This is a genomic window from Streptomyces sp. NBC_00986, from assembly GCF_045162565.1.
Lineage (GTDB): Bacteria > Actinomycetota > Actinomycetes > Streptomycetales > Streptomycetaceae > Streptomyces.
This window is the reverse complement of record NZ_CP108733.1, coordinates 5,105,624-5,215,719: the sequence shown is the minus strand read 5'-3', so window position 1 is coordinate 5,215,719 and position 110,096 is coordinate 5,105,624. Positions and strand designations below refer to the sequence as shown.

123 protein-coding genes (2 of these 123 running past the window's edge) are annotated in these 110,096 nt (G+C 68.6%); 83 read left to right on the top strand and 40 right to left on the bottom strand.

The window, feature by feature from the left end; all coding sequences use genetic code 11:
• From OG504_RS22885 to OG504_RS22855, 7 genes are all read right to left on the bottom strand, one after another.
• Positions 1-323: the beginning of a hypothetical protein gene (locus tag OG504_RS22885; protein WP_405991490.1), read on the bottom strand. The gene continues 823 nt to the left of window position 1, outside the view; 323 of the gene's 1,146 nt are visible here — the first part of the coding sequence; the start codon lies at positions 321-323; the stop codon falls past the left edge of the window.
• 30 nt (positions 324-353) lie between these two features.
• The gene (locus tag OG504_RS22880; RefSeq protein WP_405991489.1) at positions 354-1,376 is read right to left on the bottom strand and encodes a hypothetical protein; all 1,023 of its coding nucleotides are present in this window, start codon (positions 1,374-1,376) and stop codon (positions 354-356) included.
• Positions 1,377-1,495: 119 nt separating this feature from the next.
• The gene (locus OG504_RS22875; protein WP_405991488.1) at positions 1,496-2,716 is read right to left on the bottom strand and encodes a hypothetical protein; all 1,221 of its coding nucleotides are present in this window, start codon (positions 2,714-2,716) and stop codon (positions 1,496-1,498) included.
• 232 nt (positions 2,717-2,948) lie between these two features.
• Positions 2,949-3,881, bottom strand: a complete 933-nt coding sequence (locus OG504_RS22870) for a phage distal tail protein (protein WP_405991487.1) — start codon at positions 3,879-3,881, stop codon at positions 2,949-2,951.
• Positions 3,882-4,070: 189 nt separating this feature from the next.
• Positions 4,071-5,348, bottom strand: coding sequence for a tape-measure protein (locus OG504_RS22865; RefSeq protein ID WP_405991486.1), 1,278 nt, complete (start codon positions 5,346-5,348; stop codon positions 4,071-4,073).
• Entirely contained in the window at positions 5,345-6,541 is a 1,197-nt protein-coding gene (locus OG504_RS22860) for a phage tail protein (protein ID WP_405991485.1), read from the bottom strand. The genes OG504_RS22865 and OG504_RS22860 overlap by 4 nt, the downstream gene beginning before the upstream one ends.
• 50 nt (positions 6,542-6,591) lie before the next feature.
• The gene (locus OG504_RS22855; RefSeq protein WP_405991484.1) at positions 6,592-7,293 is read right to left on the bottom strand and encodes a hypothetical protein; all 702 of its coding nucleotides are present in this window, start codon (positions 7,291-7,293) and stop codon (positions 6,592-6,594) included.
• A 306-nt stretch (positions 7,294-7,599) separates the two neighbouring features.
• On the opposite strand from OG504_RS22855, the gene OG504_RS22850 reads away from it, so the two are divergent.
• The gene (locus tag OG504_RS22850) at positions 7,600-7,884 is read left to right on the top strand and encodes a hypothetical protein (protein ID WP_405991483.1); all 285 of its coding nucleotides are present in this window, start codon (positions 7,600-7,602) and stop codon (positions 7,882-7,884) included.
• Positions 7,885-8,181: 297 nt separating this feature from the next.
• Here the strand turns inward: OG504_RS22850 and OG504_RS22845 are convergent, their stop codons facing one another.
• Together OG504_RS22845 and OG504_RS22840 are read right to left on the bottom strand one after the other, a co-directional pair.
• A complete protein-coding gene (locus OG504_RS22845; RefSeq protein ID WP_405991482.1) occupies positions 8,182-8,376 on the bottom strand; it encodes a DUF397 domain-containing protein in 195 nt (64 codons plus the stop codon).
• 14 nt (positions 8,377-8,390) lie between these two features.
• Complete coding sequence (locus OG504_RS22840; protein WP_405991481.1) at positions 8,391-9,242, bottom strand: helix-turn-helix domain-containing protein; 852 nt, start codon at positions 9,240-9,242, stop codon at positions 8,391-8,393.
• Between the two features lie 159 nt (positions 9,243-9,401).
• On the opposite strand from OG504_RS22840, the gene OG504_RS22835 reads away from it, so the two are divergent.
• Entirely contained in the window at positions 9,402-9,833 is a 432-nt protein-coding gene (locus tag OG504_RS22835; protein WP_405991480.1) for an ATP-binding protein, read from the top strand.
• A gap of 21 nt (positions 9,834-9,854) precedes the next feature.
• On the opposite strand, the gene OG504_RS22830 is transcribed toward OG504_RS22835, so the two are convergent.
• The 7 genes from OG504_RS22830 to OG504_RS22800 all read right to left on the bottom strand — a co-directional run bounded on the left by OG504_RS22830 (position 9,855) and on the right by OG504_RS22800 (position 13,798).
• A complete protein-coding gene (locus tag OG504_RS22830) occupies positions 9,855-10,061 on the bottom strand; it encodes a hypothetical protein (protein ID WP_033279999.1) in 207 nt (68 codons plus the stop codon).
• A gap of 357 nt (positions 10,062-10,418) precedes the next feature.
• Positions 10,419-10,778 carry a hypothetical protein gene (locus OG504_RS22825; protein ID WP_405991479.1) on the bottom strand — a complete coding sequence of 120 codons (360 nt, stop codon included), beginning with the start codon at positions 10,776-10,778 and terminating at the stop codon, positions 10,419-10,421.
• A gap of 317 nt (positions 10,779-11,095) precedes the next feature.
• Positions 11,096-11,431: a hypothetical protein gene (locus OG504_RS22820; protein WP_405996407.1), complete on the bottom strand. Its 336-nt coding sequence runs from the start codon at positions 11,429-11,431 to the stop codon at positions 11,096-11,098.
• A 65-nt stretch (positions 11,432-11,496) separates the two neighbouring features.
• Positions 11,497-11,787 (bottom strand): hypothetical protein, encoded by a 291-nt coding sequence (locus OG504_RS22815; protein ID WP_033280001.1) that lies wholly within the window; start codon positions 11,785-11,787, stop codon positions 11,497-11,499.
• An 88-nt stretch (positions 11,788-11,875) separates the two neighbouring features.
• Entirely contained in the window at positions 11,876-12,475 is a 600-nt protein-coding gene (locus OG504_RS22810) for a phage tail protein (protein WP_405991478.1), read from the bottom strand.
• A 141-nt stretch (positions 12,476-12,616) separates the two neighbouring features.
• Positions 12,617-13,030 carry a hypothetical protein gene (locus OG504_RS22805; RefSeq protein WP_043682841.1) on the bottom strand — a complete coding sequence of 138 codons (414 nt, stop codon included), beginning with the start codon at positions 13,028-13,030 and terminating at the stop codon, positions 12,617-12,619.
• A 291-nt stretch (positions 13,031-13,321) separates the two neighbouring features.
• Positions 13,322-13,798, bottom strand: a complete 477-nt coding sequence (locus OG504_RS22800; RefSeq protein WP_405991477.1) for a helix-turn-helix domain-containing protein — start codon at positions 13,796-13,798, stop codon at positions 13,322-13,324.
• A gap of 275 nt (positions 13,799-14,073) precedes the next feature.
• Between OG504_RS22800 and OG504_RS22795 the strand changes: the two genes are divergently transcribed.
• From OG504_RS22795 to mycP, 16 genes are all read left to right on the top strand, one after another.
• Positions 14,074-14,652, top strand: coding sequence for a WhiB family transcriptional regulator (locus OG504_RS22795; protein ID WP_405991476.1), 579 nt, complete (start codon positions 14,074-14,076; stop codon positions 14,650-14,652).
• A complete protein-coding gene (locus OG504_RS22790) occupies positions 14,645-15,316 on the top strand; it encodes a hypothetical protein (protein WP_405991475.1) in 672 nt (223 codons plus the stop codon). The genes OG504_RS22795 and OG504_RS22790 overlap by 8 nt, the downstream gene beginning before the upstream one ends.
• Positions 15,313-15,522: a hypothetical protein gene (locus OG504_RS22785; RefSeq protein WP_405991474.1), complete on the top strand. Its 210-nt coding sequence runs from the start codon at positions 15,313-15,315 to the stop codon at positions 15,520-15,522. The genes OG504_RS22790 and OG504_RS22785 overlap by 4 nt, the downstream gene beginning before the upstream one ends.
• A 156-nt stretch (positions 15,523-15,678) precedes the next feature.
• On the top strand, positions 15,679-16,236 hold the full coding sequence (locus OG504_RS22780; protein WP_405991473.1) for a DUF1707 and DUF4190 domain-containing protein: 558 nt from the start codon (positions 15,679-15,681) through the stop codon (positions 16,234-16,236).
• A gap of 380 nt (positions 16,237-16,616) precedes the next feature.
• A complete protein-coding gene (gene rpsL, locus OG504_RS22775; protein ID WP_003948652.1) occupies positions 16,617-16,988 on the top strand; it encodes a 30S ribosomal protein S12 in 372 nt (123 codons plus the stop codon).
• Positions 16,989-16,991: 3 nt separating this feature from the next.
• Positions 16,992-17,462, top strand: coding sequence for a 30S ribosomal protein S7 (rpsG, locus tag OG504_RS22770; RefSeq protein ID WP_005481264.1), 471 nt, complete (start codon positions 16,992-16,994; stop codon positions 17,460-17,462).
• A gap of 39 nt (positions 17,463-17,501) precedes the next feature.
• Complete coding sequence (gene fusA / locus OG504_RS22765) at positions 17,502-19,631, top strand: elongation factor G (protein ID WP_405991472.1); 2,130 nt, start codon at positions 17,502-17,504, stop codon at positions 19,629-19,631.
• Between the two features lie 176 nt (positions 19,632-19,807).
• Complete coding sequence (tuf, locus tag OG504_RS22760; RefSeq protein WP_019072299.1) at positions 19,808-21,001, top strand: elongation factor Tu; 1,194 nt, start codon at positions 19,808-19,810, stop codon at positions 20,999-21,001.
• Between the two features lie 202 nt (positions 21,002-21,203).
• The gene (locus tag OG504_RS22755; protein ID WP_405991471.1) at positions 21,204-24,410 is read left to right on the top strand and encodes a glycosyl hydrolase 115 family protein; all 3,207 of its coding nucleotides are present in this window, start codon (positions 21,204-21,206) and stop codon (positions 24,408-24,410) included.
• Between the two features lie 54 nt (positions 24,411-24,464).
• Entirely contained in the window at positions 24,465-24,845 is a 381-nt protein-coding gene (locus OG504_RS22750; protein ID WP_405991470.1) for a hypothetical protein, read from the top strand.
• A gap of 282 nt (positions 24,846-25,127) precedes the next feature.
• Entirely contained in the window at positions 25,128-27,092 is a 1,965-nt protein-coding gene (locus OG504_RS22745; protein ID WP_405991469.1) for a hypothetical protein, read from the top strand.
• Positions 27,093-27,121: 29 nt separating this feature from the next.
• Positions 27,122-27,628 carry a hypothetical protein gene (locus OG504_RS22740; RefSeq protein ID WP_405991468.1) on the top strand — a complete coding sequence of 169 codons (507 nt, stop codon included), beginning with the start codon at positions 27,122-27,124 and terminating at the stop codon, positions 27,626-27,628.
• A 10-nt stretch (positions 27,629-27,638) separates the two neighbouring features.
• Positions 27,639-28,040: a hypothetical protein gene (locus tag OG504_RS22735; RefSeq protein ID WP_405991467.1), complete on the top strand. Its 402-nt coding sequence runs from the start codon at positions 27,639-27,641 to the stop codon at positions 28,038-28,040.
• 109 nt (positions 28,041-28,149) lie between these two features.
• Complete coding sequence (locus OG504_RS22730; RefSeq protein ID WP_405991466.1) at positions 28,150-28,641, top strand: hypothetical protein; 492 nt, start codon at positions 28,150-28,152, stop codon at positions 28,639-28,641.
• Positions 28,641-30,275 (top strand): translation initiation factor IF-2, encoded by a 1,635-nt coding sequence (locus OG504_RS22725; protein ID WP_405991465.1) that lies wholly within the window; start codon positions 28,641-28,643, stop codon positions 30,273-30,275. The genes OG504_RS22730 and OG504_RS22725 overlap by 1 nt, the downstream gene beginning before the upstream one ends.
• 26 nt (positions 30,276-30,301) lie before the next feature.
• A complete protein-coding gene (mycP, locus tag OG504_RS22720) occupies positions 30,302-31,540 on the top strand; it encodes a type VII secretion-associated serine protease mycosin (RefSeq protein WP_405991464.1) in 1,239 nt (412 codons plus the stop codon).
• A gap of 145 nt (positions 31,541-31,685) precedes the next feature.
• Here the strand turns inward: mycP and OG504_RS22715 are convergent, their stop codons facing one another.
• Complete coding sequence (locus tag OG504_RS22715) at positions 31,686-33,068, bottom strand: S41 family peptidase (protein ID WP_405991463.1); 1,383 nt, start codon at positions 33,066-33,068, stop codon at positions 31,686-31,688.
• A gap of 357 nt (positions 33,069-33,425) precedes the next feature.
• Here OG504_RS22715 and OG504_RS22710 point away from each other — a divergent pair, with 357 nt between their 5' ends.
• From OG504_RS22710 to truA, 34 genes are all read left to right on the top strand, one after another.
• Positions 33,426-33,869: a hypothetical protein gene (locus tag OG504_RS22710; RefSeq protein WP_405991462.1), complete on the top strand. Its 444-nt coding sequence runs from the start codon at positions 33,426-33,428 to the stop codon at positions 33,867-33,869.
• Between the two features lie 9 nt (positions 33,870-33,878).
• Complete coding sequence (locus OG504_RS22705; RefSeq protein WP_405991461.1) at positions 33,879-35,705, top strand: alpha/beta hydrolase; 1,827 nt, start codon at positions 33,879-33,881, stop codon at positions 35,703-35,705.
• 130 nt (positions 35,706-35,835) lie between these two features.
• Positions 35,836-36,270 (top strand): hypothetical protein, encoded by a 435-nt coding sequence (locus tag OG504_RS22700; protein ID WP_405991460.1) that lies wholly within the window; start codon positions 35,836-35,838, stop codon positions 36,268-36,270.
• A 466-nt stretch (positions 36,271-36,736) separates the two neighbouring features.
• The gene (rpsJ, locus tag OG504_RS22695; RefSeq protein ID WP_003948644.1) at positions 36,737-37,045 is read left to right on the top strand and encodes a 30S ribosomal protein S10; all 309 of its coding nucleotides are present in this window, start codon (positions 36,737-36,739) and stop codon (positions 37,043-37,045) included.
• 17 nt (positions 37,046-37,062) lie between these two features.
• Entirely contained in the window at positions 37,063-37,707 is a 645-nt protein-coding gene (gene rplC / locus OG504_RS22690) for a 50S ribosomal protein L3 (RefSeq protein ID WP_033280016.1), read from the top strand.
• A 7-nt stretch (positions 37,708-37,714) separates the two neighbouring features.
• Positions 37,715-38,371, top strand: coding sequence for a 50S ribosomal protein L4 (gene rplD, locus OG504_RS22685; protein ID WP_266861023.1), 657 nt, complete (start codon positions 37,715-37,717; stop codon positions 38,369-38,371).
• A complete protein-coding gene (gene rplW, locus OG504_RS22680) occupies positions 38,371-38,790 on the top strand; it encodes a 50S ribosomal protein L23 (RefSeq protein WP_200681734.1) in 420 nt (139 codons plus the stop codon). The genes rplD and rplW overlap by 1 nt, the downstream gene beginning before the upstream one ends.
• Before the next feature lie 38 nt (positions 38,791-38,828).
• Positions 38,829-39,665 carry a 50S ribosomal protein L2 gene (gene rplB, locus OG504_RS22675; protein WP_019055517.1) on the top strand — a complete coding sequence of 279 codons (837 nt, stop codon included), beginning with the start codon at positions 38,829-38,831 and terminating at the stop codon, positions 39,663-39,665.
• Positions 39,666-39,677: 12 nt separating this feature from the next.
• A complete protein-coding gene (rpsS, locus tag OG504_RS22670) occupies positions 39,678-39,959 on the top strand; it encodes a 30S ribosomal protein S19 (RefSeq protein WP_019055518.1) in 282 nt (93 codons plus the stop codon).
• A gap of 40 nt (positions 39,960-39,999) precedes the next feature.
• Entirely contained in the window at positions 40,000-40,347 is a 348-nt protein-coding gene (rplV, locus tag OG504_RS22665) for a 50S ribosomal protein L22 (RefSeq protein ID WP_006604878.1), read from the top strand.
• Positions 40,347-41,207: a 30S ribosomal protein S3 gene (gene rpsC / locus OG504_RS22660; protein WP_033280019.1), complete on the top strand. Its 861-nt coding sequence runs from the start codon at positions 40,347-40,349 to the stop codon at positions 41,205-41,207. Before rplV ends, rpsC begins: the two co-directional genes overlap by 1 nt.
• Positions 41,208-41,212: 5 nt before the next feature.
• Positions 41,213-41,632, top strand: a complete 420-nt coding sequence (gene rplP / locus OG504_RS22655) for a 50S ribosomal protein L16 (RefSeq protein ID WP_010986348.1) — start codon at positions 41,213-41,215, stop codon at positions 41,630-41,632.
• Positions 41,632-41,856: a 50S ribosomal protein L29 gene (gene rpmC / locus OG504_RS22650; protein WP_005481220.1), complete on the top strand. Its 225-nt coding sequence runs from the start codon at positions 41,632-41,634 to the stop codon at positions 41,854-41,856. Before rplP ends, rpmC begins: the two co-directional genes overlap by 1 nt.
• Complete coding sequence (rpsQ, locus tag OG504_RS22645; RefSeq protein WP_019055521.1) at positions 41,856-42,143, top strand: 30S ribosomal protein S17; 288 nt, start codon at positions 41,856-41,858, stop codon at positions 42,141-42,143. The genes rpmC and rpsQ overlap by 1 nt, the downstream gene beginning before the upstream one ends.
• Positions 42,144-42,244: 101 nt before the next feature.
• The gene (gene rplN, locus OG504_RS22640) at positions 42,245-42,613 is read left to right on the top strand and encodes a 50S ribosomal protein L14 (protein ID WP_003998823.1); all 369 of its coding nucleotides are present in this window, start codon (positions 42,245-42,247) and stop codon (positions 42,611-42,613) included.
• A gap of 2 nt (positions 42,614-42,615) precedes the next feature.
• Positions 42,616-42,939 (top strand): 50S ribosomal protein L24, encoded by a 324-nt coding sequence (rplX, locus tag OG504_RS22635; protein ID WP_019055522.1) that lies wholly within the window; start codon positions 42,616-42,618, stop codon positions 42,937-42,939.
• A complete protein-coding gene (gene rplE, locus OG504_RS22630) occupies positions 42,939-43,496 on the top strand; it encodes a 50S ribosomal protein L5 (RefSeq protein ID WP_019055523.1) in 558 nt (185 codons plus the stop codon). The genes rplX and rplE overlap by 1 nt, the downstream gene beginning before the upstream one ends.
• 5 nt (positions 43,497-43,501) lie before the next feature.
• Positions 43,502-43,687: a type Z 30S ribosomal protein S14 gene (locus tag OG504_RS22625; protein WP_003948630.1), complete on the top strand. Its 186-nt coding sequence runs from the start codon at positions 43,502-43,504 to the stop codon at positions 43,685-43,687.
• Between the two features lie 213 nt (positions 43,688-43,900).
• Positions 43,901-44,299: a 30S ribosomal protein S8 gene (gene rpsH, locus OG504_RS22620; RefSeq protein ID WP_013001411.1), complete on the top strand. Its 399-nt coding sequence runs from the start codon at positions 43,901-43,903 to the stop codon at positions 44,297-44,299.
• Positions 44,300-44,321: 22 nt separating this feature from the next.
• Positions 44,322-44,861 (top strand): 50S ribosomal protein L6, encoded by a 540-nt coding sequence (rplF, locus tag OG504_RS22615; protein WP_033280021.1) that lies wholly within the window; start codon positions 44,322-44,324, stop codon positions 44,859-44,861.
• Positions 44,862-44,864: 3 nt separating this feature from the next.
• A complete protein-coding gene (gene rplR / locus OG504_RS22610) occupies positions 44,865-45,248 on the top strand; it encodes a 50S ribosomal protein L18 (RefSeq protein WP_019055526.1) in 384 nt (127 codons plus the stop codon).
• Positions 45,249-45,285: 37 nt separating this feature from the next.
• Positions 45,286-45,891: a 30S ribosomal protein S5 gene (gene rpsE, locus OG504_RS22605; protein WP_006376045.1), complete on the top strand. Its 606-nt coding sequence runs from the start codon at positions 45,286-45,288 to the stop codon at positions 45,889-45,891.
• Positions 45,891-46,073, top strand: coding sequence for a 50S ribosomal protein L30 (rpmD, locus tag OG504_RS22600; RefSeq protein WP_006376032.1), 183 nt, complete (start codon positions 45,891-45,893; stop codon positions 46,071-46,073). Before rpsE ends, rpmD begins: the two co-directional genes overlap by 1 nt.
• 2 nt (positions 46,074-46,075) lie before the next feature.
• Positions 46,076-46,531, top strand: a complete 456-nt coding sequence (rplO, locus tag OG504_RS22595) for a 50S ribosomal protein L15 (RefSeq protein WP_019055527.1) — start codon at positions 46,076-46,078, stop codon at positions 46,529-46,531.
• Between the two features lie 256 nt (positions 46,532-46,787).
• Positions 46,788-48,101 (top strand): preprotein translocase subunit SecY, encoded by a 1,314-nt coding sequence (secY, locus tag OG504_RS22590; RefSeq protein ID WP_403976565.1) that lies wholly within the window; start codon positions 46,788-46,790, stop codon positions 48,099-48,101.
• Positions 48,101-48,766, top strand: coding sequence for an adenylate kinase (locus OG504_RS22585; protein ID WP_405991459.1), 666 nt, complete (start codon positions 48,101-48,103; stop codon positions 48,764-48,766). The genes secY and OG504_RS22585 overlap by 1 nt, the downstream gene beginning before the upstream one ends.
• A gap of 129 nt (positions 48,767-48,895) precedes the next feature.
• The gene (map, locus tag OG504_RS22580; RefSeq protein WP_405991458.1) at positions 48,896-49,732 is read left to right on the top strand and encodes a type I methionyl aminopeptidase; all 837 of its coding nucleotides are present in this window, start codon (positions 48,896-48,898) and stop codon (positions 49,730-49,732) included.
• 248 nt (positions 49,733-49,980) lie between these two features.
• Positions 49,981-50,202, top strand: a complete 222-nt coding sequence (gene infA / locus OG504_RS22575) for a translation initiation factor IF-1 (RefSeq protein ID WP_003948620.1) — start codon at positions 49,981-49,983, stop codon at positions 50,200-50,202.
• Positions 50,203-50,261: 59 nt separating this feature from the next.
• A complete protein-coding gene (gene rpmJ / locus OG504_RS22570) occupies positions 50,262-50,375 on the top strand; it encodes a 50S ribosomal protein L36 (protein ID WP_003998809.1) in 114 nt (37 codons plus the stop codon).
• A 205-nt stretch (positions 50,376-50,580) separates the two neighbouring features.
• Positions 50,581-50,961 carry a 30S ribosomal protein S13 gene (gene rpsM / locus OG504_RS22565; protein ID WP_019055531.1) on the top strand — a complete coding sequence of 127 codons (381 nt, stop codon included), beginning with the start codon at positions 50,581-50,583 and terminating at the stop codon, positions 50,959-50,961.
• Between the two features lie 69 nt (positions 50,962-51,030).
• Positions 51,031-51,435, top strand: coding sequence for a 30S ribosomal protein S11 (rpsK, locus tag OG504_RS22560; protein WP_003956432.1), 405 nt, complete (start codon positions 51,031-51,033; stop codon positions 51,433-51,435).
• A 124-nt stretch (positions 51,436-51,559) separates the two neighbouring features.
• Positions 51,560-52,582: a DNA-directed RNA polymerase subunit alpha gene (locus tag OG504_RS22555; protein WP_019055532.1), complete on the top strand. Its 1,023-nt coding sequence runs from the start codon at positions 51,560-51,562 to the stop codon at positions 52,580-52,582.
• A 164-nt stretch (positions 52,583-52,746) separates the two neighbouring features.
• Positions 52,747-53,241, top strand: a complete 495-nt coding sequence (gene rplQ, locus OG504_RS22550; RefSeq protein ID WP_405991457.1) for a 50S ribosomal protein L17 — start codon at positions 52,747-52,749, stop codon at positions 53,239-53,241.
• A gap of 127 nt (positions 53,242-53,368) precedes the next feature.
• Positions 53,369-54,214 (top strand): tRNA pseudouridine(38-40) synthase TruA, encoded by an 846-nt coding sequence (gene truA, locus OG504_RS22545; protein ID WP_405991456.1) that lies wholly within the window; start codon positions 53,369-53,371, stop codon positions 54,212-54,214.
• 52 nt (positions 54,215-54,266) lie between these two features.
• Here truA and OG504_RS22540 read toward each other — a convergent pair whose 3' ends face one another.
• Positions 54,267-55,142, bottom strand: a complete 876-nt coding sequence (locus tag OG504_RS22540; RefSeq protein ID WP_405991455.1) for a hypothetical protein — start codon at positions 55,140-55,142, stop codon at positions 54,267-54,269.
• 348 nt (positions 55,143-55,490) lie between these two features.
• Between OG504_RS22540 and rplM the strand changes: the two genes are divergently transcribed.
• The 3 genes from rplM (at position 55,491) to glmM (ending at position 58,111) form a co-directional block, all read left to right on the top strand.
• Positions 55,491-55,934, top strand: a complete 444-nt coding sequence (gene rplM, locus OG504_RS22535; protein ID WP_013001400.1) for a 50S ribosomal protein L13 — start codon at positions 55,491-55,493, stop codon at positions 55,932-55,934.
• Between the two features lie 46 nt (positions 55,935-55,980).
• On the top strand, positions 55,981-56,508 hold the full coding sequence (rpsI, locus tag OG504_RS22530; protein ID WP_019055538.1) for a 30S ribosomal protein S9: 528 nt from the start codon (positions 55,981-55,983) through the stop codon (positions 56,506-56,508).
• Between the two features lie 244 nt (positions 56,509-56,752).
• On the top strand, positions 56,753-58,111 hold the full coding sequence (glmM, locus tag OG504_RS22525) for a phosphoglucosamine mutase (RefSeq protein ID WP_033280028.1): 1,359 nt from the start codon (positions 56,753-56,755) through the stop codon (positions 58,109-58,111).
• Positions 58,112-58,520: 409 nt separating this feature from the next.
• On the opposite strand, the gene OG504_RS22520 is transcribed toward glmM, so the two are convergent.
• The 6 genes from OG504_RS22520 to OG504_RS22495 all read right to left on the bottom strand — a co-directional run bounded on the left by OG504_RS22520 (position 58,521) and on the right by OG504_RS22495 (position 63,816).
• On the bottom strand, positions 58,521-59,462 hold the full coding sequence (locus OG504_RS22520; protein ID WP_405991454.1) for a DUF389 domain-containing protein: 942 nt from the start codon (positions 59,460-59,462) through the stop codon (positions 58,521-58,523).
• 31 nt (positions 59,463-59,493) lie between these two features.
• Positions 59,494-60,462, bottom strand: coding sequence for a type I pantothenate kinase (gene coaA / locus OG504_RS22515; RefSeq protein ID WP_405991453.1), 969 nt, complete (start codon positions 60,460-60,462; stop codon positions 59,494-59,496).
• A 97-nt stretch (positions 60,463-60,559) separates the two neighbouring features.
• Complete coding sequence (locus tag OG504_RS22510; protein ID WP_405991452.1) at positions 60,560-61,516, bottom strand: CbrC family protein; 957 nt, start codon at positions 61,514-61,516, stop codon at positions 60,560-60,562.
• Between the two features lie 80 nt (positions 61,517-61,596).
• Positions 61,597-62,037, bottom strand: a complete 441-nt coding sequence (locus OG504_RS22505; RefSeq protein WP_405991451.1) for a hypothetical protein — start codon at positions 62,035-62,037, stop codon at positions 61,597-61,599.
• Positions 62,034-62,501, bottom strand: coding sequence for a hypothetical protein (locus tag OG504_RS22500; RefSeq protein WP_405991450.1), 468 nt, complete (start codon positions 62,499-62,501; stop codon positions 62,034-62,036). The genes OG504_RS22505 and OG504_RS22500 overlap by 4 nt, the downstream gene beginning before the upstream one ends.
• Before the next feature lie 19 nt (positions 62,502-62,520).
• Positions 62,521-63,816, bottom strand: a complete 1,296-nt coding sequence (locus OG504_RS22495) for a hypothetical protein (RefSeq protein ID WP_405991449.1) — start codon at positions 63,814-63,816, stop codon at positions 62,521-62,523.
• Between the two features lie 184 nt (positions 63,817-64,000).
• On the opposite strand from OG504_RS22495, the gene glmS reads away from it, so the two are divergent.
• Positions 64,001-65,848 carry a glutamine--fructose-6-phosphate transaminase (isomerizing) gene (gene glmS, locus OG504_RS22490; RefSeq protein WP_405991448.1) on the top strand — a complete coding sequence of 616 codons (1,848 nt, stop codon included), beginning with the start codon at positions 64,001-64,003 and terminating at the stop codon, positions 65,846-65,848.
• 10 nt (positions 65,849-65,858) lie between these two features.
• Here glmS and OG504_RS22485 read toward each other — a convergent pair whose 3' ends face one another.
• Positions 65,859-66,383 carry a hypothetical protein gene (locus OG504_RS22485; protein WP_405991447.1) on the bottom strand — a complete coding sequence of 175 codons (525 nt, stop codon included), beginning with the start codon at positions 66,381-66,383 and terminating at the stop codon, positions 65,859-65,861.
• 131 nt (positions 66,384-66,514) lie between these two features.
• On the opposite strand from OG504_RS22485, the gene OG504_RS22480 reads away from it, so the two are divergent.
• Positions 66,515-66,928 carry a hypothetical protein gene (locus OG504_RS22480; RefSeq protein ID WP_405991446.1) on the top strand — a complete coding sequence of 138 codons (414 nt, stop codon included), beginning with the start codon at positions 66,515-66,517 and terminating at the stop codon, positions 66,926-66,928.
• Positions 66,929-66,946: 18 nt separating this feature from the next.
• Here OG504_RS22480 and OG504_RS22475 read toward each other — a convergent pair whose 3' ends face one another.
• Positions 66,947-68,686 carry a M16 family metallopeptidase gene (locus OG504_RS22475; protein WP_405991445.1) on the bottom strand — a complete coding sequence of 580 codons (1,740 nt, stop codon included), beginning with the start codon at positions 68,684-68,686 and terminating at the stop codon, positions 66,947-66,949.
• A 12-nt stretch (positions 68,687-68,698) separates the two neighbouring features.
• A complete protein-coding gene (locus OG504_RS22470) occupies positions 68,699-69,724 on the bottom strand; it encodes a hypothetical protein (RefSeq protein WP_405991444.1) in 1,026 nt (341 codons plus the stop codon).
• Positions 69,725-69,883: 159 nt separating this feature from the next.
• Here OG504_RS22470 and OG504_RS22465 point away from each other — a divergent pair, with 159 nt between their 5' ends.
• From OG504_RS22465 to tsaE, 6 genes are all read left to right on the top strand, one after another.
• Entirely contained in the window at positions 69,884-70,255 is a 372-nt protein-coding gene (locus OG504_RS22465; protein WP_318018247.1) for a holo-ACP synthase, read from the top strand.
• 155 nt (positions 70,256-70,410) lie between these two features.
• Positions 70,411-71,847 (top strand): NAD(P)H-hydrate dehydratase, encoded by a 1,437-nt coding sequence (locus OG504_RS22460; RefSeq protein WP_405991443.1) that lies wholly within the window; start codon positions 70,411-70,413, stop codon positions 71,845-71,847.
• Positions 71,848-72,052: 205 nt separating this feature from the next.
• A complete protein-coding gene (locus OG504_RS22455; protein WP_405991442.1) occupies positions 72,053-72,949 on the top strand; it encodes a L,D-transpeptidase family protein in 897 nt (298 codons plus the stop codon).
• A gap of 55 nt (positions 72,950-73,004) precedes the next feature.
• Entirely contained in the window at positions 73,005-74,270 is a 1,266-nt protein-coding gene (gene alr, locus OG504_RS22450) for an alanine racemase (RefSeq protein WP_405991441.1), read from the top strand.
• On the top strand, positions 74,267-75,505 hold the full coding sequence (locus OG504_RS22445; RefSeq protein ID WP_405991440.1) for an alpha/beta fold hydrolase: 1,239 nt from the start codon (positions 74,267-74,269) through the stop codon (positions 75,503-75,505). The genes alr and OG504_RS22445 overlap by 4 nt, the downstream gene beginning before the upstream one ends.
• Complete coding sequence (tsaE, locus tag OG504_RS22440; RefSeq protein WP_405991439.1) at positions 75,471-75,992, top strand: tRNA (adenosine(37)-N6)-threonylcarbamoyltransferase complex ATPase subunit type 1 TsaE; 522 nt, start codon at positions 75,471-75,473, stop codon at positions 75,990-75,992. The genes OG504_RS22445 and tsaE overlap by 35 nt, the downstream gene beginning before the upstream one ends.
• 352 nt (positions 75,993-76,344) lie before the next feature.
• Here tsaE and OG504_RS22435 read toward each other — a convergent pair whose 3' ends face one another.
• Positions 76,345-76,905, bottom strand: a complete 561-nt coding sequence (locus tag OG504_RS22435; RefSeq protein WP_405991438.1) for a hypothetical protein — start codon at positions 76,903-76,905, stop codon at positions 76,345-76,347.
• A gap of 159 nt (positions 76,906-77,064) precedes the next feature.
• Here OG504_RS22435 and tsaB point away from each other — a divergent pair, with 159 nt between their 5' ends.
• Genes tsaB through OG504_RS22415 form a run of 4 tightly spaced genes read left to right on the top strand, consistent with a single transcriptional unit; the run spans position 77,065 to position 79,589 of the window.
• Positions 77,065-77,718 carry a tRNA (adenosine(37)-N6)-threonylcarbamoyltransferase complex dimerization subunit type 1 TsaB gene (gene tsaB, locus OG504_RS22430; protein WP_405991437.1) on the top strand — a complete coding sequence of 218 codons (654 nt, stop codon included), beginning with the start codon at positions 77,065-77,067 and terminating at the stop codon, positions 77,716-77,718.
• Between the two features lie 29 nt (positions 77,719-77,747).
• Positions 77,748-78,242: a ribosomal protein S18-alanine N-acetyltransferase gene (rimI, locus tag OG504_RS22425; protein WP_405996406.1), complete on the top strand. Its 495-nt coding sequence runs from the start codon at positions 77,748-77,750 to the stop codon at positions 78,240-78,242.
• Complete coding sequence (gene tsaD / locus OG504_RS22420; protein WP_405991436.1) at positions 78,235-79,332, top strand: tRNA (adenosine(37)-N6)-threonylcarbamoyltransferase complex transferase subunit TsaD; 1,098 nt, start codon at positions 78,235-78,237, stop codon at positions 79,330-79,332. The genes rimI and tsaD overlap by 8 nt, the downstream gene beginning before the upstream one ends.
• A 14-nt stretch (positions 79,333-79,346) precedes the next feature.
• Positions 79,347-79,589 (top strand): hypothetical protein, encoded by a 243-nt coding sequence (locus tag OG504_RS22415; protein WP_405996405.1) that lies wholly within the window; start codon positions 79,347-79,349, stop codon positions 79,587-79,589.
• On the opposite strand, the gene OG504_RS22410 is transcribed toward OG504_RS22415, so the two are convergent.
• From OG504_RS22410 to OG504_RS22390, 5 genes are read right to left on the bottom strand one after another with little or no spacing between them, the layout of a single operon-like run.
• Positions 79,540-80,061: a hypothetical protein gene (locus OG504_RS22410; protein WP_405991435.1), complete on the bottom strand. Its 522-nt coding sequence runs from the start codon at positions 80,059-80,061 to the stop codon at positions 79,540-79,542. The genes OG504_RS22415 and OG504_RS22410 overlap by 50 nt on opposite strands.
• A 31-nt stretch (positions 80,062-80,092) precedes the next feature.
• Positions 80,093-82,399, bottom strand: a complete 2,307-nt coding sequence (locus tag OG504_RS22405) for a glycoside hydrolase family 3 N-terminal domain-containing protein (RefSeq protein WP_405991434.1) — start codon at positions 82,397-82,399, stop codon at positions 80,093-80,095.
• 34 nt (positions 82,400-82,433) lie between these two features.
• Complete coding sequence (locus tag OG504_RS22400; protein ID WP_405991433.1) at positions 82,434-83,333, bottom strand: carbohydrate ABC transporter permease; 900 nt, start codon at positions 83,331-83,333, stop codon at positions 82,434-82,436.
• A 4-nt stretch (positions 83,334-83,337) separates the two neighbouring features.
• Positions 83,338-84,213, bottom strand: a complete 876-nt coding sequence (locus OG504_RS22395; protein ID WP_405991432.1) for a carbohydrate ABC transporter permease — start codon at positions 84,211-84,213, stop codon at positions 83,338-83,340.
• A complete protein-coding gene (locus OG504_RS22390; RefSeq protein ID WP_405991431.1) occupies positions 84,210-85,538 on the bottom strand; it encodes an ABC transporter substrate-binding protein in 1,329 nt (442 codons plus the stop codon). The genes OG504_RS22395 and OG504_RS22390 overlap by 4 nt, the downstream gene beginning before the upstream one ends.
• Positions 85,539-85,646: 108 nt before the next feature.
• Between OG504_RS22390 and OG504_RS22385 the strand changes: the two genes are divergently transcribed.
• From OG504_RS22385 to OG504_RS22365, 5 genes are all read left to right on the top strand, one after another.
• A complete protein-coding gene (locus tag OG504_RS22385; RefSeq protein ID WP_405991430.1) occupies positions 85,647-86,705 on the top strand; it encodes a LacI family DNA-binding transcriptional regulator in 1,059 nt (352 codons plus the stop codon).
• A gap of 102 nt (positions 86,706-86,807) precedes the next feature.
• The gene (locus tag OG504_RS22380; RefSeq protein WP_405991429.1) at positions 86,808-88,154 is read left to right on the top strand and encodes an endo-1,4-beta-xylanase; all 1,347 of its coding nucleotides are present in this window, start codon (positions 86,808-86,810) and stop codon (positions 88,152-88,154) included.
• Positions 88,155-88,286: 132 nt separating this feature from the next.
• A complete protein-coding gene (locus tag OG504_RS22375) occupies positions 88,287-89,339 on the top strand; it encodes an LCP family protein (protein WP_405991428.1) in 1,053 nt (350 codons plus the stop codon).
• A 140-nt stretch (positions 89,340-89,479) separates the two neighbouring features.
• Positions 89,480-89,836: a YciI family protein gene (locus tag OG504_RS22370; RefSeq protein WP_405991427.1), complete on the top strand. Its 357-nt coding sequence runs from the start codon at positions 89,480-89,482 to the stop codon at positions 89,834-89,836.
• Positions 89,837-89,908: 72 nt separating this feature from the next.
• Positions 89,909-91,216 carry an RNA polymerase sigma factor gene (locus OG504_RS22365; RefSeq protein ID WP_405991426.1) on the top strand — a complete coding sequence of 436 codons (1,308 nt, stop codon included), beginning with the start codon at positions 89,909-89,911 and terminating at the stop codon, positions 91,214-91,216.
• Between the two features lie 184 nt (positions 91,217-91,400).
• Here the strand turns inward: OG504_RS22365 and OG504_RS22360 are convergent, their stop codons facing one another.
• Entirely contained in the window at positions 91,401-92,582 is a 1,182-nt protein-coding gene (locus tag OG504_RS22360; protein WP_405991425.1) for a THUMP-like domain-containing protein, read from the bottom strand.
• A 101-nt stretch (positions 92,583-92,683) separates the two neighbouring features.
• Here OG504_RS22360 and OG504_RS22355 point away from each other — a divergent pair, with 101 nt between their 5' ends.
• From OG504_RS22355 to groL, 5 genes are all read left to right on the top strand, one after another.
• On the top strand, positions 92,684-93,643 hold the full coding sequence (locus tag OG504_RS22355; protein WP_405991424.1) for a polysaccharide deacetylase family protein: 960 nt from the start codon (positions 92,684-92,686) through the stop codon (positions 93,641-93,643).
• On the top strand, positions 93,640-94,335 hold the full coding sequence (locus tag OG504_RS22350) for a polysaccharide deacetylase family protein (RefSeq protein ID WP_405991423.1): 696 nt from the start codon (positions 93,640-93,642) through the stop codon (positions 94,333-94,335). Before OG504_RS22355 ends, OG504_RS22350 begins: the two co-directional genes overlap by 4 nt.
• Before the next feature lie 57 nt (positions 94,336-94,392).
• Positions 94,393-94,881, top strand: a complete 489-nt coding sequence (locus OG504_RS22345) for a hypothetical protein (RefSeq protein ID WP_405991422.1) — start codon at positions 94,393-94,395, stop codon at positions 94,879-94,881.
• Between the two features lie 294 nt (positions 94,882-95,175).
• Entirely contained in the window at positions 95,176-95,484 is a 309-nt protein-coding gene (groES, locus tag OG504_RS22340; RefSeq protein ID WP_019066754.1) for a co-chaperone GroES, read from the top strand.
• A 112-nt stretch (positions 95,485-95,596) separates the two neighbouring features.
• Complete coding sequence (gene groL, locus OG504_RS22335) at positions 95,597-97,222, top strand: chaperonin GroEL (RefSeq protein ID WP_033280060.1); 1,626 nt, start codon at positions 95,597-95,599, stop codon at positions 97,220-97,222.
• A gap of 122 nt (positions 97,223-97,344) precedes the next feature.
• Here groL and OG504_RS22330 read toward each other — a convergent pair whose 3' ends face one another.
• Positions 97,345-98,118 carry an SDR family NAD(P)-dependent oxidoreductase gene (locus OG504_RS22330; protein WP_405991421.1) on the bottom strand — a complete coding sequence of 258 codons (774 nt, stop codon included), beginning with the start codon at positions 98,116-98,118 and terminating at the stop codon, positions 97,345-97,347.
• 108 nt (positions 98,119-98,226) lie between these two features.
• Positions 98,227-98,895, bottom strand: coding sequence for an MOSC domain-containing protein (locus tag OG504_RS22325; RefSeq protein WP_405991420.1), 669 nt, complete (start codon positions 98,893-98,895; stop codon positions 98,227-98,229).
• Positions 98,896-98,975: 80 nt separating this feature from the next.
• Here OG504_RS22325 and OG504_RS22320 point away from each other — a divergent pair, with 80 nt between their 5' ends.
• On the top strand, positions 98,976-99,875 hold the full coding sequence (locus OG504_RS22320; protein ID WP_405991419.1) for a LysR family transcriptional regulator: 900 nt from the start codon (positions 98,976-98,978) through the stop codon (positions 99,873-99,875).
• Positions 99,876-99,928: 53 nt separating this feature from the next.
• Here OG504_RS22320 and OG504_RS22315 read toward each other — a convergent pair whose 3' ends face one another.
• Complete coding sequence (locus tag OG504_RS22315; RefSeq protein ID WP_019055584.1) at positions 99,929-100,255, bottom strand: WhiB family transcriptional regulator; 327 nt, start codon at positions 100,253-100,255, stop codon at positions 99,929-99,931.
• A gap of 379 nt (positions 100,256-100,634) precedes the next feature.
• On the opposite strand from OG504_RS22315, the gene OG504_RS22310 reads away from it, so the two are divergent.
• The 4 genes from OG504_RS22310 to OG504_RS22295 all read left to right on the top strand — a co-directional run bounded on the left by OG504_RS22310 (position 100,635) and on the right by OG504_RS22295 (position 105,027).
• On the top strand, positions 100,635-101,246 hold the full coding sequence (locus OG504_RS22310; RefSeq protein ID WP_003948568.1) for a response regulator transcription factor: 612 nt from the start codon (positions 100,635-100,637) through the stop codon (positions 101,244-101,246).
• Positions 101,247-101,512: 266 nt separating this feature from the next.
• Positions 101,513-102,100, top strand: a complete 588-nt coding sequence (locus tag OG504_RS22305) for a sigma-70 family RNA polymerase sigma factor (protein ID WP_033280064.1) — start codon at positions 101,513-101,515, stop codon at positions 102,098-102,100.
• 192 nt (positions 102,101-102,292) lie between these two features.
• A complete protein-coding gene (gene guaB, locus OG504_RS22300; protein ID WP_033280065.1) occupies positions 102,293-103,798 on the top strand; it encodes an IMP dehydrogenase in 1,506 nt (501 codons plus the stop codon).
• Positions 103,799-103,902: 104 nt separating this feature from the next.
• Positions 103,903-105,027: a GuaB3 family IMP dehydrogenase-related protein gene (locus tag OG504_RS22295; protein ID WP_033280066.1), complete on the top strand. Its 1,125-nt coding sequence runs from the start codon at positions 103,903-103,905 to the stop codon at positions 105,025-105,027.
• A 696-nt stretch (positions 105,028-105,723) separates the two neighbouring features.
• Here the strand turns inward: OG504_RS22295 and OG504_RS22290 are convergent.
• Together OG504_RS22290 and OG504_RS22285 are read right to left on the bottom strand one after the other, a co-directional pair.
• Complete coding sequence (locus tag OG504_RS22290; protein ID WP_405991418.1) at positions 105,724-106,299, bottom strand: hypothetical protein; 576 nt, start codon at positions 106,297-106,299, stop codon at positions 105,724-105,726.
• 159 nt (positions 106,300-106,458) lie between these two features.
• Positions 106,459-107,667 carry a nucleotide sugar dehydrogenase gene (locus tag OG504_RS22285; RefSeq protein ID WP_033280068.1) on the bottom strand — a complete coding sequence of 403 codons (1,209 nt, stop codon included), beginning with the start codon at positions 107,665-107,667 and terminating at the stop codon, positions 106,459-106,461.
• Between the two features lie 289 nt (positions 107,668-107,956).
• Here OG504_RS22285 and OG504_RS22280 point away from each other — a divergent pair, with 289 nt between their 5' ends.
• Entirely contained in the window at positions 107,957-109,663 is a 1,707-nt protein-coding gene (locus OG504_RS22280) for a glycerol-3-phosphate dehydrogenase/oxidase (RefSeq protein WP_405991417.1), read from the top strand.
• Between the two features lie 164 nt (positions 109,664-109,827).
• Here the strand turns inward: OG504_RS22280 and OG504_RS22275 are convergent, their stop codons facing one another.
• Positions 109,828-110,096, bottom strand: partial view of a serine hydrolase domain-containing protein gene (locus OG504_RS22275; RefSeq protein WP_405991416.1) — the final stretch only. The gene runs 859 nt beyond the window's last position; 269 of the gene's 1,128 nt are visible here — the last part of the coding sequence; the start codon falls outside the window, past its right edge; it ends in the stop codon at positions 109,828-109,830.

The window sequence follows — 110,096 nt, the reverse complement described above, 5'->3', positions numbered from 1 at the left end:
GACTCGAAGGTCGCCGCCTGGACGCCCAGGGTGAGCACGCCCTGGTCGTCGCTCTGCAGGGTGCTCGTCCAGACGATGCCGCCCCACCACAGGTCGTTGCCGCGCTGGAGGTAGACCGAGGTGCGGCCCTCCTCGATACGGCGGACCCGGGCGGCCATCTCGGCGTTCGGGACGGGCATGGTGCCCGACAGCGAGCCGGCCTTGCCGATGTAGTCGTCGACGGTGACGTCCCGTAGGGGGAGGATGTCGATCGTGCTGTCCGTGAGCAGGTCGCAGAAGATCGCCCGGTAGGGCGTGTTGATGGTCGTGCTGGTAGTGGTCATACGGCTGTCAGCTCCTTCGACCGGTGGGGGTCACAGCACGAAGCAGGCGGAGACCTTCACGTTGTTGCCGACCTGGATCACCCCGCTGGTCGACCAGGTGAGCAGGGAGACCGAGCCGTCGGCGGTGATCTTGACCCCGCCGTCGGCGAATCCGTCGCTCGCGACCGCGTAGGTGTCGGTGGCCGGTCGCCAGCCGGAGGGCAGAGTGCCCATCAGTTCGTCGCCGACGTTGCCGGGGTTGGTGGTGCCGGCCGCGGTGGCCGTGAGGCTGCTCGTCGTGCGGGTGAGGACGAGGGTGAATGAGCAGACGCCCCGGGTGCGGCGGGCGTTGTAGGACGACAGGGACCAGTTGCCGGAGGCGGTGGCCCCGGAGGTCGCGGTCTCCACGACGAGCGGCGGCTGGTAGTCGGCCCAGGCGGCGCCGGACCAGCGCTGGAGGACTCCGCTCACGTCCCGGTACTGGCCGGGGTAGGCGCCGTTGGAGGTGTCGGAGGTGACGGGGAGGATGCCGCCTAGGCCGACCGTCGCGTTGCGGACGCCGGTGAGGGCGGTGGACCAGGTGATGCCGCCGGTGCCCGCGCTCGTGTTCTTCGGCACGGCGATCTGGTACAGCGGGATGGCGAGGTCGGGGGTGGCCGGGATCGCGGGGGTGGCCGCGGGGGTGCCCTGGACGATCTCCACGGCGGCCTCGTTGCGGCCCGAGCCGTCGTAGACGTCGTCGTAGATCCGCAGGACCAGCAGGTCGATACGGCCGTACAGGGCGTCGCCGTCGGCGAAGGTCACGTTCAGGTACTCGGTCAGTGCGACCGGGTAGGCGCCGCGGGTGTCGGTGGACTGGACGATCGCGCGGCCGGGGCTGACCGAGGCGGTCATGCTGCTCGCGGTGCCGGTCAGGGTGAAGCCGGAGATGCGGAACTGGCCGTCGGCCGACCCCGGCAGGATGCCGGAGCGGGTCGCGACGGGGGAGGTCGGGGTGAGGGCGCCGAGCGAGACGAGGCGGGTGTCCTCGCGGGACTGGCTGTCCGGGGACAGCCAGCCGGAGCGTGTGGGCATGGGGTAACTCCGATCTGGGGGTGGGGAGTTGGGAGAGGGACAGGGGGAGGCGGGAGTGAGGGGGTTACGGGTGTCCGCTCGGGTCTGGGTCTTCGGGAACAGTTACGAGGAACTGACGGTCATGAAGCGGACTCGTACGTGCCGTGGATGCTCAGCACGTCACCGGCGGTCCAGACGGCGGGCAGTGACTTGTCCCAGATGCCGGTGCTGCTCGCGAGGGTGTCGCGCAGCGAGCGGACGTAGCCGACGCCGCTGGTCACCGAGAGCAGGCCGCTGCCCTGGTAGAGCAGTGAGCCCGACGAGTCGAAGTACTCCGCGTTCAGCACCCGTCCGTCCAGCTTCCACACGGTGGGGACCGGTGCCACCGGCAGCGAGAACGTCCAGTTGGCGTTGTCGCTCTGGGCGCTCAGGTTGGTCGTCGACCCGGTCTTCAGATAGATCCGGACGTGTACGACGGTGCCGATCTTCGCGTACGACCCCGCCAGCGTTCCGTTGCCGATCGCGGGCGCGGTGCCGGTCTCGGCGCCCCACACCGGGGTGTAGTCGGTCCAGGTCGGGGAGGGGATGTAGTTGACCCAGGTCGTGCCGTTCCAGCGCTGCAGTACCCCGGCGGACGTGTCCCGGTACTGGCCGGTGTAGCTCGCGGTGGTGACCGCGCCGGCCGGGGCGATGCCGCCGAGCGCGCTCGGGTACGACACCCAGGCCGAGCCGTCCCAGCGCTGGAGCGCGCCGCCGGAGTCGCGGAACTGGCCCGGGTAGGCGCCGGTGCCGGTCTCGCCGTACGCGGGGAGGATGCCGCCGATCGCCACGACGGGGGTGCGGAGGTCGGTGACGGCGGTGCTCCAGGTGATGCCGCCCTTGCCCGCGCTGATGCCTGCGGCGACCATGACCTGGTAGAGGGCGAGTCCGATGCCGGGGATCGCGGGGGCGGTGGGGGTTGCGGCCGGGGTGCCCTTGACTATTTCCAGGGCCGCCTTCGTCTGGCCGGAGTTGTCGTAGAGGGAGTCGTAGATCCTGAGGACCACGAGGTCGATGCGGGGACTGGTCGCGTCACCGTCGGTGAACGTGAGGGTGGCCGGCTCGGGGAGGGTGATCGGGTAGGCGCCCTGGGTGGCCCCTGCGGCGACCACGGCGCGGCCCTCGTGGACGGTCGCCGACATGGCGCCCGCTGCGCCCTCCAGCCAGAAGCCGGACATGCGGTTGAGGCCGTCGTAGCTCCCGGGGAGGATGCCGGAGCGGACTTCCAGGGGGTTGGCGGGGGTGGTCGCGCCGAGCTGGGTCAGGCGGGTGTCCTCGCGGGTCTGGCCGGTCTCGGCCACCCATGCGCTGCGGAGGTTCATGTACGGGGCTCCTGGGGTGGTTCGGGGTGGGGTGGAGGGGTTTGGGGTTGCTGTGTTTTCGCCCGCGGTTGGTGGGTGGGGTCGGGGTCGTGGCGGTACGGCGAGGCCGCCGCTTGCGGGGTCCTTCGGTTTGTCACCACGGCTGGACGGGTTGGTGCCGGGTAGGCGGCGGGCTGCGCCGTACCGCCACGACCCGCTCCCGGTTCGTCGGCGGCTGCGGGCTCGTGGGGCGTTACCAATCCGCCGAGCGCCAGCGGACCGACAGTTGGGCGCCGGTGTCGTAGGTGTCGGGGCGGAAGGCCAGGTCGGCTCGGCCCGGCTCGAAGGCGAAGAGTTCCTCGGGGCCGCTGTCCGCTGCCGCGGTGTGGCGGCGGGAGGCTGTGGAGTTGAGGGTGACTGTGCCGGCTGCTGTGTCTACGACCAGTTCGTCGCCGGTTGCGAGTGCGATCTCGTAGCGCAGGCGGCGGCCCGAAGTGCGGTCTGTGACCGTGGGGTTGGTGCACGGGCCGGTGAAGGTGAGGATCGGGTGGGTGGGTGCCGAGCCGGAGTTGTCGGCGGCCACGTCGCCGGTGGATGACGCCTGGCCCCAGTACAGCGGCCAGGTCAGTGGCCAGGTGAGGCCGCTCTCCGGCTGGGGGGCACCGGTGACTGCTGTCTGCTCGTCGACTGTGTAGCGGCGGGGGTCGGTGGCGTACCACTGGATGGCAGCCTTGGAGACGCCCTGTGTGGTGTACGTCCGGTCGGCTGCGAGGACGCGCTGGCTGACCCGGGCTCGGATGGCCAGGGTCTCGCCGTGCAGCCTCACTGCAAGCCAGCGTTCGGAGTCGCCGAGGAGCAGGGCCTGGCGCAGGGCTCGCATCGCGGAGAGGGAGGACGCGGTGTCGTCCTGCGGTGGCACGGTCCATATCGAGCCGCCGACCTTGCGCGGCTTGGCGTAGCGCGCGCCCGGCCAGGCGCCGTGTGCGGTGGGGTGGTCGGCGTCTGTCGTGTCGTAGTCCGGCAGGTCCTCCCAGCCGGTCAGCCCGTCACTGCCGATCTCGTACGGCGTACCGGCGCCGAGCAGCAGTCCGGCCCACTGCATCTGCCCGTCGCGGGTGATGAGTGAGCCGGGGGGTACGTCGTCTGTGGTGAGTGTGGTGGATGCGGTCGTCGTCTGATCGGCCATGGGGCCGTCACCTCGCTGGAGTGGGTGGGTGCGGGTGGAGGGCGGTGGGTGCCGCTGCGCGAGCGAGGGCGGCTGCCGCTTCACGCGCGGCGGGGACGGCTGCCGTTTTGTACATGGCGCGGATGGCTGCCGCCCCATGTGTGGGCGGGAGCCGGTGTCGCTTGATGCGCGGGCGAGGGGGCTGCCCCTTCATGCACGGGAGCGGGCGTGGGCGGAGGCCAGGAAGAGGAGGTCGGTCGCGGTGCCGTGGGCTCCGGTGCCGTTGCTCTCGTGGAACTCCCTGATGTGGGGGGCCGGTTGGGCGTGTCTGGTGGTCCGGCTGCGGGCCGCGAGGGCTCGTTGTCGTTCCAGGGCTGTGAGAGACAGGACCCTGCCGATGCGGGCGCCGGGGATCGCGACGCCGCCTTCCGCGAGCATCGGGATCTTGTTGAGGTGTACGCCGAACTTCTTGCCGAGGATGCTGAAGCTGAGCTTGTTCAGGCCGTCTATCACCCAGTTCGCGAAGGCGACGAGGCCGGAGACCGGTCCCTTTACGACGCCGGCCACGGTCTGGGCGCCGGTCGTGACGAACTGGCCCATCGCGCGCAGGGTGTTGGCGGTGGCGTCCTTGACCCGGGTGAAGGCGGCCGGGATTTCCTTGGTGAGCCAGTTCAGGGCCGGTTTGACGGCGCTCTTGAAGCCGCTCCAGATCGCCGAGACCTTGCCGGTGAGGGCGTGGGAGCCGCCGGTGGTGAGCGCTTTGAGGGCGGCGAAGCCTGTGCTGATGATCGTGCGGAGGACGGAGAGGGTGGTGGTGATCAGGGTGAGGTAGCCGGTTACGTAGGTGTTCACCGCGCCGGCGATCAGCTTGAGGATCGGGCCGAGGATCGTGAGGTAGCTCTGGACGTACTTCAGGATCAGCGTGGCCAGTTGGTCCATCAGGCGTTGGCCGGTCTCGGAGTTCAGGGCGATGTCCAGCAGCCAGCCGGCCAGGGGGAGGAGGATGCCGGCTACGAAACCGATCGGGTTGGCTCGGGTGAGGGCGTTGATGATGATCATCACGCCGGAGCCGATGGTCATGGCTGTGCCGAAGGTGTCGAGGAGGCCGCCCAGGACACCGGACGCGGCGATGAGGGTGCCGACGATGGCGAAGACACCGCCGAGGTTGGTGGTGAGTTTGCCGAGGGATTTTCCGGCGGACCTGACCCGGGTGGCGGTGGACCTGATGCCGGAGGCTGCGGTGGTGGCGGTCTGGGCGGTTCTGGTGACGGAGCGGGCTGCCGTGTCGGCGTTCGTCTTGATCTGCTGTACGGCTGTGGCGGTTTGGGTGGCGGGGGTGGTGACGTGGTCGAGGTCGGCGGCGGCGCCTGTGACGCGCTGGGTGAAGGACCGTACGCCGGACTGGGTCTGGTCGACCCTGGTCCGGAAGGAGCGCAGGGCGGGGGTGGCGGCGGTGAGGGGATTGCGGAGTGCGGCCGCGCTGCTCATCCGCGTGCCTTGGCCAGGAACATGAGGGCGTCGGCGGTGCGTTGTGGGGTGCTGGTGTCGGCGGCGTAGTAGTTCTCGATGTGGAGTGCGCTGCCGTCGGCGGCGGACATCCCGGCGTACGCCCGGCCTCGTGAGGCCGCTGCCTTGAGGAGGCGGTCGAGCTTGGTGAGGGGGAGTACGGCCTCTGCTTCGCCGGCCTCGGCCAGGAGGGCGGGGACGCCGCCGGAGCGGGGCATGACGACACCGCCGGAGGCCAGCGCGGGGATTCTCGGGAGGCTGACGCCGAAGGTCTTGCCGCCGACCATCGGGACCCAGCCGGGGATGGAGACGTGGATGCCGTTGAGGGCGCCGATCGCGCGGTTGATGAGACCGATGACGGCGTTGATCGGGTCGCGGACCGCGCCCCTGATGCCGTCGAAGGCCCGGCTCGCTATGCCCTTCAGGCCGCCCCAGATGCTGGACAGGCGGTCCTTCACGGCCCGGAAGGCGTCCGGGATCGCGGACTTGACCCAGCTGACGACCGGCGAGATGACGGCCTTGATGCCCTTCCAGACGTTGGAGACGACCGTGCTGATCGCCTTCAGGACGCCGGTGATGATGGACTTCCATACGTTGACGTAGGTCCTGATGACCGTGGCTATGGCCTTGACGATGTTCGTGATCGCCGTCTTGATGCCGCTCCACACCGACTTGATCAGCTTGCCGGCGTTCTTCATGATCGGCTCGATGGCCTTCATGACGCTGCTGATCACGGCCTTGATGACCTCGAAGGCCTGCTTCAGGACCTTCTGCATGGTCTTGGAGTTGGTCACCATGTCGATGACCTTCTGGATGAGCGGCGCGAGCAGTTGCATGAGCAGGCCGAAGAAGTTGCCCTTCATCGACTTGTTCATCTTGTCCTGACCGGTGGCCGCCTTGCTCGCCCCGGACTCGTACTTGCCGAGGTTGGTCCCGGCACTTGACCCGGTCTTTCCTGCCTTTGTGAGGGATTTCTCCGCCTGATCCGTGGCGGTCTTGAGTTCCTTCAGCTCTCGACCGGACCCCTCGGCCGCACTCCTGAGCTGTTTGAGGCCACCCTCACTGGTCCGTGTCTTGTCCCCGATGCTCTTCGCGGCGCCTGCTGCGCCGTCGGCCTGAGTCTTGAACCGCTGGAGCGCGGTCGTCGATCTGCCGAACGCTGCGACAAGAGACATGTATTGTTCCTCTTCTCGTTTTATTCACTTAGTGGCCCGGATGTCATGGATCAGGCGGTGCCGATCGCTGTTGCAAGGGAATCGGCCCTTTCTTTGATTCTTTCCAACTCGGTGCCCAGTCTGGTCAGATCCTCTGACGTCCTCCGGTACCCCTCCCGGTTGGCCTGGGTGAGGCGGTTGTCAGTTGTGCGCCGTGCCGCCTCGTGGGCCTGCCCGGCCGAGCTGACACGGGCGACCTCGGCAAGGTGTGCTTGCCCGCGTGCGATCTGGGATATCGCATTGCTGTGTTTGCCGAGCTCGACTTCGTGTCCGCTGAGGCGCAGAGCGGTTTCTGCCTTGTACGCCTTCAGATTGAAGTCCTGGACTGTGGAGTCCGGAGCGACGAGCCGGACGATCCTGCTGGCTGCGGCGTTCCCGTCGCTTTTCTCCAGGAGTTTTTCCCACAGGGAGCCGACAGGCATGTCGAACAAGCCGGCCAGGGGACTCTTCATGATCTGTGCCCCGAAGACGCTGATGCCGTCTGTGGTGACGGAAACGGCCTCCAGGTCCAGTTTGAATCCCTGGATGCTGGAATAAACCGTCTGATAGGAGGCGGCGACATCCTTCCAGGTGTTCCACGGCAGCGGAAAGTCCTTGAAGGTCTGTGGCGCCATGCTGCTTTCGATGCTGCCGATCCGCTTTTCGTGATCTGCGAGCTCACTGCTTATTCCCGGGGAGGGACTGTCGGGTGTCGGACCGGGATCTTTGAGCACTTCATTCCCCTTTCCGCGGCGATGGTGGACTGCTATGATCCGGGCATGCTTGCACATATGTATGTGAATAACAGTCCGGTTGCCTACGTGATACTTCTCGCCATCTGTTCTCCGCTTGCGCTTGCGGCGTTAGCATTCTTGGCCGTCGAACTGGTTCCTTCATTGCGTGGACGCAGTCTCGTACGAGACAAGGAGCCGATCGATCGCAAGTTCTATACGGGTGGTTGCCTTTTGCTGGCTCTGGCCATGTCGGGAATGGTCGCATGGGGTATCTGGGGACTTTTCAAGAATCTTTAAAGGATCTGTGTGCCCGTGCTGGTTCCTCTTCTGGTCACTCTCGTGGTTTATTTACTGCCTGCGGTCGGTCTCTACTTTGCCGTTCGGGCCATTCGATTCGTCGTTCTGCTGTTGATCGAAGAATGGCGACTCGGGCAGAAGGGGGTGGAATTGACCGGGCAATGCGCCGAGTTGATACCGGCGCGGCGTGGCATTCGGCTGCTGGTCCGGTTTGTCGACTCTTCGGGGGAAGAGTATTCATTCAAGAGCAGAGTGCTCATGGAAGTGCGTATTCCGCAGGTGGGGGGGCCGTAGGTGTTGTCTATCTGCCGGACCGGCCCACGGTCGCACGCGTCACACCTCGGAAGGCGGCAGCCGACAATGTCGCCTGAGGCTGCCTGGCGCTCCCGTTCTTGACGGCGGTGTCCTGCGGTGCGGTAGCGCTTGTGGTCAGCCTGCTCTGGGAGGCCGTAACCACATGAGAAAAGGGGTGCGAGTTCGCGAGACGACCGAAAGGAACGGTCGTCTCGGCTGCTCGTGAAAGTGTGACACTTCGGGGCGAAGTGTCACACTTTGGTGCTGGGCTCTGCCTGGGGGCCGAGGTTCATCCGTTCATCCCTGGGACAGGCAGCCAGTTCCCAGGGCGCCGGTGAACTCCGACCATGCCGCCCGGCTCACCGTCGCCCACGGCAGTTCCGGCTGCTTCGAGTCGCGGAGCGCGATGAGGGGGCCGGTCGTCGCGATCTCGACGCAGTTGTTGGCGGATGCCTCGGAGTACGAGGACTTGATCCACTTCAACTCGGGCACGGCGGCTCTTCCTCTTACAGCTCTTTGATGATGTCGAGGATGGCGTCCCTCGACTGGCTGCGATTCAACGCTACTTGTTCGACCGCGTCCATACGGCGCCGGAAGTTGGCCAGTTGGGCGGGGGCGTCGAAGAAGACAGCTCCGGTGGGGGAGTCCACCTGGACGGTGTCAAGGTGGGGGCTGTCGGCCGACACGTAGAGCACGGAGTCGCCCGCCATGGGGAAGCCGCCCGCGCTGAACGGGATCACGAGGAGCGTGACGTTGTTCCGCTCGCTCTCCGAGAGCAGGTGGTTGAGCTGGGCGCGGGCCACCTGCCGGCCACCCACCTGCATACGGAGCGCGGTTTCGTGAATCACGCCCTGGTAGGGCGCCGGGGGCTCCTTGGCAATCACCGTGTGGCGGGCGAGGCGTTGGGCGATGCGCAGTTCCACTTCCAGGCGGGGCAGCGCCGGGATGAACAGGTCGAAGAGGGCGCGTGCGTGGTCCTCGACCTGGAACATGCCCGGCAGATGGGCGGTCTGGAGCGTGCGCAACGACGCCGCGTGGTGCTCCAGTTCGGCCAGGTCCAGGAAGTCCGGCGGCACCTTGCCCCGGTACTCGTCCCACCAGCCCCCGCTGCGCCCACCCGTCATCGAGGCCAGCGCGTCGATCAGCGTCGGGTCGTCGCACTCGTAGATGGCGGCCAGGCGCCGCAGACGCTGCTCGCTGATGCCGAAGCGGCCCGCCTCCGTGTTGGAGATCGTGGTGCGGTCCGTGCCGAGGAGTTCGGCGGCTCGCGGCGCGGACATGCCGGTGGCCTCCCGCAACCGTCGTAGCTCGGCGCCGAAACGGCGTTGCCGGACTGTCGGGGTCTGCCTCGGTGCCATGTCGTCCTCTCCTCGCTCGCGCACAGTGTGCCCACCGGTGTCGGGCTCGTCCATCGAACACCAAAACTCAACCTGTTGGGGTTAATTTGGTCTCACGGGTTGGAAATCGCCGCTACGGTGTGGCGCAAGCCACTCATCGACATCCCCGCGAGGTGAACGATGGATCTCCCTCCCTTCAACACCACCCCCACCCGCGTCGGTTGGGACACCTCCGCCCTCGACCCCCTCCGCCCCGTCGCCGAAGCCCGGCACCGAACCCGCGTATGGCTCCAAGAGCACTGGAAACTGGGCGAGTTGGCCGACTCCGTCGAGCTCGCCGTGGGGGAGCTGTGCACGAATGCCGTACGGCACGGTGGTGGGCTCGCCGGGCTGGAGCTGACGCTCGGGGTCGGGCGGGAGTTCGCTCCGCCGTTTCTGCGGGTGATGGTGACCGACCACGCTCCGGGGCGAGTGCCCGAACTGCCCGCGTGCGCCGACCTGTTGGACGAGGGTGGGCGTGGGCTGCGGCTCGTGGAGGCGTTGGCGCGGCGGTGGGGGTGGCACCGTACGGGGTTCGACGAGAAGCAGGTCTGGTGCACGTTCACCGTGTGAGAGGTGGGCGGTGAGCAGTGCTTACGGCCGGCCCCCGCGCCCCCGCCCCGCCTCCGTCAGCGCATCCGTCCACCCCGCCGCATACGCCCGCGACTCCCGCGTGAGCAACTCCTCGTACAGCCGGTCGAGCAGGGCCGTGCGGTCGGGGGCCGGGGAATGCAGGAGGTGGGCGAGGCGGGTGTAGGTGTCGATCGGCTGCTGCGGGGAGTGACTCGTGCCAGTCGCCATGTCGTCGTCCTGCTTTCCTGTCTGTCCGCTCGGCTGGTGGTACAGGTGGCGCTCCTGGTGCGCTCGAAGCGTCGGTTCGAACTAGTGTACGAGTAATCCTGTGGTGGTGTTTCGTGTTTGCCGAAGACAGTTGCCCGCAGTGCGGTCCGGACCTGCGGAGATACGGGGTGCGGTGGCAGTTGTGCCAGGTTGGTGAAGTAGTGTCCGGCCGTTCTCCCGTCGGTGAATGAAAGGTGAATTACCAGGCCTGGTGAGGCAGGGACGAGAGCAAGGCCTACGGGGTGGATGGGAACGCGAGCGACGCGCGGCAGACGCATGTGACCGACTGGCTCGAACAGGCCCCCGATCATCCCCATCTCATCGCCCGGCTGTCCGAACTCGTCCTACGGCTCGGCCACGCCCCCCGACGACCTCGTCATCCTGCCCCGCACCGAACTCGACCGGCGTGAACTGGCCGCCTGCAGCGCGGGTTGGGCCGATGTGGTCGACGAGCAACTCCCGGCCGTGCGGCGGGCTTACGAGCAGCGGACCACCGCCGCCTACTTCCAAGGACAGGAGGATGCCCGCACGGGGCGCCGGCCGCGCCGGGTGCGGGATCGCGATCATGTCGGTGGTGACGTCATCCAGCTTCCGTATGTCCAACTGCTGAGCGCTCCGCCCGAGTTGACGCGAGTAGAAGAGTGCGGGGAACAGGAACGGGTCGTGGCGGACGGGCACCGGGACCAGGCGGACCCCGATCCCGGCCCCGACATCCTCCTCACCGCCCGTGACGTGCGGGAGAAGCGTGCCGCGCCCGCCGAACGGCGTTCGGTCGTACGGCGCAACGGGCGGCCCAGCGTGCCCCCGCTGAACGCCGGAACAGGGCGCGACAAGGGACGTAGGACGGAACCGTCGGAGCCCTCGCCGGCCCAGCCCGGCACCCGGAGTGAGGAACGCCCCGGCTCTCCGCCAAGGCCCGTGCCCTCGCGGACGAGTTGGAGGGCCGGGCCTCCAACGGGCGCCGGGACGAGGAGAACGGCACGGTGGACTGACAATCAGCCGAAGAACCGGGCCAGTTGGACTGTAGAGGGAGCCGGCTCCTCGGCCTCGGGCTCGTTCTCCTGTGCCGGTGTCTCCTCGCCGTACGAAGGGCGCGGTACCGGTGCCGGTGGGTCCGGCTGGTCGCCCTCCTCCGAGTTGACGGAGGCGAACATCCAGTTCGCGGCGGCGAGATGGTCGACGGCGGCGGCCAGCAGGTGGTCGGTCACCGACCAGTCGGCGGCCTCGCCGTGCAGCTCCCGGTTGAGGGCGCTGTCGTGCGGCAACTGCCGTATGAGCACGGTGAGGCGGCGCGCGGAGAGCCGGTCACGGTGCCAGTCGAGCAGATCGATGCCGTAATAGCGGAGCAGGTCCGCTTCGAGGGCCTCGGCGTGTTCGTCGACGAACCCGACGAGGCTCAGCCTTCCCCCAGGCCGAGCCCGGTCTCCTTGCCGTAGGCCTCCAGGATGGCGGCGATGTCCTGCATCGTGACCTCGTGCTGCTCGAAGCGGGTGAACTGCTTCTCGCCCAGGAGGAGTTGGAGCAGCCCGTCCACGTCGTTGTCGTCGAGCTTGCGCAGCGCCTTGGCGGTGGCGCGGGTCAGCTCGGTGGGGAGGGTGTAGCTCTCGGTGTCGAGTTCGAACGACCAGGTACGGCCGAGGGCTTCGAGCCGCTGGGCGCGGGCCGCGTTGACGTCGAAACGGGTCATGGTGATGAAGACTCCTTAACTGACTGCAGAAGTTGGGGAGTTGGGACCGGGGCGGGACAGGCGACCGTGCCCGTCCCACCCCGGTGGGTCAGGACGCGGCGTACGCGGCGTCCTTCATCAGGAAGCTGGCCAGCGGCGAACCGTCGGCCGCGGACATCGCGCTGAACGTGATGCCGAGCTGCGCCGCGGACTTGCGGGCCAGCTTGATGTCGTCCGACGCGGTGACCTGGCCGCGCGGGATGCCGAAGCGGTACGTCACGGTCGAACCGTCGCTCGCCCGCACATCCGTGAACTCCAGCCCCAGGGCGCGGACATCGGCGAACGGCCGGTCGGCGATGTCGTACTTGTAGACGCCCGTCGAACCCGTCACCGCGCCGACCGAACCGCCGCCCATGAAGAACGGCAGCGTGTCCTCGTTGAACTGCATCAGCGAGAACTTCAGGGTCAGGTCGCGGTCCGAGTACACGAAGTGCACCGGGCTCACGGCCTGCCACACGTCGACCGGCTCCAGCTTGTCCTTCTTGCTGAAGGTGACGCCGTCGCCGGAGGTGAACCCGAGGTTCTTCCAGGTCGCCCAGTCGGTGGAGGGGTCGGTGGAGAAGGTCGACGGTACGGCCGTGTCGGCCGGGGCGACGTAGAGGCGGCCTACGCCGGCGATGCGGATCTCGGAGGAGTTGGTTCCTGCCATGGTGAATCTCCTTGTTTTCCAGGTGAGTTGGGATGGGGTGCCGTCGTACCCGGGAGGTCCGGGCACGAAGAAGGCCCCGCCGGGGGGTGGCGGGGCCTTCGGTCTGTGGGGCGCGGAGCGTCAGGGCGATCGACGGAGGGATCAGTAGACGTCCACGTACACCTTCATCACCGTGACGTAGCGGTTGGCCGCGGAGTAGAGGTAGTCGGGCAGCCAGCGCGGGCCGTCCTGCTCCTCGACCTCGGTGACGAGGTTCGTGCCGTACTTGTTGTTCGCCATCGCCAGTACGGCCTGCCGGGCGTCGTTGGCCAGGACGTGCGCGGCCTGCTTGGTCGGGCCGTACACCTCCAGCTCGATCAGCGGCTGGTCGACATGGCGTTCGCCGACCCAGGCGCCGCCGCGCCGGTTGACGAACACGGCGGCTGCCGTGCCGTCGAAGCCGGTCGGCGCCTGTACGGCGACGATCGCGCCGGAGAGCCGGGAGTCGTCCTCCAGGATGTCGACGATCATCGCCTCGACGTCCGGGAAGGCACTCGGTGGAGTGGGTGTGGTCATGCCGGGTCACCTCGGGGCAGCTTCGGGAGGGCGTGCGGGACACGGCGGTACACCTGCACGCCGCGACGAGGCACTGAGCGGCCGGCCTGCGGGCGCAGCTCCGCCGCTGCACCAACTGTGACAGACGAGCGTGCGCGCACGCAACTAAAAACCGAGAACCGGGTGAGCGGGGAGGCTGAGGGGGTGGGGGGAGAGGGGTGAGGAGGTGGGGGGAGAAGTCTGGGAGCGGCGAGGGAGGGACCAGTTCCCTCGTACCGCGAACCGGCGAACCGGTGACCGGAGGGGGGCCGGTCAGTCGGTCATCAGCAGCCGTGCGTCCTCGTGTCGCACGCGTTCTACGGCTTCCGCGGCCGGCGCCTCGTTCGGCAGGAACTGCTCGACCACCCGCACGAACATCTCCCGCCGGTCGGCCGGCACCCCCAGCAGATCGGCGACCTCCTCCAGCGTGGGGCGCCGGGTGAACTCGGCGCCGGGTGCGGGGGAGGCCAAGTAGTCGTGAGGGTCGGCGAGTTCCTCCGCGGTGAGCCGGCCGGAGCGGATGAGCATGTCGCGGACCGGCACGCCCAGCACGCGGGCGAGCCTGCGGGTGGTCTCCAAGTCCGGCATGCTCTGGCGCTGCAGCAGGCGGGTGACGGCGGCCCGGTGGACGCCCGCCTCGTCCGCTATCCGGGACTTGCCGCCGCCGCGCGGGCTGTCGATGTCGTAGCCGCGCTCGCGCATCAGGTCCTCGACCCACGCGGCGAACGCGTCCAGATCCTGGCTGGTCATCTGTGTGCTCACTTCCTTTGGATGGCAGCGAGCTTAGCTTGCTTGCGCGCACGGAATTACGTGCTCGCGTGCAAGCACTGAGAAAAATCGGCTCAATTAGGGGGAGGTTCGGTGGAGATGGGGGCACGGGGGGCGGTTTCATGACGGGTTGTCGTCACGGATGTGAGGTGAGTGACCAAAGTTTACGTTGCGGGCGCGCGCGCAATCTGTAAACCTGGACGGCCGGATGGCACGTGCCAAACGCTCGTGCCACACCCGTCCCACAGGGAGGCCCCATGTCCACCGACACCTGCCCACCACCGCGCCCCTACGACGGACCCGTCGGACCCATCGGCTGGCAGACCGCCGCAGCCTGTGCCGGGCTCCCGCCCAAGGCCGTCTTCTCCAAGAAGGTCAAGGAGGCCGCCCCCGTTCTGCGGGCCTGCGCCCGTTGCCCGGTGCGGCGGGACTGCGAGCGGATCGTCGCGCCGGCCGACAACTGGTTCGACGGCGTGTGCGGCGGCCGCCTCTACCGCTCGGGGCGCGCGGTAGAGATCCCCGCGCACCTCATGCTGGCTGCGCCGGCCGCCTCGGCTGCACCCGCCGCTCCGGCCGCGCCGATTGCCCCGACCGCGCCGATTGCCCCGACCGCGCCGATTGCCTCGACCGCGCCGACTACCCCGACCGGGCCGATCGCGTCGGCTGCCTTGACCGCGTCGGCCGCGTCGGCCGCGCCGACTACCTCGGCTGCTCTGAGCGCCTCGGCCGCGCCTGCCGCACGGACCTGCCTGACCGCCCCGGCGGTCCTATCCGCCCTGACGGCCCGGTCGGCCCGGTCGGCCACGCACGCTCCGCGGGGAGGCTCCCTTGCCTGACCCGAGTCCGGCGTCCGCCGCGGCGGATCCGACCACGCATGCCGCCCTCTGGGTCGGCACGCTGCTCCAGCAGTTCCCCGAACTCACCGTCGAACTCGCCCCCGGCCGCACCTCACCGGCTCACCGCGCACCCGCCCCGCCGTCCCCGCGCGACCTCGCCGACCGGCTCCGCGAGGAGCGCGCCGAGGCCCTGCTCCTGGAACAACGGCACGGACTCGTCGCCCCCGGCCACAGCGCGGCCCCGCTGCGCCTGCACATCTCCGACACGATCCGGGACATCACCGACGGCGTCGTAGAACTGGAAGAGGCCCTGCGGGAGCGGCTCGGGCTGCCTCGCGCGCGGCGGGCGTCCGTGCCCGAGCGGTTGCGGCGGATCGCCGGGCTGCTCGACCAGGTGGCCGCCGACGCCGTACTCGCCGCGCATGTACGGGACGAGACCCGGCGGATGGCGCGGCGCTGTGCGCGTGCGCTGGGGGACACCGAGACGGTCGTACGGGTGTCGGGGCGTTGCCCCTGGTGCGACTCCGTCTCGTTGCGGGCGTTCCCGGAGCGTGGGGCCGTGCTCTGTGTGAACCCCGCGTGTCGTTGCTCGGTGCCGGACTGCGGGTGCCACGACGACCCGGCCTACCGGCACACCTGGAACGAGGGGGAGTGGGACCGATGACGACGTTCACCAGGGGCGGGCTGCCGACGCTGATTCCCGGGCCGCTCGCCGCGCAGGAGGCCGGGGTCGCGCCCGCCACCATCCGCAAGTGGGTCCAGCTCGGGCATCTGGCGCCGGTCGGCAGGGCCGGGCGCGCGCAACTGTTCCGGCTGGAGGACGTTTTCGCCGCGGAACGAGCCGCCGGCGGCACCCGGCGCGTGCGCTGAGGGGCGGCCACCCCGCTCCCCTCTGTAGGGGGCCTGGGATCCGTACGGGGGCGGGGGTGGCCGACCTCTTTCGGTATCGATGGGGAACCGGTGCCGTTTTCGGTGCGTTGGAGCATCATGGAGGCATTCGGTCTCCGGCGCCGGGGGAGGTGTTCCGTGTCGTACCCGACACCGTGGCAGGGGCAGTGGCCAGGACCGCACCAGCCGTCGCAGGGGCCGAGCGGGGCGTCGATGCTGGCCGCGACGGCGGACCGGGAGCGGACCGTGGACGTGCTCCGGGCCGGTTTCGCCGAGGGGCGGCTGCGCGAGGACGAGCTGGAGAAGCGGGTCGCCCGGGCCTACGACGCCCGTACGGTGGGCGAGTTGATGCTTCTGGTCGCCGATCTGCCTCAGGGCCCGCAGGTGATGCCCGTCGTCCAGGCACCGCCTCCGGGATTCCGGCCGGTGCCGCCGACGTTCCTGCCGCCCCCGGTGCCGCCGACCAACGGCAAGGCGGTCGGCTCGCTGGTCTGCGGGCTCCTCATCGTGCCGACGCTGGGCCTCACCGGCATCCCCGCGGTGATCCTCGGCCACACCGCCCGCGCGGAGATACAGCGCACCGACCAGGGCGGCGACGGCCTGGCCCTGACCGGCCTGGTCTTCGGCTGGCTCGCGGTCACGGGCTGGGCGCTGATACTGCTGCTGATGATCGCGGCGGCGGCGAGCTCGACCTGACGCCTCCCGCTGAGGGTGACCTGGGAGGCTCCGGCCGAGGGTTCCGTACCGTGGAGCGGAGAGCTCGGAGCGGCGGAGTCGCCGTAGATTCGAAGATCGCGGACGGGGCGTGGCTTCGGCATCTTGCGTGTCGAGCCGTGGGTGCCACCCATTTGTTTTGACCGCAGCGAATGAGGTAGGTACGCTCAGACCTTGTGCCTGGGGTGTGCCCTGGCTCTCGTGCGTGCCTTGAACCGCACTAAGGGAGCCGACACTGGCCACCGCAATCTGCGCCCCTTTTGCTCACCGGCGAAAGTCTGCGGGATTCGACACACCCGACCGCGTGGGTCGGCGACGTTCCAGGTTAGCTTCACCATCGGCACACAGAAACCGGAGAAGTAGTGCCTACGATCCAGCAGCTGGTCCGGAAGGGCCGGCAGGACAAGGTCGAGAAGAACAAGACGCCCGCACTCGAGGGTTCCCCTCAGCGTCGTGGCGTCTGCACGCGTGTGTTCACGACCACCCCGAAGAAGCCGAACTCGGCCCTGCGTAAGGTCGCGCGTGTGCGTCTGACCAGCGGGATCGAAGTCACCGCTTACATTCCGGGTGAGGGACACAACCTGCAGGAGCACTCCATCGTGCTCGTGCGTGGCGGTCGTGTGAAGGACCTGCCCGGTGTTCGCTACAAGATCATCCGCGGTTCGCTTGACACCCAGGGTGTCAAGAACCGCAAGCAGGCCCGCAGCCGCTACGGCGCCAAGAAGGAGAAGTAGAAAATGCCTCGTAAGGGCCCCGCCCCGAAGCGCCCGGTCATCATCGACCCGGTCTACGGTTCTCCTCTTGTCACCTCCCTGATCAACAAGGTGCTGCTGAACGGCAAGCGCTCCACCGCCGAGCGCATCGTGTACGGCGCCATGGAGGGCCTGCGCGAGAAGACCAGCAACGACCCGGTCATCACGCTGAAGCGCGCGCTGGAGAACATCAAGCCCACGCTCGAGGTCAAGTCCCGCCGAGTCGGCGGTGCGACGTACCAGGTTCCGATCGAGGTCAAGCCCGGTCGCGCCAACACGCTCGCGCTGCGCTGGCTGGTCGGTTACTCCCGCGCCCGTCGCGAGAAGACCATGACCGAGCGTCTGCTCAACGAGCTTCTCGACGCTTCGAACGGCCTCGGTGCGGCCGTCAAGAAGCGCGAGGACACCCACAAGATGGCCGAGTCCAACAAGGCCTTCGCGCACTACCGCTGGTAGTCGCAGACCCCATCGAGACCGAGAGAAGACCGAAGCCTTATGGCTACCACTTCACTTGACCTGGCCAAGGTCCGCAACATCGGGATCATGGCCCACATCGACGCGGGCAAGACGACCACCACTGAGCGGATCCTCTTCTACACCGGCGTCAGCTACAAGATCGGTGAAGTCCACGACGGCGCTGCCACCATGGACTGGATGGAGCAGGAGCAGGAGCGTGGCATCACGATCACCTCTGCTGCCACCACCTGTCACTGGCCGCTCGAGGACAACGACTACACCATCAACATCATCGACACCCCGGGGCACGTCGACTTCACCGTCGAGGTGGAGCGTTCGCTGCGCGTCCTCGACGGTGCCGTCACGGTGTTCGACGGTGTCGCCGGCGTTGAGCCGCAGTCCGAGACGGTGTGGCGTCAGGCCGACCGTTACGGCGTGCCGCGCATCTGCTTCGTGAACAAGCTCGACCGGACCGGCGCGGAGTTCCACCGCTGCGTCGACATGATCAAGGACCGCCTCGGTGCGGTGCCGCTGATCATGCAGCTGCCGATCGGTGCCGAGATGGACTTCAAGGGCGTTGTGGACCTGGTCCGCATGAAGGCGCTCGTGTGGTCCGCCGAGGCGGCGAAGGGCGAGATGTACGACGTCGTCGACATCCCGGCCACGCACGCCGAGGCCGCCGAGGAGTACCGCGGCAAGCTGGTCGAGGCCGTCGCCGAGAACGACGACGAGATCATGGAGCTGTTCCTGGAGGGCGTCGAGCCCACCGAGGAGCAGCTGTACGCCGCGATCCGTCGCGTCACCATCGCGTCCGGCAAGTCCGACGGCATCACCGTCACCCCGGTGTTCTGTGGCACCGCGTTCAAGAACAAGGGCGTCCAGCCCCTGCTCGACGCGGTCGTGCGCTACCTCCCGACTCCGCTTGACGTCGAGGCCATCGAAGGCCACGACGTGAAGGACCCGGAGCTCGTGATCAAGCGCAAGCCGTCCGTGGACGAGCCGCTGTCCGCGCTCGCTTTCAAGATCATGAGCGACCCGCACCTGGGCAAGCTCACCTTCGTCCGGGTTTACTCGGGCCGCCTGGAGACCGGCACCGCGGTGCTGAACTCCGTCAAGGGCAAGAAGGAGCGCATCGGCAAGATCTACCGCATGCACGCGAACAAGCGTGAGGAGATCGAGGCGGTGGGCGCCGGCGACATCGTCGCCGTGATGGGTCTGAAGCAGACCACGACCGGTGAGACGCTCTGTGACGACAAGAGCCCGGTGATCCTGGAGTCCATGGACTTCCCGGCGCCGGTCATCCAGGTCGCCATCGAGCCCAAGTCCAAGGGTGACCAGGAGAAGCTGGGTGTAGCCATCCAGCGTCTCGCGGAGGAGGACCCCTCCTTCCACGTTCACTCGGACGAGGAGACCGGCCAGACCATCCTCGGCGGTATGGGCGAGCTGCACCTCGAGGTGCTGGTCGACCGTATGAAGCGCGAGTTCCGGGTCGAGGCCAACGTCGGTAAGCCGCAGGTCGCGTACCGTGAGACGATCCGTAAGGCCGTCGAGCGCGTGGACTACACCCACAAGAAGCAGACCGGTGGTACCGGTCAGTTCGCCAAGGTGCAGATCGCGATCGAGCCCATCACCGAGTCCGACGGCCCGGCGTACGAGTTCGTGAACAAGGTCACCGGTGGCCGTATCCCGCGGGAGTACATCCCGTCGGTGGACGCCGGTGCGCAGGAGGCCATGCAGTTCGGCATCCTCGCCGGGTACGAGATGACGGGCGTCCGCGTCACGCTTCTCGACGGTGCCTACCACGAGGTCGACTCCTCCGAGCTGGCCTTCAAGATCGCCGGATCGCAGGCCTTCAAGGAGGCCGCGCGCAAGGCGTCCCCCGTGCTCCTCGAGCCGATGATGGCCGTAGAGGTCACCACGCCCGAGGACTACATGGGTGAGGTCATCGGCGACATCAACTCCCGCCGTGGCCAGATCCAGGCCATGGAGGAGCGTGCCGGTGCGCGCGTCGTGAAGGGCCTCGTGCCCCTCTCGGAGATGTTCGGCTACGTCGGCGACCTCCGCAGCAAGACCTCGGGTCGCGCAAGCTACTCGATGCAGTTCGACTCCTACGCCGAGGTTCCCCGGAACGTCGCCGAGGAGATCATCGCGAAGGCCAAGGGCGAGTAACACACACCGTTTGCACGCTTTAGGCTTGACACCGACCGCCGGGGTCCGAAGACCGGCAGCGGGACGAGAGATCGTCCCCGGAAACCGGGAGCAGAACCCCGGCGGGCGGCATCCCAGCAAAGATCACCTGGCGCCGATGAGTAAGGCGTACCAGAACCACTCCACAGGAGGACCCAGTGGCGAAGGCGAAGTTCGAGCGGACTAAGCCGCACGTCAACATCGGCACCATCGGTCACATCGACCACGGTAAGACGACCCTCACGGCCGCCATTACCAAGGTGCTGCACGACGCGTACCCGGACCTGAACGAGGCCTCGGCCTTCGACCAGATCGACAAGGCTCCTGAGGAGCGCCAGCGCGGTATCACGATCTCGATCGCGCACGTCGAGTACCAGACCGAGACGCGTCACTACGCCCACGTCGACTGCCCCGGTCACGCGGACTACATCAAGAACATGATCACGGGTGCCGCGCAGATGGACGGCGCGATCCTCGTGGTCGCGGCCACCGACGGCCCGATGCCGCAGACCAAGGAGCACGTGCTCCTGGCCCGCCAGGTCGGCGTTCCGTACATCGTCGTCGCCCTGAACAAGGCCGACATGGTGGACGACGAGGAGATCCTGGAGCTCGTCGAGCTCGAGGTCCGTGAGCTCCTCTCCGAGTACGAGTTCCCGGGCGACGACCTGCCGGTCGTCAAGGTCTCGGCGCTCAAGGCGCTCGAGGGCGACAAGGAGTGGGGCCAGACGGTCCTCGACCTGATGGCCGCCGTCGACGAGTCGATCCCGACCCCCGAGCGTGACGTCGACAAGCCGTTCCTCATGCCCGTCGAGGACGTCTTCACGATCACCGGTCGCGGTACGGTCGTCACCGGCCGTATCGAGCGTGGTGTCCTGAAGGTCAACGAGACCGTTGACATCATCGGCATCAAGCAGGAGAAGACCACCACCACGGTCACCGGCATCGAGATGTTCCGCAAGCTGCTCGACGAGGGCCAGGCGGGCGAGAACGTCGGCCTGCTCCTCCGTGGCATCAAGCGCGAGGACGTCGAGCGCGGCCAGGTCATCATCAAGCCCGGCTCGGTCACCCCGCACACGGAGTTCGAGGCCCAGGCGTACATCCTGTCCAAGGACGAGGGTGGCCGTCACACGCCGTTCTTCAACAACTACCGTCCCCAGTTCTACTTCCGTACCACGGACGTGACCGGCGTCGTGACCCTCCCCGAGGGCACCGAGATGGTCATGCCGGGCGACAACACTGAGATGACGGTTTCGCTCATCCAGCCCGTCGCCATGGAAGAGGGCCTGAAGTTCGCCATCCGCGAGGGTGGTCGCACGGTGGGCGCCGGCCAGGTCACCAAGATCAACAAGTAGTCTTGGCTGATCCGACCGGTCTCTGACTGGTAGGTCTCGAAGGGGCCCGTACGACTTCGGTCGTACGGGCCCCTTTGTTGTTCCCGCCGCTTCCGGCTTGCTGTTACGAAACTATTCGGCGGGTACGACCCGTTGTCCCCTCCTTCCACTCGTCCCACCATTTGTCATGCCGCTGAGCAAATTAGGTGTGGAGGGGTGTGCCATGTCTGCGTCCGTCAGTCGAAGAGCCGTTCTGGGGGCGGGAGTTGCCGCGGTGCCGGTGTTGTCGGGGGTGACCTTGCCGACATCGGGGTCCGTGGACGCGGGTGCGTACATCTCCTTCTCGCGTACTACGGGTGCGTTTCCGCTCGTCGGCGCCCCGGTCGTGGTGGACCCTGACGATCACCCCGGAGTCGTACGGGTGGCAGGGGACTTGAGGGACGACATCGAACGCGTCACCGGCGTACGCCCCGGCAGCGCGCTCGCGGGTGCGAGTGTGCGTGAGGTGGTGCTGGTCGGCACGATCGGGCGCAGCGCGCTGATCGACGGGTTGGTGGCCACCGGGAAACTGGACGTGTCCGGGGTGCGGGGCCGCTGGGAGACCTCGCTGCAGACGGTGGTCGAGCGGCCGATGCCGGGGGTGGAGCGGGCGTTCGTCGTCGCGGGGAGCGACCCGCGCGGCACGATCTTCGGTGCGTACGACGTCTCGTACGGCATCGGGGTCTCGCCCTGGCACTGGTGGGACGACGTACCGCCGACGCCGCGGGGTGAGGTGTGGGTGCTGCCCGGGCGGTACTCGCAGGGGACGCCGGTGGTGAAGTACCGGGGCTTCTTCATCAACGACGAGAATCCGGCGCTGGGGACGTGGGCGCCGGCGTACTTCGGGCCGGGGAAGGCGGCGGGGTATCCGGGCGGCTTCACCGCGGACTTCTACGGCAAGGTCTTCGAGGTGCTGCTGCGGCTGAAGGGGAACTACCTCTGGCCGGCGGTGTGGGGGCGGGCCTTCGCGGAGGACGACCCGGAGAACCATCGGCGGGCCGCGGAGTACGGGGTTGTCATGGGCACGTCGCATGAGGCGCCGATGATGCGGGGGATCGAGGAGTGGAACCGGCACGCGGTCGCCGCGGTCCGGGACTCGTCCGGCGCGATCGTGACGCCGGGGCATGATCCGTACGGCGGGACGGGGGAGTGGTCGTACCGCCTCAACTCCCCGGCGATACGCGCGTATTGGCGGGCGGGCGTGCAGCGGATGGTCGACCAGGGTTTCGAGGGTGTCGTCACGCTGGGCATGCGCGGGAACGGTGACACCAGCCTCCCGGACGGCGACGGCATCGAGTTGATGCAGGAGATCATCGCGGCGCAGCGGCAGATCATCGAGGAGGTGACGGGGCGGCCGGCGGCGGAGACCCCGCAGGTGTGGACGTTGTACAAGGAGGTGCAGCGGTACTGGGACCGGGGGTTGAGGGCGCCGGACGACGTGACGGTGGTCCTCACGGACGACAACTGGGGGAACATCCGTAAGCATCCGGATGTAGGGGACGGCGAGCGGGGTGGGGGCTACGGCCTGTACTACCACTTCGATTACGTGGGCGCCGGGCGGAACTACAAGTGGGTGGACACGGCGAACCTGCGGAACGTGTGGGAGCAGTTGCACGCGGCGTACGCGTACGGGAACCGTGGGCTGTGGGTCGCGAACGTGGGCGACCTGAAGGGGAACGAGCTGCCGACCGAGTTCTTCCTCAACTACGCGTGGAATCCGGAGGGTTGGGATCTCTCGCGGCTGGGTGAGTGGGAACTGCGGTACGCGCGGCAGAACTTCGGCGCGGGGCAGGCGCAGGAGATCGCTTCCGTGCTGGCTGCGTACGGGCAGTTGCAGGCGCGCCGCAAGCCGGAGTTGCTGAACCGGCGGATCGGTCTCATCGACGGTCGGGTGGTCTACGACGATCAGCAGACTCCATTCTCCTTCGGGCACCGGGAGTTGGAGCGGGTCACGGAGGAGTGGCGGGAACTGGGGCGACGGGCCGAGCGGATCGGGCGGCGGTTGCCGGCCGGGGTGCGGGACGCGTGGTTCGAACTCGTCGGGTACGAGGTGCAGGCCACCGCCAACCTGTACGGGCTGCGGTCGGCCGAGTTCACGAACCTGCTCTACGCGGCGCAGGGTCGGGCCGCGACGAACGACCTCGCGGATGCGGCGGAGGCGGGGCTGGTGGCGGACTTCGCGTTGGCCGAGCGCTTCAACTCGGTTGTGGCGGGCGGGAAATGGCGGGGATTCCAGACCCAGCCGCACATCGACTACGGGGACGTCGAGCGGTACGGGCCCAATGCCGGGTGGCAGCAGCCGGAGAGGGACAACGTGGCGTTGCCGGATGTGTTGTTTCCGGCGGTGCGGCGGATCGAGGTGCCGGGGGCGGCGGGGCTCGGGGTGTCGGTGGACGGTGCTTCGGGGGCGGAGTCGGGGGCGTGGTGGCCGGGGGGTGCATCGGGAGTGGCGGCGGGGGTGGCGGCCGTACTTCCCGCGTTCAGTCCGTATCAGACGCGGCCGCAGCAGTTTGTCGAGGTGTTCAACCGGGGGCGTACCGCCTTCGATTACCGGGTCGAGGTGTCGGTGCCGTGGTTGGTGGTGGATCGGCCGCGGGGGCGGGTTGAGCGGCAGGTGCGGGTGGAGGTGGGGGTGGACTGGGCGCGGGTGCCGGTCGGGCGGGTCGAGGGGGAGTTGACGGTGACCGGGGCGGGGGGATCGGTGACGGTCGGGTGTGTCGCTGAGCGGCCGTCGGGGCGGGGGCTGCGGGGGTTCGTGGAGGCGGGCGGGTACGTGGCGATCGACGGGGAGCACTATGACCGGGCGGTCGGTGGGTGGCGTCGGATCGAGGGCATTGGGCGTACGGGGAGTACGGGTCGTACGGGGAGTGCGGGTCGTACGGGGAGTGCGGGTCGTACGGGGAGTGCGGGTCGTACGGGGAGTGCGGGTCGTACGGGGAGTGCGGGTCGTACGGGTTGGACTGGGGCGGGGATGACGCCGTGGCCGGTGACGCTGCCCAGGCAGACGCCGGGTGGGGCGGGGTCGCCGCGGCTGGAGTACGAGGTGAGTCTGCTGGCGCCGGGGAAGGTGACGGTGTGGGCGTATCTGTCTCCTCGTAACCCTGCGTTGCCGACTGGCGGTCTGCGCTACGGCGTCTCCCTCGACGACGGGCCGATCGAGACCGTCGACATCAACATCGGTGCAGATGACGGGCTGTTGAACGACGTGTGGGCCCGTAACACCTCCGACAACGTCAACGCGACGGCGACGAAACACTCCGTGACGAAGGCCGGGGTCCACCGGTTGAGGTTCTGGATGGTGGACCCGACGGTGGTGCTGCAGCGGCTCGTGATCGACACGGGAGGTCTGCCGGCGCTGTACCTGGGGCCATTGGAGAGCAGGCGGGTGTAGCCCGTGGTTGAACGCGGAGGGTGACGGGTGGGCGTTTCGGGTGGCGTGCCGGGTGTGCTGGACGTTTCGGGGGTGCCGAGCGTGCCGGGGGTCTCGGCGCGGGGGCGGGACCTGGCGTCGTCGCCGGGGGAGAAGCGGGCGGCGGCACGGGCGATCGAGGACCACATCGAACCCGGCACGCGTGCGGCGGGGCGCTGGGCGGACGACGAAAACGGCGCCGCCGTAAGGGAGTTCGCCGCGAAGGACGGGGACGGGTGGGTCACTTCGGCGGCTCTGAAGAAGGCGCATGGCGCGTGGGCGGACCAGGTGAAGAACCTGATGGACCGGCTGAGTGCGGAGAAGGGCGCGTTGCGGAGCGGGAACGCGGTGCTGACGAGTACGGATCTGGCGGTGGGGTCGGCGTTGCGGGAGCGGTCCGCGTTGGACACGTTGTGAGGTGGGCGGGGCGGTGGGGCAGAGGGCGAGCGGGGGCGGCGGGGCGGCGGGCCAGCGGGGTGGTGGGTCGGTGGGTCGGCGGGCCAACGGTTCGGAGGGCCCACGGGGCAGCGGGGCCAGCGGGTCGGCGGGTCGGCGGTTCGGCGGGTCAACGGGCCGTTGGAGCAGCGAAGTTATCGGGTTCGCGGAGCTATTGGGGCAACTGGGCGCATGCCGACGTATCACGAGATCATGACCACCGACCTCGCCGCGCTGACCACCGCGGCCGAGCGCTGGGACGGCATGGCGGGCGAGTTCGAGAAGCAGGAGACGGCGTACCGGCGGGATGTGCACGGCATCTCCATGGGCACGACATGGACCGGGCTCAGCGCCGACGCGGCGAACGCCCGCTTCGACGTCACGCTCAAGGAGTTCCAGTACGCGCAGACGGAGGCCAAGGGGATCGCGGCGCTGCTGCGGGACGCGCACGACCGGTTCGTGGAGCTGCGGGGCCGGGTGGTGGCGGCACGGTGGGACGCGGTCCGGGCGGGCATGCGGGTCTCGGAGTCCGGGGTGGTGAGCCCGAGTTCGGACCAGCCGGTCACTCCCGCCGCACCCCAGGCCGTACAGCCGTGGCAGGACCGGATCAACAAGGCCGTCCGCGATGTGACGGACGCGGACACGGGCGTCCGGGTCGCGCTGGCGGGGGTCGTGATCGACTCCGAACTGCTTGCCGGTGGGCGAGGGTTCAACGGCAGGGCGATGGGTGACGTCGAAGCGTATGAGGCCGAGGAGGCGGAGCAGTACCTGCAAAAGCTGAGCGGGGGAGGGGAGTTGACGGACGATCAACTCGCTGAGTTGGAAAGGTCGTTCCGCGACAACAGCGAGGACGAGGGATTCTCGCGGATGGTCCTGGACGACCTCGGCCCCACCGGCACGATCAAACTCACGAACGAGCTGAACGACCGCATCCACGTCCAGGGTGGCGCCGGCGCGGGTACGTACTCGGCGATCGAGACGGGCCTGGCGAACGCCCTCGCCACGGCGACGAAGGACACGAAGTCGCACTGGTACGGGAAGTGGCGCACCGAGATGCGACGCGTGGGCTTGGCGCACTACGCCACGGACGCCCAGGGCCTCCACCTGGACAAGGCCGTCGGCTACCAGTCCCTCGTCACGCTGATGCAGAAGGGCCACGGTTACTCCCCGGGGATGGTCGAGGATCTCACCGACGACATGATCGCGGCGGAGAGGAAACACCCTGGGATCTGGCGGGTGAAGGGCACGTACGCCGGGGCAAGCGGCGGTTGGTTCGCCAACGACCCCGTCGACGGCATGCTCGGCGTCATGAGCCGGGACCCGGCGGAGGCGGCGCGTTATCTCCATTCCGAGGCCCACATGAAATACCTCATGAAGGACCGGGACTGGAATGTCACCCTGAATGACGAGGGGGTTTCGAAGGGCGGGCGTTATGTGCCCCGGTTGGACGGGGACGACCGGGCTGGATTCGGGGCGGCGTTGCAGGCGGGGGCCACGGGGATCGATCCTGCGGATCCGAAGGGGGGCCGGGTGGGGGATCGGGCGACCAACGATGCGGTGTTCAAGTCGGCGCTCACGTATCTGGCGGACAAGGGGGATGATTTTCCGCCGTCGTTGCGGAAGCCGATGGCCAACGTTCTGGTCAATCATGGGGGGACTGTGCATGCGGCGATGAGCGAGGTGGATGTTGGCCATTCGCCCTTGGACCAGCATCAGCTTTTCGAGGTTGCTAAGCAGGTGTCCAAGGATGAGGGGGCCTATGGGGTGTTGAACGGTGGGATGAACCAGGCGATGGTGTCAGCCATTCACAGCGACCACTCGAAATCGGCCGATTCCCTGAGCGGGGCCGGCCGGACCGTGGGCTTCCTGGAGGAGGCGAGGGTGCAGGCCGCAGGGGATCCGAAGGTCGCGGAGTTCCAGACCAAGCCGTTCTTTGACAAGGCGATCAGTTACATCCCTGTGGTCAGTGGTGATGTGCAGACGGGGTTCGACTATGTGACGGACCAGTGGCTGGCGGACGAACAGAAGAGACTCGATGACAAGCAGACCGAAGAGAACGTCAAGGTCTACTACAGGAGGAACGGCCAGCTCATGAGCCTTTCAGATGAGTGGAGCAAAACGCATCGAGTCGCCGAGAGTTCCTACTTCAACCCGCACCAGGAAATTCGCCGATCCGCGACCGATGGGGTCACGAATGCCAAAGGTGTGTCTGGGGAACGTTCCAAGTGAACTCATGTGTCCGTGCCGTTCTCCTCGGTTTGTCCGCACTTGCTGTCTCGGCCTTCGCGGTGTCCTGCAACGACCCGGCCGACCACGAGATTCCGAAAGCCATTTGCGGTACCCAGATCGATCCCTCAGTGAGTCGTCCGTTGGTGACACCCGACGAGGACCTGCATGAGTACAACCGTGTGGATCGTTCCGAAGCGATCACAGCCCCCTGCGTGCTGTTGTCCGGCCCTGACCCGGTCCTTGACCTCGGCTTCTCGTGGGACCCGAACCCGACTGACCTGATGTACCTGGCGCAGGGCACCGGATCGGTCTCGCACGTGACGGATCCTCACGCCATCGACTTCACCTACAAGACAATCGTCGGCACCGACGGAGCCATCTCGATCGCCCCCTGCGAAACCAGCGGCGGCAAATACTTCACCCTCACCCTCCAACTCCCCCAAATCAGCCTCATGGACCAGACCCACCGCAAGGACATCGAGAGGTTCATGCGGGCCTACTTCCCGGCGACGCTCAAGACCCTGGGGTGCAAGTGACGTTGCCGGAATGAGTACGAGCGCTCATGTGCCGCCCCGCGCCCTGCAGTTGGCTGAGGGCATGTCGATCACACAGGGAACTTCCGTGCGCGGTACCTGGGTCGGACCGCTGATCGCGACGGTCGTCACCCTTCCCGCCGCCCTCGTCGCGTACATCGTCGCCGGCCTCTCACCCATGGCCTGCGACGCCTGCGACGGAGCGAAGGCGGAGCACTTCACCCGGAGGTTCGACACCGCCTTCACGTTCCTTCAGGTGGGCCTGCTGGCCTCCGTCGCGCTGCTTTTGGTCAGTTGGGGCTTGCCGCAGACCGAGCCGAACGTCGCCCGGCGCCGCGTGTTCGCCGTCCTCGCACCTGGCACGGTCGTACTCTCGGCGATCTTCTTCGCAGGGATGGTCCCCTGGCCCAACTGACCGGCCTGTTCCGACCGCTCGCGGGACGGAGCGAAACCGGACTGTCACAGGGTGTAGTTAAAGTGGGCGGTGGTACTGGGGTGTTGAGGAACGTACGGGGGAGGACAGTGTGCTGCCGAGCCACGGTGGATCGTGGGCGTTCGGTGTGTTCGGTGTGTTCGACGCGGTGAAGGGTGCCGCCGATGTCGCCACCGAACTGTCGTCCTTCACGGCGTTCCAGAAACGCGTCGACCAACTGATCCGCGACCTCAAGGGCTCGGACGCCGGCCCGGGCAAGGTCGGCCAGGAGAAGCTCGTACGGCAGCAGTTCGGTGGCGGTGGCGGCCAATGGGCGGAGGCGGCCGGGCTGTTCACCGCGTACGAGACGGTGGTCGGCGAATTGGAGACGCTCTCCAGGCTGCTCTCCGACTCGATGGAGGGCATGAACATCGCGGTACTGGCCTCGCACAAGGGCTACCGGAACATCGACCTCGACCTCCGCGACCGTATGACCGCGATCAGCGCGGAGACGACGAAGCACTACGGCGGCGCCTACGACCCCCAGCTCCCGAAGAAGCCTCACCCCGCCGTCACCGGAGGCGACGCGGGAGGCACGATCTGATGTCCGCCGTAGCACCCGGAACCGGCAGCACGCCCTTCGAGGAGATGAGCCACGAGCAGATGCTCGCCTGGCTCGACCAGGCGAACCCGGGCACGGTGCGGCTCGCCGCCGACCGCCTGACCGCGGCCGCCGAGGAGATCCGCAGGATCGGCGAGGAACTCAAGGTCCGCCCGCAGCACGTGGACTGGAAGGGCGAGGGAGCCGACGCGTTCCGCACCTGGGCCGGCGACCTGGCCAACTCCACCCTGCGCCTGGGCGACTTCAGCCACGACGCCGCGAAGTGGCTGGGCCAGGCCTCCGACGCGATCGCCCACGTACAGTCCTCGATCCCACGCGACACGAAGAGCGCACAGGCGCACCTGAACGCGGCGACCCGGGCCCACTACGACCCGGACACCACGGCCGCCCACACCAAGTCCGCGACGGAACTCGCCGCCCTCGCCGCGAACAAGGAGAAGGTCCGCCAGGAGGCCGCGCTCCAGATGCTCAAACTGGGGCAGTCGTATCGACTGTCGGCCACGCAACTGGACGGGTTGGAACGGCCGACGTTTCCTCCTCCGCCGAAGGCCGTGCAGCCGCCGGACGCTCGTGGGCGTGGCAGCCAGAGCGGTATTGCCCGTCCCGGTGGTGGTGACTCCCGCATTCCTGTTAGCCCTGTTGTCCCTGTGCGGAGTGACTCGGTTCCTCGCTCTCTGGTGCAGGAGCCTGCTGGGCACTTGGGTGTTGGCGAAATTCGGGAGCCGAAGCCGACTTCTCATGACGGGGCGGTGGCGGTCTCTGAGCAGGTGCCGACGGCTACGGTCATCGACCCGCCGGTTCGGGTGGGCGTCGACTCGGTGGGCACGTTGCCTCACATGCCGAGCACAGGTGCAGGTACGAGTGACGGTCCGAGCGGCATGGGGCAGCCCCGCGTTACGGCGACAACGCCGCCCGGTGGCGGGACACCGGCGTTCGGTGGCAGTGTCGGCAACCCTGTGGGCTCGGCGGTGCCGGGCCGAGCGGTGAGTGGTTCGGCGAGGTCGGAGGGAACGGTGGGCAGGCCGACAACGCCTGCCCGGCCGATCGTCACTGGCCGGTCTCCCGCCATGCCCGGTCAAGGGGGCCCTGTTCCCAACTCCGGCCGCGTGGGCGGCAGTAGCGCCAGCGGTGTTGTCGGCGGTCGCCCGACCGGGACTCCGACGGGTCGGCCGGCGGGAGCGATTCCCCGAGGGACGGTGGTGGGCGCGGAGAGCTCCGCCGGTCGTGGTCCGGTGGGCTCCACAGCAGGCAGTGGCCGTGCCGTATCTCCCAACAGGCGAGTCGTGGGCAGCGCCCCGCAGCAGCTGGGGCGGGTGCCGTCCAGCCGACCTGGTGCAGGCGGCACCGGCGGAACGGTCGCCTCGGGTGCCGCGGTTCGAGACGGTGTCTCGGGCGGCACGCCCAGCGCTGGACGCCCGCGGACAGACCGGGGCAGCGCGGCCGCTCCTCGTTTGCCGCAGTCGATGCCGTCTGCGTCCGCTACGACCTCTGCATCCTCTACGTCCTCGACCCGCGAGGGCGGCTCCGGATCGCGGTCCGACCGTGCGGCAGAAGAGCGCCAGCGCCGGGAGCAGCGCCGTCGTACGGAAAATCCACCACCGATTGACCCCCAGTGACCTCCAGGGAAGGCGAGAAGAAGCGCATGTTCATCAGCAGTGTCGGGCGCGGGCGCCGCGAGCTTGTGGCATCGGCGGTGTTCGGACTGCTGTTGGTCGGTACCACGGGTGTTCCGGCGCACGCTGATTCGACCCGGCGGCAGCAGTGGTTCCTGGACGCGATGAAGGCCGAGCAGATGTGGCGGACCAGTACGGGCAAGGGCGTCACCGTTGCCGTGATCGACTCCGGTGTGGACCAGGACAACCCTGACCTGAAAGGCCGGGTCCTGCCCGGGAAGGACTTCGCCATGGGCCAGGCGGGCGACGAACACACCGACTACGACGGTCACGGCACGGGAATGGCGGGCCTGATCGCCGGGACCGGTGCCTACGACTCCGGGAACGGGGCCTTCGGGCTCGCGCCGGGGGCCAAGATCCTCCCGATCCGGATGCCCGACGCGGCGGCCGCGGCCGACGAGGGGGAAGCTGGCCGGCAGTTCAACGAGGCGGCACCGAAGGCGATTCGCTACGCGGCCGACTCCGGAGCGCGGGTCATCAACATCTCGCTGGGACAGACCGAGGGCTCGGCGAAGCTGACGGCAGCGGTGCGATACGCCCTGGAGAAGGGCTCGTTGGTCTTCGCGGCGGTCGGCAACAGTGGAGACAAGGGGAACCAGGTCGAGTACCCCGCGGCCACCCCCGGCGTCGTAGGCGTGGCCGCTGTGGGCAAGAACCTGAGCAGGACCGCCGAGTCGGAACACGGCCCCCAGGTGGACCTGGCGGCACCAGGGGAGGACCTGGTCTACGCGTGCGCGAGCCAGAGCGGACTCTGCAGGGGCCACGGCACCAGCGGCGCCACTGCCCTGGCCTCGGCCTCCGCCGCCCTGATCTGGTCCAAGCACCCGACCTGGACCAACAACCAGGTCCTGCGCGTCCTGCTCAACACGATCGGCGCCCCGACGGACGGCGCGAAGCGCAATAACTCGATCGGGTACGGCATCGTCCGCCCTCGCGTCGCGCTGCAGAACCCGGGGGCCCCTGGTCCGGCCGGGGAGTACCCACTCCCGGACCTTGCCGCTGCTCGGACCTCACCGTCACCGACATCGGATGCCTCGGCTTCCGGTGCTGCGGGCGCTCCGGTGAAGGGACACGACCTCTCGGCCATCACGTCGTCCTCAAGGGACGGCGGCGGGAGCGTCTTGTGGCTCGGGCTGGGCGTCGGTGCCGTAGCGCTGGTCGGCGGAGGCGCGATGGCATTCGTCGTGCGGAGGCGCAGACGTGCATGAGTGCGTACGCCTTCGGCGAGTGACCTCGACGAAGCGATGGTGCGGGTGAAGAAGGGATTGCAAGAACGTGCTGCTCGCGGTCGACGGCCGGGACGTGCATGAAGACTCGGGTATCTCGGATGGGTCCTGCCATCGTCGGTTTGACCTATCCGCCCAACATCCGCACCGCCGCCTTGAACCCGGAATCCCGTCCCTCCGCGAACTCCTTCTCCGTGAACACCGGCACCCGCACCTGCGGCGGAATCCCCGTCCCGTCGAACGTGTGGCCCGAGTGGGTCAGGAACTCCTCGTTCGGGAGCCAGGCGGCCATGCCGTTCGGCAGGTGGCGGGTCATGATGTCCGAGAAGACGCCCTGGGTGGGCTCACCGATGCGGATCGTGCGGCCCGGACGGTCGATCAGGGCTTGTGTGAAGGTCTCACCCGCGCTCACCGTCGAACCGCCGGTCAGTACGGCGACCGGGCCCGAGTAGCGGGAAGCCGCCGCCGGTACCACCGTGATCGGTTCCGGGCGAGTGAAGCGACCAGCGTTCCCCGGGTCGTTGCGGGCGCGCTTGGAGTAGGCGAGATACGGCGTGTCCGTCAGACGGGACGTGATGCGCAGACCCATCGCGTCGGATCCGCCGCCGTTGATCCGGACGTCGATGATCAGGCCGCGCAGGTGCCCGGTACGCGCCTTCGTGAAGATAGCGCCCAACGCTTTGTCCAGTTCGGCCAGTTGGGATGCGTACGTGGCGCCCTCGGCCGGCAGGTAGCCGCTGAAGCCCGAGACCCGCAGATAGCCCAGGTGGCTGTCGCCAGGCAGATCCGCGTACGTGATCCGGCCGTTGGCGAAGTCCTGGCGGTGCGGCGCGCCCGCCACGTCGTGCGTCACGATGAACTTCTTCGTCCTGGCGTCCAGTTGGCCGTCGGGTACCTCCGTGCCTGGGCGGCCCTCGCCGAAGATCCGGCCGCCGTCCTGGACCGCGACGTGGGCATCGTGGAGCGGACGCACCATCTTGCTGAAGATGTCGAACAGCTGGGACCTGGTGGTGTCCGCGTGGACCTGCGGGCGGTACTGCTTCCGGACCGCCCGCCAGTCGACGCCCTTGGCTGTGAAGAAGGGGTAGTTCTCCTTGAAAGACTGCCAGAAGACGTCGAAGGAGGTCAGGGGGTCCTTCGGCATCTGCCGGGTGCAGTCCGCCGGAAGGGACCTGATCCGGTGGAGCTGCTTGTGGCCCACCGAACTGGCCGTCGCGACCGACGCGTGGTTCCGGTCCGCGCCCGGCCGCACCGTCAAGAAGTCGCCGTCCACCGCGTACGTCCCCGGACCCGTCTGTCGCGCGGTGTCGCCTTTCAGGCAGCTCACCGCAGTGGTCTGGTACTCCTGGTACCTCCCGTGGTCGACGGCGACGACTGTGCCGTAGCCGTCCATCCGCCACAGGCCGTCCACGGCGCTGGTTCGAGGGGTGGCCGCCAGGGCAGTCGGCGCCGAGGTCCCTCCGGTGAGGGCAAGGGCAAGGGCTGCGGCGGTGCTGATGGCGATACGCACGTTCTGATCTCCCCGTGGTGCAACGGTCCGTATCTGCGTGCCCCACCACCCTGACCGACCCCCACCGCCCTCACCATCCGACACACCCACGTGTCCGGGGTGAGGGAAACCCCCGTATGCGAAGGTCACCGCACCACCCTCAAGGCCCGTGATGCCCGCGCATGCTCACGAGTAATTCCCTTGTCCGGCGGAACAGTTCACACAACCGCGGGCCGATTGGGTACGGATACTCAGACGCCATGGTGGCCGATACGGATGAGGCAAGTGGTGCGGGGTCGTTACGGTACGAGTGCACGGTGTGATCGTGTGTTCGCATCCGCTCGGTGGTGAGCCAAGTGAGACGGGGAGGAAGTACGCGTGGCCTGGGAGGAGTGGGACCAGCTCAAAACCGCGGCGGCTGAACGAAGTTCTGCCCGGATGCAGCTCAACCACGTGCCGATGGATCCGGGTGGTTCCGGCGGTGAACTGGTGTCGAACCGACGCGCCTGGACCAAGGCTGGCGAGGACGTCGGTTCGCTCCGTGCGGACATCGGAAAAGCGTTCGGGAAGCTGGCGGACGGGCAGAAAGGCCTCGGTGAAGAATCCGGCTGTCTCACCGCAGCGGCGCTGAAGGACGTCTACGACTCGTGGGAGACCTACGTCAAGAACGTCAGCGCGCGGTGCGAGAGGTTCTCGGACGTGCTTGAGAAGGCGGGTGACGAGCAGCTGAAGACCGACGAGGCGGTCGAGCTCGAGATCGGCAATGTGGAGGCCGCGTACGCGGACACTCCGGCTGTCGGCGGCCAGGAGAAGGGGCGGTAGCGAGTCGTCATGGATCTCGCGACACTCAAAGCCCTCGAGTCGGCCGAGTACGCGGAGGCGGCCGACGGATACCGCAGCACTTCGGACATGGCGAGCGCGGTCAAGGACCGCATCGAGAACCAGATCGCCGTAGCCATGAGGAACTCCCTTAAGGGCGAGGCCGCGACCGCGGCGGTCAAGGAGCTCACGGAGCTGGGCAAGAACTTCCACTACATCCAGGTTGAGTGCGGTCTTCTCAGTACGGCGCTCGAGGCGTTCTCGTACGAGGTGGGAGCGGCCAAGGCGAAGCTCGACGCCGCGCTTGACGGCGCTGCGGCGGTGCAGCTCACGGTGAACTCCGACGGCTCCGTCACTTATCCGCCAGGTGGGCAGAAGGGCGCGGACGGCAAGATCCCCGACGGCGGTACGGTGAGCGGCCTCACGGACGGTACGGCCTCCGCGGTGGGGCGTCAGGCGGCGAACTTCGACCCCAATCCACATCACCGTCTTGCGCAGGACTACGCGGACCAGATCGCCAGTGCCCTCAAAGAAGCCACGGAGGCGGACGAGAAGTGGGCCCCGAAGCTGGCGGCGTTGAAGGCCGACGACGATCTGACCGTGTCCGACAAGGACTGGGTCGACGCGTCCTCCGACACGAGTGGTGTGCGGGAAGCGGGCAGGAAGTATCTCGACTCTCTGCCCCAGCGACCCAAGGACGGCAGTCCCGAGGACAACGCGGAGTGGTGGAAGGGGCTCACAGCGGAGGAGCGGGCGGCGTGGCTGTCCGTTGACCCCAAGGCAGTGGGAGAACTCAACGGACTGCCGTCCGCGGTCCGCGACGAGGCCAACCGTGTGGTGTTCGACGAGACACGGGCGAGGCTCCGGTTGGAACTGGACTCGATCCCGAATCCTCCCGCCGACGAGTGGACGTGGATCAACTCCGGCCCGACCCCATCAAAGGTGCACACCGATGCGTGGATGGACTGGTACAGGCAGTACGGCGACCGCCAGGAGCAGTTGAGGCAGACGCTCAGCGGCATGGGCTACATCCAGGACCGTTTCGACCGGACCGGCGAAGGGGGACTGCCCGAGGCATACCTGCTCGGCTTCGACCCCGTGGGGCTGGGCGACGGAAAGGTCATCATCGCCAACGGAAATCCGGATCTCGCCGACCACGTGGCCGTGTATGTCCCCGGTACCTTCGCCGGTCTCGAAAAGATCGGGGAGGGAGGCTCCCATGGGGACCTCGGTCGTGGGGAGACCCTGTGGGCGGAGAGCGCCAAGCTTGCGCCGGGCCAGAACGTGTCCACCATCACATGGCTCGACTACAACGCTCCGGACAGCATCGTTCCGCAGGCGACCAACGCCAAGTACGCAGAGGAGGGAGGCCCGCGTCTGTACGACTTCCTCCAGGGAAACTGGGCAGCCCATGAAGAAGCATCCGGAAACGCCGCCCACACCACGGTCCTCGGGCACAGCTACGGGAGCACGGTCGTCGGGGTCTCCGCCCAGTCCGGGAAGTGGAGCGACTCCGAGGCCGTCGACGACTACATGTTCGCGGGGAGTCCTGGTGTTGAGGCGGATCATGCGGCTGACCTGGGCATCGGTGCAGATCATGTCTGGGCGATGGGCGCACCTGGTAACGACGAGATCGTGCGTCAGGGCGGTCGTCTGATGGGGCTCGGTGACGAGCTGACCATTCCCACCGATGACTCGTTCGGCGGGAACGTGATGAAGAGTGACTCGGCCGATCACGGCGGATTCTGGGACACCGACGGCCAGCAGGCGTCGCTCAGCCTGGAGAACCAGGCTCGGGTGATCACAGGAAGGTACGGAGATGTCGTTCTGGAGGACTGAGCGTCCCCAGCCCCGCAGGGAAGTTACCGCCCGTAGGGGACTGCCCCCAGGAGTGGGTTCACTGCTCGCCACGTCCGCCCTCGTGTTGGCAACAGGCTGTTCGTCTTCTTCTCAGGGGAGTGAGAACTCTTTGGGCTACGAGCCGAAGTCCCGGTCGACCGAGACGGTCAAGGGGGAGATCTCGAAGCTGTCCAGCCGGATCTTCGATGTCATGGCCATCAAGAGCAAGGTCACCGAGCCGGGGCCGAACGTTCAGCCTTGTGAGTCCAGTGACGGTGACGCGGGGAAGCTGTACCGGGTTCGGCACCCCTGGTCAGCCTACGGCGTGGGGAACGAGGTCATGGGGAAGGGCATGGCCAATCTGCGCCAGGAACTGCCCCGGCAGGGCTGGAAGATCGAGAAGGTTGGGGACGACGGAAGCAAGAACAAGAACATGCAGATCCTGGCTGTCCATGAGAAGACGCTGAGCCAGGCCGAGATCACCTGGCTCAAGGGGCTGGACGGCCACGAGCCGCTCATCGAAGTGAACCTCTACTCAAGGTGCTTCCGGTCGGTCGGCGCGTGAACGGCCGTGTGCCCCCGGCCCGGGCGGGGGAGACCGCCCAGGCTGTTTGACCTACGTCACTCCCGGGGTATTCTCTCCGGCTCGATTGGCGGAGGCACTGCCCCATATGGCAGACTGTCCGAGTTGCTCGGTCGAGTGTTGATGCTGCGCGCCTCCCGTCGGGAGGACCGGAAGCGAGTCCCACGGTACTCGTCGTCCCAACTGCCTCACGGCAGCGCTGGGACGGACGTACGGGAATCTTTCGGGAAGTGTCAGTGCGGCGCCGGCCAGGCACCCGGTGGGCTTCTTCGCCCTCGGCTTGCGGTTCCGGAAGGGCCGTGCTTTCCCAGTAGGGAAGTTCCGTGTATGGGACTTCTGTGTCGGTGAGAGCGCGACACACCCGACCGCGTGGGTCGGAGGAATCGAAGAGAGCAGAAGGACTTACCGGGGTGCAGAGCGTTACTAGAGACAGGACTACTGAGTAGCCATGGCGGGACAGAAGATCCGCATCCGGCTCAAGGCCTACGACCACGAGGTCATCGATTCCTCGGCGAAGAAGATCGTCGAGACGGTGACGCGCACTGGTGCGTCGGTCGCGGGCCCGGTGCCGCTGCCCACTGAGAAGAACGTGTACTGCGTCATCAAGTCGCCGCACAAGTACAAGGACTCGCGCGAGCACTTCGAGATGCGCACGCACAAGCGCCTGATCGACATCCTCGACCCCACCCCCAAGACCGTTGACTCTCTGATGCGACTCGACCTCCCGGCCGGTGTCGACATCGAGATCAAGCTCTAGGGGCCGGTGAGCTGAAGATGGCTAAGCAGATCAAGGGCATCCTGGGCGAGAAGCTCGGCATGACGCAGGTGTGGGACGAGAACAACCGTGTTGTTCCGGTCACCGTCGTCAAGGCCGGCCCGAACGTCGTGACCCAGGTCCGTACGAACGACAGTGACGGCTACGAGTCGGTCCAGATCGCCTTCGGCGAGATCGACCCGCGCAAGGTGAACAAGCCCCTCAAGGGCCACTTCGCCAAGGCCGATGTCACGCCGCGTCGCCACCTCGTCGAGATCCGCACCGCGGGCGCCTCCGAGTACACGCTCGGCCAGGAGATCACCGCTGAGGTGTTCGAGGCCGGCGTCAAGGTCGACGTGACCGGCAAGAGCAAGGGCAAGGGCTTCGCCGGTGTCATGAAGCGCCACAACTTCCGTGGCCTCGGCGCCGGCCACGGTGTCCAGCGCAAGCACCGCTCTCCCGGCTCCATCGGTGGCTGTGCCACCCCGGGCCGTGTGTTCAAGGGCGTCCGCATGGCGGGCCGCATGGGCAACGAGCGGGTCACCACCCAGAACCTGACCGTTCACGCTGTTGACGCGGAGAAGGGACTGCTCCTCATCAAGGGAGCCATCCCCGGTCCGAACGGCGGCCTCGTCCTGGTCCGTACCGCCGCCAAGGGGGCCTGAGGACACTATGAGCACCATTGACATTCAGTCGCCCTCCGGCGACAACGCCGGGACCGTTGAGCTCCCGGCCGAGATCTTCGACGTAGAGAAGATCAGCATTCCGCTGCTTCACCAGGTCGTCGTCGCACAGCTGGCCGCCGCCCGTCAGGGCACGCACAAGGTCAAGCGTCGTGGCGAGGTCCGCGGTGGTGGTAAGAAGCCGTACCGCCAGAAGGGCACCGGCCGCGCCCGTCAGGGTTCGACCCGCGCCCCGCAGTTCGCCGGCGGTGGTGTCGTGCACGGCCCGACGCCGCGCGACTACTCGCAGCGGACCCCGAAGAAGATGAAGGCCGCGGCCCTGCGCCACGCCCTCACCGACCGGGCCCGCAACGCTCGCATCCACGTCATCACCGGCGTGATCGAGGGCGAGACCCCCTCCACCAAGGCCGCCAAGAGCTTCCTCGGCAAGGTCAGCGAGCGCAAGAACGTGCTCCTGGTCATCGAGCGCTCCGACGAGGCCGCGCTGCTTTCCGCGCGCAACCTGCCCCAGGTCCACATCCTGGAGCCGGGCCAGCTGAACACGTACGACGTTCTCGTCTCGGACGACGTGGTCTTCACCCAGGCCGCTTTCGAGTCCTTCGTGTCTGGCCCCCAGGCCGCTGACACCGAAGGGAGCGAAGCCTGATGGCTACGCGTCACCCGAGCATCGCCTCCAAGGCCGCCAAGGCCAAGAAGGTCGCGCGCATCGCCAAGGCGAAGCGCCACGAGACCGAGGGCAAGAACACTGTCGAGACGCCGATCAGCAAGTCGTTCACGGACCCCCGTGACGTGCTGCTGAAGCCGGTCGTCTCGGAGAAGAGCTACGCGCTCCTCGACGAGGGCAAGTACACCTTCATCGTGGCCCCGGGCGCCAACAAGACCCAGATCAAGCAGGCCGTCCAGGCGGTCTTCTCGGTCAAGGTCACCGGGGTCAACACGATCAACCGCCAGGGCAAGCGCAAGCGCACCAAGACCGGTTTCGGTCAGCGCGCGGGCTCCAAGCGCGCGATCGTGACCCTCGCTGAGGGCGACCGTATCGACATCTTCGGCGGTCCGGCCGCGTAAGCGGGTCGGATCGTCCGATATCGGACGAGGACTGAGAAATGGGAATCCGCAAGTACAAGCCGACTACGCCGGGCCGCCGTGGCTCCAGCGTCGCCGACTTCGTCGAGGTCACGCGGTCCACGCCGGAGAAGTCGCTGGTTCGCCCGCTGCACAGCAAGGGCGGCCGTAACAATTCCGGTCGTGTGACCGTTCGCCACCAGGGTGGCGGACACAAGCGCGCCTACCGCGTCATCGACTTCCGTCGCCATGACAAGGACGGCGTGCCGGCGAAGGTCGCGCACATCGAGTACGACCCCAACCGCACCGCGCGCATCGCGCTGCTGCACTACGCGGACGGCGAGAAGCGCTACATCCTCGCCCCGCGCAACCTGCAGCAGGGCGACCGTGTGGAGAACGGTCCCGGGGCCGACATCAAGCCGGGCAACAACCTGGCGCTCCGCAACATCCCGGTCGGTACCACGATCCACGCGATCGAGCTCCGTCCCGGTGGCGGCGCCAAGTTCGCCCGCTCCGCCGGTGCCTCCGTGCAGCTGCTGGCGAAGGAGGGCACGATGGCCCACCTTCGTATGCCCTCCGGTGAGATCCGCCTGGTCGACCAGCGCTGCCGCGCCACGGTCGGCGAGGTCGGCAACGCCGAGCAGAGCAACATCAACTGGGGCAAGGCAGGCCGCAAGCGCTGGCTGGGCGTCCGCCCGTCCGTCCGCGGTGTTGCGATGAACCCGGTCGACCACCCGCACGGTGGTGGTGAGGGCAAGACCTCCGGTGGTCGCCACCCGGTCAGCCCGTGGGGTCAGAAGGAGGGTCGTACTCGCTCGCCGAAGAAGGCATCGAGCAAGTACATCGTCCGCCGCCGCAAGACGAACAAGAAGCGCTAGGAGCGGGTTTAGATGCCGCGCAGTCTCAAGAAGGGGCCCTTCGTCGACGGCCACCTCATCAAGAAGGTGGACGTACAGAACGAGGCCGGCTCCAAGAACGTCATCAAGACCTGGTCCCGCCGCTCGATGATCGTCCCGGCCATGCTCGGCCACACGATCGCGGTGCACAACGGCAAGACCCACATCCCGGTGTTTGTCACCGAGTCGATGGTCGGCCACAAGCTCGGCGAGTTCTCGCCGACGCGCACCTTCCGGGGTCACGTCAAGGACGACCGGAAGTCGAAGCGCCGCTAGCGCGGGGCGACCGACCATGACAAACACTGAAGGGACAACCATGGAAGCCAGGGCCCAGGCGCGGTACATCCGCGTCACGCCCATGAAGGCCCGCCGCGTGGTGGACCTCATCCGTGGCATGGACGCCACGGAGGCTCAGGCGGTCCTGCGTTTCGCCCCGCAGGCCGCGAGCGTGCCGGTCGGCAAGGTGCTTGACAGCGCCATTGCCAACGCCGCACACAACTACGACCACACCGACGCCGGCAGCCTCGTCATTTCCGAGGCGTACGTCGACGAGGGTCCGACCCTGAAGCGGTTCCGGCCGCGTGCCCAGGGCCGCGCCTACCGGATCCGCAAGCGGACCAGCCACATCACCGTGGTCGTCAGCAGCAAGGAAGGAACCCGGTAATGGGCCAGAAGGTTAACCCGCACGGGTTCCGGCTCGGCATCACCACGGACTTCAAGTCCCGGTGGTACGCCGACAAGCTGTACAAGGACTACGTCAAGGAAGACGTCGCCATCCGTCGGATGATGACGTCCGGCATGGAGCGCGCCGGCATCTCGAAGGTTGAGATCGAGCGCACCCGTGACCGCGTGCGTGTGGACATCCACACCGCTCGTCCGGGCATCGTCATCGGCCGCCGTGGCGCCGAGGCCGACCGCATCCGCGGCGACCTCGAGAAGCTCACGGGCAAGCAGGTCCAGCTGAACATCCTCGAGGTCAAGAACCCCGAGACGGATGCCCAGCTGGTCGCGCAGGCCGTCGCCGAGCAGCTCTCCTCCCGCGTCTCCTTCCGTCGCGCCATGCGTAAGAGCATGCAGTCGGCGATGAAGGCCGGCGCCAAGGGCATCAAGATCCAGTGCGGTGGCCGCCTCGGCGGCGCCGAGATGTCCCGCTCGGAGTTCTACCGCGAGGGCCGCGTGCCCCTGCACACGCTCCGCGCGAACGTGGACTACGGCTTCTTCGAGGCCAAGACGACCTTCGGCCGTATCGGTGTGAAGGTCTGGATCTACAAGGGCGACGTCAAGAACATCGCCGAGGTCCGCGCCGAGAACGCCGCTGCCCGTGCGGGTAACCGCCCGGCTCGCGGTGGCGGCCCGGGCGGCGACCGCCCGGCCCGCGGCGGTGGCCGCGGTGGCGAGCGTGGCGGCCGCGGCCGCAAGCCGCAGCAGGCTGCTCCCGCTGCCGAGGCCCCCAAGGCCGAGGCTCCGGCGGCTGCCGCTCCGGTCGAGGCTGCGCCCTCTTCTACCGGTGGAACGGAGGCCTGACCGAAATGCTGATCCCCCGTAGGGTCAAGCACCGCAAGCAGCACCACCCCAAGCGTCGTGGTCAGGCCAAGGGCGGTACGCAGGTTTCGTTCGGCGAGTACGGCATTCAGGCCCTCACGCCGGCGTACGTGACGAACCGCCAGATCGAGGCCGCCCGTATCGCGATGACCCGCCACATCAAGCGTGGCGGCAAGGTCTGGATCAACATCTACCCGGACCGCCCGCTCACGAAGAAGCCTGCCGAGACCCGCATGGGTTCCGGTAAGGGTTCTCCCGAGTGGTGGATCGCGAACGTGCACCCGGGCCGGGTCATGTTCGAGCTGTCCTACCCCAACGAGAAGATCGCCCGTGAGGCCCTCACTCGCGCAGCGCACAAGCTGCCGATGAAGTGCCGGATCGTCAAGCGCGAGGCAGGTGAAGCGTGATGTCGGCCGGTACCAAGGCGTCCGAGCTGCGCGAACTGGGTGACGAGGAGCTTCTCAACAAGCTCCGCGAAGCCAAGGAAGAGCTGTTCAACCTCCGCTTCCAGGCGGCGACCGGTCAGCTCGAGAACCACGGTCGGCTCAAGGCCGTCCGGAAGGACATCGCGCGGATCTACACCCTGATGCGTGAGCGCGAGCTGGGCATCGAGACGGTGGAGAGCGCCTGATGAGCGAGAGCAACGTGACTGAAGAGCAGACCGCGAGCCGCGGCTTCCGCAAGACCCGTGAGGGTCTCGTCGTCAGCGACAAGATGGACAAGACCGTCGTCGTCGCCGTCGAGGACCGTGTGAAGCACGCGCTGTACGGCAAGGTCATCCGCCGTACGAACAAGCTCAAGGCCCACGACGAGCAGAACGCCGCAGGCGTCGGCGACCGCGTCCTCCTCATGGAGACGCGTCCGCTGTCCTCGACGAAGCGCTGGCGCATCGTCGAGATCCTCGAGAAGGCCAAGTAATTCCTGCGGGGCTAACCCCGCAGGACAGTTCCGCCAGGCTCGGGGCGGGTGTGTGAGTTGCGCACCCGCCCCGGGAACCGGCAGACAAACAGGAGATAGACGTGATCCAGCAGGAGTCGCGACTGCGCGTCGCCGACAACACTGGTGCGAAGGAAATCCTTTGCATCCGTGTGCTCGGTGGCTCCGGTCGCCGCTACGCGGGCATCGGTGACGTCATCGTCGCCACCGTCAAGGACGCGATCCCCGGTGGCAACGTGAAGAAGGGTGACGTCGTCAAGGCCGTCATCGTTCGCACCGTCAAGGAGCGCCGCCGTCCGGACGGCTCGTACATCCGCTTCGACGAGAACGCCGCCGTCATTCTGAAGAACGACGGCGACCCTCGCGGCACCCGCATCTTCGGCCCGGTCGGGCGCGAGCTGCGCGAGAAGAAGTTCATGAAGATCATCTCGCTGGCTCCGGAGGTGCTGTAAGCATGAAGATCAAGAAGGGTGACACGGTTCAGGTCATCACCGGCAAGGACAAGGGCAAGCAGGGCAAGGTCATTGCGGCCTACCCCCGCGAGGACCGCGTCCTGGTCGAGGGTGTCAACCGGGTCAAGAAGCACACCAAGGCCGGCCCCACCGCCAAGGGTTCGCAGGCCGGCGGCATCGTCACGACCGAGGCGCCCGTCCACGTCTCCAACGTCCAGCTGGTCGTTGAGAAGGACGGCAACAAGGTCGTCACGCGTGTCGGCTACCGCTTCGACGACGAGGGCAACAAGGTTCGCGTTGCCAAGCGGACGGGTGAGGACATCTGATGACTACCACCACCAGCCCGCGTCTCAAGACGAAGTACCGCGAGGAGATCGCGGGCAAGCTGCGTGAGGAGTTCTCCTACGAGAACGTCATGCAGATCCCCGGCCTCGTCAAGATCGTGGTGAACATGGGTGTCGGCGACGCCGCCCGTGACTCCAAGCTCATGGACGGTGCCGTCCGTGACCTGACCACGATCACCGGTCAGAAGCCGGCCATCACCAAGGCCCGCAAGTCCATCGCGCAGTTCAAGCTGCGCGAGGGTCAGCCGATCGGTGCCCACGTCACGCTCCGTGGCGACCGCATGTGGGAGTTCCTGGACCGCACCCTGTCGCTCGCGCTTCCGCGCATCCGCGACTTCCGCGGTCTGTCTCCCAAGCAGTTCGACGGTCGTGGCAACTACACCTTCGGTCTCACCGAGCAGGTCATGTTCCACGAGATCGACCAGGACAAGATCGACCGCGTCCGGGGTATGGACATCACCGTGGTGACCACGGCGACCAACGACGCCGAAGGCCGTGCCCTTCTCCGTCACCTCGGCTTCCCCTTCAAGGAGGCGTAAGCGAGATGGCGAAGAAGGCTCTGATTGCCAAGGCTGCTCGTAAGCCCAAGTTCGGTGTGCGTGGCTACACCCGCTGCCAGCGCTGCGGCCGCCCGCACTCCGTGTACCGCAAGTTCGGCCTCTGCCGCGTGTGCCTTCGTGAGATGGCTCACCGTGGCGAGCTGCCGGGCGTGACCAAGAGCTCCTGGTAGTCCGGTACTTCCGGACTCCCGAAGCTCTCGGTAAGCAAAGGGCACGGTCAGGTGCCCACCCCTCCATGGCTTAGGCTAGGAGGGTTGGGCGCCTGATTGCCGCCCATACGACTTACTACGCCGTAGGTCCACCGCACCGCACCCGCCTCGTCTCGGATCGAGGAGAGGGATGGGCACCTGGAAACCCCGGCGAGAGAGGCCGAAGGCCAATTCATGACCATGACTGATCCGATCGCAGACATGCTTACGCGTCTGCGGAACGCGAACTCGGCATACCACGACTCAGTGACGATGCCGGCATCGAAGATCAAGTCGCACATCGCGGAGATCCTCCAGCAGGAGGGCTTCATCACGGGCTGGAAGGTCGAGGACGCCGAGGTCGGCAAGAACCTCGTTCTCGAGCTGAAGTTCGGCCCGAACCGTGAGCGCTCCATCGCGGGCATCAAGCGGATCTCCAAGCCCGGTCTCCGGGTGTACGCGAAGTCCACCTCCCTGCCCAAGGTGCTCGGTGGCCTCGGCGTGGCGATCATCTCCACGTCGCACGGTCTCCTCACCGACAAGCAGGCCGGCAAGAAGGGCGTAGGCGGAGAAGTTCTCGCCTACGTCTGGTAGCGGAAAGGAATCGGAAGAAGCTATGTCGCGTATTGGCAAGCTCCCCATCACGGTTCCCGCCGGCGTGGACGTCACCATCGACGGCCGTACGGTCTCGGTCAAGGGCCCCAAGGGCTCGCTGACCCACACCGTCGCAGCGCCGATCGACATCGCCAAGGGTGAGGACGGCGTGCTCAGCGTCACCCGCCCCAACGACGAGCGTCAGAACAAGGCCCTGCACGGCCTGTCCCGCACGCTGGTGGCGAACATGATCACCGGCGTGACCGAGGGTTACGTGAAGAAGCTCGAAATCAGTGGTGTCGGTTACCGCGTTGCGGCCAAGGGCTCGAACCTCGAGTTCGCGCTCGGCTACAGCCACTCGATCACCGTCGAGGCGCCCGAGGGCATCTCGTTCAAGGTCGAGAACCCGACGCACTTCTCGGTCGAGGGCATCGACAAGCAGAAGGTCGGCGAGGTTGCGGCGAACATCCGCAAGCTGCGCAAGCCCGACCCGTACAAGGCCAAGGGCGTCAAGTACGAGGGCGAAGTCATCCGGCGCAAGGTCGGAAAGGCGGGTAAGTAAGCCATGGCATACGGTACGAAGATCGCTAAGGGCGACGCTTACAAGCGTGCTGCCATCAAGCGTCGTCACATCCGCATCCGGAAGCACATTTCCGGTACGGCTGAGCGTCCGCGCCTGGTCGTGACCCGCTCCAACCGCCACATCGTGGCCCAGGTCATCGACGACATCAAGGGTCACACCCTGGCGTCGGCGTCGACCCTGGACACCTCGATCCGCGGCGGCGAGAGCGACAAGTCCGCGCAGGCCAAGTCGGTCGGCGCCCTGGTCGCCGAGCGCGCCAAGGCCGCCGGTGTCGAGGCTGTCGTATTCGACCGCGGTGGCAATCAGTACGCGGGGCGCATCGCCGCCCTGGCGGACGCCGCCCGCGAAGCCGGACTGAAGTTCTAGTCGCTTCCGTAGCTAGCGGAAAGAGAGAGGTAATCCAATGGCTGGACCCCAGCGCCGTGGAAGCGGTGCCGGTGGCGGCGAGCGGCGGGACCGGAAGGGCCGTGACGGCGGCGCTGCTGCCGCCGAGAAGACCGCGTACGTTGAGCGCGTAGTCGCGATCAACCGCGTCGCCAAGGTTGTCAAGGGTGGTCGTCGCTTCAGCTTCACCGCGCTCGTCGTGGTGGGCGACGGTGACGGCACCGTCGGTGTCGGTTACGGCAAGGCCAAGGAGGTGCCGGCCGCGATCGCCAAGGGTGTTGAAGAGGCCAAGAAGCACTTCTTCAAGGTCCCCCGTATCCAGGGCACCATCCCGCACCCGATCACGGGCGAGAAGGCCGCGGGCGTCGTCCTGCTCAAGCCTGCTTCCCCCGGTACCGGCGTTATCGCCGGTGGCCCGGTGCGTGCAGTGCTCGAGTGCGCCGGCGTTCACGACATCCTGTCGAAGTCGCTCGGCTCGTCCAACGCGATCAACATCGTGCACGCGACCGTGGCGGCCCTCAAGGGCCTGCAGCGTCCCGAGGAGATCGCGGCCCGCCGCGGTCTGCCCCTCGAGGACGTCGCCCCCGCGGCTCTCCTTCGTGCACGTGCCGGGGCGGGTGCGTAATGGCTCGCCTCAAGGTCACGCAGACGAAGTCGTACATCGGCAGCAAGCAGAACCACCGTGACACGCTGCGGTCGCTTGGTCTCAAGGGGATCAACACCGTGGTCGTCAAGGAGGACCGCCCCGAGTTCCGCGGAATGGTGCACACCGTCCGCCACCTCGTGACGGTTGAGGAGGTCGACTGATCATGGCGGAGAACAACCCGCTCAAGATCCACAACCTCCGTCCCGCCCCGGGCGCCAAGACCGCCAAGACCCGTGTGGGTCGTGGTGAGGCGTCGAAGGGTAAGACGGCCGGTCGTGGAACCAAGGGTACGAAGGCCCGTTACCAGGTTCCGGAGCGCTTCGAGGGTGGCCAGATGCCCCTCCACATGCGTCTCCCGAAGCTGAAGGGTTTCCGTAACCCGTTCAAGACCGAGTTCCAGGTCGTGAACCTCGACAAGCTGGGCGCGCTGTACCCCGAGGGTGGCGAGGTCACCGTTGAGGGTCTCGTCGCCAAGGGTGCCGTTCGCAAGAACAGCCTCGTCAAGGTGCTCGGCCAGGGCGAGATCTCCGTGGCGCTGCAGGTTTCGGTTGACGCCGTCTCCGGCTCCGCCAAGGAGAAGATCACTGCCGCGGGCGGTACGGTCACCGAGCTCGTCTGATATTTCGGACCGAGCCTGACCAACGTCAGCATCGGCGGCCGGGGTTGGCCCTCTCGCGAGGGTCAGCCCCGGCCGTTTTTTCAGCAGTCGTGACTCATGGGACGTTCGATCGGTATCCCCTAGGGGCGTCGATGTAGGTAGGCTGTGCGGCTGGTACCCAGCGTCGTCTTGGCATGCCGTAATCTCGTTCCACAGGCCATCAACCACACTTAGTCGTCACCTCACGCGCGCACACGCGGGGGTCGCAGGAGGCACCGTGCTCACCGCGTTCGCCCGGGCGTTCAGGACACCCGACCTGCGCAAGAAGCTGCTCTTCACGCTCGCCATCATCGTGGTGTATCGCGTCGGTACGCACATCCCGATCCCGGGCGTCGATTACAAGAGCGTCCAGACCTGTATCGACGTCTCGAACGGAAACCAGGGTCTGTTCGGTCTGGTCAACATGTTCAGCGGTGGCGCGCTGCTCCAGATCACGATCTTCGCGCTCGGCATCATGCCGTACATCACGGCGAGCATCATTCTGCAGCTGCTGACCGTGGTGATCCCGCGCCTGGAAGCCCTCAAGAAGGAGGGGCAGGCCGGCACGGCGAAGATCACGCAGTACACGCGTTATCTGACCGTGGCGCTCGCCATCCTCCAGGGCACCGGTCTGGTGGCCACCGCCCGCAGCGGCGCCCTCTTCTCGGGCTGCCCGACGGCGAATCAGATCGTCCCGGACCAGTCGATCTTCACCACCATCACCATGGTCGTCTGCATGACCGCCGGTACCTGCGTCGTGATGTGGCTCGGCGAGCTCATCACCGACCGCGGCATCGGCAACGGCATGTCGATCCTCATGTTCATCTCGATCGCCGCGACCTTCCCGTCCGCTCTGTGGGCCATCAAGAAGCAGGGCACGCTGGCCGGCGGCTGGATCGAGTTCGGCACCGTCATCCTCGTCGGCCTGGTGATGGTCGGCCTCGTGGTCTTCGTCGAGCAGGCCCAGCGCAGGATCCCGGTCCAGTACGCGAAGCGCATGATCGGCCGCCGTTCCTACGGCGGCACGTCGACCTACATCCCGCTGAAGGTCAATCAGGCCGGTGTGATTCCGGTCATCTTCGCGTCGTCGCTGCTCTACATCCCGGCTCTGGTCGCTCAGTTCTCCGGCAGCACGTCCGGCTGGAAGACCTGGATCGAGACCAACCTGACCAAGGGTGACCACCCGATCTACCTGGTCAGCTACTTCCTGCTGATCGTTTTCTTCGCGTTCTTCTACGTGGCGATCTCGTTCAACCCCGAGGAAGTCGCGGACAACATGAAGAAGTATGGTGGCTTCATCCCGGGCATCCGGGCTGGCCGGCCCACCGCTGAGTACCTGAGTTACGTACTCAACCGGATCACCTGGCCGGGTTCGCTGTATCTGGGTCTGATCGCTCTCGTACCGACGATGGCGTTGGTCGGTTTCAACGCAAGCGGCAACTTCCCGTTCGGCGGGACCAGCATCCTGATCATCGTGGGTGTCGGTCTCGAGACGGTGAAGCAGATCGAGAGCCAGCTCCAGCAGCGCAATTACGAAGGGTTCCTCCGCTGATGCGAATCGTCCTCGTCGGGCCGCCGGGTGCCGGTAAGGGAACGCAGGCTGTGCGCCTCGCCAAGACGCTGCACATCCCGCACATCTCCACGGGCGACCTCTTCCGTGCCAACATCAGTCAGGCCACGGAACTCGGCAAACTGGCGAAGTCCTACATGGACGCGGGCAACCTGGTCCCGGACGAGGTCACCATCGCGATGGCCAAGGACCGCATGGAGCAGCCGGACGCCGTCAACGGCTTTCTGCTGGACGGGTTCCCGCGCAATGTGTCGCAGGCCGAGGCGCTGGATGAGCTGCTGAAGACCGAGGGCATCAAGCTGGACGCGGTCCTCGACCTGGAGGTCTCCGAGGACGAGGTGGTCAAGCGCATCGCCGGCCGCCGCATCTGCCGTAAGGACTCCAGTCACGTCTTCCACGTGACGTACAGCCCGCCGAAGCAGGACGGCGTGTGTGACGTCTGCGGCGGCGAGCTGTACCAGCGCGACGACGACTCCGAGGACACGGTCCGCACCCGCCTGGAGGTCTACCACACGCAGACCGAGCCGATCATCGACTACTACAAGGCCCAGGGCCTGGTGGTCACGATCTCCTCGCTCGGTCCGGTGGAAGAGATCACGCAGCGGGCGCTGGACGCGCTGCAGCGCGAGGACGAGAGCGCGAAGTAGTCATCAAGCAGATCCGGCCGCGGTGCCCGCAGGGGCGCCGCGGTCGTACTGTTGTGTACAGCTGTTTTGGTACGGCCTTTGTGTACGGCCATTCCTTTGTGTCGCGGAAGACGGAGAGCGCAGGCCCCCATGGTGCAGATCAAGACCCCCGAGCAGATCGCCAAGATGCGCGAGGCGGGGCTGGTCGTCGCCGCGATCCACGCGGCCACGCGTGAGGCCGCGGTGCCCGGCGCCAGCACGAAGGATCTGGACGAGGTCGCCCGCAAGGTCCTCGCCGACCACAACGCGAAGCCGAACTTCCTCGGCTACGGCGGCTTCCCCGCGACGATCTGCACCTCGGTGAACGAGGTCGTCGTCCACGGCATCCCCTCCGACGAGGTCGTCCTGAAGGACGGCGACATCATCTCCATCGACTGCGGCGCGATCATCGACGGCTGGCACGGGGACGCGGCGTACACCGCGTTCGTGGGCTCGGGGCACTCCCCGGAGCTGCTTGAGCTGTCCCGCGTGACCGAGGGGTCGATGTGGGCCGGGATCGCCGCGATGAAGCTCGGTAACCGGCTCGTGGACATCTCCCGGGCGATCGAGACGTACATCCGGCGGCAGCCGAAGCCGGGTGGGGGGAAGTACGGGATCGTCGAGGACTACGGCGGTCACGGCATCGGTACCGAGATGCACATGGACCCGCACCTGTTGAACTACGTCGAGAAGCGGCGCGGCAAGGGGCCGAAGCTGGTGCCGGGGTTCTGCCTCGCCATCGAGCCCATGGTGTCCCTGGGTACCCCTAAGACCGAGGTGCTGTCGGATGACTGGACGGTCATCACGACGGACGGGACCTGGTCGTCGCACTGGGAGCACTCGGTTGCCTTGACCGAGGAGGGGCCGCTTGTGCTTACGGCTCCTGATGGTGGTAGGGCGAAGCTGGCCGAGTATGGGATCACGGCTGCGCCGGATCCGCTCGCGTAGTCGTTCGTCCGGCGCGCCGGTGGGGGCTGGTCGCGCAGTTCCCCGCGCCCCTACAAAGACCAAAAGCAGGGCGTCTATGCCCCCTGCGTGCTTAAGGATCTCCATCCTCGGGCATCCTTCCTCGATTCGTCTTTCCGAGTGGCCTGACGTAGACTGACTCGTCGGCTCTCGTGCACCCGCATGTCCGCATGCACCCCGCAAGGGGAACGCACTGAGTCGATCAAGGTAGTCGATTCGAAGGGCGAAGCGTGGCCAAGAAGCAAGGTGCCATCGAGATCGAAGGCACTGTCGTCGAGTCTCTCCCGAACGCCATGTTCAAGGTGGAGCTCCAGAACGGCCACCAGGTCCTGGCACACATCAGCGGCAAGATGCGTATGCACTACATCCGCATCCTCCCTGACGACCGGGTCGTGGTGGAGCTGTCTCCGTACGACCTGACGCGTGGCCGGATCGTCTACCGCTACAAGTAGATCTTGCCCAGGTTCCGCGCAAGCGGCGCCGAAAGCAACTGACCCGGAGAACCTCACCAATGAAGGTCAAGCCGAGCGTCAAGAAGATCTGCGACAAGTGCAGGGTGATCCGCCGTCACGGTCGGGTCATGGTCATCTGCGAGAACCCGCGCCACAAGCAGCGCCAGGGCTGACGCACGACCTTCCCTCTGCATCTTTCGCAGAGTTTCGCGCGACGCGAGCAATACATGTTCATACGCAGGACCCGGGCGTAGTAGGCGCCCGACACCCCCGGCTCGGAGGCTGGGGACCCACGCCGTACCAAGTCTTCGACAGAAGAGGCCGGCGGCTGGGATCCGGTTCTGCGGAAGACCTCCGAAGATCAACTGGAGCCATTGAATGGCACGCGTTTCCGGTGTCGACATCCCGCGCGAAAAGCGCGTGGAGGTCGCCCTCACCTACGTGTTCGGCATTGGTCGGACCCTTTCCCAGCTGACGCTGGCCGAGACCGGCATCGACCCCAACACCCGCGTTCGCGACCTCTCGGAAGAGCAGCTCGTCGCGATTCGTGAGTACGTCGACGCCAACATCAAGACCGAGGGTGACCTCCGTCGCGAGATCCAGGCCGACATCCGCCGCAAGGTGGAGATCGGCTGCTACCAGGGTCTCCGTCACCGTCGTGGTCTGCCCGTTCGCGGTCAGCGCACCAGCACGAACGCTCGTACCCGCAAGGGTCCGCGTCGCGCCATCGCCGGCAAGAAGAAGCCGGGCAAGAAGTAGTCCGCAGCGGACAACGCTTCACCAGCGGTCTTCGCTGTAGGACCGACCACCTCCCCGTAGGAGTAATAGATGCCCCCCAAGGGTCGTCAGGGCGCTGCCAAGAAGGTGCGCCGCAAGGAAAAGAAGAACGTCGCTCACGGCCACGCGCACATCAAGAGCACGTTCAACAACACGATCGTCTCGATCACGGACCCCTCGGGCAACGTGATCTCCTGGGCCTCCGCCGGCCACGTCGGCTTCAAGGGCTCGCGCAAGTCCACCCCCTTCGCCGCGCAGATGGCCGCCGAGTCGGCCGCCCGTCGCGCGCAGGAGCACGGCATGCGCAAGGTTGACGTCTTCGTGAAGGGCCCGGGCTCCGGTCGCGAGACCGCGATCCGCTCCCTCCAGGCCACTGGCCTCGAGGTCGGCTCCATCCAGGACGTCACCCCCACCCCGCACAACGGCTGCCGTCCGCCGAAGCGCCGCCGCGTCTGACGTCGTCTGACGCATGGTTGTCTTGGGTTTCGGGCGGTATGGCACTTCGGTGGCGTGCCGCCCGTACCCTTGCAGTACTCAAGGACATCAAATAGTGGGTGTCCATGACTGAAGGACTCACCTCATGCTGATCGCTCAGCGCCCCTCGTTGACCGAAGAGGTCGTCGACGAATTCCGCTCCCGGTTCGTGATCGAGCCGCTGGAGCCGGGCTTCGGCTACACCCTCGGCAACTCCCTGCGTCGTACGCTCCTCTCCTCGATCCCGGGTGCGGCGGTCACGTCCATCCGGATCGACGGTGTCCTGCACGAGTTCACCACCGTGCCGGGCGTCAAGGAGGACGTCACCGACCTGATCCTCAACATCAAGCAGCTGGTCGTCTCCTCGGAGCACGACGAGCCGGTCGTGATGTACCTGCGCAAGCAGGGTCCGGGTCTGGTCACCGCCGCCGACATCGCGCCCCCGGCCGGTGTCGAGGTGCACAACCCCGATCTCGTCCTCGCCACGCTCAACGGCAAGGGCAAGCTGGAGATGGAGCTCACGGTCGAGCGTGGCCGCGGTTACGTCTCCGCCGTGCAGAACAAGCAGGTGGGCCAGGAGATCGGCCGTATTCCGGTCGACTCCATCTACAGCCCGGTGCTGAAGGTCACGTACAAGGTCGAGGCCACGCGTGTCGAGCAGCGGACCGACTTCGACAAGCTCATCGTCGACGTCGAGACGAAGCAGGCCATGCGGCCGCGCGACGCCATGGCGTCCGCCGGCAAGACCCTGGTCGAGCTGTTCGGTCTCGCCCGCGAGCTGAACATCGACGCCGAGGGCATCGACATGGGCCCGTCCCCGACGGACGCCGCCCTTGCCGCTGATCTCGCCCTGCCGATCGAGGAGCTGGAGCTCACCGTTCGGTCGTACAACTGCCTCAAGCGCGAGGGTATCCACTCCGTGGGTGAGCTCGTGGCTCGTTCCGAGGCCGACCTCCTGGACATCCGCAACTTCGGTGCGAAGTCCATCGACGAGGTCAAGGCGAAGCTGGCCGGCATGGGCCTGGCCCTGAAGGACAGCCCGCCCGGATTCGACCCGACGGCCGCGGCGGACGCGTTTGGCGCGGACGACGACGTGGACGCCGGTTTCGTGGAGACCGAGCAGTACTGATCGATTTTCGGGTGCGGGAGCGCTGTGGCTGGTCGCGCAGTTCCCCGCGCCCCTTCCGGGAGCGCCCCTTCGGGGCTGCTCCCGGATCTCCGACGGGCAATCGCCCGCTCGGACACTGACCTCGGTACCTGATACGGCCGGGGCAGAACCTGAGGAGAAAGACCATGCCGAAGCCCACCAAGGGTGCCCGTCTGGGCGGCAGTGCCGCGCACGAGAAGCTGCTTCTCGCGAACCTCGCGAAGTCGCTCTTCGAGCACGGCCGCATCACCACCACCGAGGCGAAGGCCCGCAAGCTGCGGCCGTACGCCGAGCGTCTGATCACCAAGGGCAAGAAGGGCGACCTTCACAACCGCCGTCAGGTGCTTCAGGTGATCACGGACAAGAGCGTCGTCCACACGCTCTTCACCGAGATCGGCCCGCGCTACGAGAACCGTCCCGGTGGCTACACCCGTATCACCAAGATCGGTAACCGTCGTGGCGACAACGCGCCCATGGCTGTCATCGAGCTCGTTGAGGCGCTGACTGTTGCACAGGCTGCGACGGGTGAGGCCGAGGCCGCCACCAAGCGTGCCGCGAAGGACACCGAGGCTGCGGCTCCGGTTGAGGTCGTTGAGGACGCGAAGCCGGTTGAGGCTGACGAAGAGGCCAAGGACGCGTAACACCGTTTTTCGGCTGCCGGTCCGCTGTGGCTGGTCGCGCAGTTCCCCGCGCCCCTGAAGGGGCGCTTCAGTGGGCCCGTTCCTTCTTGGGACGGGCCCGCTTTTGTGTACCTGAAAGGATCTCGGTGTGAGTGATGACGTAGAGGCCGGGTTCGTGCGCGTACGACTCGATCTCTCCTACGACGGGACCCTGTTCTCCGGGTGGGCCAAGCAGGCCGGGGGGCGGCGGACCGTGCAGGGGGAGGTCGAGGATGCGTTGCGGACGGTGACGCGGTCGGGGGCGGTGGCGTACGACCTGACCGTGGCCGGGCGGACCGATGCCGGGGTGCATGCCCGGGGGCAGGTGGCGCATGTCGATCTGCCGGGGGAGTTGTGGGCGGAGCACCGCGAGAAGCTGCTGAAGCGGCTTGCGGGGCGGTTGCCGAAGGATGTACGGGTGTGGGGCGTGGCGGAGGCTCCTGAGGGCTTCAACGCGCGGTTCGCGGCCCTGTGGCGGCGTTATGTGTACCGGGTGGGGGACCGGCCGGGAGGCGTGGATCCGTTGCTGCGGAACCATGTGCTCTGGCACGACTGGGAGTTGGACGTCGAGGTGATGGACGCCGCTGCCAAGTCCCTTGTGGGGGAGCATGACTTCGCCGCTTATGCGAAGAAGCGTGAGGGCGCTTCGACCGTTCGGGAGATTCTCGACTTCGGGGTGCGGCGGCGGGACGACGGGGTCGTCGAGATCGAAGTGCGGGCCGACGCCTTCTGCCACAACCAAGTGCGGTCCATGGTGGGCGCGTTGGTGTTCGTCGGCGACGGGCACCGGGGCGCAGAGTGGCCGCGGAAGGTGCTGGACGCGGGGGTGCGCGACAGTGCCGTGCATGTCGTACGGCCGCACGGGCTGACCTTGGAGGAGGTCGCCTATCCGGCCGACGAGGGGCTGGCGGAGCGGCAGTTGCTGGCCCGGCGGGTGCGGGGCACTGTGCACTGAGGGGCGGCCGGGTGGGCGCGCCGGGCGCCAACTCCCGGTGGCCCCCCGCCTGTTACTGCGCCGCCGCCGAAGCCTGTGCCGCGCCGCGGGCGTGGATCTGGTCGAAGGCGAACTTGGCGAGGTCGTCGCCGATCGTGAAGACCTTGGTGTCCTTCGCCGTCACGTCAGTGCCGCTGGTGAAGCCGGCGACCGTGAAGTAGGCGTAGCGGCCGTAGGCGTTGGTCGTCGTACGGCAGATCGCGCCGTCGCAGAAGGCCTTGACGCCCTTGCCGGACAGTGACCTGACGGCGCTCTTGGTGTCCGCCTGGGCCTTGGCCTTCGCCGCCTGTGCCTCGGTGTCGAAAAGGGCCACACCGACCGTGACCGCGATGTTGTCCTTGATGTACGAGACCCGCATGAGGCGGGTGCAGCCGTCCGCGGTGAGGATCTTGGGGAGGGTGCCGGAGGCGACCGAGGCGCAGTTCGTGGTGTCGGCCGTCGGGCCCTTCTTGTACACCGTCGAGGCGACCGTCAGCTGGGTGCCCGGGAAGAGGGTCGCGGGGCTGAGCGGTGCCGTGTCCTTCGCCTTGCTGGAGATGAACTCCTCGGGGTCCAGCGGCGGGGGCGCGCTGGTCGGCGCGAAGGACGGCGAGGTGGCGTCGGCGCTCGGCACGGAGGCGCTCGCGGGCAGGTTCGTGGGCTTGCCCGACGCGCTCGTGTCGTCGTTCGCCGACATCACGGCCATGGCGACGGCCGTCCCGACGGCCACCGTCGCGAGCGCGCCGCCGCCTATGAGTAGCAGTCTCTTGCGCCTGTTGCGCGTCTCCGCCTGGTCGGCGAGCGCGGCCCAGTCCGGGGTCTCGTCGTCGACGTTGCCGCCCCACGGCTGCTGCGATTGCGGTTTCCAGGGATCCCACTGGGACTGGGGTCCCCCCTGCCCAAAGCTCATGGGACGCATCCTAGACGGGGCAACGGGCGTACGGGTGCGCCTCAATAAGCCCTGGAGCCACTGACGTTGGGTGTGTCACGGTAAGTATTTCCGCCGTCGCTTTCCGCACTGGTTCCGGTCGCGCCCGCCGCGTTTTGACCCGTCCGGGGCGGCGCGGGTACTCTTACGGTTTGTTATGCGTATCGGCTTGGTCGTTATCAGACGAGAGGCCCTTACGTAGGTTCCCTGGAGCAGTTACCAGTGGGCGGCATACGGGCAGGGTCCCCGGCATTGTCGTCCCCAGCTGCACGATCGCTTCAGTGATGCCATGTGTCAGGCCCTATCCACTGAAGAAGTGAAGGCTACGAAGTGCGTACGTACAGCCCCAAGCCCGGCGATGTGACTCGCCAGTGGCACGTCATCGACGCCCAGGACATCGTCCTCGGCCGTCTGGCTACCACTGCCGCGAACCTCCTCCGCGGCAAGCACAAGCCGACCTATGCCCCGCACATGGACATGGGCGACTTCGTCATCATCATCAACGCCGACAAGGTTCACCTGTCCGGCAACAAGAAGACCCAGAAGCTGGCGTACCGCCACTCCGGTTACCCGGGTGGTCTGCGCTCCGTCCGCTACGACGAGCTGCTGGCGAAGAACCCCGAGAAGGCCGTCGAGAAGGCCATCAAGGGCATGATCCCCAAGAACACCCTGGGCCGTCAGATGATCAGCAAGCTGAAGGTCTACTCGGGCGACCAGCACCCGCACGCTGCCCAGCAGCCGGTGCCGTTCGAGATCACCCAGGTCGCGCAGTAGTTCCGGCCACACACCCCCTAAGACAGAAAAGAATCTGAGGAGAACCGTGGCCGAGACCACCGTTGAGCAGCCGGTCGAAGAGACCGAGACCGAGCTCGTCGACATCGAGAGCTACACCACCGAGTCCGACGTCCCCGTCGAGGGTGAGTACACGTCGGAGTCGCTCGCCGGCCGCTTCGGCGACCCGCAGCCGGCCGCCGGCCTGGGCCGTCGCAAGAACGCCATCGCGCGCGTCCGTATCGTGCCCGGCACCGGCAAGTGGAAGGTCAACGGGCGCACGCTCGAGGACTACTTCCCGAACAAGGTCCACCAGCAGGAAGTCAACGAGCCCTTCAAGGTGCTCGAGCTCGACGGCCGCTACGACGTCATCGCCCGCATCTCGGGTGGCGGCGTCTCCGGTCAGGCCGGTGCCCTGCGCCTCGGCGTGGCCCGCGCGCTGAACGAGGCCGACGTGGACAACAACCGCGCCGCCCTCAAGAAGGCCGGTTACCTCCGTCGCGACGACCGTGCGGTCGAGCGCAAGAAGGCCGGTCTCAAGAAGGCCCGCAAGGCCCCGCAGTACAGCAAGCGCTAAATCGCGCCTGCGGTCTGTACTCCGAACGCCCCGGCGGCACGCCACTCGTGCCGCCGGGGCGTTCGTTTATCACAGCCGGGGGCGTATAACGGCACAAGACGCTCAAAGGCTTGTGTGATCGGATGAACAGGCATCGTATGTCTCGAACGCGGTACTTCGGCGGTGCGGGACTTTCATCGGTGCGGGACTTTCAGCTTTGCAGGACTTCGGCCTTGCAGGACTTTCGCCTTCCTCAGGAGGACAAGTGGGACGACTCTTCGGCACGGACGGCGTGCGCGGTGTCGCCAACGCGGATCTGACGGCCGAGATGGCCCTCGGACTCTCCGTCGCGGCGGCGCATGTACTCGCCGAGGCGGGTACCTTCGCGGGCCACCGGGCGACGGCCGTGGTCGGGCGGGACCCGCGCGCGTCCGGGGAGTTCCTGGAGGCCGCGGTGGTCGCGGGCCTGGCCAGCGCCGGCGTGGACGTGCTGCTCGTCGGCGTGCTGCCCACCCCCGCGGTGGCGTATCTCACCGGCGTGCTGGGCGCCGACCTCGGCGTGATGCTCTCCGCGAGCCACAACGCCATGCCGGACAACGGCGTGAAGTTCCTCGCCCGCGGCGGGCACAAGCTCGACGACGAGCTGGAGGACCGGATCGAGAAGATCTACGACGAGCACCGCACCGGCGCCCCCTGGGACCGCCCGACCGGCTCGGGCGTCGGCCGGGTCCGGCACTACAACGAAGGCTTCGACCAGTACGTCGCCCACCTCATCGGCGTGCTCCCGAACCGGCTCGACGGGCTGAAGATCGTCCTCGACGAGGCGCACGGCGCCGCTTCGCGGGTCTCCCCGGAGGCGTTCTCGCGGGCCGGCGCCGAGGTCATCACGATCGGCGCGGACCCCAACGGGCTGAACATCAACGACGGTTGCGGCTCGACCCACCTGGGTCTGCTCAAGGCCGCCGTCGTCGAGCACGGCGCGGACTTCGGCATCGCGCACGACGGTGACGCCGACCGCTGCCTGGCCGTGGACCACACCGGTGAAGAGGTCGACGGGGACCAGATCATGGCCGTGATCGCGCTGGCGATGCGGGAGCGTTCCGCACTGCGCTCCGACACCGTCGTCGCGACCGTCATGTCGAACCTCGGCTTCAAACTGGCCATGGAGCGTGAGGGCCTGACGCTCGTCCAGACCGCGGTCGGCGACCGCTACGTCCTGGAGGAGATGAAGGAGCACGGCTACGCGCTGGGCGGCGAGCAGTCCGGCCACGTCATCATCCTGGACCACGCGACCACCGGCGACGGCACGCTGACCGGCCTGATGCTGGCGGCCCGCGTCGCCGACACGGGCCGCACGCTCAAGGACCTCGCGTCCGTGATGACCCGACTGCCGCAGGTACTCATCAACGTGCCCGACGTGGACCGCACCCGGGTCGGCACCTCCGCCGACCTGGCGGCCGCGGTCGCCGAGGCGGAGCGTGAACTCGGGTCCACGGGGCGGGTGTTGCTGCGTCCGTCCGGCACCGAGCCCCTGGTACGGGTGATGGTGGAGGCCGCCGACATCGACCAGGCCCGGTCGGTGGCGGGACGGTTGGCTGACGCGGTGAAGTCGGCGCTTGGGTAGGTGGGTTGGGCGGGTGCCGGGTAACCGGTGTCCGGCCAGGTGAGCTGAGCGGGATGCCGACGGGTTGGTGTCGGGCGGGGCGAGCTGAGCCGGTGCCGTGCAGTCGGTGTCCGGCTGAGCGAGCTGAGCCGGCGCCGCCAAGTCGTGCTCGGCTGGGTGAGCTGGCCGGAGGCCTTGAAGTCGGCGTCCGGACAGGCGAGTTGTGTCTGGTTCGGCGGGCTGGGCCGGTGTTGTTGGGCCGGTGCTCGGCTGAGTTGCCTGGGCGGGCGGCTTGAGAACGGCGGGCGGCTGGCTCGGTGAGTTGGCCGGGGCCTTGAGGTCCGCGCCTGGCTCGGGGAGTTGGCCGGAGGCCTTGAAGTCGGCTTCCGGTCAGGCGAGTTGAGCTGATGCCGGTGAAGTCGGTGTTCGGCTAGGTGAGTTGTGTGGTGCGTTTGCGTTGCGTTGTCCAGAACCACTTCTGGGCCAGCAGTGTGAGCGTGCCGGCCAGGACGATGCCGCCCAGGTTGGCCAGGAGTTGCCAAGTGGAGCCCCAGGTCTGGGAGTAGTCGCGGTAGCTGAAGGCTACGGCGGCGTTCGCGGCGGCCGGGACGGTCGTCACCGAGATCGCTACGCCGATCAGGGCGCCGGACTTGGCGGAGGTCAGGGACAGGGTGCCCGCGATGCCGGCCAGGAAGGCCACGACGAAGGACATCCAGTCGGGCTTCCAGATGAAGGCGGTGTTGGGCCGGGCGGCCTGCACCATGGACTTCTCGAACAGGCCGAAGGCGTCCAGGAGCCAGCTGAAGCCCACCGTCAGCACCATGGCCGCCGCGAATCCGGCGAGCAGTGCCCACAGCGACCGCCAGACCAGTTGGGGTGCCTTGCGTACCAGCGCTGTCGAGATTCCCGCGAGCGGGCCGAACTCCGGTCCCACGGCCATCGCGCCCACGATCAGGATCGCGTTGTCCAGCATCACACCGCACGCCGCGAGCATGGTGGCGACGGTGAGGAACGCGACGTAGGTGACGGTGAGCGTGGACTCCTCGTGCGTGGCGTCGGCGAGGTGCTCCCACAACACCGCGTCCGCGCCCTCGCCGGGCGCGTCGTCCTCGGCCTGGTCCGCCCGCTCCGACAGCGACAGGTCGATGTTCTCGACGGCGATCGAACCGGTGCGGTCCAGCCCCAACTGCCGTAGCGCACCGATGAGTTCGTCGCCGGCCTCGCGGGCGACGTCGCACATGACGACGTCGCCGGACGGGTTGCGGGCGGCGCTGGTCAGGACGACGAGGTGTGCGGTGCCGACGGTCGTCTCGATGAGCCGGACCACGTCGTCGGTGCGGTCGGCGGGGGTGATGAGGCGCAGGTGCAGCATGACGCCTATCTAACAGGCGCCCGCTGCCGGTCTACAGCTTGCGCAGGCTGAGCCGTTGGACCTTGTGGTCGGTGCCCTTGCGGATGACGAGGGTGGCGCGGCTCCGGGTGGGGGCGATGTTCTCCACCAGGTTGGGCTTGTTGATGGTGCTCCAGAGGGTGCGGGCGTAGTCGACGGCCTCGTCCTCGGAGACCTGGGTGTACTTGCGGAAGTACGAGTCCGGGTTCTGGAACGCCGTGGCGCGCAGCTTGCGGAACCGGTTCAGATACCAGCGCTCGATGTCCTCGGCGCTCGCGTCGACGTACACACTGAAGTCGAAGTAGTCGGCGAGCCCGACGCGCGTACGGCCGTCCTTGCCGGGGAGCGCGGGCTGGAGCACGTTGAGCCCCTCGACGATGAGGATGTCGGGGCGGCGGACCGTGAGCCGCTGATCAGGCACGATGTCGTAGATGAGGTGGGAGTAGACGGGGGCGGTGACCTCGTCCTTGCCCGCCTTGATGTCGGCGACGAAGCGGGTGAGCGCGCGGCGGTCGTACGACTCGGGGAAGCCCTTGCGCGACATGAGGCCGCGGGCCTCCAACTCCCTTGTGGGCAGCAGGAACCCGTCGGTGGTGACCAGTTCGACGCGGGGGTGCTCGGGCCAGCGGGAGAGCAGCGCCTGGAGGAGCCGGGCGACGGTCGACTTTCCTACGGCCACGGAGCCGGCGACGCCTATCACGAACGGCGTGCCGGACTGGGAGCCCTGTTCGCCCAGGAAGGTGTTCAGCGCGTTTCTCAGGCCGTCCGTGGCGCCGACGTAGAGGTTGAGGAGTCTGGACAGCGGGAGGTAGATGTCACGCACCTCGTCGAGGTCGATGACATCGCCCAGGCCGCGCAGCTTCTCGACCTCCTCGGCGGTGAGCGGCAGCGGCGTCTTGTCGCGCAGCGCGCTCCACTCGGCTCGGGTGAGGTCGACGTAGGGAGTCGCCTCCGGCTTGTGCCGGTGGGCGCTCCGGGGCATCGGGGAGACCGGAGAGATCACAGTCCATTGTTAACGGAGTTTGAACGGGGTGGTGGGTGGGGTCGGTCACGTTGGGCCGTGAGCGGCCTCTTCAGGCTCAGGTGAAGTCCGCGTAGGCGAGGTGGGCCGCGCAGACCCGGCACCGGAAGAGGTACGCGGTCGGCCCGCCGTCCTTGTCGAGCGAGCCGAGGAAGTCCTCGACCTGTTCGGGCGGCCACGTCCACGCGGCGCACTGCCGGCGGAGGTGGTCGATGGCGTCCGGATACGCCGTGAGTTCCTTGGTCCCGGCTGGGCCGAGGAAAGCGGTGCCGTCGCCGCAGTGCGTCAGCCAGTGCGGGGACTGCCAGGTGGTGAAGCCTGGTGTGCGTTCGAGGATTTCCGTGACGACGTCCTGGGACACGTCGCCCTCGACGGTGTCGGCGAAGGAGGCGTCGTAGCGTTCGGCGGCGGTTCCGAAGGCGATGCAGTACGGGCAGATACCGGCGGCCGGGGCGTCGGCGGCGTAGACGGGACCGGTGTACACCCAGCCGCGTTCCTGCCCGCAGCACACGCAGGGCTCGTCGGAGGCGGCCACGGAACCGGTGGCCACCGGGTTCGGGTGGTACGGGAACTGCGGCAGGATCGGCCGTTGGCGTACTTCCGGCTGCGGGGAGATGACCAGGGAGATGGCCTGCCCGGTCAGGGCCGGAGGCGGGACCACGATGGCTTCCGCCCGGAAGCCTTCCGGGAGGTGCCTCCGGTGGGCCTCGGTCGTCAGGATCGCCGGACCGTCGCCCGGGATGACCACCGCGCCGGTTCGGCGGGCGAGTTCGGCGACGAGGTCGAGGACGCGGCCGGGGGAGAAACGGTGGAAGGTGAGCCCGCGGGTGCCGCCATAGACGTCCGCCGTTCCGCCGTCCTCGGCTTCGAGTTCCCGGAATTCCGGGGAGCCGGGGGAGTCGGCGGCTGTCGTGCCCGCGAGGGTGACGGGGTCGAGTACGTCGCGTATCGCGGTCTCGTCCATCGGGGCGGTGTCTCCGCCGACGAACCGGCACAGGTACAGGCTGTAGCTCACGTCGTCAGCTCATTTCGTCGCGTTTCCTGAGTCGGGTGGGGTCGGGCGGATCAGGACCGGGCGGATCAGGACTTGGTGGATCAGGACTTGGTGGAACAGGGCCGGAAGCCCGTCACCAGGACCATGCTTCCGTGCCCGTGTCTGTCCGGTTCCTCGACCTCGAACCCCGCCGAGGCGAGGATCCCCAGGAGGGCGGCCTGCATCTGGTTGAGCACCGTGTTGTAGTGGCGCACGGCCGGGGGCGGGTTCGCGTAGTCGATGCCTTTCGCGAAGAGGTCGAGCGCGGGGTCGCGCAACTCCGCGTCCGTGTGCCAGTTCGCGTACACCCCTCCGTCGACGAAGGGCGTGACGTGCACGTCCACGCCGGGCAGATAGTGCGGCCCGCCGCTGAGGTCACCTCGGTCCACGGGAAAACCGACGAGCCGCAGTTCCTGACACACCTGCTCGGCCAGCGCCTGGCGCGCCTCGATGATCTCCGGTGGGGCTTTCGGGGGCAGGTCGAATCGGGGAGTGTCCGTCATGGGGTCTCCGGGGCGGGCGTGGAGAGCGGGGCGGGCGTCGGGTCGGACGTCGTCCCGAACACCAGGACGTGGTCCGGGTTCATGGCGTCGTTGTCCGGCGCCGCGCTGACTCCCGACGACAGCAGGATGTTGATCAGCGCACCCTGCATGTGCAGGCTGATCATCCCGGGATAACGGACGACGGGTGCGTCAGGATCACCGGACGTGAGGCTGTCGACAGCCGCCCCGAGCATGGCGGGGTCGCATCTCCAGCTCATGTACACGGGCGCCGAAGCCGTATCGGCGTCGGAATCGACGTAGACCACAGCGCCTGCCCGGTCCGTTGCCGGGGTCTCTCCGTCCCGGAAGGCGGGCAGGCCGGCACGCCGGAGCGCCTGGATCGCCTGCCCGGCCAGCGCCTCGCGTGCCTCGATGATCTCCGGTGGGGCTTTCGGGGGCAGGTCGAACATGGGGTGGTCGGTCATGGGGTCTCCGGTCGCTCGGTCAGTTCTCGAGGGCGAGGTGGCCGATGGCATCCGGTACATGGGTTGTGCCGTGGCCGAACTGCTCGCCAAGGGCCAGGTAATCGGCGTACAGGGACAGGGCGAGCGGTACGGACAGCACATTGAGCAGCCGGAGGAACAGCCGGTATCCGAGGTCGGGGTCGGCGTGGGTGACGACCTCCTTCAGGGCCTCGACCGCGGCCGTACCCGGGATGCCCAGCCAGTGGGCGCTGACGGTCCGGGTCGCCAGCACCGGGGTCGCCTCGTCGATCGCCTCCAGCACCGGCTGTGTGAGCGCGGTCCGAACCGGTCCTACGACGGGTGTGTAGGCGGGGGCGACATCCCTCAGCCGCTCCTCGCTCACGTCCGAGACCAGTCTGAGGAAGTCCCGCCCGTCCATGCCGAGCTGGTCGATGTTGAGACCCCGGTCCGACACGGCCAGCCAGAGGGTGGTGAGGGTGTTCGCGCTCAGCGGGGAGTTCAGGAGGCGGAAGGTGTCCTCGAACAGCAGCGCCGCCGCGGTGCCCGGGGTCTCCGCGGAGTCGTCGAACGTCGCGGCGAGCGCCACGCCCTCCCGTGCCGTGGGCTCCTCCCAGTAGGTGGCGAAGCGCGCCGACAGGACCGAGATGCCGAAGTCTCCCGAGCGGTCGCGTCGGGTCGGGTCGAGGGGCAGCCACTGGATGTCGAGGCCGTCGCAGACCAGTGGTCCTGGATAGTTGAGTTTCGTGTCGATCTCCATGAGGCGGTCGTACTGCTCCTTCGCGACCGGTACGGTCCACGCCTTCAGGATGCGGAGAAGGAGGCGGAAACCGAGGTCCCCGTCGGCTTCCCTGGCGATGTCCTCCAGGGCCTCCGGAACCGTCGTGGGCAGGGAGGTGGAGACACGTATCTCCGTGATGACGGCTTCGCACACCTCTTCTTCCGCGAGTTCGGGGTGGGGGCGCTCGGGCCAGTACGCCTGGCGCCTCTTCCGGCGCCGGGCCGGGTACAGGTCCGCGAGCCGGGTCAGCCAGGTCCGGAGGTCCATCCCGAAGTCCGCCGGGTCGAAGCGTTCGTGCGTGGCCGCCAGCCAGGCCGCGCGGAGTGTCCCGTCCGGCAGGCCGGAGTCCAGCAGGCAGCGGATGTCCGTGCCGAGTTCCACGGCGCCTTCGCCCTCGCAGTCGGCGGCCACCTCCGCGGCGCACTCCAGTGCCCGTACGACGTCGGGCGCGGTGGCCGAGGCCAGCCTCCCGGCGAGCGCGCTGAGTCCGAAGTCGTCCTCGTAGAGCTCGAAGTAACGCTCGCGCTGCCTTGTCATGCAGGGGTGCCCTGTCTCTGCGTCTGTTTCTGAATCAGTTTCTGTCCACCGTCATGGCTGTTCGCTCAGGGAAGGGTATGGGTTCCGTCCGTCCGCGGTCACGGTTGTCGATCATGGCCACAATTTCCGAAATCGGGCAAGAAGTGCCGTGTTCGGACGGGGTTCGCGGCCTAGGCTGCGGCGCATGTGCGGAATCGTGGGATACGTGGGGTCGCAGTCGGCGCTTGATGTGGTGATGGCCGGACTGAAGCGGCTGGAGTACCGGGGTTACGACTCGGCAGGTGTCGCCGTGCTCGCGGACGGCGGGCTGGCGGCGGCCAAGAAGGCCGGGAAACTCGTCAATCTGGAGAAGGAACTGGTCGACCGCCCGCTGCCGGCGGGGTCGACGGGCATCGGGCACACCCGCTGGGCCACGCACGGCGGGCCTACGGACGCGAACGCCCACCCGCATCTCGACAACGCGGGGCGCGTCGCGGTCGTCCACAACGGCATCATCGAGAACTTCGCCTGTCTGCGGGCCGAGTTGGCGGAGCGCGGGCACGATCTCGCCTCCGACACGGACACCGAGGTGGTCGCGCATCTGCTGGCCGAGGAGTTCTCGGGGTGCGCGGACCTGGCGGAGGCGATGCGGCAGGTGTGCCGGCGGCTTGAGGGCGCGTTCACGCTGGTCGCCGTGCACGCGGACGAGCCGGATGTGGTGGTGGGCGCTCGGCGGAACTCGCCGCTCGTGGTCGGGGTGGGGGAAGGGGAGGCCTTTCTCGCCTCCGACGTCGCCGCGTTCATCGCCCACACGCGCTCCGCGATCGAGCTGGGGCAGGACCAGGTCGTCGAGCTGCGGCGGGACGGGGTGACCGTCACCGGGTTCGACGGCGCTCCGGCCGAGGTCCGCTCCTACCACGTCGACTGGGACGCGTCGGCCGCGGAGAAGGGCGGCTACGACTACTTCATGCTCAAGGAGATCGCCGAGCAGCCGAAGGCGGTCGCCGACACGCTGCTCGGCCGGATCGACGCGGAGGGCCTGCTGACGCTGGACGAAGTCCGCATCCCCGTCCATGAGTTGAGGGAGATCGACAAGGTCGTCATCGTCGCGTGCGGTACGGCCTTCCACGCCGGGCTGATCGCCAAGTACGCCATCGAGCACTGGACGCGGATCCCCTGCGAGGTGGAGCTGGCGAGCGAGTTCCGGTACCGGGACCCGATCCTGGGCGCGCGGTCTCTGGTCATCGCCATCTCCCAGTCCGGCGAGACGATGGACACGCTGATGGCCCTACGGCACGCGAGGGAGCAGGGCTCGAAGGTGCTGGCCATCTGCAACACCAACGGGTCGACGATTCCCCGTGAGTCGGACGCGGTGCTGTACACGCATGCCGGGCCGGAGGTCGCCGTGGCGTCGACGAAGGCGTTCCTGACGCAGCTGGTCGCGTGTTACCTCGTGGCGCTGTATCTCGGCCAAGTCCGCGGCACCAAATGGGGCGACGAGATCCAGGCCGTCATCCGGGACCTGTCGCAGATCTCCGGTGAGGTCGAGCGGGTGCTGGAAACCATGGAGCCGGTACGGGAGTTGGCGCGGTCGGTCGCCTCCAAGAACACCGTGCTGTTCCTGGGCCGGCATGTCGGTTATCCCGTCGCTCTCGAAGGCGCCCTGAAACTCAAGGAGTTGGCGTACATGCACGCCGAGGGCTTCGCGGCGGGGGAGTTGAAGCACGGGCCCATCGCGCTGATCGAGGAGGGGATGCCGGTCGTCGTCGTGGTTCCCTCGTCCCGTGGGCGGTCGGTTCTGCACGACAAGATCGTGTCCAACATCCAGGAGATCCGGGCGCGCGGTGCGATGACGATCGTGATCGCGGAGGAGGGCGACGAGACGGTCGTCCCGTACGCCGACCACTTGATCCGGATCCCGGCGACACCGACGTTGCTGCAACCGCTGGTCGCGACCGTGCCGTTGCAGGTGTTCGCCTGTGAGCTGGCCACGGCTCGGGGGAACGAGGTGGATCAGCCTCGGAACCTGGCGAAGTCGGTGACGGTGGAGTAGGACCCGCTCTTCAGGGCTTCCCCGAAGGGGGTGAAGGCTCCGGCCGGGAACGTGAGGGCGGCCCCGGCCGGGGTCTTTGAGCCGCGGATGTGAGGGCGTCGGCAAGGCTTGTGGCCGGGCAGCCCAACATCCCTGTCAGTGTGCGGCGTTGACGTTGCGTCAGGTCGCCTACGAAGACCGCCGCGTCGGCGTTCGTCTGCTCGCAGAGTGTCGCCGCCTCGCGAACCTTGCCGTAGGTCAGGAGAGTTCGCGAGGAGTAGGGCACCGCCATCTTCTTGGCCCCGCCGGCCGAGACCCCGCGCCGCTGCACGATCCGGCCCACGACTCGCGCACCGCACGCCCCCAGCTCCCGCGCCGCCGCATCCATCAGCTCGGCCCAGTCCTTCTGCCTGCCGGAGAAGTAGCCGACGATCACCACGTCGGCTCCCCCGACCTCAACTGCCGAGGCCGGAGCCCGGTGTTGGGCCGCCCTCACCCTCGCCCCCGCTCCCGTGCGATGGGCGGGACGCCGGTCGCGCCTTCGGGCCTGATGCATGGCCTCAGGCTAGTTGTGCTCCGCTGAAAGCGCGCTGAGGGCGTCGTGAAACCGGGTGGGCGCAGGCTCTGGGTCAGAAGGAAGCCGATGCAGAGCCGATCCGGAACCGACGAACCCAGGAGCACATCACCATGGGCATCAACCTCACCGACCAGGACAAGCTCACCCTCCGTACCGCCGCGTACGGTGCCATCACGCTGATGACCGCCGCCGGTGCCACCGCCGGATCGCCGCACCGGATCGCCACCCAGGGCAGCCTCGCCCTGGCCTCCGCGACCGGTCCCGTCGGGCACGTGCTCGCCGAGAACTCGAAGATCCCGAACCTGGAGGGCAAGTCCGTGGCCGAGATCGCCGACCAGGTGCTGCCGGCCCTCACCGCCGCCATGAGCCTGCTCAAGAAGCAGGACCCGGCCGAGGCCGACAACTTCCGCGGCACTGTCCTCGTCGCCCTCGAAGCGGCCGTACGGCCCAAGAAGGGCGAGCCCAGCCCGGTCATGCTGGAGATGATCCGCAAGATCACCGGAGCCCTCGACGCCGCCGCGTGAACCCGGTGACCACGGTCGTCACGGTCGTCGCATGCGGCGTGTCATGTACAGCGTGCGGACGACCGCGAGCAGCGGGATCTCGAAGAGGAGGACGACGAGGACGACACCCCAGTCCGGGTTGGACGAGGTCAACTCGTCGGCGATCGTGACCCCGCCGAGCACGCCCCACACGGCCGCCAGCATGCCGAGCAGCCAGATGGCGATGGTCCAGCCCCAGGTCGCCTGGCCGGGGCTCTTGGACCGCTCGGCATCCGGCGCCACCTCCCGCGGCTGCGGGATGCGTTCCGGAGCGCGGGCCGGCAGCCGTACCACCGCCGCCTCCGGTACCGCCGCGTCGATCGTCGCGATCCGGTCCGGTGTCACGTCGAGGTACAACGTCGGTTCCACGGTGACCGCGAAGCCGTCGGGGCCCGTGAGTCCGCGGGCTCCGTCGGGGCGGGTGGTCATCGCCACGCAGGTGTCGTAGGGGACGGTCACCGCGCCGCGCGGGGTCGTGACGCTCACGCCCTCGTCGCCGATGACCAGCGTGACGTTCTCGTTCTCCAGGGACTGGTGGCGGCTTCCCGTGACCGTGCTCGCGGAGTACTGCGGGGCCACGGTCAGGCCCGCCCAGTCGACACCCCGGTGGCCCGGGACCTGGAGCAGCGCGGACGCCCATGCCTCGCGGGCCACCTCGCGCAGGTCCGCGACCGTGACCGCCTCCAACTCGGCCCGGTGCTCGGCGGGGGAGAGGACGCGGTGGCCGAGGAGGAGGTTCAGGGCGTACCCGGGGAGGGCGGCCGCGGCGAAGTCCGGGACGTCGTACATCTTGAGCTGCTTGCCGCGGACGGAGTCCAGTTCGGACTGCGCGATGGTGCCGTTGCGGAGGCGCGCGAGGGTGTCGACGAAGCCGCCGACCACCGCGTCCTGCTTCGTCGGCAGCGCGTCCGCGTACGCGGTGAGCGTGGCGAAGTCGGCGTCGCGCGGGGTGTAGTCGGCCTCCGCCGAGTAGGAGTAGCCGCCCTCCTGGCGCAGGTCGTGGAAGAGCGCCCGGCCCAGGACGTCCGCGAAGACCGCGGCCGCCGTGGAACGCCGTACGACCGAGGTCAGGACCACCTGGCCGTCCTCGCCGCAGATGTACGCGGGGGTCGCCGGGAGCGCGCTCGTCGCCGCGGGTGCCGGGAAACGGGTGCCCGTCGGCAGAGTGAGGTCCAGGCCCTCAGGGACGGACTCGCTCGTGATCCACAACACCGCGTTCTCACGGGTGAAACGGGTCCGCGCCCACTCGCCGACCTGGTCGGGCGTCACGCTCCAGGTCCCCAACTCGTTGTAGCTGGAGAGGCCGTAGCCCTGAGCGCCGTAACGCCACAGCGGGAGCTGGGAGTTGGCGCCGTTCGCGCGGCCCGCAGCCTCCGTGCGCAGGATCTCCCGCTCGGTGTCCAGCCGCGCCAGCGGCAGCTCCCGCAGGGCCGCGCAGACACTGTTGAGATGCGCTACGACCTCCTCCTCGTCGCCCGTCGCGTGGAAGAGGGTGTACGCGTTCGCCGTCGCGCCGTTGTAGTGCAGGTCGGTCAACTGCAGCCGGTGCAGGGCCAGATGCTCGACGAGATGGGTGATCCCGGCCGTCGCCAGGGTTTCGTCGGCGCGGCCCACCCGGAAGAACAGGCCCGCCGTCACATCGCCCCCCTGGCGCGGGGCGTAGAGCGTGGGAACGCCCTGGGTGGTCGTGCAGCCGATCAGGCCGGAGAGGGCCTCCGGCGCGAACTCGGTGGTCGTCATCGTCGGCTCCCCCTAGAGCGTCGCGAGCGCGGACTTGCGGTACTTCACGAACGCGGCCTTCCAGCCGGGCAGGTACTGCCACTGGTACTCGTTCACCCGGTTCTCCAGGGAGACGAAGTGCGCGGCCGCGTCCTCGACATGGCCGCCGATCGAGAAGGCCAGGGCGAACGCGCTGTCCGCCGCGATCCAGCTCCACCCGGGGGCGTAGTCCGGGTGCAGCACGGACGCCCGGGCGGCGGCCCGCAGCTCGTCGCGGACCGAGACACTCCGCATGTACGTGCGCTGCTCCACGCCGTCCAGATCCGCCCAGTGCTCGATGTGCGCCTCGGCGACCACCGCCCCGGCGTGCGAACCACCGGGGGCCGCGGTCACGCACTCCTGCGCGAAGGAGTGCGCCGCCTCCCAGGAACCGCTCCACTTGGGGCACACCTGCTGGAGCAGCTGGGACTGCGCGCGGAAGTGGTGGGGGTGGTGGGCGGAGAGACGGTCGTAGCGGCGGCGGGCCTCGGTCTGGCCGAGTTCCAGGCCGCGGGCGGTCAGCAGCCGGGCGGTCCAGGCGGCGGCGTTGCCGGGCTGCTCGGCGCACACGTCGATCAGCAGTTGCTCGGCCCGCCGCAGCCAGTCGTGGAACTGGCCGAACTGGTCGCGCGAGACGTGCTCGGCGCGGGCGCGGCTGCGGATGGCCCAGCCGACGCGGATGTAGCGCTCGGCGAGCAGGGTGCGGGGGAGGGGGTCGTCGGGATGGTCGGCCGCCGCCCGCTCCAGGTAGGTCTCCACGCCGTCCAGGCCTGCGAGTTGGCCTGAGGCGAAGGACATCTTTTCCACGGCGTTCTCCACCGGGGTCTCGACCGGGTTCCGGGTCGGGTTCTCGGTCCGGTCCAGGGTGGTGAAGAAGGCCTGCGTCGCCTGCCAGTCGCCTGCCTGGGCCGCGTCCCGCAGCGGGGTGAGGTCGGGCAGCGTGGTGAACGGGTCCGTGACCGGTTCCGACAGCGCTACGGGTCTTTCGCCGTCGTCGGTCGTCGTGCTGGTGGTGGTCATGCTCCGCCCCCCTGGCGAATCCTGAACCCACGGCGCGGCTACTGGCCCCCCAGGGCGCGCGAACGTGAGTGGTGTCATGCGTGTGGTGTGAGTTGCCGCAGGTTAGCAGCCGTATGTGACAAGGGGGACGGGGGTGGACGCGGTCGTAGGGTGCTCGGCATGAGCATCATCGGGGTTGGTATCGATGTGGCCGAGATCGACCGGTTCGCGGCGTCGTTGGCGCGTACGCCGGGGATGGCTCGGCGGCTGTTCCTGGACAGTGAGTTGCTGTTGCCCAGTGGGGAGCGGCGGGGGGCGGCGTCTCTCGCGGCGCGGTTCGCGGCGAAGGAGGCGGTGGCCAAGGCGTTGGGGGCGCCGGGGGGGCTGCACTGGACGGATGCCGAGGTGTACGTCGAGGAGAGCGGTCGGCCTCGGTTGCGGGTCACCGGGACGGTTGCGGCGCGCGCGGCTGAGCTGGGAGTGCGGTCCTGGCATGTTTCGTTGAGCCACGACGCGGGGGTGGCTTCCGCGGTGGTTATTGCGGAGGGGTGACTTGGGGCTGTACGGCCTCGGCTTCGCCTTCGGCCCTTTTTGTTTCCCGCCCGCACCGCCCGTGCGGCTCTCGTTGTCGGGTGCGGGTGGCCCCTGTGGGGGTCGATCGCCGTCGGCGGCTGCGGCTTTGGGGCTTACGGGGCAGACTCGAACGTATGCGTACTGCGTACAGCGTGGAGACGGTAAGGGCCGCCGAGCAGCGGCTGATGGCGCGGGTTCCGGAAGGTGCGCTCATGCAGCGGGCCGCAGCCGGACTCGCCGTTGCCTGTGCTCAGTTGGTGGGGCGGGTCTACGGCAGTCGGGTCGTGCTGCTGGTGGGGAGTGGGGACAACGGGGGCGACGCCCTGTACGCGGGGGCGCGGCTCGCTCGGCGGGGGGCCGGGGTTGTGGCCGTGCTGCTTTCGCCCGAGCGGGCTCATGCGGGTGGCCTTGCGGCGTTGGTGCGGGCCGGTGGGCGGACCGTCGCACCCGGTGATGCCGAGGAGGTCCTCCACCGCGCCGATCTTGTTCTTGACGGGATCGTCGGGATCGGGGGGCGGGGTGGGCTGAGGCCCGATGCGGCGCGGCTGGCTGAGCTTGCCTCGCAGTCCCAGGGGGTTGTTGTAGCCGTTGATCTGCCCAGTGGGGTCGATGCGGACAGCGGCGAGGTGCGGGGGGCCGCCGTGCGGGCCGATGTCACCGTCACCTTCGGGGCACACAAGCCCGGGTTGTTGATCGATCCTGCGCGGGAGTACGCCGGGGCCGTGCGGCTCGTTGATATCGGGCTGGGGAGTGAACTGCCGGGCGAGGCCGCGCTGGAGGCGCTGCAGCATGCGGACGTGGCCGCGTTGTTGCCTGTGCCGGGGGCTGAAAGTGACAAGTACCGGCGGGGAGTTGTGGGGATCGCCGCCGGGTCCGGGCGGTATCCGGGGGCTGCCGTGCTCGCTGTTGCCGGGGCCCTGCGGGGTGGGGCGGGGGCCGTGCGGTACGTCGGGCCGGCCTCTGACGCGGTGATCGCCCGGTTTCCCGAGGTGCTGGTGTCGGAGGGCGGGCCGCTCAAGGCCGGTCGGGTGCAGGCCTGGGTCGTCGGGCCGGGGGCGGGTGACGACGCCTCGGCTGTGGCGGATGTGGTGACCGCCGACGTGCCTGTGCTCATCGACGCGGACGGGTTGCGGTTGGTCGATCCGGAGGCCGTGCGGGGGCGTGGCGCGCCGACGTTGATGACTCCGCATGCGGGGGAGGCGGCCGCGTTGCTCGGGGTTCCTCGGGGGGAGGTCGAGGGGGCTCGGCTGGAGTCCGTGCGGGAGTTGGCCGGGCGGTATGGGGCGACCGTGTTGCTCAAGGGGTCGACCACGCTTGTCGCCGGCTCGGGGGGTGGGGCTGTGCGGGTCAACTCGACGGGGACGGGGTGGCTGGCCACGGCGGGGAGCGGGGACGTGTTGTCGGGGCTCTGCGGGTCGTTGTTGGCGGCGGGGTTGTCGGCGTTCGACGCGGGGAGTGTGGGGGCGTATCTGCATGGGCTGGCCGGGAGGCTGGCTGCGGACGGTGCGCCGGTGGGGGCGCATGATGTGGCTGAGGCGGTTCGGGTTGCCTGGCGGGATGTGCGGGGCTGATTTTTCTCGCCCCGCCGCCCCTACCCGTCCCATCACTGGGGGCTGCCGCCCCCAGACCCCCGCTTCGGCCTGAACGGCCTCGTCCTCAAACGCCGGACGGGCTGGATGTAGCCAGCCTGTGCTGAAAGGGCTTGCGCTCGTCAATAAGGGTGACCCCTCCGCGCGGCACCCGGCTCACGCCGTAGCCGCGCGTTTCTCTGATCGCATGATCAGTACACGAATCGCGCACAGAAGTATCGCGGTGCTGCTCACCGCGGTGATCGCCCTCCCCGTCGGGGCCGGTAGTGCCTGGGCCGACGGGCCGGTGCCGGCGGCGGGACCCGGGGAGACCGAGCTGGTGCCGGGGGTGCCGCCGGGGCCGTATCAGCCGTGGCAGATCGATACGCCGGATCAGGCGCTCCCGCCGAAGGTGTACACGCCCACCGCCGAAGAGGACCGGGTCGAGCCGCGGGACGCTGCCGTGGGGACCTACGCGCTCGTCGAGTACGTGCCGATCGCGGACGCCGTCGCCAAGGTGACCTGCAGCAAGCAGACCGGGCCGTATCAGCGGGGCGTCGAACGGTGGCTGAAGCTCAAGGTGGACGGGAAGCAGTCGGGCGCCGACTGCAGGGCCATCCGTGCCTTTCAGAAGAAGCAGGGGATCAAGCCCGCGATCGGGTTTGCCGGGCCTGTCACCTGGGCTCGTATGCAGCTGATCGGCGCCAGGAAGAATCCGAACGCCGCCCGGAAGTGCCCGGTGAGCAAGTACCGCGTCGCCTGTGTCGATCTCGATCGGCAGCTCACCTGGGTGCAGAAGGGGAAGAAGGTCGTCTTCGGGCCTGTGCCCATGCGGAGCGGGAGGACGGGGCATGTGACCCGGGGCGGGTGGCACAAGATCTACTGGAAGCACAAGAACCACTGGTCGACGCTCTACAACAGCCCTATGCCGTATGCCCAGTTCTTCGACGGCGGCATCGCCTTCCACGCCGTCTACGGGAGCATCTACACCACCGTCGGCTCCTGGGGCTGCGTCAATCTGCGGCTGGCCGACGCCCGCAAGCTCTGGGGTGTGCTCAAGAAGGGCGACCGTGTGTACGTGTGGGGGCATCGGCCCGGGAACTAGCGAACAAGGAGGGCTCAGAGGGGGTGTCAGTCCCCTCTGAGACACTGGGGGTGCCATGAATGAGACAGCGACACAGCCCACCGCACCGTTGCGCGCCCGCGCCGAGATCGATCTGGGCGCCCTGCGGGCCAATGTGCGGGCCCTGCGCGCCCTCGCGCCGGGTGCGGCCCTCATGGCCGTGGTGAAATCCGATGCCTACGGCCATGGGGCTGTGCCGTGTGCGCGTGCGGCCGTCGAAGCCGGGGCCACCTGGCTCGGTACTGCCACGCCCCAAGAGGCGCTTGACCTGCGTGCCCGTGCCGGGTTGCCCGACGGCGTGCGGATCATGTGCTGGCTGTGGACCCCGGGCGGGCCCTGGCGGGAGGCCATCGAGGCCGATCTCGATGTGTCGGTGAGCGGGATGTGGGCCTTGGCGGAGGTCACTGACGCCGCACGTGCCGCCGGGCTCCCCGCGCGCGTGCAGCTCAAGGCCGACACCGGGCTCGGGCGCAACGGGTGCCAGCCCGGCGACGACTGGGCCGAGCTCGTCGGGGCCGCCCTGCGAGCCGAGAGCGACGGGCTTCTCCGTATCACCGGGCTCTGGTCCCACTTCGCCTGCGCCGACGAACCCGGGCATCCCTCCATCGACGCCCAACTCGCCCTCTTCCGCGAGATGGTCGCCCACGCGGAGGAGCGTGGGGTGCGGGCCGAGGTGCGGCACATCGCCAACTCGCCTGCCACGCTCACCCGTTCCGACTCGCACTTCGACCTCGTCAGGACCGGCATCGCCGTCTACGGCATCTCGCCCAGCCCCGAGGTGGGCACCTCGGCCGACTTCGGGCTGCGGCCCGTGATGTCCCTGAAGGCGTCCGTCGCGCTGGTGAAGCAGGTGCCGGGCGGGCACGGGGTCAGTTACGGGCACCACTACATCACCCCCGGCGTGACCACCCTCGGACTCATCCCCGTCGGGTACGCGGACGGCATTCCGCGGCACGCCTCCGGCACCGGCCCCGTGCTCGTCGGCGGGAAGTGGCGGACCGTCGCGGGGCGGGTCGCCATGGACCAGTTCGTCGTGGACCTGGGCGGGGACGAACTGGAGGCCGGGGCGGAGGCCGTCCTGTTCGGGGCCGGTGACCATGGTGAGCCCACCGCCGAGGACTGGGCGCAGGCCGCCGGAACCATCGCCTACGAGATCGTGACCCGCATCGGAACACGCGTTCCCCGCGTCTACGTCAATGAGGTCGTCGGAGAGATCGTCCCCGAGGTCGTCGGCGAGGTCATCCCCGGGTATGAGGGAGACGACGTAGCGCAGGGTTGTGACGTGAAGAGGAGCGGCACGTGAGCGAGAGCAGTGCGGAGGCGGTCGCCGCGGTCGCCTCCGCCGCCGCGGGGGTGGGCGGGAACTGGCGGAAGGTCACCGGTATCGCCGGCGCCGCGATAGGTGTGATCGCCGCCGGGGCCGCGGCCGGTGTCGCCATAGAGCGGATGACCGTCGGGCGTGGGATGCGCGAGCGGGCCCGGCTGGCGCTCGACTCCACCGGGCCGTACGGCTCGTTGCGCGGCACGCCCGGTACGGCACAGGCCGACGACGGCACCGAGCTGTACTACGAGGTCGACGACATCGAGCCCGACGTCGCCGTCACGCCCAAGCGGCGGCGGCTCTTCGGGCGCAAGGCACCCGCTCCCGTCACCGTCGTCTTCAGCCACGGGTACTGCCTCAACCAGGACTCCTGGCACTTCCAGCGGGCCGCCCTGCGCGGGGTCGTGCGGACCGTGCACTGGGACCAGCGCAGCCATGGGCGTTCCGCGCGCGGGGTCGCGCAGCTGGAAGACGGAATGCCGCTCACCATCGACCAGTTGGGGCGCGACCTGAAGGCCGTGATCGACGCGGCCGTGCCCGAGGGGCCGATCGTGCTCGTCGGGCACTCCATGGGCGGCATGACGGTCATGGCCCTCGCCGACCAGTACCCGGACCTGATCCGCGACCGGGTCGTCGCCACCGCCTTCGTCGGTACGTCCTCCGGGCGGCTCGGCGAGGTCAACTTCGGGCTGCCCGTCGCCGGGGTCAACGCGGTGCGGCGAGTGCTGCCCGGTGTGCTGAAGGCGCTCGGGCAGCAGGCCGCGCTGGTGGAGCGGGGGCGGCGGGCCACCGCCGATCTGTTCGCCGGGATCATCAAGCGGTACTCGTTCGCCTCGCGGGACGTCGATCCGGCGGTCGCGCGGTTCGCCGAGCGGATGATCGAGGGCACGCCCATCGACGTGGTCGCCGAGTTCTATCCGGCGTTCACCGACCACGACAAGACCGCCGCCCTCACCCACTTCAAGGACATGCCCGTGCTCGTGCTGGCCGGGATCGGCGATCTCGTCACGCCCAGTGAGCACAGCGAGGCCATCGCCGACCTGCTGCCGGACGCCGAGCTGGTGCTCGTGCCGGACGCAGGCCACCTGGTCATGCTGGAACACCCCGAAGTGGTGACGGACCGCCTCGCCGACCTGCTCACCCGCGCGGGTGCCGTGCCGGCAGGGGCTACCGTAAGTGGCTATGGAAGCACCAGCAGCACCGCACAACGCGGCTGAGCCCCTGTCCGTCTCCCTCACCGTCAACTCCCCCGATCAGATGCGGGAGTTGGGGCGCCGCCTCGCCAAGTTGCTGCGCGCGGGCGACCTCGTGATGCTCACGGGGGAGCTGGGCGCCGGCAAGACGACACTCACCCGGGGGCTGGGGGAGGGGCTCGGGGTGCGGGGCGCGGTCACCTCGCCGACGTTCGTGATCGCGCGCGTGCACCCCTCGCTCGGTGAGGGGCCGCCGCTTGTGCATGTCGACGCGTATCGCCTGGGTGGCGGGCTGGACGACATGGAGGATCTTGACCTCGATGTGTCGTTGCCCGAGTCCGTGATCGTCGTGGAGTGGGGCGAGGGGAAGGTCGAGGAGCTGTCGGACGACCGGCTCTCACTCGTCATCCACCGGGCCGTCGGGGATACGACCGACGAGGTACGGCACGTCACTGTCACCGGGCTCGGTGCGCGGTGGGCCGCGGTCGAACTGGGTGTGCTCGGGGGCTGACCGGTGTGGGTTCCGACAAGGTGTCGGCAAGATGTTGCGTTCCGGGTCTCGCGCGTGGTCACATGGTATCCAGTTCGTAGTTAGGTCTACCTAACTACGTCTGCCCCCGGCTCCCAGGAGGCGTCCATGTCGGCTTCAGAGAACCAGTGTGAGCAGGCGCGGCCGTATGCGTTTGCTGGGGTGTCCATGCGGGAGTTGTTGGCGGCGGGGGAGGCTGCGAGGGCGATTTCTACGCCGCCTCGGGCGCCGGAGGCTCCGCCGGTTGAGCGGAGTAAAGCCGCGTAGTCGTTCGTCTGCGGGTGCGTCGTGGCTGGTCGCGCAGTTCCCCGCGCCCCTTTGGGGCGCGATTCACCTAGCGGATTACGACGATGCTCTGGCCGATCGTCGCGAACTCCCACATGGCCGCGCCGTCGGCGATCGACTCGCGGATGCCGCCGGACTTGGCTGTGGGGTCGGGTTCTTCCGTCGCGCCGCTGACCGCCGCGCTGAAGCCGATGGCGACGTTGTCCGCGTTGGTGAAGCGGACGACGTGCTGGATGGGGGTGCCGTCGGTGCCGGTGATGGCGTTCGAGCGGGAGGTGACCGGATAGGTGCCCGTGGGCGGGTCGACCGTGCCGGGGGTGACCTTGAACGTGCGGTTGACCTTGTTGTTCTCGGCGACCAGCCATACCCGGTCGTCGTCCACCGAGTACACGACCCGCTCGCCCCTGCCGGAGCCGGCGGGCAGTGCGGCGGGGTTCTTCTTGTTGCGCGGGGCCTTCTTGGCGGCCACCGCCGCGGGGGAGATGTTCGCGTGGGCCTTGTCCCCCAGTCCGGCCGGGACCGTCGCCGATGCCTGATAGGCGAGGAAACCGACCGTGGCGACCGCCGCCACGGTGAGCCCGGCCACGATTCCCGAGCTGCTGCCGGCCATCAGCGCCCACCTCCGCGTCTCATACGTCTACGTCCTGTGTCGGTGCCCCGTACGGTCCCCTACGTCCCGTAAGTCCGGTGACCCTAGGTGACCGTAGCAGTCGGGGCCGGGCCGACCGGGGCGGCCGTGCTCGCGGCGCCGGAGCCGTAGGCTGTTTGCGTGCTCTTGCTCGCTCTCGATACCGCCACCCCCGCCGTCACCGTCGCCCTGCACGACGGCGAGGCCGTCATCGCCTCGTCGAGTCAGGTGGACGCGCGCCGCCACGGTGAGCTGCTGCTCCCGGCCGTCGACCACGTGCTCGCCGGCGCGGGGCTCACGCTCGACGCCGTCACGGGAATCGTCGTGGGCATCGGCCCCGGCCCCTACACCGGCCTGCGCGTCGGCCTGATGACCGCCGACACCTTCGGGCTCGCGCTCGGGGTGCCCGTGCACGGTGTGTGCACGCTGGACGGCCTCGCCTACGCCACCGACCTCGACGGCCCCTTCGTCGTCGCCACGGACGCGCGGCGCAAGGAGGTGTACTGGGCGCGCTACTCCGACTCTCGTACGAGGGTGACCGACCCGGCCGTCGACCGGCCCGCCGACATCGCCGACCAGGTGGCCGGGCTGCCCGCCGTCGGCGCCGGCGCGCTGCTCTACCCGGACACCTTCCCGTCCGCCCACGAGCCGGAGCACGTGTCCGCCGCGGCGCTCGCCTCGCTGGCCGCCGAGAGACTCGCGGCGGGTGTCGAACTCCCCGCGCCCCGGCCGCTGTACCTGCGCCGTCCCGACGCCCAGGTGCCCAAGAACTACAAGGTGGTCACCCCCAAGTGACCGAATCCCTGAGCCCTCGGCTGCGCGAGATGCGCTGGTGGGACATCGATCCCGTGCTGGAACTGGAGAAGGACCTCTTCCCCGAGGACGCGTGGTCCCGGGGCATGTTCTGGTCCGAACTGGCGCACGCCCGGGGCGCCGCGGCGACCCGCCGGTACCTGGTGGCTGAGGTGACCGGCGACGCGTACGAGAACGGCGTCCGGGTCATCGGCTACGCCGGCCTCGCCACCACCGGCGACCAGGCCGACATCCAGACCATCGCCGTCGCCCGCGACCACTGGGGCACCGGCCTCGGCGGCACCCTGCTGACCGAACTCCTCACCGCGGCAAGCGAGTTCGAGTGCGCCGAGGTCATGCTGGAGTGCCGCGTCGACAACGTCCGCGCGCAGAAGCTCTACGAGCGCTTCGGCTTCGCCCCGATCGGATTCCGGCGCGGCTACTACCAGCCGGGCAACGTCGACGCCCTGGTGATGCGCCTGACCGACCCGTCAACTTCCGTACAAGGAACCGAGATTCATGGCTGACGAACCCCTTGTCCTCGGTATCGAGACCTCCTGCGACGAGACCGGCGTCGGCATCGTCCGCGGCACCACCCTGCTGGCCGACGCGGTCGCGTCCAGCGTCGACGAGCACGCCCGCTTCGGCGGGGTCGTACCGGAGGTGGCGTCCCGCGCCCACCTGGAGGCGATGGTCCCGACGATCCAGCGCGCGCTGAAGGACGCGGGCGTGAGCGCGAGCGACCTCGACGGCATCGCGGTCACGGCCGGCCCCGGCCTCGCCGGCGCCCTGCTGGTCGGCGTCTCGGCGGCGAAGGCCTACGCCTACGCCCTCGGCAAGCCCCTCTACGGCGTGAACCACCTCGCCTCCCACATCTGCGTGGACCAGCTGGAACACGGCCCGCTGCCGGAACCGACGATGGCGCTCCTGGTGTCCGGCGGTCACTCCTCGCTGTTGTTGTCCTCGGACATCACCTCGGACGTACGGCCGCTGGGCGCGACGATCGACGACGCTGCGGGCGAGGCCTTCGACAAGATCGCGCGTGTACTGAACCTCGGCTTCCCGGGCGGCCCGGTCATCGACCGGTACGCGAAGGAGGGCGACCCCACGGCGATCACGTTCCCGCGCGGCCTGACCGGCCCGCGCGACCCGGCCTACGACTTCTCCTTCTCCGGGCTGAAGACGTCCGTGGCCCGCTGGATCGAGGCGAAGCGGGCGGCGGGGGAGGAGGTGCCGGTGCGCGATGTGTCGGCGTCCTTCCAGGAGGCCGTCGTCGACGTCCTGACCCGCAAGGCCGTACGGGCCTGCAAGGACGAGGGCGTCGACCACCTGATGATCGGCGGAGGTGTCGCCGCCAACTCCCGTCTGCGCGCGCTGGCGGCGGAACGCTGCGAGGCGGCCGGTATCCGCCTCCGCGTCCCGCGCCCCAAGCTGTGCACGGACAACGGCGCGATGGTCGCCGCACTGGGCGCTGAGATGGTGGCGCGGAACCGGCTCCCCTCGGACTGGGACCTGTCCGCGGACTCCTCCCTCCCGGTGACGGACCCGCACGTCCCCGGCCACTCCCACGATCACGACCACGTGCACGAGGTCAGCAAGGAGAACCTGTACTCGTGACGACGGTTGTTCTGATGTGGGAGGCGCGGGCGGTCCCGGGGCGGGGTGAGGAACTCCTCGCCTGGGCACGGGCCCAGACCCTCCCGGCCGAGCCGCTGCGCCGGGAGGTCCTGCGCGCGCCCCAGGACCGCGTCCTCGTCATCACGTGGTGGAACGCGGAGTACGACGCCGAGCTGCCCGAACTTCCGGAGCCGGACGGGGAGTTGGTCATGCGGGCGGTGCATCGGTGGCGGTTCGAGTCGGTGGCGGCGGACTGACGAGGGAGTACGACAGCCTCATCGGCTCCTCCTTGTCCTGGCCCAGCCACAGCAGCCGGCCGTTCGCGCGTTCCCAGCGGGCGCCGACCGCGGCCTTGGCCAGCCAGTCCATCGCCATCGCCAGGGGGACCAGGAGCACCCAGGTGAACCCGAGCACGCCCACGACCAGGTTCGGCAGCAGGAACAGCAGGAGCCTGCCGAGGCCGAACGGGCGTTGGGTCGGGGCCGGTTCGGGGCCCGACAGCGGGACCGCGGCCTCGAAGCTCGCCACCTCGCCGACCCACTTGAACCGTGTTCCCCGCACCAACGTCACGAGCGTGAGGAACACGACCGCGAAGACGGCCGCCTTCCCCACCGAGCCGGCCCGCAGTACCGACCCGTCGTGCACGCCGACCGCCACCGCCGCTCCCATCCCGGTGCCGGCCAACAGCGCCAGAGCGGCCGTCAGTTCACTGTGTACGTACCTGACCATCGCATCCCCCGTGTCTCGGTGCGGGGGTCGCTCACCCCACCCCCGACACCTCCGTCTCGCACAGCAGCCGCCGGTCGGTGCCGAGTTCCCTCACCGGTCCCGTGAGGTTCAGCCGTGCGGTGTGCCGTACGTCCGTGCTCGATGCGGCCAACCGTAGTTCCAGCGCGCCCGGTTCGACCACCCGGCGCCCCGAACGGTCGGTGAACGCCGACAGGTCCGTGTGGAAGTGGAAGGTCACCCTCGTCGACTCCCCGGGGGCCAACTCCAGCCGCTGGTAACCGATCAGGCGGACGTCCGGGCGGGTCACCGAGGCGACCGGGTCGTGCAGGTACAGCTGGACCACCTCCGTGCCGGCGCGGTCGCCCGTGTTGCGGACGGTCAGCGTCAGGTCGTAGGAGCCGTCCGTGTCGATCTCCAACTCCCTTGATGCGGCGGGCTCCCACTCGAACGTCGTGTACGAGCGGCCGTGGCCGAACGGGTACAGCGGGGTCGGGTCCAGGCTGCTGACCTCGTCCGCCAGGCCCAACGGGGGCTGGAGGTACGTCCAGGGCTGGCCGCCCGGCGCGTGCGGGACGCTCACCGGGAGGCGGCCGGACGGGTTCACACGGCCCGAGAGGACTCCCGTCACCGCAGGGCCGCCCTCCTCGCCGGGGAAGAACGCCTGCACCACCGCTCCCAGTTGACCGTGCCAGCGGCCCAGCGCGTAGGGGCGACCGGTCAGGAGGACCAGGATCACCGGGACGCCCGTCGAGACCAGGGCATCCAGCAAGTCGGCCTGGACGCCGGGCAGTTGGAGGTCCGCCACATCACAGCCCTCGCCCGACGTGCCGCGTCCGAACAGGCCGGCGCGGTCGCCGAGCACCGCCACGCACACGTCCGCCTCCGCCGCCCGCGCCACCGCCTCCTCGAAGCCCGACGTCTCCGGGCCGGAGACATCGCACCCCTCCGCGAACGTCACCTTGGCGTCCGGGAGTTCGGCCCGCAACGACTCCAGCACCGTGGGGATCTCGATGCCCATCGGCACCTCGGGGTGGTGCGTCCCCACGTGGGACGGGAAGGAGTAGCAGCCGAGCATGGCGAGAGCGTCCGCCGCCCGCGGGCCGACCACGGCGATGCGCGCGTCCGACGCCAGCGGCAGCAGACCGTCCGGGTTGTCCAGCAACACGACTGATTCTTCGGCCAGTTGACGGGCCAGGGCCCGGTTCGCCGTCGAGTCGAGGTCGATCCGTCGCGTCGGCTCCGGTGACCAGTCCTCGTCCAGCAGGCCCAACTCGGCCTTCTGCAACAGCACTCGCCGCGCCGCCCGGTCCACCAACGCCTCCGGGATCTCGCCCGCCCGCACCGCCTCCACCAACGGTTTCCCGTAGCACTTCAGCGTCGGCAGCTCTACGTCGATGCCCGCCTCCAGCGCCGCCTGCGCCGCCTGCGCCGGGCTGCCCGCCACCCGGTGGAGCGTCTCCAGGAAGCCGATGCCGAAGTAGTCGGCGACGACCGTGCCCGTGAACTCCCAGGTCTCGCGCAGGAGTTGGGTCAGCAGCGCGGGGTCCGCCGACGCCGGCACGCCGTCCGTCTCGTTGTACGCCGCCATCACCGAGCGCGCCCCGCCCTCCCGCAGCGCCATCTCGAAGGGGGGAAGGGTGACGTCCGCGAACTCCCGCACCCCCGCCCGCACCGGCGCCAGGTTCCGCGCCCCCACCGAGGACGCGTACCCGGCGAAATGCTTCAACGTGGCGACGACCCCGGCCGACTCCAGCCCCCGCACATACGCGGCACCGATGGTCCCCACCAGATACGGGTCCTCGCCGATCGTCTCCTCCACCCGGCCCCACCGCGGATCCCGTACGACGTCCAGGACCGGGGCGAGACCCTGGTGGACGCCGACCGAGCGCAGGTCGGCGCCGATGTGCCGGGCCATCTCCTCGACCAGCCCGGGGTCGAAGCTGGCGCCCCAGGCCAGCGGTACCGGATACGCCGTCGCACCCCAGGCCGTGAAGCCCGCCAGGCACTCCTCGTGGGCGACCGCCGGGATGCCGAAACGGCCCGCCGCCGCGATCCGGCGCTGCGCGCGGGCCAGCGCCTGCGCGCCCAACTCCGGGTCCACCGGCGCCGTACCGAAGGAACGGGTGAGCTGGCCCAGGCCCTGGGTGATCAGCTCGTCCCAGTCGTAGTCCGAGGTCATCTCCCGCTGGAGCGGGGCGACTCCGTCGCCGTCCGTGGCGGCGCCCACCCACACGCCGTAGAGCTGGGCGGTCTTCTCCTCCAGGGTCATCCGGGCGAGCAGGTCGTCGACGCGGGCGGCGGCGGGCAGGGCGGGGTCACGCCAGGGGGCGGTGGTCATGAAACTCCGTTCGGGAAAGGTGAGTTGGGGCAGCTCACTTGCCGCCCACGCCCATCAGGCCGCCGACCAGGGCGCGCCGGGCCACCAGGTAGACGGCGAAGATCGGGATGCCGGAGAGGACGACCGAGGCGAGCAGGGCCGGGATGTTCACGCCGAACTGGCTGACGTAGTTGAAGAGTCCGAGCGTGAGGACCCTCGGTCCGTCGGACTGGGTGAAGATCAGCGGGAAGAGGAAGCCGTTCCAGGCCTGCAGCGCCGCGTAGATGACGACCGTGCTGATCCCGCCCTTGGTCATCGGGATCACCAGCTGGAACAGCATCCGCGTCGCCGACGCACCGTCGAGCGCCATCGCCTCGTACAGGTCCTCCGAGATGTCCCGCAGCGTGCCGGTCAGGATCAGCACGGACACCGGCATCGCGAAGGCGGCGGTGGGGAGGATGACCGCCAACAGGCTGTCGTACAGGTCGAGTTTGGCGATCATCAGGTACAGCGGGACCACGACTGCCTGCGCCGGGATCGCGACTCCCATCAGGAACAGGCGGAAGGCAGCACTCGACCAGACCGTGCGCGTGCGTACGGCCACGTACGCCAGCGGGACGCACAGGACGAGCACTATTCCTACGACCGCCGCCGCCACCAGTGCCGTGTTCGCGAGGAAGTGGCCGAAGCCGTTGTGCAGGACGGTGTTGTAGTTGGCGAAGGTCGGATCGGTGGGCGGCTTCAGGGCGTTGTTGCCCAGCGCCTTGTCCTGGCGGGTGAGGGACGCCGAGATCATCGCGTAGATCGGCACGATGACGACCGCGAGCCAGAGCAGCGAACCGAGCCCCGCGACGGGGTTGGGCCGCTTGCTCCAGTGCCGGCGCCGACGGGTGTGCGGAGGTTCCACCGGCTCGCCTGCCGTCTTCGCCGGACGCGGCAACGTGTCGTGTGACACTCCGTCACATCCCTTCGCGGGTACTGCGCATGGCGCCGAAACCGGTGAGCCTGACCAGGACGAGGGAGAGCGCGGTGGCGATGACGACCAGGAAGGTCGCGATCGCGCTCGCGTAACCGAAGTCGTAGCTCTTGAAGCCGGCTTCGTACATCAGGTACGGCAGGATCGCCGTGTCCGTGCCGGGGCCGCCCTGGGTGAGGATCAGGACGGTCTCGAAGTAGGTGAGCGAGCCGACGATCATCAGCACGCTGGAGGTCGTCGCCGTGTTGCGGAGCTGGGGCAACGTGATCGAGAAGAACTGCCGGTAGCGACCGGCGCCGTCAATTGCCGCCGCCTGGTAGAGCACTTCGGGGATCTGCCGGGCCCCGCCCTGATAGATCAACGTGTGGAAGGGGATGAACTGCCACCCCCCGACAAACACGATCGCGAGAAACGCACCGCTCGTCGACCCGAGCGTGTCCTGGTGAATGACACCGAAGTTCGGGTCGAGCAGCGCGTAGAAGAGCAGCGCGATGGCGGTGGAGGAGAGCAGAAACGGCACGAAGAAGATCGCGGAGAGGACGGCTCGGTTGCGCTGCCGCCCGGCCGCCCAGACGCCGAGGAGGAGGGACGCGACTGTCTGGAACGCCCAGCTCGTCACCGTCAACAGAACGGTGACGGTGAGGGATTGGGTGAGTCGGTCGTCATGCAGCAACTTGTCCCAGTTGGCAAGCCCGACGGGCTTGGGATCCCCGAGCCCATTCCACTTGGTGAAGGAGAGATACACGGCGAGGACCATGGGCGCCACGGCGAAGAAGACAAAAAACAGAACCCCGGGCACAGCCCAAACGCCGTGAGGTACAGCGCCCCGATAGGGGCGCGGGGAACTGCGCAACCTCACTTCAACCCCTTCAGCGCTGAAACGAACTGCGCCGGCGAACTCTTCCCCACAAACAGCTTGTTGATCTCGGTCAGCATCGGCGTGGACACATCCGGATCCACCGCTTGGTCCCAGCTCAACGTGAACGCCGGTGCCTGCTGCACCATCTGGTACTGGAACTTGGCGAACTCGGGGTTGGGCGAGGAGTCGAGAAGCTTCTCTGCGTTGGAGGTCGTCGGGATGTCACCGTTGGCGACAAGCTCCTTCGCGTACGCCTCCGACGCGCAGTCACGGAGGAATGCGATCGCCGCGTCCTTGTTGCCCGTACGCGCGTTCACGGACCAGTAGTTGGTGGGGTTGCCGACCACGTTGCGGATATCGCCCGCACCCCCCTCGTACTTCGGGAAGGCGGACCACCCCAGGTTGTTCTTCGCGAAGTCGGGGAACTTCCCGAGCTGCGTCGAGTACTCCCACGACCCCATCAGATGCATCGCCGCCTTGCCCTTGGCGAACACCGCGGGCGCGCCCCCGTTGACGTACGACACAGAGCTGAACCCCTTGCCGAACGCGCCGTCGTCGATGAGCTGCTTGACCGTCTCGGCGGCCTTGAGGACAGCCGGGTCGCCCCACCCGGACGCGTCCCCGTTCTTGATCTTGTCGAAGACCTCGGGCCCGCCGATCCGGTCGACCAGGTACTCCAGCCACATCAACTCGGGCCAGATGTCGGCACCCCCGAGCGCGAACGGCGTGATGTTCGCCGCCTTCAGCTTCTTGTTGATGTCGAGCAACTCGGCCCAGGTGGTGGGCGGTTGGAGCTTGTGCGCGGCGAAGACGGTCTTGTTGTAGAAGAGGATCACCGGCTGCATGCCGCGCATCGGTATGCCGTAGTTCTTGCCCTTCAGCGCGCCCGCCGCGAGCACCGAGGGCAGGAACCCGTCCTTGAGCACCGGGTCGGACTTGATGGTGTCGGTGAGGTCGACCAGCTGGTTCGCCTCCTGGTACGCCTTGATCGAGCCGCCGCCCCAGTTGAAGAAGACGTCCGGCGCGTTCGGTGAGCCCATCGCGGTGCGCAGCTTGGCCGGGTAGTCGGTGCCGGGCACCTTCTCCAGCTTGATCTTGCCCTTGGCCTTCTTCGCCGCCGCCGACGCGTTGAACCGGGTGACGGCCTTGACCTGCACCTTCGCCGCGTCGTCGCCGTAGGTGAAGGCGGTGACCGTGCTGCTGCCGCCGGTGCTGTCACTGGAGCCGCAGGCCGTGAGCCCGGTGGTGAGCAGGGTGGTGGCACCGGCGCCGAGCACCCAGCGCCTGCTGAACGTACGCCCGCCGTTGGACGTGTTGGGCTCCATGGACAGCACCTCTCGTGCGAATGTTTCGAGCCGTTCTACGAATGTTCCGGGAACGTAAGGCGCGCTGGGGGGTTCGTCAAGAGGTCGCGCAGGGATACGATCGCCGCCATGACAGCCCCGGATTCCGCCGAAACCCAGACAGCGGGTCGGCCGACCCAGACCGCCACGCTCGCCGAGATCGCCCGCGAGGCCGGAGTGTCGGCTCCGACTGTTTCGAAGGTCCTCAACGGCCGTGCCGATGTCGCCCCCGCGACCCGCACCCGCGTCGAGGACCTGCTCCGCGTCTACGGCTACCGGCGCCGCCGCGCCGAGGCGACCCGCTCCCCGCTGATCGACCTGGTCTTCCACGAGCTGGAGAGCGCCTGGGCGATGGAGGTCATCCGGGGCGTGGAGAACGTGGCGCGGGACTCCGGGCTGAGTGTGGTGCTGAGCGAGAGCGCGGGGCGGCTGACCCCGGGCCGGACCTGGGCCGACCAGGTCGCCGCCCGCCGCCCGCACGGTGTGATCCTCGTCCTCTCCGGGCTCGACGAGTCCCAGCGGGCGCTGCTCACCAGCCGTTCCATCCCGTTCGTGGTGATGGACCCGGCCGGTGACCCGGGCGCGGACGTGCCGTCGATCGGTGCGACGAACTGGCAGGGCGGCCTCGCCGCCACCCGGCACCTGGTCGAACTCGGCCACACCCGGATCGGCGCGATCAGCGGGCCGTCCCGGATGATGTGCAGCCGCGCCCGGGTCGACGGATACCGGGCCGCGCTGGAGACGGCCGGGCTGCCGGTCGACCCCTCGCTGATCACCACCGGCGACTTCCACCACGAGGCCGGCTACCGGCTCGGCCTTGAGCTGCTGCGCCGCCCGGACCGGCCCACCGCGGTCTTCGCCGGCAACGACCTCCAGGCGCTCGGCCTGTACGAGGCCGCGCGCGAACTCGGGCTGCGCATCCCGGAGGACCTGAGCGTGGTCGGCTTCGACGATCTGCCGGTGGCGCGCTGGGTGGGGCCGCCGCTGACGACCGTACGACAGCCCCTCACCGAGATGGCCGAGGCGGCGGCGAAGCTGGTGCTCGACCTCGGGCGCGAGCAGGAGACCTCGGCGGCGCGGCGGGTGGAGCTGGCCACCAGCCTGGTGGTGCGCAGCAGTACGGCGGCACCGGCACCGGCCGCGGAGTGAGGTGCGTGGCCGGAAGGTGACGTATTGACGAGTGGGGTGAGCCGCCCCACACTCCTCCGAAGCCAATCGGTTGCACAACCGAAACTTTCGGAGGCACCCGCAATGAGATCTCTGAGAACCGGCTTGTCCCTGGCGGCCCTGTTCACCGGCGCCGTCATGCTCTTCGCGGCACCCGCCGCGCACGCCGCCGACACCCCGCTGCGCGACCTCGCCGCCGCGAAGGGCAAAGTCATCGGCACCGCGGTCACCGGCTCCAAGCTCACCGGCACCTACGGCGACATCGCCGGCAGCCAGTTCAGCTCGCTCACTCCCGGCAACGCCATGAAGTGGGAGACGGTCGAGCCGACGCAGGGCAGCTTCAACTGGTCGGAGGCGGACCAGATCGTCGCCTTCGCGCAGGCCCACAACCAGCAGGTGCGCGGCCACACCCTGGTCTGGCACAGCCAGAACCCGAGCTGGCTGACGAACGGGACCTGGACTTCGGCCCAACTCAGCAGCCTGCTGCAGAACCACATCAGCACCGAAGTCGGCCGCTACAAGGGGAAGATCACCGCCTGGGACGTGGTGAACGAACCCTTCAACGAGGACGGCACGTACCGCTCGACGCTCTGGTATAACGGCCTCGGCGCCAACTACATAGCGCAGGCGCTGACTTGGGCGCACGCCGCCGACCCGGCCGCCAAGCTGTACATCAACGACTACAACGTCGAGGGCGTCAACGCGAAGTCCACCGCCCTCTACAACCTGGTCAAGTCCCTGAAGGCGGCGGGCGTTCCGATCGACGGGGTCGGCCTCCAGGCCCACCTCATCCTCGGCCAGGTCCCCGCCACTCTCCAGCAGAACATCCAGCGCTTCGCCGACCTGGGCGTTGACGTGGCGATCACCGAGCTCGACGTACGGATGGCGCTCCCGGCGGACAGCGCCAAACTCGCCCAGCAGAAGGCCGACTTCAAGGGCGTGATGGCCGCCTGCGTCGCCGTCACCCGCTGCGTGAACGTCACTGTCTGGGGCTTCACCGACTCCGACTCCTGGGTCGACAGCACGTTCCCGGGCTACGGGGCGGCGACACCGTACGACGCCGACTACGCGCCGAAACCGGCGTACTACGGCCTCTCGGAGGCGCTCGGCGGTACGACCACGACCCCGCCGCCGACCGGGGCGTGCTCGGCGACGTACAGCGTGGTCAGTCAGTGGAACACCGGGTTCACCGGGCAGGTGACGATCGCCTGTTCCGGGGCCTCACTGTCGTCCTGGAAGGCGAGTTGGACGTACGGCGCGGGCCAGCAGATCACGCAGGCCTGGAACGCGACCTGCACCCAGTCGGGCACGGCGGTGAGTTGTGCGAACGCGAGCTACAACGGGACGGTCCCGGACGGCGGTTCGGTGACGTTCGGCTTCAACGCGTCGTGGAGCGGGAGCAATCCGGTGCCGGTCGTGACCCTGGGATGAGGGAGGCGGGGGAGACGGAGGGGGCGCAGGAGGAGTGAAGCGGGGCTGAGAACCGTGAGATTTTCCGTAGAAAACCGTCTCGGGACGCCTCCCCTAACTTTCTCCTAATAATTCACACTTACGTTCCTCCCCGTGACGGACAAAGAGAACGTTGACGAGGACAGACGCGTGGGCCGGCGATCGAGAGTGCTGAAGATCGTCGGCCTCACCCTGGCAGGCGTCCTCGTCCTGGGCGTGGGCACGGCGGGCTGGGCCTACTGGCACCTCAACGGCAACATCAAGAGCGTCGACATCGACAGCGCGCTCGGCACCGACCGCCCCGCGAGGGCGGTGACCACACCGTCCGCCGCCGCGTCCGCGTCCGCCACCCCTGTGCCGACCGGCTCCCTGAACATCCTGGTCCTCGGCTCCGACTCGCGCAGCGGCAAGGAGAACAAGGCGCTCGGCGGCGGCAGCAGCTCCGGCGCCCGTTCCGACACGGCGATGGTCGTCCACCTCGACGCGGGCCGTACGAAGGCCACGATCGTCAGCATCCCGCGCGACACCCTCGTCACCCGCCCGTCCTGCCCGCTGTCGTCCGGCGGTTCCACGTCCGTGGCGTACAACGCGATGTTCAACACCGCGTACTCGGTGGGCGGTCCGGTGTGCGCGGTCAAGACGGTCGAGTCGATCACCGGCGTCCGCATGGACCACTACATAGAGATCGACTTCGCGGGCTTCGCGAAGCTGGTGAACGCGCTGGGCGGCGTCACGGTGACGACCACGCAGGACATCAACGACGACGACAGCCACCTGCACCTCAAGAAGGGCACCCACCACCTCAACGGCAAGCAGGCCCTGGCCCTCGCCCGCACCCGGCACGGCATAGGCGACGGCAGCGACCTGGGCCGAATAGGTCTCCAACAGATGCTGGTGAAGGCCCTGTTGACCCAGATCTCCACCCACGACCTCCTCAGCGACCCCACCAAGCTCTACGAGGTCACCGACGCGGTCACCGACAGCCTCACCACCGACACCGGCCTCGACTCCCTGAGCGAACTGATCAGCCTCGGCCAGAGCCTGAAGGGGCTGTCGGCGGACGCGGTGACCACGGTGACGATGCCGAACGTCACGGCACCGTCCGACCCGAACCGGGTGGTGGCGAAGGAGCCGGCGGCGAGCGATCTGTGGGAGTCGCTGCGCTGACCTGCGTAAATGGGCGGGCGAAAAAATCTTCGGGGAATTCCGGCGAGTGTGTCGATCGGCTCGCACCTCGTTCGACGCATGGTTGAAAGGCCGGGAACAGCCCGGTCGGAGAACGCCAGAGAACGAACCGAGGAGTCACCATGCCCCGCTACCTCTCCCTCGTGCAGATCGACGAGAAGTCCGCCCCCGCCGAGGGCCCCAGCCCCGAGCTGATGCAGCGCATGGGCGAGCTGATCGAGGAGATCACCAAGGCCGGCGTCATGCTCGACACCGCCGGCCTCACCCCGACCGCGCAGGGCGCCCGCGTGCACTGGGAGGGCGGCGAGATCTCCGTGACCGACGGGCCGTTCACCGAGTCCAAGGAGGTCGTCGGCGGCTACGCGCTCATGCAGTGCAAGGACATGGCCGAGGCGATCGAGTGGACGAAGCGGTTCCTGAAGGTGCACGAGGAGTTCTGGACGGTGACCTGCGAGGTGCGGGAGATCGCGGAGGGCTGAGTCCTCCCCGGTACCGCTCGTCCTGCCGGTCTTCCTTGGTCTGAGGCCGCCGGGGGTGTTGCATGGTGGGTTGTGACTCCGGAATCACAGCCCACCGCAGACCCGCGTGCCACCGCCACGGACGCTCGCGGCAACGCCACGGACCCGCACAGCACCATCGAGACCGTCTTCCGCATCGAGTCCCCGCGCATCATCGCCGCCGTCGCCCGCCTGGTCCGCGACGTGGGTATCGCCGAGGAACTCGCGCAGGACGCGCTGGTCGCCGCCCTGGAGCAGTGGCCGAGGGAGGGTGTGCCCGACAACCCGGGCGCCTGGCTCATGGCCACCGCCAGGCACCGCGCCGTGGACCTGATCCGGCGCCGGGAGAACTACGCCCGCAAGCTCCAGGAGATCGGCCGCACCCTGGAGACGACGGCCCCGCCCGAGGAACCCTCGTCCCCCGACGACATCGACGACGACCTCCTGCGCCTCGTCTTCACCACCTGCCACCCGGTCCTCTCCGCCGAGGCCCGCACCGCCCTCACCCTGCGCCTCCTCGGCGGCCTGACCACCCCCGAGATCGCCCGCGCCTTCCTCGCCCCCGAACCGACGATCGCCCAACGCATCGTCCGCGCCAAACGCACCCTGGCCACCAAGAACGTCGCCTTCGAGGTCCCCTACGGCCCCGACCGCGAGGCCCGCCTGGGCTCGGTCCTGGACGTCATCTACCTGATCTTCAACGAGGGTTACGCGGCGACGGCCGGCGACGACTGGCTCCGCCCGAGCCTCTGCGAGGACGCGCTCCGCCTGGCCCGTCTCCTCGCCGCCCTGATGCCGAAGGAACCCGAAGTCCACGCGCTGGCTTCGCTGTTGGAGTTCCAGGCCTCCCGCTCGGCCGCCCGCACCGCCCCGAACGGCGACCCCGTCCTCCTCAAGGACCAGAACCGCCGCCGCTGGAACCGCCTGCTCATCGCCCGCGGCATCACCGCCCTCGGCCGCGCGGACGCCACGTCCACCGGCGCCCCCGGCCCCTACGCCCTCCAGGCCGCCATCGCCGCCTGCCACGCCCACGCGTACACCTACGACGAGACCGACTGGCCGACGATCGCGACCCTGTACGGTCTCCTCGCCGCCCGATTCCCTTCCCCGGTGGTCGAGTTGAACCGCGCGGTCGCCGTCTCGATGGCGGAGGGCCCGGCCCCGGCACTGGAGATCGTCGACACCCTCGCCTCCGAACCCGCCCTGCGCGACTACCACTTGCTGCCGAGCGTCCGCGGCGACCTGCTCCTCCGCCTCGGCCGCACGACGGAGGCGAAGGCGGAGTTCACCCGGGCGGCCGCCCTCGCCCGCAACGCACGCGAACGCCAACTCCTGCTGCGCCGGGCGGCGGAGGCGTCGTAGGACGACGGGGGTGGGTGGAGGCGCGCCCGGTATCGGAATCCGACGGATCGTCACATGCGCGGCGGGCGGGGGAGTTCGAGCCGACCGCACACCGTCGGCGGACAGGGCCTCGGGCCGGCAGGGATCCTCGACGCGTTCCGTGCCTCCCGCCGAGTCCTCCCCGGCAGCACGCTCCGCAGAGCCGTCAGACCGGCCGCCCGATCAACATCGTCGGCGCCCCCGCCACTCGAGTAAGAAACACGGTCGCCGAGTTGGGCCCCTGAGGCTTCACCTTCCGCCGCAGTTCCTCCGGTTCGACAGCCGACCCCCGCTTCTTCACGGTGAGGATTCCCACCTCGCGCTCCCGCAGCAGTGCCTTCAACTTCTTGACGCCGAAGGGGAGTTGATCGGTGATCTCGTAGGCGGAGGCATACGCGGTCGGCCGTAGCTCATCCGCGGTCACATACGCGATGGTCTCGTCGATGAGCCCGCCCCCGACCTCCTCCGCGACCTCGGCGACGAGGTGGGCGCGGATGACGGCGCCGTCTGGCTCGTACAAGTACCGCCCCACGGAACGGACTTCGGGGTCCGGAAGCCCGCGCCCGTGCAGAACTCGCGGGCCGGGGAGGAGAGTTGCGCGTACCGCACCCGGCCGCACCCCGGTCCCGAACCACAGCACCGCCTCCTTCACGTCACCCCCGTCCGAGATCCACTCCGCCTCGGCCTCCGCCGGGATCGCCTCGTGCGGTACCCCGGGTGCGATCTTCAGCGCGGCGAGCGGGGCCGTCGTAGCGGCGCCGATGGCCCAGGACAACGGTGGGGAGTACGCCTCGGGGTCGAAGATGCGGCCGCGGCCGCCCCGTCGCGCGGGGTCGACGAACACGGCGTCGTACGCGGACGTGTCGACGTCCGTCACGTCCGCTTCCTGGACCTCGATCAGCTCGGTCAGCCCCAGTGCCTCCGCGTTCGCGCGCGCCACGGCGGCCGTCAGCGGGTCGCGGTCCACGGCCAGGACGCGCACCCCCGCCCGGGCCAGCGCGATCGCGTCGCCGCCGATGCCGCAGCAGAGGTCGGCGACGGAGGTGACGCCCAGGTCCAGCAGGCGGGCGGCGCGGTACGTGGCGACGGTGGCCCGGGTCGACTGTTCGAAGCCGTTCGGGGTGAAGAACATCCGGTCGGCGTCCTCGGGCGTGAACTTCGCTGCTGCCGCACGTTGGCGCAGCCGTGCCTGGCCGAGGGCCGCCGAGACGAGGTCGGCGGGGTGGTCGCGGCGGAGGCGGGTGGCGACGGCGAGTTCCTTGGCCGGGTCGGTGCCGCGGACCTCGTCGAGGAGGGCGCGGCCCTCGGGGGTGAGCAGGGCGGCGAAGGCGAGTACGGGGTCGTTCACCGGGACATTGTGGGCCAGTCGGTGGACGGTGTGCCTCCGGTGGCGGTGTGTTGGCGGTGTCGGCGCGGGATCGGGGCCGGGGCCTGAAAAGATCCGGCCCCATGCGAGTAGTCGTACAAAATGACATCAATCGGGCGTGTGGGGGCCGGGCGCACGCGAGTCCGCGCCGGAGGGCGGGCGCCCGTGGCGCGCTCGCCGCCCTCGCGCTGGCCGCTCTCGTCTCCGGCTGCGGCCAGTCCGGCTCGGGCGCGGGCGTCCACCCGGCGCAGGGCGCGCAGCCGCTGCACGCGCCCCCGGCCCGCGCGCTGGACTCCTACGCGACGAAGCTGCGCGCCGCGTACGCCGCGCGGGTCGCCGCGGCCAAGCGCTGGGGGCTGGCGAAGGTGCCGCTCACGGCGCCGCCGGCGCCCGTGCACAAGCCGGAGATCACCGCGCGCAAGGGCTTCGAGGTGGACGACCAGGAGGAGCTGAACCTCCCGCCGGTCTTCACCACGATCCCGACCAAGAAGAAGATCGTCTTCCTCACCATCGACGACGGCGAGAACAAGGACCCCGCGTTCCTGCGGATGATGAGCGACCTGAAGATCCCGTACACCGCCTTCCTCAGCAACTACCTGGTGAAGGACGACTACGGCTACTTCCGGAAGATGCAGGCGCAGGGGCACACGATCAACAACCACACCCTCACGCATCCGTATCTGCCGGGGCTGTCCTACGCCGAGCAGAGGCACGAGATCTGCGGGATGCAGGACATCATGAAGAAGCAGTTCGGCAAGGCCCCGACGGTCTTCCGGCCGCCGTACGGGAACTACAACCACGACACCCTCGTTGCCGCGAAGTCCTGTGGCATCAAATACGCCCCGATCTGGGACGAGGAGGTGTTCGTCGACCACTGGGAGTACCGCGAGGACGACCTGTCCCTGCATCCCGGTGACATCGTCCTGACGCACTTCCGGGGCCGTGAGGACTGGAAGGGCACGATGGTCGACGACATGCGCCGCTTCCTGGGCAAGGTCACGGCGGAGGGTTACGCGGTGGCCCGCCTGGAGGACTACCTGTGAGGTTCGCGACCCTGCGGACGCCGGTGGCCGTCGCGTTGGCGGCCACCCTCCTCACCGGCTGCGCGCAGTCCGTCGACCCCATCGAACGGCTCGGCAAGAAGGCCGCCCAGCGCGTCCACCCGCACGGCCCGTCCCGCGAACAGCCGTACCGCCACTGGGGTCTGACGGCCCCGCTGCCCCCCGCCCCCAAACCGTCGCCCCACCCCGCCCCCCGCTCGGCGGGCCCGGGCCTTCCGCCGGTCGTGGACCACGTCCGAACCCGCGACAGGGTCGTCTTCCTGACCTACGACCACGACGCGGGCGCGCGACGGGACCCGGGCTTCGCCGACATGGTCCGCGAACTACGCCTGCCCGTCACCGAGTTCGGCACCGCCCAGGACCGCCGCCCCGTCGCGGGCCTGCCCTACGACGCCCAGCGCACCGAGATCTGCGGCAGCCGGACCCGGCTGCTCCGGCCCCCCTACGGCACGTACGACACGACGACCCGCCGGGCCGCCGCCGACTGCGGCATCTCCGCACTGGTCCTGTGGCGGGCCGCCACGACCACCGGAACGCTCACCTACACGCGCGGCGACCACCACCTGGCCCCGGGCGACATTGTCCGCATCGCCCCGACCGACACGACGGCCCGACTGCTGCGCGGCATCCAGGAGCAGGGCCTGACGGTGGGCCGCCTGGAGGACTACCTCTAGCGCGCAGGGCGGGAGTGTCAGAGGCCCCGGCTAACCTGCCGCGCACGACGAACAGCGGTGAGTGGAAAGGGCCTTGCGACGGGTGGCAGCGAGTGGACCTCCACCGGGCCGTACCAGAGGGATCTGGAGTCGGCGTTCCGGCAGGCGCAGGAACTGGCCAAGGACGACCACGGGTTCCCGGGGCGGGACGTCGTCGATCTGTGGGAGGACGACGACTGGCGGGAGTACATCCTGACGGGCGGCACGTCCTCCGTGCTCGACTTCTACGACCTCATCGACGCCGGGTCCGGGGACGACTTCGCCATGATGCGACCACTGACCGAGGACGAGGTGCGCGACTGGGCGCCGGAGGGCAGGCCCACCCGCGAGCAATGGGTCGCGGCCCTGCGCACCTGGGTTCCGTCCTTCCCGGGCCGTGGGAGCGGTCGCTGCACGATCCTCTATCGCGAGGGCGAGCCGGCCGAGATCGGCTACTGGGGATGCGCGGCGGACTGGCGCGGGAACCGTTCGACGCCGGTCGGCACTCTCAGCCCGTCCGGCGTTTGAGGACGAGGCCGTTCAGGCCGAAGGGGGGTCTGGGGGCGCAGCCCCCAGGGGACGGCGGCATCGAGCACAGGCCCGCCGGACAGCTCAGGGCGACGTCGAAATTCCGCTCAAGCGCCGCGGGCATTGGCACTCCGCTTGACCGAGTGCTAATCGCGGTCATAGTCTCAGACCTGGCACTCCCCCCTGGAGAGTGCCAATAGCGACGGGCAGGTCCGGCACCCGCGACGACGGATCCACCTGGTCGCCACCTCAGACAGTTAACCCCGTGAGATCTCCGAAGGGGGAGGTCGGATCGTGACGACCACCAGCTCCAAGGTTGCCATCAAGCCGCTTGAGGACCGCATTGTGGTCCAGCCGCTCGACGCCGAGCAGACCACGGCCTCTGGCCTGGTCATCCCGGACACGGCCAAGGAGAAGCCCCAGGAGGGCGTCGTCCTGGCCGTGGGCCCGGGCCGCTTCGAGAACGGCGAGCGTCTTCCGCTCGACGTGAAGACCGGCGACATCGTGCTGTACAGCAAGTACGGCGGCACCGAAGTGAAGTACAGCGGCGAGGAGTACCTCGTCCTCTCGGCCCGCGACGTGCTCGCGATCATCGAGAAGTAATTCACCCAGTTTTGCAGTGAGCTACGCCCCTGGCCCCCGCGACCTTATGAAGCCGGGCGTCAGGGGCGTAGTTCGTTTCACCCACGTTTTCCGAGAGGGCTGAACCGCTCCCATGGCGAAGATCCTGAAGTTCGACGAGGACGCCCGTCGCGCCCTCGAGCGCGGCGTCAACAAGCTTGCCGACACGGTCAAGGTGACGATCGGCCCCAAGGGCCGCAACGTCGTCATCGACAAGAAGTTCGGCGCCCCCACCATCACCAACGACGGCGTCACCATCGCCCGCGAGGTCGAGCTCGAGGACCCGTACGAGAACCTCGGTGCCCAGCTGGTGAAGGAGGTGGCGACCAAGACCAACGACATCGCGGGTGACGGCACCACCACCGCCACCGTGCTCGCCCAGGCGCTCGTGCGCGAGGGCCTGCGCAACGTCGCCGCGGGTGCCTCCCCGGCCGCCCTGAAGAAGGGCATCGACGCCGCCGTCAAGGCCATCTCCGACGAGCTGCTCGCCACCGCGCGGCCCATCGACGACAAGGCCGACATCGCCGCCGTGGCCGGTCTGTCCGCGCAGGACAGCCAGGTCGGCGAGCTCATCGCCGAGGCGATGGACAAGGTCGGCAAGGACGGTGTCATCACCGTCGAGGAGTCCAACACCTTCGGTCTGGAGCTGGACTTCACCGAGGGCATGGCCTTCGACAAGGGCTACCTGTCGCCGTACTTCGTGACGGACCAGGAGCGCATGGAAGCGGTCCTCGAGGACCCGTACATCCTCATCCACCAGGGCAAGATCAGCTCCATCCAGGACCTGCTGCCGCTGCTGGAGAAGGTCATCCAGGCCAACGCCTCCAAGCCGCTGCTGATCATCGCCGAGGACGTCGAGGGCGAGGCCCTGTCGACCCTGGTCGTGAACAAGATCCGCGGCACGTTCAACGCGGTCGCGGTCAAGGCCCCCGGCTTCGGCGACCGCCGCAAGGCGATGCTCGGCGACCTCGCCACCCTCACCGGCGGTCAGGTCATCGCCGAGGAGGTCGGCCTCAAGCTCGACCAGGTCGGCCTGGACGTGCTGGGCTCCGCCCGCCGCGTGACGGTCACCAAGGACGACACGACCGTCGTCGACGGTGCCGGCGACTCCTCCGAGGTCGCGGGCCGCGTCAACCAGATCAAGGCCGAGATCGAGAACACGGACTCCGACTGGGACCGCGAGAAGCTCCAGGAGCGCCTCGCGAAGCTGGCCGGCGGCGTGTGCGTGATCAAGGTCGGCGCCGCCACCGAGGTGGAGCTGAAGGAGAAGAAGCACCGTCTGGAGGACGCCATCTCCGCGACCCGCGCCGCGGTCGAGGAGGGCATCGTCTCCGGTGGTGGCTCCGCTCTGGTGCACGCCGCCAAGGTCCTCGAGGGCAACCTCGACAAGACCGGTGACGAGGCCACCGGTGTCGCGGTCGTGCGCCGCGCGGTCGTCGAGCCGCTGCGCTGGATCGCCGAGAACGCGGGCCTCGAGGGCTACGTCATCACCGCCAAGGTCGCCGACCTCGAGAAGGGTCAGGGCTTCAACGCCGCGACCGGCGAGTACGGCGACCTGGTCAAGGCCGGCGTCATCGACCCGGTCAAGGTCACCCGCTCCGCCCTGGAGAACGCCGCCTCCATCGCCTCCCTGCTCCTCACGACCGAGACCCTGGTCGTCGAGAAGAAGGAAGAGGAGGAGCCGGCCGCCGGTGGTCACAGCCACGGCCACTCCCACTGACGCGAGTCGGTGAACCCGTAGGACGTGTACGTCGAAGGCCCGGCGCCCCTCAGGGGGAGCCGGGCCTTCGCGTTCCGCCGGAACCTTCGTCACCGAGGCCGCCGTCACCGTGGCGGCTGCCGTCACTGCGGCCCGTACTTCCGCCCGGTCTTCGAGGTGATCCCGCCCAGCACCGCCTGCGGGGTGACCTTCACCAGACCCATCAGCGCCTTGTAGCGCGGGTCCGGGATCGACAGCGACTTGCCGCGCGCCAGATCCGCGAGCGCCGCCGCGACCAGCTTGTCCGCGTCCAGCCACATCCAGTTCGGGATGTTGTCCGTACCCATCCCGGCCCGCTCGTGGAACTCGGTCCGCACGAAGCCGGGCGCCAGCGCCATCAGCCGTACGCCACTGCCCGCCAGGTCCTTGGCCGCGCCCTGGGTGAACTGCACGACCCACGCCTTCGACGCGCCGTACGTCCCGCGCGGTACGAAGGCGGCGACCGACGCCACGTTGACGACCCCGCCGCGCCCGCGCTCCCGCATCGCCTCGGTCGCCGCGCTGGTCAGCCGGAGCACCGCCTCGCAGTGCACCTTGAGCATCTTCAGCTCGTCGGCCATGGACACGTCGAGGTAGCGGCCCTTGTTGCCGAAGCCCGCGTTGTTGACCAGCAGGTCGACGGGGTTCTTGCGGTCGGCGAGGCGGGCGGCCACCGTGTCGATGCCCTTGTCCGTGGCCAGGTCGGCGGTCAGTACCTCCGCCTCGATGCCGTGCCGGTCGTGCAGTTCGGTCGCCTGCTCCCCGAGCCGCGCGGTGTTCCGCGCCACCAGCACGAGGTTGTGTCCGTCCGCCGCGAGCCGCCGCGCGAACGCGGCACCGATCCCCGCGGTCGATCCCGTAATCAATGCCGTTGTCATGGCGCAAGATTAGTGACCCGGAGCGAGCCGGTCCGATCTCTGCACAGGCCCTCCCGATCCGTGACGAACACGTGTCGAACATCGCGTCGAACACGCCGTGACGGCAGGTCAGGCGGGGTACTCCGCGACATACTTCCGGGCCTGCGCCAGCGCCTCAGGATGCAGCGCCTCGCCCGCCGGAAGCAGCCGCGGCAGCAGCTCCCGCTCGGTCGTCACGGCCCGGAACTGCAGGGCCACCGTCACGTCGTGGTCGGGCCGGTGCACGATCTCGATCGGGTCGCCCGCCCGGATCTCACCGGGCTCGATCACCCGCAGATAGGCCCCCGGAGCACCCTTCACGGTGAACCGTTTCACCCACCCGCGTTCGCCCAGATGGTCCTGGAACGTACGGCACGGGATCCGCCCGCAGGTGACCTCCAGGACCACCTCGGAACCGATCCGCCAGCGCTCGCCGATCCGCGCGCCGGACACGTCGAGCCCGAGTGTCGTCAGGTTCTCCCCGAAGGAACCGCTGGCCAGCGGGCGCCCCAACTCCCGCTCCCAGTCGTCGAGATCCTCGCGCGCGACCGCGTACACCGCCTGGTCGTCGCCGCCGTGGTGCCGCCGGTGACACACCGCGTCTCCGGCGAGCCCGCTCCCGGCGACGCCCTTGGCGCCGGGCGCGCTCACCCGCACCGGCGCGTCGGTCGGCCGCTTGTCGATGCCGGTCACGCCTTCGGGCTGGTCCGTGTACGGCACGGCCGTGGCCCGGCCCAGATTCAGCGAGAGAAGCTTCATGACGGCACGGTAGACGAGAGCGCCTCAAAGGTGCGGCGCATTATTCGGCGTCGTAGCAAAGAAGAGCTTATGCTCGGCGCATGATCGAGGCCCGACATCTCCGTGTGCTGCGCGCCGTCGCCGCCACCGGCTCCTTCTCGGCGGCCGGGCGTGAACTGGGCTGCACCCAGCCCGCCGTCAGCCAGCAGATGAAGGCCCTGGAGACCTCGGTCGGCACGCCGCTCCTGATCCGCACCGGCCGCGAGATGCGCCTGACCCAGGCGGGCGAGGCCCTGGTCCGCCACGGCGCGGGCATCCTCGCCGGGCTGACGGCGGCCGAGGAGGAGGTCGCCGCGATCGCGGGGCTGCGCGCCGGCCGGGTCCGCCTGGTCTCCTTCCCCAGCGGCAGCTCGACGCTCGTCCCCGCCGCACTGGCCGCCCTGCGCGCCGCGCACCCCGGCACCCGCGTCTCCCTGGAGGAGGCCGAGCCGCCGAAGTCCGTCGAGCTCCTCCGGGAGGGCGACTGCGACATCGCACTCGCCTTCCGCTACGAGGCCGCGGCGGGCGCCGAGGACTGGTCCGACCTGGTGGTGCGACCCCTGCTCCGTGACCGCCTGGTCGCCCTGGTCCCGGAAAAACACCGGCACGCGCGCGTGCGGTCGCTCGCCATCGGCGAACTCGCCGACGACCCCTGGATCGCCGGCTGTCCGCGCTGCCGGGGCCAGTTGGTCGAGGTGTGCGAGGCCGCCGGCTTCACCCCGCGCATCGACTTCGCGACCGACGACTATCCGGCGGTCGTCGGCCTGGTGAGCGCGGGCCTGGGCGTCGCCGTCCTGCCCCAGCTCGCCATCGAGTCCGTACGGCCCAGGGGTGCGCGGACGGTGACGCTGGAACCGGCGGTGCGGCGGGAGATCGTCGCGCTCACCCTGCCCGACCTGGCGCAGGTGCCGGCCGTGGCGGCGACCCTCGACCAGCTGGAGCGGGCGGCGCGCGAAAAGTAGAGGGGCACGCGTGCGCGTACCCCTGTCGGAGGACTTGTTGGAGAAACGTTCCTTCAGTTGTTCGAAGCCATGTCCCCGGCGGCCGAAGCCGACACCAGCCGGTTGCGGGCACGCCCCATGAGCTCTTCGCGCTCGTCCTCGGTCAGGCCGCCCCAGACGCCGTACGGCTCGCGCACAGCCAGCGCGTGCGCCGCGCACTGTGCGCGGACCGGGCACCTCATGCAGACCTCTTTGGCCGAGTTCTCACGAGCGCTTCGTGCCGCACCGCGCTCGCCCTCGGGATGAAAGAAGAGCGAGCTGTCGACCCCTCGGCAGGCAGCCAGGAGCTGCCAGTCCCACAGGTCCGCGTTCGGTCCGGGAAGGCGGGAGAAATCTGCCATTGCGTGACCCCTTGTAGCCGTTATGGGCGGATACGGTGTCCACGACCGTACAACTACGATCTAAGGAGATGAAAATATGACTCATTGCGAATCTAGCCTCAGACACCAGCAAAAGGGAAGAAATAGGGCTGAATGGGGCACCGGTTGTGATGAAAGCTTGAGGGTCGGCCCCGATGCCTCCACCGTGTCCGCACCCTCACGTAGAGTGCCGAAGATGGCACACGGCCCCGTAACTCTTTCGAGTGACCGTCGTTGAGAGTGCGAGGCGGTTGAAAACACAAGTGCTCGGGCAGGCGTCCGAGACGGTCGACCGCACAGGTGACGATTTCGTACCAGCCTGGAGGCTCAAGGTGACGCGCATCAGTTGCGGAGGGCGGCCATGACATCCGTCCTCGTCTGTGACGACTCCCCGCTTGCCCGAGAGGCGCTCCGCCGCGCGGTCGCGACCGTGCCCGGTGTCGAGCGCGTGACGACGGCGGCCAACGGCGAGGAAGTACTCCGCCGCTGGGGTGCCGACCGCTCGGACCTCATCCTGATGGACGTACGCATGCCCGGACTCGGCGGTGTCGAGACCGTGCGGCGGCTGCTGTCCGCCGACCCGGGCGCACGCATCATCATGCTCACCGTCGCCGAAGACCTGGACGGCGTGGCCCTCGCGGTCGCGGCCGGCGCCCGCGGCTATCTGCACAAGGACGCCTCGCGCGCCGAACTGCGGGCCACGGTCACCCAGGCCCTCGCCGACCCGACCTGGCGACTGGCCCCGCGCCGGCTGCGGTCCGCCGAGATGGGCGCCGCTCCGACGCTCACCGCGCGCGAGATCCAGGTCCTCGAAGGGATGAGTCACGGCCGCTCCAACGCGGAGATCGGCCGTGAGCTGTTCCTCTCCGAGGACACCGTCAAGACACACGCACGGCGGCTCTTCAAGAAACTCGGCGCCTCGGACCGGGCACACGCCGTGGCGCTCGGTTTCCGGTGGGGTCTGGTCCGTTAGGGCCAGGTCAGTGGGTCGTAGCGGGGATACGAGGATCCCCGCCCGCCACCAGGTGGGCGGGGACGGTGAAGGGGCCCGCCGGGTGCCCGCTGCTCGTTTCGCCGCGGATGCCGCATCCTTGAGGTGTGGAGTTCCTCGGGGACGAGTCGGTCGAGCGGGAGGGGAGGGCGCAGGAGATGAGTTCCGGCGCACCTGCTCATAACGCTTCGGTGCACAACAACGGACGCGGTGCCACGGACCCTTCGGCCGCAAGGCACCATGGACCGATGCGTGACGACGAGGCGGCCAGTGCCCCAGGGGCGATTGGTGGACTCGTCCTTCGCGCGGTCGACGGAGACGAGCAGGCGACCCACGATCTGCTCGCCCACGTCCACCCCTTGGCCCTGCGCTACTGCCGCACCCGGCTGTCCCGACTCCCGGGCGACGCACGGCACTTCGTGGAGGACCTCGCCCAGGAGGTCTGCGTCGCCGTCCTCCTCGCACTGCCCCGCTACAAGGACACCGGCCGCCCCTTCGAGGCCTTCGTCTTCGCCATCGCCGCCCACAAGGTCGCCGACCTCCAGCGCGCCGCGATGCGCCACCCCGGGTCCACGGCCGTGCCCTCGGACGAGATGCCGGAGCGCCCGGACGACTCCCTCGGCCCCGAGGAGCGTGCCCTGCTCAGCAGTGACGCCGAATGGGCCAAGAAACTCATGGCCAACCTCCCGGAGAACCAGCGCGAACTGCTCCTGCTGCGCATCGCCGTCGGCCTCACCGCCGAGGAGACCGGGCAGATGTTGGGAATGTCACCCGGCGCGGTCCGGGTCGCCCAGCACCGCGCGCTGAGCCGACTGCGGGCCCTGGCCGAGCAGTAACTCCCGTACGGGCACTGCCCTCAGTGGCGGAGCCCTGCGCCGCGGTGCCTTTCGTGAACAGTCGGCCGACGGCGTACGTACGAACATACGAAGCCCGGAGCGGGCCGTAGCCGTGGAATCGTGGAATTAGGTGACCGCGCTTCCCGTTAGCATGGACATCCGCACCGATCAAGGCCATTTGGGGAAGGTGTCATGACTGCCAACGTCGACGGAGTGCCCGCCAAATTCGCGACACTAGGGCTGACCTACGACGACGTGCTGCTGCTGCCGGGCGCGTCCGACGTGCTCCCGAACGCGGTCGACACCTCGTCCCGCATCTCGCGCAACGTCCGCGTCAACATCCCGCTGCTCTCCGCGGCGATGGACAAGGTGACCGAGTCCCGGATGGCGATCGCGATGGCCCGCCAGGGCGGTGTCGGCGTCCTGCACCGCAACCTGTCCGTCGAGGACCAGGTCAACCAGGTCGACCTCGTGAAGCGCTCCGAGTCCGGCATGGTCACCGACCCGATCACCGTCCACCCGGACGCCACGCTCGGTGAGGCCGACGCGCTGTGCGCCAAGTTCCGCATCAGCGGCGTCCCGGTGACCGACGGCAACGGCAAGCTCCTCGGCATCGTCACCAACCGCGACATGGCCTTCGAGACCGACCGTTCCCGTCAGGTGCGCGAGGTCATGACCCCGATGCCCCTGGTCACCGGCAAGGTCGGCATCTCCGGCGCCGACGCCATGCAGCTGCTGCGCCGCCACAAGATCGAGAAGCTGCCCCTCGTCGACGAGGCCGGCATCCTCAAGGGCCTCATCACGGTCAAGGACTTCGTCAAGGCCGAGCAGTACCCGAACGCCGCCAAGGACGCCGAGGGTCGTCTCATCGTCGGCGCCGCCGTGGGCGCGAGCCCCGAAGCCCTGGAGCGCGCCCAGGCCCTCGCCGAGGCCGGTGTGGACTTCCTGGTCGTCGACACCTCGCACGGCCACAACAGCAACGCCCTCAACTGGATGGCGAAGATCAAGTCGAGCGTCGGCGTCGACGTGATCGGCGGCAACGTCGCCACCCGCGACGGAGCCCAGGCCCTGGTCGACGCCGGTGTCGACGGCATCAAGGTCGGCGTGGGCCCCGGCTCGATCTGTACGACCCGTGTCGTCGCCGGCATCGGCGTCCCGCAGGTCACCGCGATCTACGAAGCGTCCCTCGCCGCCCGCGCGGCCGGCGTCCCGCTCATCGGCGACGGCGGCCTGCAGTACTCCGGCGACATCGGCAAGGCGCTGGCCGCCGGCGCCGACACGGTGATGCTCGGCAGCCTGCTCGCGGGCTGCGAGGAGTCGCCGGGCGAGCTGCAGTTCATCAACGGCAAGCAGTTCAAGTCGTACCGCGGCATGGGCTCGCTCGGCGCGATGCAGTCCCGCGGTCAGGGCCGGTCGTACTCCAAGGACCGTTACTTCCAGGCCGAGGTCGCCTCCGACGACAAGCTCGTGCCCGAGGGCATCGAGGGCCAGGTGCCCTACCGCGGCCCGCTGGCCAACGTGCTGCACCAGCTCGTCGGCGGGCTGCGCCAGACCATGGGCTACGTGGGCGCGGCCACCATCGAGGAGATGGAGACCAAGGGCCGCTTCGTCCGCATCACGTCCGCAGGCCTCAAGGAGAGCCACCCGCACGACATCCAGATGACGGTCGAGGCACCGAACTACAGCCGCAGCAAGTAGTCGGCAGGCTTCCTCAAGGGCGGCCCCGGGGACACCGGGGCCGCCCTTGTCGTGTCCGTCGGCGATACTGGAAGACGCTGAAACGCAGAGGAAAGGCCACAGACGTGACTGAGATCGAGATCGGGCGCGGCAAGCGCGGCCGCCGGGCGTACGCCTTCGACGACATCGCCGTCGTCCCCAGCCGCCGTACGCGGGACCCGAAGGAGGTCTCGATCGCCTGGCAGATCGACGCCTACCGCTTCGAGCTGCCCTTCCTGGCCGCCCCCATGGACTCGGTCGTCTCCCCGGCCACCGCGATCCGCATCGGCGAGCTCGGCGGCCTCGGCGTGCTGAACCTCGAAGGCCTCTGGACGCGGTACGAGGACCCGCAGCCGCTGCTCGACGAGATCACCGAGCTGGACGTGGACGCCGCGACCCGCCGCCTCCAGGAGATCTACGCCGCTCCCATCAAGGAGGAGCTGATCGGGCAGCGCATCAAGGAGGTGCGCGACTCGGGCGTGGTCACCGCCGCCGCGCTCTCCCCGCAGCGCACGGCCCAGTTCTCCAAGGCCGTCGTCGACGCGGGCGTGGACATCTTCGTCATCCGCGGTACGACGGTCTCGGCGGAGCACGTGTCGGGTTCGCACGAGCCGCTGAACCTGAAGCAGTTCATCTACGAGCTGGACGTCCCGGTGATCGTCGGCGGCTGCGCCACGTACACCGCGGCCCTGCACCTGATGCGCACCGGCGCGGCGGGCGTCCTCGTCGGCTTCGGCGGCGGCGCGGCGCACACCACGCGCAACGTGCTGGGCATCCAGGTCCCGATGGCCACCGCGGTCGCGGACGTGGCCGCCGCCCGCCGCGACTACATGGACGAGTCCGGCGGCCGGTACGTGCACGTCATCGCCGACGGCGGTGTCGGCTGGTCCGGCGACCTCCCCAAGGCGATCGCCTGCGGCGCGGACGCGGTCATGATGGGCTCCCCGCTCGCCCGCGCGACGGACGCGCCGGGCAAGGGCCACCACTGGGGCATGGAAGCGGTCAACGAGGAACTCCCGCGCGGCAAGAAGGTCGACCTCGGCACGGTCGGCACCATCGAGGAGATCCTCACGGGCCCGTCCCACATCCCGGACGGCTCGATGAACATCTTCGGTGCACTGCGGCGCGCGATGGCGACGACCGGATACAGCGAGCTGAAGGAGTTCCAGCGGGTCGAGGTCACGGTGGCCGACTCGCAGCACAAGCGGTAGGCGGTAGGCGGTTCTACGACGCGGTAGCCGTACGACGCTTTCAGGGGCCCGGGCCTGGGTGGTCCGGGCCCTTTTGCGTGCCCAAGTGGGGGGCGTGGGGCGCGCGTTGATGTTGGGGGGCGCACGGTTGCGTTCGGGGCGAAAGTTCGCTGGTGGGGCGTGTCGGGGCGGTAGCGTCCGTGATCGGCGCCCCAGTTGTGTGGGGTGCTCCCTTCCACGGAAATCGTTCCGGACCCGGGCTCTCGGGGCCCGGCCCGAATTCCAGACGAACCGCCTACCGGGCCAATGGGCGGCCTCGTGGAAGGGGGCGCCCATGGGTCGCCACCGCAAGCCCACCCGCTGGGACCGGATCCGTCTTCGGATGGTGAAGCAACGGAGGAGGTGGATCTTGTGGATGTACGGCGGAAAGTGAGCGGCCACCCCCATCACACGTAGGGGTGGACACTCCGTTCACTTTTCAGGAGCTCACCGCAGGGCCTACTGCGGTGGGCTCCACCTTGTTGGTGGAAGGTGAGTGGCCACCCCCATACCAACTAGGGGTGGACACTCCGTTCACTTTTCAAGAGCCAACCGCAGTAGCCCGCTACGGCCGGTTCCACCTGTTTCTTACGGTACCGGCGCCGCGAGTCGCACGCCACCAGCCCCCGACGCACACCCCGCCTCAAGCGCCCCCCCTGCACAACCCGCGCGCCGGGGTCAGAGCGCCGCCTTCTTGGTGCCGGAGAACGCGGCGAACGCGGCGATGGCGAAGAAGACGAAGGTGAGCGGGTCGGAGTCGGCCTTCCAGGCGTCCTGGACCACGCCGAAGTGGTCGAAGAAGACCTTGCTGAAGTCCACGCCGTACTCGTCCGCGATGAGCATCGCGTCGCCGACCAGCTGGCCGACGTAGACCGCGCCCAGGGCCAGCACGGCGCTGACCACGGGGAGCACGGGGTTGCGACCGCCCAGCTTGCCCGCCGCGAGGCCGATGACGAAGCCGACGCCGATCGCCGCCCAGCCGATCTCGTGCTTGGTGGTGCCGATGACGAAGCCGTAGATCCCGGCGGCGACCAGCGCGGCGGCGACAGCGGTCACCAGGCCGAGCGCGATGTTGTTCTTCGGGGGAGCGGGCGGGGCGTACGGCGCGTTCGGGGCCGGAGGGGGCGGTACGGCGCCGGGCTGCTGGGCGTACGGGTTGCCGTCGACCGGCTGCGGCTGCGTGGGCGCCTGCGGCTGGGCCTGCGCCTCGGGCTGTGGCTGTGGCTGCTGTGGTGGCGTGGCTGACTGGCTCATGACAGAGATCCCCCCACGGGATGCGAAGACAGGAAAAGCGAAACGGAGTCGCGTGCGCGCGGATATGCGACAACTGTGCGACGAGTGTGGGGAGATTAGCAGGTCGACGTAACCCTGTGACCAGTCGTTTTCGTGCTCAGATGCGGTGTGCCTTCGTGCTCAGAGCCGGTGTGCCGCGCCCGTCGGTGTCGCCCCGCGCGTGTCCAGCAGCAACTGGGCCTTCACGGACAGGCCTTGGAGGTCGTACGTCCGGTGCTGCTGGAGCAGGATCGTCAGGTCGGCGTCGGCCGCCGCCTCGTAGAGGGAGTCCGCGCGGGGGACCGGGCGGTCCAGGACGCTCCAGGACGGGATGTGCGGGTCGTGGTAGCTGACGGAGGCGCCGAGTTCCATGAGGCGGATCGCGATCTCCTGGGCGGGGGTGCCCTGTTGGTCGGCGAGGTCGGCCTTGTAGGTGACGCCGAGCAGCAACACCCGTGCCCCGCGCGCGGACTTGCCGTGTTCGTTGAGGAGCGTGGCGGCGCGCTGGATGACGTAGCGGGGCATCTGGTTGTTGACCTGCTGGGCGAGTTCGACCATGCGCAGGGGGCGGGGGCCGTGGCCGGTCAGGTCCTGGGGGACCGCGTGGCCGCCGACGCCGGGGCCGGGGCGGAAGGCCTGGTAGCCGAACGGCTTGGTCTCCGCGCAGCGGATGACGTCCCAGAGGTCGACGCCCAAGTCGTGGCACAGGACGGCCATTTCGTTGACGAGGGCGATGTTGACGTGCCGGAAATTGGTCTCCAGTAGCTGCACGGTCTCCGCTTCGCGCAGGCCACGCGCGCGTACCACCTTGTCCGTGAGGCGGCCGTAGAAGGCGGCGGCCGACTCGGTGCAGGCCGGGGTGAGGCCGCCGATCACCTTGGGGGTGTTGGCCGGGGTGAAGTCGCGGTTGCCGGGGTCGATGCGGCTGGGGGAGTAGGCGAGGTGGAAATCGCGTCCCGCGCGGAGACCTGATCCCTCTTCGAGGAGGGGGCGCAGGAAGTTCTCGGTGGTGCCGGGGTGCACCGGTGACTCCAGGATCACCGTGGTGTGCGGCCGCAGGTGGGCCGCGAGGGCGCGGGCGGCCGTCTCCACCTGGCTGAGGTCGAGGCCGCCGTCGGCGTCCCGGGGGGTCGGCGCGCAGATCACGGCGGTGCGTACGCGGCCGAGCTCGGCGGGGTTGGTGGCCGGCCGGAAGCCCCCCGAGAGCATCCGGCGCAGTTCGGCGGGGCTGAGGGAGCCGGCCTCAGGACCGGTCTTGAAGCCGGCCGTGGCGATACCGGCGGCGACAGCGGCCTGGGCCAGGGGCAGGCCGAGAGGACCGAGTCCGATGACGGCGAGATCTGCGGGCATGGCGTGGGCCGTCCTTCCCAATAACCGAAGCGGGACAGATAACCGAAGCGGGACAGGTGCGCAAGCCCTGTGGACAGAACGAGCGAGCGCAATGTCAGACTAGGAGTAAATATGACCGTTATGCGGGATTGGACGGCTGTGTTTTTCGGCAGTCCTGTGATTGTTGTCCACAGGCTGGGGGTGAGTGGTGGCTGAAGTCGGGCAACCCGGTCAGAATTTGGGCAGGAGGGATACGAACCGGGCTTCGCCGAACGGGTGCGGCCGGCGCTACCGATAGCGGGAGGCAGCGGTGAGGACAGCGACACTGGGTCCGGCGCAGCGAGCCGAGGCACTGGCGGGAATGGCCGAGCGGGAACTGGATGTGCTCGTCGTGGGTGCGGGTGTGGTCGGCGCGGGCACCGCCCTGGACGCCGTGACGCGCGGCCTGTCCACGGGACTGGTCGAGGCGCGCGACTGGGCGTCCGGCACATCGAGCAGGTCGAGCAAGCTCATCCACGGAGGTCTGCGCTATCTGGAGATGCTCGACTTCGCCCTCGTCCGCGAGGCACTCAAGGAACGCGGACTGCTGCTGGAGCGGCTCGCCCCGCACCTGGTGAAGCCGGTGCCGTTCCTGTACCCCCTCCAGCACAAGGGCTGGGAGCGCCTCTACGCCGGCTCGGGCGTCGCGCTCTACGACGCGATGTCCATGGCCCGCGCCCACGGCCGGGGTCTGCCCACCCACCGCCACCTGAGCCGCCGTCACGCCCTGCGCGTGGCGCCCGCGCTGAAGAAGGACGCCCTGGTCGGCGCCCTGCAGTACTACGACGCGCAGATGGACGACGCCCGCTACGTGGCCACCCTGGTGCGCACGGCTTCCTCCTACGGCGCGAAAGTCGCCAACCGCGCGCGGGTGACCGGTTTCCTGCGCGAGGGCGAGCGCGTGGTCGGCGCCCGGGTGCAGGACGTCGAGGCGGGCGGCGAGTACGAGATCCGTGCCAAGCAGATCGTGAACGCCACGGGCGTGTGGACCGACGACACCCAGGCGATGGTCGGCGAGCGCGGCCAGTTCCACGTCCGGGCCTCCAAGGGCATTCACCTGGTCGTCCCCAAGGACCGCATCAACTCCTCCAGCGGGCTCATCCTGCGCACCGAGAAGTCCGTGTTGTTCGTCATCCCGTGGGGCCGGCACTGGATCGTCGGCACCACCGACACCGACTGGGACCTCGACAAGGCCCACCCGGCCGCGTCCAGCGCGGACATCGACTACCTCCTCGAGCATGTGAACTCGGTGCTCGCGGTGCCGCTGACCAGAGACGACGTCCAGGGCGTCTACGCGGGACTGCGGCCCCTGCTGGCCGGCGAGTCCGACGCCACCAGCAAGCTGTCCCGCGAGCACACCGTCGCGCATCCGGTGCCGGGGCTCGTCGTCGTGGCGGGCGGCAAGTACACGACGTACCGCGTGATGGCCAAGGACGCCGTGGACGAGGCGGTGCACGGGCTCGACATGCGCGTCGCCGAGTGCGTCACCGAGGACGTGCCGCTGCTCGGCGCGGAGGGGTACCGGGCGCTGTGGAACGCGCGGGCGCGGATCGCGTCGAAGACCGGCATCCATGTGGTGCGGGTCGAGCACCTGCTGAACCGTTTCGGTTCGATGGCGGAGGAGGTCCTCGACCTCATCGAGAAGGACCCCACCCTCGGCGAACCCCTCCAGGCCGCCGACGACTATCTGCGCGCCGAGGTCGTCTACGCCGCCTCGCACGAGGGCGCACGGCATCTGGACGACGTCCTCACCCGCCGCACCCGCATCTCCATCGAGACCTTCGACCGGGGCACGCGCAGCGCCCGTGAGGCAGCCGAGCTGATGGCACCGGTGCTCGGCTGGGACAAGGACCAGATCGAGCGCGAGGTCGAGCACTACGAGAAGCGGGTCGAGGCCGAGCGGGAGTCGCAACGCCAGCCGGACGACCTGACGGCGGACGCGGCGCGGTTGGGGGCGCCGGACATCGCGCCGCTGTAGTCCCGTCGCGGGATGTGGCGCCGCCGTGGCGCCGCCAGGTGCGGTCGGTCCCGCCAGGGGCCGGCTTCGCCCGCAGCCCGCTGCAACACCGTCCGCTGCACTCACCGCCCGCTTCACTCGAACGAGTGTCATGAGTTGGGATCTTTGTCCGGAACCCGGCCGTTCTACGAGGTGCGGGGGCAGAACTCGGCGGCGAGCAGGGCCGGTTCGAGGCCAGGGTCTGCGATCTCGCCCGTGTTCACCCGGAAGGTGAGGACATGACGGCCGTCGACGGTGGCTGCGGTGCGCACGTAGCTGCCCGAGATCCGGCCGTTGTGCCCCCACACCGTGGTGCCGCACGGCAGCTTCACCGGGAACAGCCCCATGCCGTACGAGCCGTGTGCGGTACGGGTGTCGAGCATCTCGCGCAGCCAGTGCGGGGGCAGCAACTGCC

Excerpts from the sequence above, each read along its gene's own strand:
- rplW (WP_200681734.1), top strand. The coding sequence starts at position 38,371 with ATGGCTACGCGTCACCCGAGCATCGCCTCCAAGGCCGCCAAGGCCAAG.
- rpsG (WP_005481264.1), top strand. The coding sequence starts at position 16,992 with ATGCCTCGTAAGGGCCCCGCCCCGAAGCGCCCGGTCATCATCGACCCG.
- tsaE (WP_405991439.1), top strand. The coding sequence starts at position 75,471 with ATGGAAGCACCAGCAGCACCGCACAACGCGGCTGAGCCCCTGTCCGTC.
- OG504_RS22480 (WP_405991446.1), top strand. The coding sequence starts at position 66,515 with ATGGGCATCAACCTCACCGACCAGGACAAGCTCACCCTCCGTACCGCC.
- OG504_RS22380 (WP_405991429.1), top strand. The coding sequence starts at position 86,808 with ATGAGATCTCTGAGAACCGGCTTGTCCCTGGCGGCCCTGTTCACCGGC.
- OG504_RS22390 (WP_405991431.1), bottom strand. The coding sequence starts at position 85,538 with ATGGAGCCCAACACGTCCAACGGCGGGCGTACGTTCAGCAGGCGCTGG.
- rplX (WP_019055522.1), top strand. The coding sequence starts at position 42,616 with ATGAAGATCAAGAAGGGTGACACGGTTCAGGTCATCACCGGCAAGGAC.
- OG504_RS22880 (WP_405991489.1), bottom strand. The coding sequence starts at position 1,376 with ATGCCCACACGCTCCGGCTGGCTGTCCCCGGACAGCCAGTCCCGCGAG.
- rpsQ (WP_019055521.1), top strand. The coding sequence starts at position 41,856 with ATGAGCGAGAGCAACGTGACTGAAGAGCAGACCGCGAGCCGCGGCTTC.
- OG504_RS22495 (WP_405991449.1), bottom strand. The coding sequence starts at position 63,816 with ATGACAAGGCAGCGCGAGCGTTACTTCGAGCTCTACGAGGACGACTTC.
- OG504_RS22875 (WP_405991488.1), bottom strand. The coding sequence starts at position 2,716 with ATGAACCTCCGCAGCGCATGGGTGGCCGAGACCGGCCAGACCCGCGAG.
- rpsM (WP_019055531.1), top strand. The coding sequence starts at position 50,581 with ATGGCACGCGTTTCCGGTGTCGACATCCCGCGCGAAAAGCGCGTGGAG.
- OG504_RS22320 (WP_405991419.1), top strand. The coding sequence starts at position 98,976 with ATGATCGAGGCCCGACATCTCCGTGTGCTGCGCGCCGTCGCCGCCACC.
- rplB (WP_019055517.1), top strand. The coding sequence starts at position 38,829 with ATGGGAATCCGCAAGTACAAGCCGACTACGCCGGGCCGCCGTGGCTCC.
- OG504_RS22555 (WP_019055532.1), top strand. The coding sequence starts at position 51,560 with ATGCTGATCGCTCAGCGCCCCTCGTTGACCGAAGAGGTCGTCGACGAA.
- OG504_RS22465 (WP_318018247.1), top strand. The coding sequence starts at position 69,884 with ATGAGCATCATCGGGGTTGGTATCGATGTGGCCGAGATCGACCGGTTC.
- rplP (WP_010986348.1), top strand. The coding sequence starts at position 41,213 with ATGCTGATCCCCCGTAGGGTCAAGCACCGCAAGCAGCACCACCCCAAG.
- OG504_RS22810 (WP_405991478.1), bottom strand. The coding sequence starts at position 12,475 with ATGGCAGGAACCAACTCCTCCGAGATCCGCATCGCCGGCGTAGGCCGC.
- OG504_RS22870 (WP_405991487.1), bottom strand. The coding sequence starts at position 3,881 with ATGGCCGATCAGACGACGACCGCATCCACCACACTCACCACAGACGAC.
- OG504_RS22625 (WP_003948630.1), top strand. The coding sequence starts at position 43,502 with ATGGCGAAGAAGGCTCTGATTGCCAAGGCTGCTCGTAAGCCCAAGTTC.
- OG504_RS22505 (WP_405991451.1), bottom strand. The coding sequence starts at position 62,037 with ATGACGGACACTCCCCGATTCGACCTGCCCCCGAAAGCCCCACCGGAG.
- OG504_RS22475 (WP_405991445.1), bottom strand. The coding sequence starts at position 68,686 with ATGACGACCACCGAGTTCGCGCCGGAGGCCCTCTCCGGCCTGATCGGC.
- rplR (WP_019055526.1), top strand. The coding sequence starts at position 44,865 with ATGGCATACGGTACGAAGATCGCTAAGGGCGACGCTTACAAGCGTGCT.
- OG504_RS22725 (WP_405991465.1), top strand. The coding sequence starts at position 28,641 with ATGTCCGCCGTAGCACCCGGAACCGGCAGCACGCCCTTCGAGGAGATG.
- fusA (WP_405991472.1), top strand. The coding sequence starts at position 17,502 with ATGGCTACCACTTCACTTGACCTGGCCAAGGTCCGCAACATCGGGATC.
- rpsC (WP_033280019.1), top strand. The coding sequence starts at position 40,347 with ATGGGCCAGAAGGTTAACCCGCACGGGTTCCGGCTCGGCATCACCACG.
- glmS (WP_405991448.1), top strand. The coding sequence starts at position 64,001 with ATGTGCGGAATCGTGGGATACGTGGGGTCGCAGTCGGCGCTTGATGTG.
- OG504_RS22865 (WP_405991486.1), bottom strand. The coding sequence starts at position 5,348 with ATGAGCAGCGCGGCCGCACTCCGCAATCCCCTCACCGCCGCCACCCCC.
- OG504_RS22860 (WP_405991485.1), bottom strand. The coding sequence starts at position 6,541 with ATGTCTCTTGTCGCAGCGTTCGGCAGATCGACGACCGCGCTCCAGCGG.
- rpmC (WP_005481220.1), top strand. The coding sequence starts at position 41,632 with ATGTCGGCCGGTACCAAGGCGTCCGAGCTGCGCGAACTGGGTGACGAG.
- alr (WP_405991441.1), top strand. The coding sequence starts at position 73,005 with ATGAATGAGACAGCGACACAGCCCACCGCACCGTTGCGCGCCCGCGCC.
- OG504_RS22840 (WP_405991481.1), bottom strand. The coding sequence starts at position 9,242 with ATGGCACCGAGGCAGACCCCGACAGTCCGGCAACGCCGTTTCGGCGCC.
- OG504_RS22470 (WP_405991444.1), bottom strand. The coding sequence starts at position 69,724 with ATGACCACCACCAGCACGACGACCGACGACGGCGAAAGACCCGTAGCG.
- OG504_RS22540 (WP_405991455.1), bottom strand. The coding sequence starts at position 55,142 with ATGAGCTTTGGGCAGGGGGGACCCCAGTCCCAGTGGGATCCCTGGAAA.
- OG504_RS22460 (WP_405991443.1), top strand. The coding sequence starts at position 70,411 with ATGCGTACTGCGTACAGCGTGGAGACGGTAAGGGCCGCCGAGCAGCGG.
- tsaD (WP_405991436.1), top strand. The coding sequence starts at position 78,235 with ATGGCTGACGAACCCCTTGTCCTCGGTATCGAGACCTCCTGCGACGAG.
- OG504_RS22830 (WP_033279999.1), bottom strand. The coding sequence starts at position 10,061 with ATGGCGACTGGCACGAGTCACTCCCCGCAGCAGCCGATCGACACCTAC.
- OG504_RS22485 (WP_405991447.1), bottom strand. The coding sequence starts at position 66,383 with ATGCATCAGGCCCGAAGGCGCGACCGGCGTCCCGCCCATCGCACGGGA.
- rplE (WP_019055523.1), top strand. The coding sequence starts at position 42,939 with ATGACTACCACCACCAGCCCGCGTCTCAAGACGAAGTACCGCGAGGAG.
- rplO (WP_019055527.1), top strand. The coding sequence starts at position 46,076 with ATGGCGGAGAACAACCCGCTCAAGATCCACAACCTCCGTCCCGCCCCG.
- OG504_RS22520 (WP_405991454.1), bottom strand. The coding sequence starts at position 59,462 with ATGCTGCACCTGCGCCTCATCACCCCCGCCGACCGCACCGACGACGTG.
- OG504_RS22735 (WP_405991467.1), top strand. The coding sequence starts at position 27,639 with ATGAGTACGAGCGCTCATGTGCCGCCCCGCGCCCTGCAGTTGGCTGAG.
- groL (WP_033280060.1), top strand. The coding sequence starts at position 95,597 with ATGGCGAAGATCCTGAAGTTCGACGAGGACGCCCGTCGCGCCCTCGAG.
- OG504_RS22310 (WP_003948568.1), top strand. The coding sequence starts at position 100,635 with ATGACATCCGTCCTCGTCTGTGACGACTCCCCGCTTGCCCGAGAGGCG.
- OG504_RS22285 (WP_033280068.1), bottom strand. The coding sequence starts at position 107,667 with ATGCCCGCAGATCTCGCCGTCATCGGACTCGGTCCTCTCGGCCTGCCC.
- rplF (WP_033280021.1), top strand. The coding sequence starts at position 44,322 with ATGTCGCGTATTGGCAAGCTCCCCATCACGGTTCCCGCCGGCGTGGAC.
- OG504_RS22585 (WP_405991459.1), top strand. The coding sequence starts at position 48,101 with ATGCGAATCGTCCTCGTCGGGCCGCCGGGTGCCGGTAAGGGAACGCAG.
- OG504_RS22415 (WP_405996405.1), top strand. The coding sequence starts at position 79,347 with ATGTGGGAGGCGCGGGCGGTCCCGGGGCGGGGTGAGGAACTCCTCGCC.
- coaA (WP_405991453.1), bottom strand. The coding sequence starts at position 60,462 with ATGCCCCGGAGCGCCCACCGGCACAAGCCGGAGGCGACTCCCTACGTC.
- OG504_RS22315 (WP_019055584.1), bottom strand. The coding sequence starts at position 100,255 with ATGGCAGATTTCTCCCGCCTTCCCGGACCGAACGCGGACCTGTGGGAC.
- OG504_RS22815 (WP_033280001.1), bottom strand. The coding sequence starts at position 11,787 with ATGACCCGTTTCGACGTCAACGCGGCCCGCGCCCAGCGGCTCGAAGCC.
- OG504_RS22385 (WP_405991430.1), top strand. The coding sequence starts at position 85,647 with ATGACAGCCCCGGATTCCGCCGAAACCCAGACAGCGGGTCGGCCGACC.
- OG504_RS22500 (WP_405991450.1), bottom strand. The coding sequence starts at position 62,501 with ATGACCGACCACCCCATGTTCGACCTGCCCCCGAAAGCCCCACCGGAG.
- OG504_RS22330 (WP_405991421.1), bottom strand. The coding sequence starts at position 98,118 with ATGACAACGGCATTGATTACGGGATCGACCGCGGGGATCGGTGCCGCG.
- OG504_RS22745 (WP_405991469.1), top strand. The coding sequence starts at position 25,128 with ATGGCGGGCGAGTTCGAGAAGCAGGAGACGGCGTACCGGCGGGATGTG.
- OG504_RS22405 (WP_405991434.1), bottom strand. The coding sequence starts at position 82,399 with ATGACCACCGCCCCCTGGCGTGACCCCGCCCTGCCCGCCGCCGCCCGC.
- rpmJ (WP_003998809.1), top strand. The coding sequence starts at position 50,262 with ATGAAGGTCAAGCCGAGCGTCAAGAAGATCTGCGACAAGTGCAGGGTG.
- OG504_RS22305 (WP_033280064.1), top strand. The coding sequence starts at position 101,513 with ATGCGTGACGACGAGGCGGCCAGTGCCCCAGGGGCGATTGGTGGACTC.
- rimI (WP_405996406.1), top strand. The coding sequence starts at position 77,748 with ATGCGCTGGTGGGACATCGATCCCGTGCTGGAACTGGAGAAGGACCTC.
- rpsK (WP_003956432.1), top strand. The coding sequence starts at position 51,031 with ATGCCCCCCAAGGGTCGTCAGGGCGCTGCCAAGAAGGTGCGCCGCAAG.
- rplC (WP_033280016.1), top strand. The coding sequence starts at position 37,063 with ATGGCTAAGCAGATCAAGGGCATCCTGGGCGAGAAGCTCGGCATGACG.
- OG504_RS22785 (WP_405991474.1), top strand. The coding sequence starts at position 15,313 with ATGACGACGTTCACCAGGGGCGGGCTGCCGACGCTGATTCCCGGGCCG.
- OG504_RS22705 (WP_405991461.1), top strand. The coding sequence starts at position 33,879 with ATGGATCTCGCGACACTCAAAGCCCTCGAGTCGGCCGAGTACGCGGAG.
- guaB (WP_033280065.1), top strand. The coding sequence starts at position 102,293 with ATGACTGCCAACGTCGACGGAGTGCCCGCCAAATTCGCGACACTAGGG.
- OG504_RS22325 (WP_405991420.1), bottom strand. The coding sequence starts at position 98,895 with ATGAAGCTTCTCTCGCTGAATCTGGGCCGGGCCACGGCCGTGCCGTAC.
- OG504_RS22355 (WP_405991424.1), top strand. The coding sequence starts at position 92,684 with ATGCGAGTAGTCGTACAAAATGACATCAATCGGGCGTGTGGGGGCCGG.
- rpmD (WP_006376032.1), top strand. The coding sequence starts at position 45,891 with ATGGCTCGCCTCAAGGTCACGCAGACGAAGTCGTACATCGGCAGCAAG.
- OG504_RS22800 (WP_405991477.1), bottom strand. The coding sequence starts at position 13,798 with ATGACCAGCCAGGATCTGGACGCGTTCGCCGCGTGGGTCGAGGACCTG.
- OG504_RS22290 (WP_405991418.1), bottom strand. The coding sequence starts at position 106,299 with ATGAGCCAGTCAGCCACGCCACCACAGCAGCCACAGCCACAGCCCGAG.
- rplQ (WP_405991457.1), top strand. The coding sequence starts at position 52,747 with ATGCCGAAGCCCACCAAGGGTGCCCGTCTGGGCGGCAGTGCCGCGCAC.
- mycP (WP_405991464.1), top strand. The coding sequence starts at position 30,302 with ATGTTCATCAGCAGTGTCGGGCGCGGGCGCCGCGAGCTTGTGGCATCG.
- OG504_RS22795 (WP_405991476.1), top strand. The coding sequence starts at position 14,074 with ATGTCCACCGACACCTGCCCACCACCGCGCCCCTACGACGGACCCGTC.
- rpsH (WP_013001411.1), top strand. The coding sequence starts at position 43,901 with ATGACCATGACTGATCCGATCGCAGACATGCTTACGCGTCTGCGGAAC.
- OG504_RS22755 (WP_405991471.1), top strand. The coding sequence starts at position 21,204 with ATGTCTGCGTCCGTCAGTCGAAGAGCCGTTCTGGGGGCGGGAGTTGCC.
- OG504_RS22455 (WP_405991442.1), top strand. The coding sequence starts at position 72,053 with ATGATCAGTACACGAATCGCGCACAGAAGTATCGCGGTGCTGCTCACC.
- rpsE (WP_006376045.1), top strand. The coding sequence starts at position 45,286 with ATGGCTGGACCCCAGCGCCGTGGAAGCGGTGCCGGTGGCGGCGAGCGG.
- OG504_RS22410 (WP_405991435.1), bottom strand. The coding sequence starts at position 80,061 with ATGGTCAGGTACGTACACAGTGAACTGACGGCCGCTCTGGCGCTGTTG.
- rplD (WP_266861023.1), top strand. The coding sequence starts at position 37,715 with ATGAGCACCATTGACATTCAGTCGCCCTCCGGCGACAACGCCGGGACC.
- OG504_RS22835 (WP_405991480.1), top strand. The coding sequence starts at position 9,402 with ATGGATCTCCCTCCCTTCAACACCACCCCCACCCGCGTCGGTTGGGAC.
- map (WP_405991458.1), top strand. The coding sequence starts at position 48,896 with ATGGTGCAGATCAAGACCCCCGAGCAGATCGCCAAGATGCGCGAGGCG.
- OG504_RS22435 (WP_405991438.1), bottom strand. The coding sequence starts at position 76,905 with ATGGCCGGCAGCAGCTCGGGAATCGTGGCCGGGCTCACCGTGGCGGCG.
- rpsS (WP_019055518.1), top strand. The coding sequence starts at position 39,678 with ATGCCGCGCAGTCTCAAGAAGGGGCCCTTCGTCGACGGCCACCTCATC.
- rplV (WP_006604878.1), top strand. The coding sequence starts at position 40,000 with ATGGAAGCCAGGGCCCAGGCGCGGTACATCCGCGTCACGCCCATGAAG.
- OG504_RS22370 (WP_405991427.1), top strand. The coding sequence starts at position 89,480 with ATGCCCCGCTACCTCTCCCTCGTGCAGATCGACGAGAAGTCCGCCCCC.
- rpsJ (WP_003948644.1), top strand. The coding sequence starts at position 36,737 with ATGGCGGGACAGAAGATCCGCATCCGGCTCAAGGCCTACGACCACGAG.
- OG504_RS22805 (WP_043682841.1), bottom strand. The coding sequence starts at position 13,030 with ATGACCACACCCACTCCACCGAGTGCCTTCCCGGACGTCGAGGCGATG.